This window comes from uncultured Candidatus Pelagibacter sp. (assembly GCF_943788075.1).
Classification (GTDB): domain Bacteria; phylum Pseudomonadota; class Alphaproteobacteria; order Pelagibacterales; family Pelagibacteraceae; genus Pelagibacter.
Map to the genome: position 1 here is coordinate 57,672 of NZ_CALSOW010000002.1, position 115,343 is coordinate 173,014.

Annotated in this window: 124 protein-coding genes and 1 riboswitch (2 of these 125 cut by a window edge); of the genes, 78 read left to right on the plus strand and 46 right to left on the minus strand. The window is 28.9% G+C overall.

Translation table 11 applies throughout. From position 1 onward, the window contains the following. The 6 genes from Q0X98_RS02765 to Q0X98_RS02790 all read left to right on the plus strand — a co-directional run. On the plus strand, nucleotides 1-534 hold the 3' portion of the coding sequence (locus Q0X98_RS02765) for a bacteriorhodopsin (protein WP_023648072.1). It extends 234 nt beyond the left edge of the window; 534 of the gene's 768 nt are visible here — the last part of the coding sequence; its start codon lies beyond the left edge, outside the window; it ends in the stop codon at nucleotides 532-534. A gap of 77 nt (nucleotides 535-611) precedes the next feature. Then, a complete protein-coding gene (locus Q0X98_RS02770; protein WP_297681229.1) occupies nucleotides 612-1,613 on the plus strand; it encodes a fatty acid desaturase in 1,002 nt (333 codons plus the stop codon). Nucleotides 1,614-1,674: 61 nt separating this feature from the next. After that, entirely contained in the window at nucleotides 1,675-1,995 is a 321-nt protein-coding gene (locus Q0X98_RS02775; RefSeq protein WP_297681231.1) for a 2Fe-2S iron-sulfur cluster-binding protein, read from the plus strand. After that, entirely contained in the window at nucleotides 1,996-3,012 is a 1,017-nt protein-coding gene (locus tag Q0X98_RS02780; RefSeq protein ID WP_297681233.1) for an NAD(P)/FAD-dependent oxidoreductase, read from the plus strand. Beyond that, nucleotides 3,009-3,635, plus strand: a complete 627-nt coding sequence (locus Q0X98_RS02785) for a glutathione S-transferase family protein (RefSeq protein ID WP_297681236.1) — start codon at nucleotides 3,009-3,011, stop codon at nucleotides 3,633-3,635. The genes Q0X98_RS02780 and Q0X98_RS02785 overlap by 4 nt, the downstream gene beginning before the upstream one ends. A gap of 90 nt (nucleotides 3,636-3,725) precedes the next feature. Continuing rightward, complete coding sequence (locus Q0X98_RS02790) at nucleotides 3,726-3,929, plus strand: hypothetical protein (RefSeq protein ID WP_297681238.1); 204 nt, start codon at nucleotides 3,726-3,728, stop codon at nucleotides 3,927-3,929. A 584-nt stretch (nucleotides 3,930-4,513) separates the two neighbouring features. Here the strand turns inward: Q0X98_RS02790 and Q0X98_RS02800 are convergent. Beyond that, nucleotides 4,514-5,050 carry a TraR/DksA C4-type zinc finger protein gene (locus tag Q0X98_RS02800; protein WP_297681240.1) on the minus strand — a complete coding sequence of 179 codons (537 nt, stop codon included), beginning with the start codon at nucleotides 5,048-5,050 and terminating at the stop codon, nucleotides 4,514-4,516. Between the two features lie 78 nt (nucleotides 5,051-5,128). Between Q0X98_RS02800 and Q0X98_RS02805 the strand changes: the two genes are divergently transcribed. Genes Q0X98_RS02805 through Q0X98_RS02820 form a run of 4 tightly spaced genes read left to right on the plus strand, consistent with a single transcriptional unit; the run spans nucleotide 5,129 to nucleotide 9,937 of the window. After that, a complete protein-coding gene (locus tag Q0X98_RS02805) occupies nucleotides 5,129-6,451 on the plus strand; it encodes a glycosyltransferase family 39 protein (protein WP_297681242.1) in 1,323 nt (440 codons plus the stop codon). Nucleotides 6,452-6,453: 2 nt separating this feature from the next. Beyond that, complete coding sequence (locus tag Q0X98_RS02810) at nucleotides 6,454-7,326, plus strand: glycosyltransferase family 2 protein (protein ID WP_297681244.1); 873 nt, start codon at nucleotides 6,454-6,456, stop codon at nucleotides 7,324-7,326. 2 nt (nucleotides 7,327-7,328) lie between these two features. Further along, on the plus strand, nucleotides 7,329-8,774 hold the full coding sequence (locus tag Q0X98_RS02815) for a DUF1800 family protein (RefSeq protein WP_297681245.1): 1,446 nt from the start codon (nucleotides 7,329-7,331) through the stop codon (nucleotides 8,772-8,774). Further along, nucleotides 8,771-9,937, plus strand: coding sequence for a DUF1501 domain-containing protein (locus Q0X98_RS02820; RefSeq protein ID WP_297681247.1), 1,167 nt, complete (start codon nucleotides 8,771-8,773; stop codon nucleotides 9,935-9,937). Before Q0X98_RS02815 ends, Q0X98_RS02820 begins: the two co-directional genes overlap by 4 nt. Here Q0X98_RS02820 and Q0X98_RS02825 read toward each other — a convergent pair. Both Q0X98_RS02825 and umuD read right to left on the minus strand, forming a co-directional pair. Further along, nucleotides 9,934-11,214, minus strand: coding sequence for a Y-family DNA polymerase (locus Q0X98_RS02825; protein ID WP_297681249.1), 1,281 nt, complete (start codon nucleotides 11,212-11,214; stop codon nucleotides 9,934-9,936). The genes Q0X98_RS02820 and Q0X98_RS02825 overlap by 4 nt on opposite strands. Further along, entirely contained in the window at nucleotides 11,192-11,587 is a 396-nt protein-coding gene (gene umuD, locus Q0X98_RS02830; protein WP_028036578.1) for a translesion error-prone DNA polymerase V autoproteolytic subunit, read from the minus strand. The genes Q0X98_RS02825 and umuD overlap by 23 nt, the downstream gene beginning before the upstream one ends. A 184-nt stretch (nucleotides 11,588-11,771) precedes the next feature. On the opposite strand from umuD, the gene Q0X98_RS02835 reads away from it, so the two are divergent. The 7 genes from Q0X98_RS02835 to alaS all read left to right on the plus strand — a co-directional run bounded on the left by Q0X98_RS02835 (nucleotide 11,772) and on the right by alaS (nucleotide 18,979). Next, nucleotides 11,772-12,122 (plus strand): cupin domain-containing protein, encoded by a 351-nt coding sequence (locus Q0X98_RS02835; RefSeq protein WP_297681253.1) that lies wholly within the window; start codon nucleotides 11,772-11,774, stop codon nucleotides 12,120-12,122. A gap of 27 nt (nucleotides 12,123-12,149) precedes the next feature. Continuing rightward, nucleotides 12,150-12,347 (plus strand): hypothetical protein, encoded by a 198-nt coding sequence (locus Q0X98_RS02840; protein ID WP_297681255.1) that lies wholly within the window; start codon nucleotides 12,150-12,152, stop codon nucleotides 12,345-12,347. Between the two features lie 14 nt (nucleotides 12,348-12,361). Then, complete coding sequence (locus Q0X98_RS02845; protein WP_297681257.1) at nucleotides 12,362-12,727, plus strand: GFA family protein; 366 nt, start codon at nucleotides 12,362-12,364, stop codon at nucleotides 12,725-12,727. An 8-nt stretch (nucleotides 12,728-12,735) separates the two neighbouring features. Then, nucleotides 12,736-13,665 carry a uridine kinase gene (locus Q0X98_RS02850; protein ID WP_297681259.1) on the plus strand — a complete coding sequence of 310 codons (930 nt, stop codon included), beginning with the start codon at nucleotides 12,736-12,738 and terminating at the stop codon, nucleotides 13,663-13,665. Beyond that, nucleotides 13,662-14,954: a TolC family outer membrane protein gene (locus Q0X98_RS02855; RefSeq protein ID WP_297681261.1), complete on the plus strand. Its 1,293-nt coding sequence runs from the start codon at nucleotides 13,662-13,664 to the stop codon at nucleotides 14,952-14,954. The genes Q0X98_RS02850 and Q0X98_RS02855 overlap by 4 nt, the downstream gene beginning before the upstream one ends. A gap of 106 nt (nucleotides 14,955-15,060) precedes the next feature. Further along, nucleotides 15,061-16,212 (plus strand): recombinase RecA, encoded by a 1,152-nt coding sequence (gene recA, locus Q0X98_RS02860; RefSeq protein ID WP_297681263.1) that lies wholly within the window; start codon nucleotides 15,061-15,063, stop codon nucleotides 16,210-16,212. A 100-nt stretch (nucleotides 16,213-16,312) separates the two neighbouring features. After that, the gene (alaS, locus tag Q0X98_RS02865) at nucleotides 16,313-18,979 is read left to right on the plus strand and encodes an alanine--tRNA ligase (RefSeq protein ID WP_297681265.1); all 2,667 of its coding nucleotides are present in this window, start codon (nucleotides 16,313-16,315) and stop codon (nucleotides 18,977-18,979) included. Here alaS and Q0X98_RS02870 read toward each other — a convergent pair. Further along, nucleotides 18,971-20,185 (minus strand): NADP-dependent isocitrate dehydrogenase, encoded by a 1,215-nt coding sequence (locus Q0X98_RS02870; RefSeq protein ID WP_297681267.1) that lies wholly within the window; start codon nucleotides 20,183-20,185, stop codon nucleotides 18,971-18,973. The genes alaS and Q0X98_RS02870 overlap by 9 nt on opposite strands. A 77-nt stretch (nucleotides 20,186-20,262) precedes the next feature. Here Q0X98_RS02870 and Q0X98_RS02875 point away from each other — a divergent pair, with 77 nt between their 5' ends. The 9 genes from Q0X98_RS02875 to panB are packed head-to-tail and all read left to right on the plus strand — an operon-like array spanning nucleotide 20,263 to nucleotide 27,279. Further along, on the plus strand, nucleotides 20,263-20,910 hold the full coding sequence (locus Q0X98_RS02875; RefSeq protein WP_297681269.1) for a phosphatidylserine decarboxylase: 648 nt from the start codon (nucleotides 20,263-20,265) through the stop codon (nucleotides 20,908-20,910). A gap of 1 nt (nucleotide 20,911) precedes the next feature. Then, entirely contained in the window at nucleotides 20,912-21,487 is a 576-nt protein-coding gene (pssA, locus tag Q0X98_RS02880; protein ID WP_297681271.1) for a CDP-diacylglycerol--serine O-phosphatidyltransferase, read from the plus strand. A gap of 12 nt (nucleotides 21,488-21,499) precedes the next feature. After that, entirely contained in the window at nucleotides 21,500-22,309 is an 810-nt protein-coding gene (gene pssA, locus Q0X98_RS02885) for a CDP-diacylglycerol--serine O-phosphatidyltransferase (RefSeq protein ID WP_297681273.1), read from the plus strand. 36 nt (nucleotides 22,310-22,345) lie between these two features. Continuing rightward, on the plus strand, nucleotides 22,346-22,957 hold the full coding sequence (locus Q0X98_RS02890) for an RlmE family RNA methyltransferase (RefSeq protein ID WP_297681275.1): 612 nt from the start codon (nucleotides 22,346-22,348) through the stop codon (nucleotides 22,955-22,957). Nucleotides 22,958-22,994: 37 nt separating this feature from the next. Next, the gene (locus tag Q0X98_RS02895) at nucleotides 22,995-24,071 is read left to right on the plus strand and encodes an IMP dehydrogenase (protein ID WP_297681277.1); all 1,077 of its coding nucleotides are present in this window, start codon (nucleotides 22,995-22,997) and stop codon (nucleotides 24,069-24,071) included. Next, a complete protein-coding gene (locus Q0X98_RS02900) occupies nucleotides 24,071-24,508 on the plus strand; it encodes a hypothetical protein (protein WP_297681279.1) in 438 nt (145 codons plus the stop codon). The genes Q0X98_RS02895 and Q0X98_RS02900 overlap by 1 nt, the downstream gene beginning before the upstream one ends. Next, nucleotides 24,498-26,060 (plus strand): glutamine-hydrolyzing GMP synthase, encoded by a 1,563-nt coding sequence (gene guaA, locus Q0X98_RS02905; RefSeq protein ID WP_297681281.1) that lies wholly within the window; start codon nucleotides 24,498-24,500, stop codon nucleotides 26,058-26,060. The genes Q0X98_RS02900 and guaA overlap by 11 nt, the downstream gene beginning before the upstream one ends. Before the next feature lie 21 nt (nucleotides 26,061-26,081). Then, the gene (locus tag Q0X98_RS02910; RefSeq protein ID WP_338140425.1) at nucleotides 26,082-26,501 is read left to right on the plus strand and encodes a VOC family protein; all 420 of its coding nucleotides are present in this window, start codon (nucleotides 26,082-26,084) and stop codon (nucleotides 26,499-26,501) included. Between the two features lie 4 nt (nucleotides 26,502-26,505). Then, nucleotides 26,506-27,279, plus strand: a complete 774-nt coding sequence (panB, locus tag Q0X98_RS02915; RefSeq protein WP_297681285.1) for a 3-methyl-2-oxobutanoate hydroxymethyltransferase — start codon at nucleotides 26,506-26,508, stop codon at nucleotides 27,277-27,279. Here panB and Q0X98_RS02920 read toward each other — a convergent pair whose 3' ends face one another. Next, nucleotides 27,280-27,894: a YjbE family putative metal transport protein gene (locus tag Q0X98_RS02920; RefSeq protein ID WP_297681287.1), complete on the minus strand. Its 615-nt coding sequence runs from the start codon at nucleotides 27,892-27,894 to the stop codon at nucleotides 27,280-27,282. Nucleotides 27,895-27,992: 98 nt separating this feature from the next. Next, nucleotides 27,993-29,249, minus strand: a complete 1,257-nt coding sequence (locus tag Q0X98_RS02925) for an ABC transporter substrate-binding protein (protein ID WP_297681289.1) — start codon at nucleotides 29,247-29,249, stop codon at nucleotides 27,993-27,995. A 123-nt stretch (nucleotides 29,250-29,372) separates the two neighbouring features. On the opposite strand from Q0X98_RS02925, the gene Q0X98_RS02930 reads away from it, so the two are divergent. From Q0X98_RS02930 to Q0X98_RS02950, 5 genes are read left to right on the plus strand one after another with little or no spacing between them, the layout of a single operon-like run. Then, nucleotides 29,373-30,239 carry a branched-chain amino acid ABC transporter permease gene (locus Q0X98_RS02930; protein WP_028036597.1) on the plus strand — a complete coding sequence of 289 codons (867 nt, stop codon included), beginning with the start codon at nucleotides 29,373-29,375 and terminating at the stop codon, nucleotides 30,237-30,239. After that, entirely contained in the window at nucleotides 30,239-31,252 is a 1,014-nt protein-coding gene (locus Q0X98_RS02935) for a branched-chain amino acid ABC transporter permease (protein WP_034412275.1), read from the plus strand. Before Q0X98_RS02930 ends, Q0X98_RS02935 begins: the two co-directional genes overlap by 1 nt. Further along, nucleotides 31,249-31,971 (plus strand): ABC transporter ATP-binding protein, encoded by a 723-nt coding sequence (locus tag Q0X98_RS02940; RefSeq protein ID WP_297681293.1) that lies wholly within the window; start codon nucleotides 31,249-31,251, stop codon nucleotides 31,969-31,971. The genes Q0X98_RS02935 and Q0X98_RS02940 overlap by 4 nt, the downstream gene beginning before the upstream one ends. Next, nucleotides 31,961-32,125, plus strand: coding sequence for an ATP-binding cassette domain-containing protein (locus Q0X98_RS02945; RefSeq protein ID WP_297681295.1), 165 nt, complete (start codon nucleotides 31,961-31,963; stop codon nucleotides 32,123-32,125). Before Q0X98_RS02940 ends, Q0X98_RS02945 begins: the two co-directional genes overlap by 11 nt. A gap of 40 nt (nucleotides 32,126-32,165) precedes the next feature. Beyond that, nucleotides 32,166-32,669 carry an ATP-binding cassette domain-containing protein gene (locus tag Q0X98_RS02950; RefSeq protein WP_297681530.1) on the plus strand — a complete coding sequence of 168 codons (504 nt, stop codon included), beginning with the start codon at nucleotides 32,166-32,168 and terminating at the stop codon, nucleotides 32,667-32,669. Here Q0X98_RS02950 and Q0X98_RS02955 read toward each other — a convergent pair whose 3' ends face one another. Genes Q0X98_RS02955 through Q0X98_RS02965 form a run of 3 tightly spaced genes read right to left on the minus strand, consistent with a single transcriptional unit; the run spans nucleotide 32,670 to nucleotide 34,722 of the window. After that, nucleotides 32,670-33,455 (minus strand): putative hydro-lyase, encoded by a 786-nt coding sequence (locus Q0X98_RS02955; RefSeq protein WP_297681297.1) that lies wholly within the window; start codon nucleotides 33,453-33,455, stop codon nucleotides 32,670-32,672. Nucleotides 33,456-33,460: 5 nt separating this feature from the next. After that, nucleotides 33,461-33,949, minus strand: a complete 489-nt coding sequence (locus tag Q0X98_RS02960; RefSeq protein ID WP_297681299.1) for a hypothetical protein — start codon at nucleotides 33,947-33,949, stop codon at nucleotides 33,461-33,463. Next, on the minus strand, nucleotides 33,949-34,722 hold the full coding sequence (locus Q0X98_RS02965) for a 5-oxoprolinase subunit PxpA (protein WP_297681301.1): 774 nt from the start codon (nucleotides 34,720-34,722) through the stop codon (nucleotides 33,949-33,951). Before Q0X98_RS02965 ends, Q0X98_RS02960 begins: the two co-directional genes overlap by 1 nt. A gap of 28 nt (nucleotides 34,723-34,750) precedes the next feature. Between Q0X98_RS02965 and Q0X98_RS02970 the strand changes: the two genes are divergently transcribed. The 10 genes from Q0X98_RS02970 (at nucleotide 34,751) to Q0X98_RS03015 (ending at nucleotide 45,534) form a co-directional block, all read left to right on the plus strand. Beyond that, entirely contained in the window at nucleotides 34,751-35,425 is a 675-nt protein-coding gene (locus tag Q0X98_RS02970; RefSeq protein WP_028036604.1) for an allophanate hydrolase subunit 1, read from the plus strand. Next, complete coding sequence (locus Q0X98_RS02975) at nucleotides 35,418-36,362, plus strand: biotin-dependent carboxyltransferase family protein (protein WP_297681303.1); 945 nt, start codon at nucleotides 35,418-35,420, stop codon at nucleotides 36,360-36,362. The genes Q0X98_RS02970 and Q0X98_RS02975 overlap by 8 nt, the downstream gene beginning before the upstream one ends. Further along, the gene (locus Q0X98_RS02980) at nucleotides 36,362-37,240 is read left to right on the plus strand and encodes a DMT family transporter (protein ID WP_297681305.1); all 879 of its coding nucleotides are present in this window, start codon (nucleotides 36,362-36,364) and stop codon (nucleotides 37,238-37,240) included. The genes Q0X98_RS02975 and Q0X98_RS02980 overlap by 1 nt, the downstream gene beginning before the upstream one ends. Before the next feature lie 22 nt (nucleotides 37,241-37,262). Further along, nucleotides 37,263-37,353, plus strand: a riboswitch (glycine riboswitch). Nucleotides 37,354-37,430: 77 nt separating this feature from the next. After that, a complete protein-coding gene (gene gcvT, locus Q0X98_RS02985; RefSeq protein WP_297681307.1) occupies nucleotides 37,431-38,534 on the plus strand; it encodes a glycine cleavage system aminomethyltransferase GcvT in 1,104 nt (367 codons plus the stop codon). Further along, a complete protein-coding gene (gene gcvH / locus Q0X98_RS02990) occupies nucleotides 38,534-38,914 on the plus strand; it encodes a glycine cleavage system protein GcvH (RefSeq protein WP_028036608.1) in 381 nt (126 codons plus the stop codon). Before gcvT ends, gcvH begins: the two co-directional genes overlap by 1 nt. Before the next feature lies 1 nt (nucleotide 38,915). Then, nucleotides 38,916-41,774, plus strand: coding sequence for an aminomethyl-transferring glycine dehydrogenase (gcvP, locus tag Q0X98_RS02995; RefSeq protein ID WP_297681311.1), 2,859 nt, complete (start codon nucleotides 38,916-38,918; stop codon nucleotides 41,772-41,774). A gap of 12 nt (nucleotides 41,775-41,786) precedes the next feature. Further along, nucleotides 41,787-43,031, plus strand: coding sequence for an FAD-dependent oxidoreductase (locus tag Q0X98_RS03000; RefSeq protein WP_297681313.1), 1,245 nt, complete (start codon nucleotides 41,787-41,789; stop codon nucleotides 43,029-43,031). Between the two features lie 86 nt (nucleotides 43,032-43,117). Continuing rightward, nucleotides 43,118-43,789, plus strand: a complete 672-nt coding sequence (locus Q0X98_RS03005; RefSeq protein WP_297681532.1) for a DUF1365 domain-containing protein — start codon at nucleotides 43,118-43,120, stop codon at nucleotides 43,787-43,789. Next, complete coding sequence (locus Q0X98_RS03010) at nucleotides 43,789-44,967, plus strand: cyclopropane-fatty-acyl-phospholipid synthase family protein (protein ID WP_297681315.1); 1,179 nt, start codon at nucleotides 43,789-43,791, stop codon at nucleotides 44,965-44,967. The genes Q0X98_RS03005 and Q0X98_RS03010 overlap by 1 nt, the downstream gene beginning before the upstream one ends. An 18-nt stretch (nucleotides 44,968-44,985) precedes the next feature. Then, a complete protein-coding gene (locus tag Q0X98_RS03015) occupies nucleotides 44,986-45,534 on the plus strand; it encodes a DUF3833 domain-containing protein (RefSeq protein WP_297681317.1) in 549 nt (182 codons plus the stop codon). Here the strand turns inward: Q0X98_RS03015 and Q0X98_RS03020 are convergent. Next, complete coding sequence (locus tag Q0X98_RS03020; protein ID WP_297681318.1) at nucleotides 45,531-46,292, minus strand: SDR family NAD(P)-dependent oxidoreductase; 762 nt, start codon at nucleotides 46,290-46,292, stop codon at nucleotides 45,531-45,533. The genes Q0X98_RS03015 and Q0X98_RS03020 overlap by 4 nt on opposite strands. A 21-nt stretch (nucleotides 46,293-46,313) precedes the next feature. Here Q0X98_RS03020 and Q0X98_RS03025 point away from each other — a divergent pair, with 21 nt between their 5' ends. After that, nucleotides 46,314-46,781 (plus strand): TspO/MBR family protein, encoded by a 468-nt coding sequence (locus tag Q0X98_RS03025; RefSeq protein WP_297681320.1) that lies wholly within the window; start codon nucleotides 46,314-46,316, stop codon nucleotides 46,779-46,781. A gap of 2 nt (nucleotides 46,782-46,783) precedes the next feature. Continuing rightward, the gene (locus tag Q0X98_RS03030; protein ID WP_028036616.1) at nucleotides 46,784-47,887 is read left to right on the plus strand and encodes an FAD-binding oxidoreductase; all 1,104 of its coding nucleotides are present in this window, start codon (nucleotides 46,784-46,786) and stop codon (nucleotides 47,885-47,887) included. Between the two features lies 1 nt (nucleotide 47,888). Here Q0X98_RS03030 and Q0X98_RS03035 read toward each other — a convergent pair whose 3' ends face one another. The 6 genes from Q0X98_RS03035 to Q0X98_RS03060 are packed head-to-tail and all read right to left on the minus strand — an operon-like array spanning nucleotide 47,889 to nucleotide 55,499. Next, a complete protein-coding gene (locus Q0X98_RS03035; protein ID WP_297681323.1) occupies nucleotides 47,889-49,334 on the minus strand; it encodes a YdiU family protein in 1,446 nt (481 codons plus the stop codon). A gap of 5 nt (nucleotides 49,335-49,339) precedes the next feature. Continuing rightward, nucleotides 49,340-52,108 (minus strand): formate dehydrogenase subunit alpha, encoded by a 2,769-nt coding sequence (fdhF, locus tag Q0X98_RS03040; protein WP_297681325.1) that lies wholly within the window; start codon nucleotides 52,106-52,108, stop codon nucleotides 49,340-49,342. Continuing rightward, a complete protein-coding gene (locus Q0X98_RS03045; RefSeq protein WP_297681327.1) occupies nucleotides 52,108-53,763 on the minus strand; it encodes an NADH-ubiquinone oxidoreductase-F iron-sulfur binding region domain-containing protein in 1,656 nt (551 codons plus the stop codon). The genes fdhF and Q0X98_RS03045 overlap by 1 nt, the downstream gene beginning before the upstream one ends. An 18-nt stretch (nucleotides 53,764-53,781) precedes the next feature. Beyond that, complete coding sequence (gene fdhD / locus Q0X98_RS03050; RefSeq protein ID WP_297681330.1) at nucleotides 53,782-54,621, minus strand: formate dehydrogenase accessory sulfurtransferase FdhD; 840 nt, start codon at nucleotides 54,619-54,621, stop codon at nucleotides 53,782-53,784. Nucleotides 54,622-54,624: 3 nt separating this feature from the next. Next, on the minus strand, nucleotides 54,625-55,101 hold the full coding sequence (locus Q0X98_RS03055; RefSeq protein ID WP_028036621.1) for an HPP family protein: 477 nt from the start codon (nucleotides 55,099-55,101) through the stop codon (nucleotides 54,625-54,627). Next, a complete protein-coding gene (locus Q0X98_RS03060; protein WP_297681333.1) occupies nucleotides 55,101-55,499 on the minus strand; it encodes an iron-sulfur cluster assembly scaffold protein in 399 nt (132 codons plus the stop codon). Before Q0X98_RS03060 ends, Q0X98_RS03055 begins: the two co-directional genes overlap by 1 nt. 42 nt (nucleotides 55,500-55,541) lie before the next feature. On the opposite strand from Q0X98_RS03060, the gene Q0X98_RS03065 reads away from it, so the two are divergent. From Q0X98_RS03065 to Q0X98_RS03100, 8 genes are read left to right on the plus strand one after another with little or no spacing between them, the layout of a single operon-like run. Next, nucleotides 55,542-56,150 carry a molybdenum cofactor guanylyltransferase gene (locus tag Q0X98_RS03065; RefSeq protein ID WP_028036623.1) on the plus strand — a complete coding sequence of 203 codons (609 nt, stop codon included), beginning with the start codon at nucleotides 55,542-55,544 and terminating at the stop codon, nucleotides 56,148-56,150. Next, on the plus strand, nucleotides 56,143-57,396 hold the full coding sequence (locus Q0X98_RS03070; RefSeq protein WP_297681335.1) for a molybdopterin molybdotransferase MoeA: 1,254 nt from the start codon (nucleotides 56,143-56,145) through the stop codon (nucleotides 57,394-57,396). Before Q0X98_RS03065 ends, Q0X98_RS03070 begins: the two co-directional genes overlap by 8 nt. A 51-nt stretch (nucleotides 57,397-57,447) precedes the next feature. After that, the gene (locus Q0X98_RS03075) at nucleotides 57,448-57,681 is read left to right on the plus strand and encodes a hypothetical protein (protein WP_297681337.1); all 234 of its coding nucleotides are present in this window, start codon (nucleotides 57,448-57,450) and stop codon (nucleotides 57,679-57,681) included. Beyond that, complete coding sequence (locus Q0X98_RS03080; protein ID WP_297681339.1) at nucleotides 57,660-58,352, plus strand: EamA family transporter; 693 nt, start codon at nucleotides 57,660-57,662, stop codon at nucleotides 58,350-58,352. Before Q0X98_RS03075 ends, Q0X98_RS03080 begins: the two co-directional genes overlap by 22 nt. 4 nt (nucleotides 58,353-58,356) lie before the next feature. After that, nucleotides 58,357-59,574 (plus strand): aminopeptidase P family protein, encoded by a 1,218-nt coding sequence (locus tag Q0X98_RS03085; protein ID WP_297681341.1) that lies wholly within the window; start codon nucleotides 58,357-58,359, stop codon nucleotides 59,572-59,574. 9 nt (nucleotides 59,575-59,583) lie between these two features. Further along, nucleotides 59,584-59,805, plus strand: coding sequence for a hypothetical protein (locus Q0X98_RS03090; protein WP_297681343.1), 222 nt, complete (start codon nucleotides 59,584-59,586; stop codon nucleotides 59,803-59,805). Further along, nucleotides 59,780-60,697: a serine/threonine protein kinase gene (locus Q0X98_RS03095; protein ID WP_297681345.1), complete on the plus strand. Its 918-nt coding sequence runs from the start codon at nucleotides 59,780-59,782 to the stop codon at nucleotides 60,695-60,697. The genes Q0X98_RS03090 and Q0X98_RS03095 overlap by 26 nt, the downstream gene beginning before the upstream one ends. 1 nt (nucleotide 60,698) lies before the next feature. Further along, nucleotides 60,699-61,748, plus strand: coding sequence for a low specificity L-threonine aldolase (locus Q0X98_RS03100; protein WP_297681347.1), 1,050 nt, complete (start codon nucleotides 60,699-60,701; stop codon nucleotides 61,746-61,748). On the opposite strand, the gene Q0X98_RS03105 is transcribed toward Q0X98_RS03100, so the two are convergent. Genes Q0X98_RS03105 through Q0X98_RS03115 form a run of 3 tightly spaced genes read right to left on the minus strand, consistent with a single transcriptional unit; the run spans nucleotide 61,741 to nucleotide 63,190 of the window. Continuing rightward, nucleotides 61,741-61,968 carry a hypothetical protein gene (locus Q0X98_RS03105; RefSeq protein WP_297681349.1) on the minus strand — a complete coding sequence of 76 codons (228 nt, stop codon included), beginning with the start codon at nucleotides 61,966-61,968 and terminating at the stop codon, nucleotides 61,741-61,743. The genes Q0X98_RS03100 and Q0X98_RS03105 overlap by 8 nt on opposite strands. 22 nt (nucleotides 61,969-61,990) lie before the next feature. Then, on the minus strand, nucleotides 61,991-62,680 hold the full coding sequence (locus tag Q0X98_RS03110) for an ion transporter (RefSeq protein WP_297681351.1): 690 nt from the start codon (nucleotides 62,678-62,680) through the stop codon (nucleotides 61,991-61,993). A 24-nt stretch (nucleotides 62,681-62,704) separates the two neighbouring features. Next, a complete protein-coding gene (locus Q0X98_RS03115) occupies nucleotides 62,705-63,190 on the minus strand; it encodes a YajQ family cyclic di-GMP-binding protein (RefSeq protein ID WP_297681353.1) in 486 nt (161 codons plus the stop codon). A 72-nt stretch (nucleotides 63,191-63,262) separates the two neighbouring features. Here Q0X98_RS03115 and Q0X98_RS03120 point away from each other — a divergent pair, with 72 nt between their 5' ends. Both Q0X98_RS03120 and Q0X98_RS03125 read left to right on the plus strand, forming a co-directional pair. Continuing rightward, the gene (locus Q0X98_RS03120; protein ID WP_297681355.1) at nucleotides 63,263-64,282 is read left to right on the plus strand and encodes a D-2-hydroxyacid dehydrogenase; all 1,020 of its coding nucleotides are present in this window, start codon (nucleotides 63,263-63,265) and stop codon (nucleotides 64,280-64,282) included. 64 nt (nucleotides 64,283-64,346) lie between these two features. Beyond that, entirely contained in the window at nucleotides 64,347-64,715 is a 369-nt protein-coding gene (locus Q0X98_RS03125) for a thioredoxin family protein (protein WP_297681357.1), read from the plus strand. A 20-nt stretch (nucleotides 64,716-64,735) separates the two neighbouring features. On the opposite strand, the gene Q0X98_RS03130 is transcribed toward Q0X98_RS03125, so the two are convergent. The 12 genes from Q0X98_RS03130 to rpsF all read right to left on the minus strand — a co-directional run bounded on the left by Q0X98_RS03130 (nucleotide 64,736) and on the right by rpsF (nucleotide 76,732). Further along, entirely contained in the window at nucleotides 64,736-66,043 is a 1,308-nt protein-coding gene (locus tag Q0X98_RS03130; protein WP_297681359.1) for an MFS transporter, read from the minus strand. A gap of 57 nt (nucleotides 66,044-66,100) precedes the next feature. Continuing rightward, nucleotides 66,101-66,961, minus strand: coding sequence for an EamA family transporter (locus tag Q0X98_RS03135; RefSeq protein WP_297681361.1), 861 nt, complete (start codon nucleotides 66,959-66,961; stop codon nucleotides 66,101-66,103). Further along, on the minus strand, nucleotides 66,958-67,884 hold the full coding sequence (gene gshB, locus Q0X98_RS03140; protein ID WP_297681363.1) for a glutathione synthase: 927 nt from the start codon (nucleotides 67,882-67,884) through the stop codon (nucleotides 66,958-66,960). Before gshB ends, Q0X98_RS03135 begins: the two co-directional genes overlap by 4 nt. Next, a complete protein-coding gene (locus Q0X98_RS03145) occupies nucleotides 67,874-69,169 on the minus strand; it encodes a glutamate-cysteine ligase family protein (protein ID WP_297681365.1) in 1,296 nt (431 codons plus the stop codon). The genes gshB and Q0X98_RS03145 overlap by 11 nt, the downstream gene beginning before the upstream one ends. A gap of 30 nt (nucleotides 69,170-69,199) precedes the next feature. Beyond that, nucleotides 69,200-69,757 (minus strand): HD domain-containing protein, encoded by a 558-nt coding sequence (locus Q0X98_RS03150; protein WP_297681367.1) that lies wholly within the window; start codon nucleotides 69,755-69,757, stop codon nucleotides 69,200-69,202. Between the two features lie 2 nt (nucleotides 69,758-69,759). Then, complete coding sequence (gene purF / locus Q0X98_RS03155) at nucleotides 69,760-71,241, minus strand: amidophosphoribosyltransferase (protein WP_297681369.1); 1,482 nt, start codon at nucleotides 71,239-71,241, stop codon at nucleotides 69,760-69,762. Continuing rightward, nucleotides 71,195-71,740, minus strand: a complete 546-nt coding sequence (locus tag Q0X98_RS03160; RefSeq protein ID WP_297681371.1) for a CvpA family protein — start codon at nucleotides 71,738-71,740, stop codon at nucleotides 71,195-71,197. Before Q0X98_RS03160 ends, purF begins: the two co-directional genes overlap by 47 nt. Nucleotides 71,741-71,745: 5 nt before the next feature. Next, nucleotides 71,746-74,136 carry an MMPL family transporter gene (locus Q0X98_RS03165; protein ID WP_297681373.1) on the minus strand — a complete coding sequence of 797 codons (2,391 nt, stop codon included), beginning with the start codon at nucleotides 74,134-74,136 and terminating at the stop codon, nucleotides 71,746-71,748. Nucleotides 74,137-74,156: 20 nt separating this feature from the next. Beyond that, on the minus strand, nucleotides 74,157-75,575 hold the full coding sequence (locus Q0X98_RS03170; protein ID WP_297681375.1) for a replicative DNA helicase: 1,419 nt from the start codon (nucleotides 75,573-75,575) through the stop codon (nucleotides 74,157-74,159). A 68-nt stretch (nucleotides 75,576-75,643) separates the two neighbouring features. Further along, nucleotides 75,644-76,102: a 50S ribosomal protein L9 gene (rplI, locus tag Q0X98_RS03175; RefSeq protein ID WP_297681376.1), complete on the minus strand. Its 459-nt coding sequence runs from the start codon at nucleotides 76,100-76,102 to the stop codon at nucleotides 75,644-75,646. A gap of 1 nt (nucleotide 76,103) precedes the next feature. Further along, complete coding sequence (rpsR, locus tag Q0X98_RS03180) at nucleotides 76,104-76,376, minus strand: 30S ribosomal protein S18 (RefSeq protein WP_028036673.1); 273 nt, start codon at nucleotides 76,374-76,376, stop codon at nucleotides 76,104-76,106. A 2-nt stretch (nucleotides 76,377-76,378) separates the two neighbouring features. Beyond that, complete coding sequence (gene rpsF / locus Q0X98_RS03185) at nucleotides 76,379-76,732, minus strand: 30S ribosomal protein S6 (protein ID WP_271507625.1); 354 nt, start codon at nucleotides 76,730-76,732, stop codon at nucleotides 76,379-76,381. Between the two features lie 87 nt (nucleotides 76,733-76,819). On the opposite strand from rpsF, the gene fabD reads away from it, so the two are divergent. From fabD to gmk, 4 genes are read left to right on the plus strand one after another with little or no spacing between them, the layout of a single operon-like run. After that, the gene (gene fabD / locus Q0X98_RS03190; RefSeq protein ID WP_297681382.1) at nucleotides 76,820-77,746 is read left to right on the plus strand and encodes an ACP S-malonyltransferase; all 927 of its coding nucleotides are present in this window, start codon (nucleotides 76,820-76,822) and stop codon (nucleotides 77,744-77,746) included. Next, a complete protein-coding gene (fabG, locus tag Q0X98_RS03195) occupies nucleotides 77,743-78,480 on the plus strand; it encodes a 3-oxoacyl-ACP reductase FabG (RefSeq protein ID WP_297681384.1) in 738 nt (245 codons plus the stop codon). Before fabD ends, fabG begins: the two co-directional genes overlap by 4 nt. Before the next feature lie 49 nt (nucleotides 78,481-78,529). Then, nucleotides 78,530-78,769: an acyl carrier protein gene (locus Q0X98_RS03200; protein WP_008544320.1), complete on the plus strand. Its 240-nt coding sequence runs from the start codon at nucleotides 78,530-78,532 to the stop codon at nucleotides 78,767-78,769. Between the two features lie 8 nt (nucleotides 78,770-78,777). Continuing rightward, nucleotides 78,778-79,410, plus strand: coding sequence for a guanylate kinase (gene gmk / locus Q0X98_RS03205; protein ID WP_297681392.1), 633 nt, complete (start codon nucleotides 78,778-78,780; stop codon nucleotides 79,408-79,410). Here the strand turns inward: gmk and rsmA are convergent. From rsmA to Q0X98_RS03235, 6 genes are all read right to left on the minus strand, one after another. After that, on the minus strand, nucleotides 79,399-80,184 hold the full coding sequence (rsmA, locus tag Q0X98_RS03210) for a 16S rRNA (adenine(1518)-N(6)/adenine(1519)-N(6))-dimethyltransferase RsmA (RefSeq protein ID WP_297681394.1): 786 nt from the start codon (nucleotides 80,182-80,184) through the stop codon (nucleotides 79,399-79,401). The genes gmk and rsmA overlap by 12 nt on opposite strands. Then, complete coding sequence (locus tag Q0X98_RS03215) at nucleotides 80,185-81,144, minus strand: 4-hydroxythreonine-4-phosphate dehydrogenase PdxA (RefSeq protein ID WP_297681396.1); 960 nt, start codon at nucleotides 81,142-81,144, stop codon at nucleotides 80,185-80,187. Continuing rightward, nucleotides 81,134-81,976, minus strand: coding sequence for a peptidylprolyl isomerase (locus Q0X98_RS03220; RefSeq protein ID WP_297681398.1), 843 nt, complete (start codon nucleotides 81,974-81,976; stop codon nucleotides 81,134-81,136). Before Q0X98_RS03220 ends, Q0X98_RS03215 begins: the two co-directional genes overlap by 11 nt. A 95-nt stretch (nucleotides 81,977-82,071) precedes the next feature. Next, nucleotides 82,072-84,735, minus strand: coding sequence for an organic solvent tolerance protein (locus Q0X98_RS03225; protein WP_297681400.1), 2,664 nt, complete (start codon nucleotides 84,733-84,735; stop codon nucleotides 82,072-82,074). Further along, nucleotides 84,725-85,798 carry an LptF/LptG family permease gene (locus Q0X98_RS03230; RefSeq protein WP_297681402.1) on the minus strand — a complete coding sequence of 358 codons (1,074 nt, stop codon included), beginning with the start codon at nucleotides 85,796-85,798 and terminating at the stop codon, nucleotides 84,725-84,727. Before Q0X98_RS03230 ends, Q0X98_RS03225 begins: the two co-directional genes overlap by 11 nt. Continuing rightward, nucleotides 85,795-86,919: an LptF/LptG family permease gene (locus Q0X98_RS03235; RefSeq protein ID WP_297681404.1), complete on the minus strand. Its 1,125-nt coding sequence runs from the start codon at nucleotides 86,917-86,919 to the stop codon at nucleotides 85,795-85,797. The genes Q0X98_RS03230 and Q0X98_RS03235 overlap by 4 nt, the downstream gene beginning before the upstream one ends. Nucleotides 86,920-86,980: 61 nt before the next feature. On the opposite strand from Q0X98_RS03235, the gene Q0X98_RS03240 reads away from it, so the two are divergent. Next, nucleotides 86,981-88,438, plus strand: a complete 1,458-nt coding sequence (locus tag Q0X98_RS03240; RefSeq protein WP_297681406.1) for a leucyl aminopeptidase — start codon at nucleotides 86,981-86,983, stop codon at nucleotides 88,436-88,438. Beyond that, entirely contained in the window at nucleotides 88,431-88,841 is a 411-nt protein-coding gene (ndk, locus tag Q0X98_RS03245; protein ID WP_297681408.1) for a nucleoside-diphosphate kinase, read from the plus strand. The genes Q0X98_RS03240 and ndk overlap by 8 nt, the downstream gene beginning before the upstream one ends. On the opposite strand, the gene purN is transcribed toward ndk, so the two are convergent. Together purN and purM are read right to left on the minus strand one after the other, a co-directional pair. After that, complete coding sequence (gene purN, locus Q0X98_RS03250) at nucleotides 88,831-89,409, minus strand: phosphoribosylglycinamide formyltransferase (protein ID WP_297681410.1); 579 nt, start codon at nucleotides 89,407-89,409, stop codon at nucleotides 88,831-88,833. The genes ndk and purN overlap by 11 nt on opposite strands. Then, on the minus strand, nucleotides 89,387-90,418 hold the full coding sequence (gene purM, locus Q0X98_RS03255; RefSeq protein WP_297681412.1) for a phosphoribosylformylglycinamidine cyclo-ligase: 1,032 nt from the start codon (nucleotides 90,416-90,418) through the stop codon (nucleotides 89,387-89,389). Before purM ends, purN begins: the two co-directional genes overlap by 23 nt. An 11-nt stretch (nucleotides 90,419-90,429) precedes the next feature. Between purM and Q0X98_RS03260 the strand changes: the two genes are divergently transcribed. The 3 genes from Q0X98_RS03260 (at nucleotide 90,430) to aspS (ending at nucleotide 93,951) form a co-directional block, all read left to right on the plus strand. Beyond that, nucleotides 90,430-91,182: a hypothetical protein gene (locus Q0X98_RS03260; protein ID WP_297681414.1), complete on the plus strand. Its 753-nt coding sequence runs from the start codon at nucleotides 90,430-90,432 to the stop codon at nucleotides 91,180-91,182. 321 nt (nucleotides 91,183-91,503) lie between these two features. Next, entirely contained in the window at nucleotides 91,504-92,166 is a 663-nt protein-coding gene (locus tag Q0X98_RS03265) for a DnaA/Hda family protein (RefSeq protein WP_297681416.1), read from the plus strand. Continuing rightward, on the plus strand, nucleotides 92,167-93,951 hold the full coding sequence (gene aspS, locus Q0X98_RS03270; RefSeq protein ID WP_297681418.1) for an aspartate--tRNA ligase: 1,785 nt from the start codon (nucleotides 92,167-92,169) through the stop codon (nucleotides 93,949-93,951). It begins immediately after the preceding gene. A gap of 2 nt (nucleotides 93,952-93,953) precedes the next feature. Here the strand turns inward: aspS and Q0X98_RS03275 are convergent, their stop codons facing one another. Further along, entirely contained in the window at nucleotides 93,954-94,778 is an 825-nt protein-coding gene (locus Q0X98_RS03275) for a ribonucleotide reductase (RefSeq protein ID WP_297681420.1), read from the minus strand. Between the two features lie 113 nt (nucleotides 94,779-94,891). Between Q0X98_RS03275 and Q0X98_RS03280 the strand changes: the two genes are divergently transcribed. Next, entirely contained in the window at nucleotides 94,892-95,251 is a 360-nt protein-coding gene (locus Q0X98_RS03280) for an NADH-ubiquinone oxidoreductase subunit NDUFA12 family protein (RefSeq protein WP_297681422.1), read from the plus strand. Further along, complete coding sequence (locus Q0X98_RS03285; protein WP_297681424.1) at nucleotides 95,214-95,621, plus strand: DUF2155 domain-containing protein; 408 nt, start codon at nucleotides 95,214-95,216, stop codon at nucleotides 95,619-95,621. The genes Q0X98_RS03280 and Q0X98_RS03285 overlap by 38 nt, the downstream gene beginning before the upstream one ends. On the opposite strand, the gene accC is transcribed toward Q0X98_RS03285, so the two are convergent. Genes accC through aroQ form a run of 3 tightly spaced genes read right to left on the minus strand, consistent with a single transcriptional unit; the run spans nucleotide 95,618 to nucleotide 97,830 of the window. Continuing rightward, nucleotides 95,618-96,955, minus strand: a complete 1,338-nt coding sequence (accC, locus tag Q0X98_RS03290; RefSeq protein ID WP_297681426.1) for an acetyl-CoA carboxylase biotin carboxylase subunit — start codon at nucleotides 96,953-96,955, stop codon at nucleotides 95,618-95,620. The genes Q0X98_RS03285 and accC overlap by 4 nt on opposite strands. Nucleotides 96,956-96,959: 4 nt before the next feature. After that, a complete protein-coding gene (locus tag Q0X98_RS03295; RefSeq protein ID WP_297681428.1) occupies nucleotides 96,960-97,394 on the minus strand; it encodes a biotin/lipoyl-containing protein in 435 nt (144 codons plus the stop codon). Then, nucleotides 97,381-97,830: a type II 3-dehydroquinate dehydratase gene (gene aroQ / locus Q0X98_RS03300; RefSeq protein WP_297681430.1), complete on the minus strand. Its 450-nt coding sequence runs from the start codon at nucleotides 97,828-97,830 to the stop codon at nucleotides 97,381-97,383. The genes Q0X98_RS03295 and aroQ overlap by 14 nt, the downstream gene beginning before the upstream one ends. 16 nt (nucleotides 97,831-97,846) lie before the next feature. Here aroQ and thiS point away from each other — a divergent pair, with 16 nt between their 5' ends. Continuing rightward, complete coding sequence (thiS, locus tag Q0X98_RS03305) at nucleotides 97,847-98,065, plus strand: sulfur carrier protein ThiS (protein WP_297681432.1); 219 nt, start codon at nucleotides 97,847-97,849, stop codon at nucleotides 98,063-98,065. Then, nucleotides 98,066-98,842, plus strand: a complete 777-nt coding sequence (locus Q0X98_RS03310; protein WP_297681434.1) for a thiazole synthase — start codon at nucleotides 98,066-98,068, stop codon at nucleotides 98,840-98,842. Here the strand turns inward: Q0X98_RS03310 and Q0X98_RS03315 are convergent. Continuing rightward, entirely contained in the window at nucleotides 98,835-100,661 is a 1,827-nt protein-coding gene (locus Q0X98_RS03315; protein ID WP_297681436.1) for an Rne/Rng family ribonuclease, read from the minus strand. The two genes, Q0X98_RS03310 and Q0X98_RS03315, sit on opposite strands and share 8 nt — an antisense overlap. A 104-nt stretch (nucleotides 100,662-100,765) precedes the next feature. Between Q0X98_RS03315 and Q0X98_RS03320 the strand changes: the two genes are divergently transcribed. The 3 genes from Q0X98_RS03320 (at nucleotide 100,766) to Q0X98_RS03330 (ending at nucleotide 106,617) form a co-directional block, all read left to right on the plus strand. Next, entirely contained in the window at nucleotides 100,766-103,102 is a 2,337-nt protein-coding gene (locus Q0X98_RS03320) for a PBP1A family penicillin-binding protein (RefSeq protein WP_297681438.1), read from the plus strand. A gap of 63 nt (nucleotides 103,103-103,165) precedes the next feature. Then, nucleotides 103,166-104,197, plus strand: coding sequence for a peptide chain release factor 2 (gene prfB, locus Q0X98_RS03325; protein WP_297681534.1), 1,032 nt, complete (start codon nucleotides 103,166-103,168; stop codon nucleotides 104,195-104,197). After that, nucleotides 104,194-106,617 (plus strand): AsmA-like C-terminal region-containing protein, encoded by a 2,424-nt coding sequence (locus Q0X98_RS03330; protein ID WP_297681440.1) that lies wholly within the window; start codon nucleotides 104,194-104,196, stop codon nucleotides 106,615-106,617. Before prfB ends, Q0X98_RS03330 begins: the two co-directional genes overlap by 4 nt. On the opposite strand, the gene tyrS is transcribed toward Q0X98_RS03330, so the two are convergent. Continuing rightward, nucleotides 106,614-107,843 carry a tyrosine--tRNA ligase gene (gene tyrS / locus Q0X98_RS03335; protein ID WP_297681442.1) on the minus strand — a complete coding sequence of 410 codons (1,230 nt, stop codon included), beginning with the start codon at nucleotides 107,841-107,843 and terminating at the stop codon, nucleotides 106,614-106,616. The genes Q0X98_RS03330 and tyrS overlap by 4 nt on opposite strands. A 47-nt stretch (nucleotides 107,844-107,890) precedes the next feature. Here tyrS and Q0X98_RS03340 point away from each other — a divergent pair, with 47 nt between their 5' ends. Continuing rightward, nucleotides 107,891-109,039, plus strand: coding sequence for an anhydro-N-acetylmuramic acid kinase (locus tag Q0X98_RS03340; protein WP_297681444.1), 1,149 nt, complete (start codon nucleotides 107,891-107,893; stop codon nucleotides 109,037-109,039). Here Q0X98_RS03340 and Q0X98_RS03345 read toward each other — a convergent pair. Further along, nucleotides 109,036-109,692, minus strand: a complete 657-nt coding sequence (locus Q0X98_RS03345) for an alpha/beta hydrolase (RefSeq protein ID WP_297681446.1) — start codon at nucleotides 109,690-109,692, stop codon at nucleotides 109,036-109,038. The genes Q0X98_RS03340 and Q0X98_RS03345 overlap by 4 nt on opposite strands. Nucleotides 109,693-109,829: 137 nt before the next feature. Here Q0X98_RS03345 and Q0X98_RS03350 point away from each other — a divergent pair, with 137 nt between their 5' ends. The 8 genes from Q0X98_RS03350 to sufU all read left to right on the plus strand — a co-directional run. After that, complete coding sequence (locus Q0X98_RS03350) at nucleotides 109,830-110,255, plus strand: Rrf2 family transcriptional regulator (RefSeq protein WP_297681448.1); 426 nt, start codon at nucleotides 109,830-109,832, stop codon at nucleotides 110,253-110,255. A gap of 3 nt (nucleotides 110,256-110,258) precedes the next feature. Then, nucleotides 110,259-111,701 carry a Fe-S cluster assembly protein SufB gene (sufB, locus tag Q0X98_RS03355; RefSeq protein ID WP_297681450.1) on the plus strand — a complete coding sequence of 481 codons (1,443 nt, stop codon included), beginning with the start codon at nucleotides 110,259-110,261 and terminating at the stop codon, nucleotides 111,699-111,701. Beyond that, nucleotides 111,702-112,436: a Fe-S cluster assembly ATPase SufC gene (sufC, locus tag Q0X98_RS03360; RefSeq protein ID WP_297681452.1), complete on the plus strand. Its 735-nt coding sequence runs from the start codon at nucleotides 111,702-111,704 to the stop codon at nucleotides 112,434-112,436. Then, nucleotides 112,436-112,657: a hypothetical protein gene (locus Q0X98_RS03365; RefSeq protein WP_297681454.1), complete on the plus strand. Its 222-nt coding sequence runs from the start codon at nucleotides 112,436-112,438 to the stop codon at nucleotides 112,655-112,657. The genes sufC and Q0X98_RS03365 overlap by 1 nt, the downstream gene beginning before the upstream one ends. A 118-nt stretch (nucleotides 112,658-112,775) precedes the next feature. Then, complete coding sequence (gene sufD / locus Q0X98_RS03370; protein ID WP_297681456.1) at nucleotides 112,776-113,675, plus strand: Fe-S cluster assembly protein SufD; 900 nt, start codon at nucleotides 112,776-112,778, stop codon at nucleotides 113,673-113,675. Then, entirely contained in the window at nucleotides 113,672-114,580 is a 909-nt protein-coding gene (locus Q0X98_RS03375) for an aminotransferase class V-fold PLP-dependent enzyme (RefSeq protein ID WP_297681458.1), read from the plus strand. Before sufD ends, Q0X98_RS03375 begins: the two co-directional genes overlap by 4 nt. Beyond that, a complete protein-coding gene (locus Q0X98_RS03380) occupies nucleotides 114,570-114,893 on the plus strand; it encodes an aminotransferase class V-fold PLP-dependent enzyme (RefSeq protein WP_297681460.1) in 324 nt (107 codons plus the stop codon). Before Q0X98_RS03375 ends, Q0X98_RS03380 begins: the two co-directional genes overlap by 11 nt. Next, a protein-coding gene (gene sufU / locus Q0X98_RS03385) for a Fe-S cluster assembly sulfur transfer protein SufU (RefSeq protein WP_297681462.1) crosses the window boundary here: on the plus strand, nucleotides 114,890-115,343 show its 5' portion. The gene runs 11 nt beyond the window's last position; the window shows 454 of its 465 coding nt (coding positions 1-454); it begins with the start codon at nucleotides 114,890-114,892; its stop codon lies beyond the right edge, outside the window. Before Q0X98_RS03380 ends, sufU begins: the two co-directional genes overlap by 4 nt.

Here is a 115,343-nt window from a genome sequence, read left to right on the forward strand (position 1 = left end):
GTACACTACATGTACATGAGAGATGTATGGATCATGACTGGTGACTCACCAACTGTTTACAGATACATTGACTGGTTAATTACAGTGCCATTACTAATGTTAGAATTCTATTTTGTTCTATCAGCAGTAAACAAAGCAGATTCAGGAATTTTCTGGAGATTGATGCTTGGTACATTAGTAATGCTAGTAGGTGGATACTTAGGAGAAGCAGGATACATCAACGCTACACTTGGTTTCATTATCGGTATGGCTGGTTGGGTATACATTCTTTATGAAGTATTCTCTGGTGAAGCAGGTAAGAGAGCAGCAAAAAGTGGTAACAAATCACTTGTAACTGCTTTTGGTGCAATGAGAATGATCGTTACTGTAGGTTGGGCTATTTACCCATTAGGTTACATTTTTGGTTACCTAACAGGTGGAGTAGATGCTAACTCACTTAACGTGATTTACAACGCAGCTGACTTTTTGAACAAGATCGCTTTTGGTCTAATCATTTGGGCAGCAGCAATGCAACAACCTGGTAGAGCTAAGTAGTTTTACTTAAAATTTAAATTAAAGGGCAAGGACATTTTTGTACTTGCCCTTTTTTTTTGCCTGCAATAATTTAAGCCATGGATATTAAGCTGGACAAATGGCACAAGTGCAAAGTCGATATTGAAGTTCTTAAAGAACTTTCAAAAAAATCTGACATAAAAGGTTTACAACACGTCTCTCTTTTTTTTAGTTTATTAATTGTAACTGGAACTTTAGCGTATTTAACTTGGGGAACCTGGTGGTCTGTGTTTTGGTTTTTAGTGTATGGAAATATTTATTCATTTTCAAATCCATTGTGGCATGAGACAGGTCATAAAACTGCTTTTCAATCAAAATTATTAAATGAAATTTTTTATTATATTTCATCTTATATGGCGAATTTTGAACCAATAAGATGGAGACACACTCATTTTGTTCATCATGGTAATACTTATTCAACTGAAAATCCTTTTGATCATGAAATTGAATATGGAAATAATTTAAAAGAAACTCCAAAAGGATTAATTATAAGTTTAATTCCGTTTTTAGATTTAATATTTTTTAAAAAACATATTTCATTTGAAATTATTCAGCATGCATTTGGAGTTAAAACAAAAGTAATGGAAGACTGCATTCCAGAAAAAGCACAAGCAAAAGTAGTTTTTAGTTCAAGAATTTATGTTGCAATTTGGTTATTAATTATTTTATGGTCAATAGTTGCTTCCTCTTGGATGCCATTACTTTATTTTCTACTTCCACAATTTTATGGAAAAACTTTACACAAACTTGTTGCCTTTACTCAGCATGCGGGACTTGCAAGAAATATAAAAGATCATAGGTTTTCAACAAGAGAAATGTACTTAAATCCAATACTAAGTTTTTTATATTGGAAAATGGAATATCATTTAACACATCATATGTTTCCAACTGTTCCATCCTACAATCTAGACAAACTTCATCATCATATAAAAGATCAATTGCCAAAACCAAATAATGGATTAATAGATGCTTATAGAGAGATAATACCAGCGGTGATTAAACAAAAAGAAGACACAAGTTATTTTATAAAAAAAGATATACCTCAATTGCAAAATGTCTAAAAATAGACTTAGTTTGTTTTTACAGACTTGTTCTATCTAAATAAAAAACTATATATAGTCCATGGCAAAAATTACATATAACACCCACGATAGTAAAACTCATACAATTGAAGTTCAAAATGGACTTACCGTTATGGAAGGCGCCGTTCAAAATGACATTCCAGGAATTGATGCTGATTGTGGAGGGGGAATGGCGTGTGCTACGTGTCACGTTTATGTTAATGATGAATGGTTAGATAAACTTCCAACCAAAGAAGATGGAGAAGAAGATATGCTGGATATGGCATTTGAACCAAAACAGAATAGCAGATTGAGTTGTCAGTTAACTATTTCAGATGAATTAGATGGTCTAGTGGTTAGCATTCCATCAAAACAAGCTTAAATGAATAAAACAGATGTATTAATAATTGGAGCTGGACCAACAGGTTTATTTTGTGCTCATCAATTAGGGATCATAGGATTAAATTGTGAGATAGTAGATAATCTAGATAAAGCAGGTGGCCAATGTATTGAACTTTATCCAGATAAGCCAATTTATGATATTCCAGCAGTGCCTGAGTGTACTGGTGAAGAATTAACCAATAATCTTTTACAGCAAATTAAACCATTCAATGTCAAATTTCATTTAAATGAAAGAGTAGAACAACTTAAAAAAGTTGAAAAAAGATGGCGTGTTAAAACAAGTAGCAACCAAGAATTTGATGTAGCAAGTATTGTTATAGCTGGTGGTGTTGGTTCATTTGAGCCTAGAAAATTTCCTTTAAAAGAGTGTGAAAAATTTGAAGGGAGTTCTTTATTTTACTCAATTAAAGATAAGACAATTTTTAAAGATAAAACTATATCAATTTTTGGTGGAGGAGACTCAGCATTAGATTGGGCAATTGAACTATCCAATACCTCTAAAGTAAATTTAATTCATAGAAGAGATGGTTTTAGTGGTGCAGAGTCTAGTGTTCAAAAAGTTAAAGAGCTAAATGACCAAGGAAAATTAAATTTATACACAAAATATCAGATAGAATCAGTTTCAGGAGATAAAGATATCAATATAGTTAAAATTAAACATGATGACGGTGAAGTAAAAGAATTTAAAACAGATTACGTTCTAGGTTTCTTTGGTTTAATTATGCAATTAGGGCCAATATTAGATTGGGGATTAAATATTAATAAAAAAACAGTTGAAGTGAATACAGAAAATTTTGAAACAAATATTGATGGTATATTTGCTATTGGAGATATTTGTTCGTATCCAGGTAAATTAAAATTAATCTTGTCAGGTTTTCACGAAGGTGCATTAGCTGCAAGAGGCTGTTTTAAATATGCAAAACCAGATGAAAAACTAAGATTTGAATTTACAACTACATCAAAAGCTGCTCAGGAAAGACTTGGTGTTAAGAAGTGATAGAACTTTTTACTGCTGATACTCCAAATGGAAAAAAAATTTCTATTATGCTTGAGGAGATTGGTTGCGATTTCAAAGTAACCAAAGTAGATATAAGTAAAGACGAACAATTTAAACCAGAATTTATAAAGCTAAGCCCTTTTAGTAAAATTCCTGTGATTACAGATCATGATAATAAAGAAAGTATTTTTGAGTCTGGGGCAATTCTTATGTACTTAGCGGAAAAAAGTGGAAAGTTTTATGATGAACAAGATAGGTTAAAAATAAATCAGTGGTTAATGGCTCAAATGGGAACCATTGGTCCAATGATAGGTCAACATCATCAGTTTCATCACTACAATCCTGGTAAAAGTGAATTTGGTGAAGAAAGATATTTCAAAATTACAAAGAGAATATATCAAGAATTAGACAATAGATTAAAAGACTCTAAATTTCTTGCAGGAGAAAAATATACTATTGCAGACATTGCAACATGGCCCTGGATTGCAAGACATGAGTGGCATGATATTGGATTAAAAAATTATCAAAATTTATCCAGATGGTATTTAGAAATAGCAGATCGTGAAGCAGTGATTAAAGGGTATGATCTTTACAAGATTGGTAGTCAAATTCCAAAGCTCTAATTGTAATAATTATCTTTTTAATTAATTTTCTTTAAAGCGAGTTTTATCCTAAGATTACTTTATGAGTATTAAAATTTCATCACTAAATTATTGTCCAGTAAAATCTTTATCGTTTCAATAAATCGAACAATTGCAAAATTAAAAAAAATATTGGAATTGATGGGTGATAGAAATTTTGCATTTTCTAAAACCTTAGATTTAGATCAGGCAAAATTATTTGAAAAAAGTCCCAATGAAAGAAAAGATAAGTGGAATAAAATCTTAACTCTTAAAAACTCACCAGCTTCTAAATAAATACAATTTTATATTTAAAGGTGAATGAGCTCACATTAATTCCTTAAAGATAAAGAGATTCTTGTCCATTGATGTAAATCAGCCTACTGAAAGTGTCAAGCACTTATCTGATAAAATTATCAGAACTGGAAAGTTCTTTAAAACAACCCTTAGCTCTAATTAGAAATGAATATTGACTTTCCCTTTTTTTGACACCTCTATTTCAAAAAAAAGTAGATTTTGCTGAACTCTGATCTCCCTTTTGAATACTCCAAAGCATCAATGATTTTGAGAAAAAAGTTAATAAGAAGATTGAGACCTCAATTTTTAGAGGAAATATTTGTATTGATGGAATAGACCCTTGGAAAGAAAGAGAATGGATTGGAAAAACTATTAAAATTAACAATGTTTCTTTTAAAGTTGAAAAAAATATTCCAAGATGTGTTGCAATTAATCTTAAACCTCAAACAGATAATAATTCTTTTGATTTACTTCAGCTATTGAAAAAAACATACAATCATTTTGATATGGGTGTGTTTTTAACAGCTTTAGATGATGGTGAAATAAGTACTAAAGATTTAATTAATTTTGATTAATTATAAAATTTAATCATCTGCATGAACTTTTTCATTTTTTTCATGCTTTTCTTGAGCTGCGATTGTGTATTTTGCAACAGGTCTTGCTATTAATCTTTTTAATCCAATAGGCTCTGCTGTGTCTAAACAGTATCCATAAATATCTTCTCTAATTCTCGCCAGTGCTTTGTCAATTTCTGATATTAACTTAATTTGTCTGTTAATAGCCTTCATCTCTACATTCTTATCTGTATATGAACTTGCTTGATCAACTACGTCTGCAGAAATGCTATTATCGTCCATACTTCCAAAGTAAAGTGCCTCATTATTAGCTTTGACCAATTCTTTTTTCCATTCAGTTAATCTCATTCTAAAAAAAACTTTATGTTTTTCACACATATATTTTTCGGTGTCTTTTGGGACATAAGTTTTAGAAATTTTAATAGTAACTTTAGCAGCAGCTTTTGGTTTAGTAGTAACTTTTATTTTAGCAGCAGCTTTTGGTTTAGCAGCAACTTTTGTTTTAGACTTTGTAACTTTTTTTTTTACTTTAGTAGTCTTTGGCATAGTTTAAATTTGAATTTCCGGAGTATATTCAGCAAAATAGGGGTGTCAAGCAAGCGTAATTGCTATAAATATTTATAAATGAGTAATAATAATAGAAATATAAATAATATTTATTATATTTTTATTACAGCTCATCTTATATTTTGGACTTTTATACCATCTATAACTAATCATAATTTACCACTAGATACTATCGAGGCCTTAGCTTGGGGAAGTAATTTAGATTGGGGATTTAACAAGCATCCTCCAATGAGTGCTTTTTTTTCAGAAGTTTTTTTTCAGATTTTTGGATCTCAAGATTGGATATATTATTTGCTTAGTCAAATTTTTGTACTTACGTCATTTTATTATGTATTTAAATTCTCTAAAGAATTTTTTAATAATGATTTACTGGGTTTAATTTCAGTTTTACTTATAGAAGCTATCTATTTTTATAATTTTACTACTCCAGAATTTAATGTAAATGTTTGCCAATTACCATTTTGGTCTTTAACGGTATATTTTTCTTGGAAAATTTATAATAGTAAAGAAGTCAGATTTACTGATTGTTTTTTAGTTGGGTTATTTGCAGCTTTTGGATTTTTATCTAAATACTTATTTATTTATCTTTTAGCATCAATCGATCTTTTGTTTGTCTATTTAATATTTATAAAAAAAGATAGAAAGTTTGATTTTAAATATTTGATAACTCTTGAGGTATTTTTAATTGTATTAGTTCCACATCTAATTTGGTTAAACAACAATGAATTTATCACCATTACTTATGGACTTGCTAGAACTGGATTAGAGCAATCGAGTTTGATTGATCATATTAAATTTCCGCTTATTTTTTTAATTAAACAAGTTGGATTATTAATACCTTTCTTAATTTTAGTTTGGTTGCTAATAAAGAAAATTAAATTTAAATTTGATCTTAAAGATAAAAGATTACTTTTTTTATTAGCGATTAACATTTTACCGATTCTATTAATGTTTTTAACTTCTGTGGTCACAGGTTCTAAGATTAGAACAATGTGGATGACACCGTTTTATTTGTTTTTTGGAACTTTGTTTATCTATGTATTTCAATCTCAAATAAACATTAAAAAGTTAAAACCATTTATGATCGGATTTATCTTTTTATTTTTTTTATCCCCCATACTTTATGCTTATGTCTCAATTTCAAAGGATGACAAAAGAACAGATTATCCAGGTAAAGAAATTGCGATTAAAACACAATATGCTTGGGATCAGCAATTCAAATCAAAGATCAATGTAGTTTATGGAAATGAATGGAACGCTGGTAATTTATCATATCATCTAAAATCAAGACCCGTATGGGAGGGAATTGTTGATAGGGAAAAGCTTGATAGATTGAAAGACTATATGTGTCTTGATAATGTTTGCGTAGGTTCAAAATAATTATGAAAAAATATGTAATTTTAATCCCTATTTATAATGACAGAGAGAGCTTAACCAAGCTAATTGAAAACATTAATTCTGAAATAGAGGGTAGTAATTCAGATATTTCAATTATTGTGGTTAACGATGCATCTTCTCAACAGATAATTGATAAATATCAAAATACTGAAAATATTAACTTTATTGAAATTATAAACATGAAAGAAAATAGAGGTCACGCAAGATGTATTGCCTCTGGACTTAAATATATTTATGAAAAAAAAGAATTTGATTATGTAATACCAATGGATGGTGATGGAGAAGATCGACCAGAGGAGATTAAAAACTTTATACAACTTGCAGAACAATCAAAAAATCAATCGATAATAGGAGAGAGAGTTAAAAGATCTGAAAGTTTATTTTTTAAATTTTGCTATCTAGCACATAAAATTATAACTTTAGCATTTACCAGTCAGTATATTAAATTTGGAAATTTTACATGTTTATCCAAATCAACTGTTGAAAAAATGCTTAAAGAAAAAGCCACATGGAATAGTTTTTCAGGATCATTAAAAAAAACTGATAAAAATTTATTATCTATTCCCTCTATTAGAGGTGTTAGATATTTTGGTCCATCAAAAATGAGTTTTTTTAATTTATTAAAGCACTCTCTTTCAATAATTAGTGTTTTTAGGAAAACGGTTTTAATTCGGTCAGCTTTATTCATAGTTTTTTATATTTTATTAATAAAAAGCAATGCCTCAATTATAACTTCATTACCTCTATTTTTATTGCTGGTAATGATTTATTCAATTTCTAATTTAGCTTTAAGGGAAAATTTAGAAGATTTTAATAAATCCTTGGAAAATATTCATAATATAGATAAAATTAAATAAAGATGAAAAACTTTTTTAGAAAAGTAGCTTTTGGTTTAAAACCTGAAGAGAAAGCTCCATCAGATCCATTGACTTGGGCGCAAAAACAAGTTGAGACAATCCCTGAATTAAATTGGAAGGGCAAACATATTTACTCAGAAAAGGAAATGAGAAAATACTGGATTACTCAAAGAGTTGAAGAAAACACAACCTTGAGAAAAAAATATAAAAATGATCCCAAAGGTCTTGAAATAGCTGAACGTCAACTTGAAAATGATACAGGTGGAAAATTTTGGAAAAATTATGAATTAAGTATAAGACATGCAGAAGGAGTTAGAAGCAATCATCCTGTACTTGCAAAACTTTGGTATTTTTGGGGTAATCATTTCACAATAAGTAAGACACAAAGATTACATCAATATTCAACTGCAGCTTATCAAAGAGAGTTTCTTAGAGACAACATGGATAAAACTTTTGAAACAATGGTTTATGAAGGAACAATCGCATGGCCAATGATAATGCATCTAGACAACAAAGATAATATTGGTCCTAAATCAGAAAGTGCCAGACAAGAGTGGAGAAGAAAAGAAAAAAGACCAGCAACACTTAATGAAAATCATGCAAGAGAATTAATGGAACTTCATACAATATCTCCAGAAGCGGGATACACACAAGAAGACGTCCAAGAACTTGCAAAAATTATGACTGGATGGAGACCTAAATGGACAAAAAAATCTGATCAAGGAACAGATGTAAGGTTCATGTCTGAACGTCATGAACCAGGAAAAAAAAATGTTCTTGGTAAAACTTATAAAAGAGGAAGAAAAAGTTTAAAAATTGTAATTAAAGATTTAGTAAACCATCCTTCATGTAGAGAGTTTATTGCAACAAAACTTTGTAGATATTTGATAACTGATCATCCTACAAAAAAAATGATTGCCCCAATTATTAAAGCATGGGAACAATCAGATGGACATCTACCAGAAGTCCACAAAGCTGCAATCAAAGTAACATTTGAAAATAATGATAAATATAAAAAATTTCAAAATCCTGAAAATTGGTGGTTGCAAACAATTAATATGTCAGGAGCTACTTACGCATATCCAATACCTGAAAAAAGAATGGATACATATAAATTGGGTAATATTTTGAGAGAAGACCTAAGAGAACCTGATTGGATGTTAGAAGATCTTGGATATCATCCATATCTAGCACAACAACCAAATGGATATTCAGATTTTTCAAGTGATTGGATGTCTACTGAATTAATTATTAGAAGACTACTTTATGCCAAAAAAGCATTTCATAGATACAATTCAGAAGATCAGGTAGATCAATATATTCATGAAAAAATCGTTCACAATAATTTTGATAACCCTGATAAAATTCTAAAAATATTATCAAAAGCTAAAAGTAGTGAGGAAAAGCATATGATTTTATTCAATCTACCTGAGGTATTAAGAGCATGAAGATAACAAGAAGAGATTTTTTAAAAGGTACAGCTACAACCTTATTTTTAGCTGGATTTAATCTTCCAGCATTAGCCTCATCATCAAGAAAAAAGAATTTAGTGGTAATTATGTTACGTGGAGGTATGGATGGTCTTTGTGCAGTTCCAGTAATTGGAGACAAAAATTTTGAGAAAAGAAGAAAAAGTATTTTAATTGAAAATGCTATCAAACTTAATTCTGATTTTGCATTACATCCAAGATTAATAGGATTTAATAAGTGTTGGAATGATAATACAGGATCAATAGTTCATGCAGCTAGTATTCCTTATACTCAAAGGTCACATTTTGAAGGTCAAAATTTAATGGAGTCAGGTGGAAGAACACCTTACCAAGAAAAAACAGGATGGGTTGGAAGAGCTATGAAACTTGCTAATCTCCAAGGTGATGGATTAGCTTTATCTTTACCAATGCCATTATTACTAAGAGGTATTCCAAAAAATAATAATTATTTCCCTGGAAGAGGCAGGCTACCTCGAGAACGAACATTGGAACTTTTAAGATCTGTTTACGCAGAAAGCTCTGAAGACGAGCTATTAGAGATGATGAATTATATTAAAAAAAGAAAAAATGAAGAGATGATGGGTGGCACCATGAGGCGTGGTAAAAGAGAAAATAAAAATCTTGCAAGACAAGCAGCTACCTATTTAAGAAAATCAGATGGGCCAAGAGTTGCTGTATTTGAAGTGAATGGTTTTGATACTCATGCAGCTCAAGGGGGAGTAGATGGATCTCATACAAAATCTTTAGTTGAAATGGATGAAATTATTAATAATTTGAAGGATAATCTTCAAGAAGCTTACAAAGATACAATCATTTTAACTGTTACAGAATTTGGAAGAACCATAAAACAAAACGGTGGAAATGGAACTGAGCATGGCTATGGAACAGCAATATTTATGGCAGGGGGTCTGTTAAAGAAAAGCCAAGTTCACACTGACTGGCCAGGTTTAAAAAGAAAAGAGCTTTATGATGGAAGAGATCTAAATGCAACAATTGATGCAAGATCTGTTTATGCATCAGCAATGTCAACTGTATTTGATTTAGATTTCAAACGTATCCAAAAAGATGTCTTCTGGGGTGAAGATTTACAAGATCTCTCAGACAAGCTTTTTAAAGCTTAATTGGCTCTAATTGTTGGTAAAGAATGGAAGTCAGCTGTATCTATTTTAGAAGAATGCTCCCTTTTCATGTTCCATCTCTTTTGAACACCTGCACTTGCAACACTTAATGTGGATCTACCGTATCTATGATTAGTGTTATCAATCGATCTCATTAAGCTATTTATTTTTTCATCTTTTTCAGATGAGAATAGGTTTGTTTTATCATTAGCATTTGAAAGTCCTGTAAGCATGACACCTGCTTTTTGATATTGGTAACCATTTTTAAATATACCCTCAAGTATTGTGACTGCAGTTTTAACTATCTCAATACTATTGTTTGTTGCAATAGGAAAATCAATTGTCTTTGCATTTGAGTAATATCCATAGTTTCTTTGAAATGGACTGGTTCTAACAAATACTGTGATTGCTTTTGCAACTAACGACTCTGATCTAATTTTTTCAGATGCATTTAAACAATAATTTGCAACTGCTTCTTTTAATTCTTGAAATATTTCAACTCTTTTCCCAAATGATCTTGAAACGACACAACTTTTTCTTTTTGTGGTGGTGGTTTCTAAATTGATACAAGGAATTCCTTTAAGTTCCATTGCAGTTCTTGAGCCTAAAACATTAGAAGATTTTTTAATCCAGCTATTAGATTTATTCTTGAGTTGTTTAGCATTATAAATTCCATTCTTTTGATAAAACTTAGTTAGCTGTCTACCTACACCCCAGACATCATTGATTTCAACTTTTTCAAGAACAGGATCTAAGTTTTCTATTCCAATTAAGCTAGTAACTCCTGATTGCTTTTTCTTTGCAATTTGATTTGCAATTTTACTCAAGGTTTTTGTTTTAGCAATTCCAATACTAGTTGGAATGCCAGTCCACTGTAAAACTGTTTCTCTAATTTCTTTTCCAACTTTTTCTACATCTTGATCTGGAAAATTAGACAAATCTAAAAATGCTTCATCAATAGAATAAATTTCCATATCTGAATTAAATCTTTTAAGAGTTCGCATTACTCGTCTAGATAAATCTCCATACAAAGAATAATTAGATGAGAAAACTTCCACTTTATTTTTAATAATAATATCTTTTGCTTTAAAATAAGGTTCACCCATTTTAATACCTAAAGCTTTTGCTTCGTTAGATCTTGAAATGATACAACCATCATTATTGGATAAAACCACAACAGGCTTTCTTCTTATTTTAGGATTGAATAATCTTTCACAAGAAACGTAAAAAGAATTACAATCAACTAATGCTATTTTTTTAGTACGTAGAATGGATGACATAAGTTACAACTCCCCAGATAAAAATATCTTGTTCTTCGTTAATTAAAATTCTATCAGTAAACTCTTTGGATCCTGACGTTAAAAACTTCTTGTCTCTTTCCTGAACCAAGCTTTTAACCACAAGTTCATCATGAACGTTTGCAATCACAGTTGAAAAGTTTTTTGGTTTTAAACTTTTATCAACTACCAATAAATCACCATCATTAATTCCAACATCGACCATTGATTTACCTTGAACTCTGATGATAAAAGTTGCTGGAACATTTCTTATTAAATGCATATTTAGATCAATATCTTCTTCGATATAATCGGTTGCAGGGGATGGAAAACCAGCGCCTGCTTTATGCAAATAATAAGGGATTGTTAGTTTCATGTTCTTGTTTTGTTCTGTTTTATAGCCTAGTTATACAATACACGCAAGAGGTTGTATTTTGAGTCTGTAACTGAATCAAAAGTGAATCAAAACGTGAACATCCAAAACTACATTTTGTGCTATTGTGGATAACTTAAACCATTAGTAGTCTATAATTCTTATTTAATTAAAAAAGGAAAAAAATATGAGCTCAATTGAAGTTAAAACTTTTGATAATCCAGATGAAAGTAACACCAGCTTTAACAATGCCAAAATGGATATTGTAAAAATAGGAGACCAAAGAGTAATGAGATTAACTTTGCAACCTGGTTGGAAATGGTCACAAGATATCAAACCAACTGTAGGTACTGATAGCTGTAAAGCAAAACATCTTGGAGTAATAGTTTCTGGAGCAGTTTGTGCTAAACATGATGACGGAACAGAATTGACTTATAAAGCAGGTGATGCATATTCAATAGACCCAGGTCATGATGGCTGGGTAGTAGGTAATGAACCAGCAGTTGTTTATGAATTTCATGGAAAATGGGGAGAATAATAATACAAATATAAAAAAAAATAATTAATGATTTGTATTAAAGCTGAAATACCAAAAGAGTTAAACGATATAGAGGATGAGTTAAAAGCTATTTATCATAGTAAAGATACAGTTTGTTTTTATATATTTAAAACAAGAGAATTAAGAAATGAATTTATAGAAAAAACTAAAGGGATGAATAAAGATAGTAGAGAACAGATTTATAAAGAGTATCAATTAAATTAAGTTAGGAGAGCTAAATGAAATTAAATTGTCACTGTGGAGCTGTTGAAGCTGAAATTAATGCTTCAATAAATGAATTAGCAAAAATTGTAAAGTGCAATTGTTCTATCTGTAAAAGAAAAAGTGCAACAATGGGTATGGTTAAAAATGAAGATTTTAAAATTACTAATGGAGAAGACAAATTAAAGCTTTACCAATTTCACACAAAAGTCGCTAAACATTATTTTTGTTCTGAATGTGGAATTTATACCCATCATAATCCAAGAAGTGCACCTGCTATGACCGGATTTAATCTAGGTTGTGTTGATGAGGTCAATGTAACAGATTTAAAAGATATAACTTTGATAGATGGTCAAAACCATCCAATGGATCAGAAAAAATAACAAGTTCAATGGAAGTTACTGAAGAGTGTTTTAGTAAAGTTAAAAAAGATTGTTTTAAATTTATTAAATCACAAGAAACAACTACTGAAAAGTTTGGTAACAAAGATGGGATGTTAAGGTCTTTTTTGATCCCAATGTGTTTTTGGATTGCAAAAAAAGCTAATCATAAAAAACCTTACTTTGTTGGTTTGGCAGGCGGGCAAGGAACTGGAAAAACAACTATTAGTTCAATTATAAAAATTATATTAGAAAAGTATTTCAAATTAAAAGTATTTAAAATTTCAATAGATGATTTTTATAAAACTCGAAAAGAAAGACTAAATTTATCAAAAAAAGTTCATCCAATGTTAGCTACAAGAGGAGTGCCAGGAACCCATGATGTACAAATGATGTTAAACTTTTTTAAAAAAGCAAAAAGTAAGAACTTTAAGAAAATTGATTTACCAAATTTTAATAAAGCGGTTGATGACAGATTTCCTAAAAAGAATTGGTATAAAATAAAAGAAAAACCAGATGTGATAATATTTGAAGGGTGGTGCGTAGGAGCTAAAGCAGAAGAAAACAAAACTCTTAAAAAATCTATTAATTCACTAGAAAAAGTAAATGACCAAAAACTTATTTGGAGAAAACATGTTAACCAACAATTAAAGACCAAATATAAAGAATTATACTCTCAACTTAATTGTATGATTTATCTAAAAGCTAAAAACTTTAGTTTGCTCCAAAAATGGAGATTAAAACAAGAACACAAACTATGGTTAAATACTAAAAAGTCATCTAGTCATAAAATAATGAGCAAAGGAGATGTGATTAACTTTATGCAAACTTATCAAAGAATTACAGAAAATATGTTTAAAAAAATGCCTAAATATGCTTCTATAATTTTAAATTTAAATAGTAACCATCAAATTAAATCTGCGATATATAAAACAAAATGAAAAAATTATTAATAATAATTAGTTTAACAGTCTTTAGTTTTAGTAATGCTATGGCAGTTACTTTATATGATGCTTTAAATCAAACTTATCAAAATAATATTCAACTTAATGCAGAAAGAGAAAATGTAAAAGTATCTGAGGAAGATATAAATATTTCAAAAGCTGATTACAAACCTACAATTAAATTAAGTGGATCTAAAAGTATTGAGAACACAAATAAACTGACTAATCAAAGTGGAGGAGACGCCTCAATTAATGATGTAAATCCTTTTACGACATCAATTAAATTAGAGCAAACAATTTTAGATTATGGAAGAACCTTAGCGGTTGAAAAAAATATAACAGCATTAGATTTAGCTAAGGCAAAATTGATTAAGAAAGAACAAGAAGTTCTTCATAGTGCAATTGATGCATACTCTAACTTAATATTAGCTAGAGAAAAACTGAATATTAATAGAAAAAATTTAAATCTTTTAAGAAGACAGGTTGAAAATGATAAAATAAGATTAGATCGTGGACGAATTACAATAACTGATTTAGCACAATCGGAATCTTCATTTGCTGGTGCTCAAGCTCAATTTACTCAAGCAAAAAGTGATTTATTAATTGCTAAATTAATTTATGAAAATATAATTGGAAAGATATCTAATCCCAATCAATTACAGAAAAAAACAAAATCGATTGTTAAAATCCCTAATTCTTTAAATGAGGCAATTAATTTATCTAAACAAAATAATCCAGATATTAAAATAGCTAAATTTGATTTAGAGCAATCTAGAAAAGATGTAGAAATTTCAAAGTCAGATTTAAAACCCACAGCGTCTTTATCTTTAGAAAGATCATATTCAGATGATTTAAGCTCAACAGTTGATCAAAGAGAAAAAGATGTATTAAAAGCTACTGTGAGTTGGCCTTTTTATACAGGTGGAAAAACGCAATCTACTATCAATAAAAAATCTAATTTAACGACACGAAAAAGATTATTGTTAGATGATGCTGTTAGAACCAATGAAACAAATGTTGCGAGTGCATGGTCAAGTCTAGAGTCTTCTAGAGGTTTTTTAAATTCTGTAAAAGTTCAAGTTAGAGCAGCTCAAATTGCAAATGATGGAATTACTGCAGAATATGAAAGAGGATCAAGAACAACCTTGGATGTTATTCAATCAAATAGTTTATTACTTTCTGCTCAAATTTCTTTGGCAAGCTCCGAAAAAAACTATCTTATGGCTCAGTATAACCTGTTAAAAGCAGTTGGACTTTTAAATAGCCAATACCTAAAACTTAAGTAATTATTTGTTTTTTTAGTCATAGAATTAATATATTGCTAATGAGAACAAAATGTGTACATTTAACTTATGATTCGAGTGTTAAAAAAATTAAAAAAAGAGGCTAAAAATGACGAAAAGTAACCTAAAAGTAGTTAAATCTACTAAAGATCAAGAAATGGACGTTAAAGAAAAGAACAAAGCATTGGATGCAGCAATAGCTCAAATTACCGACAATTTTGGAAAAGGTTCAGTAATGAAGCTTGGACAAAGAAGAGCGATGGATATTGAGTCTGTTTCTACAGGATCTTTAAGTCTTGATTTAGCATTAGGAATAGGTGGATTACCTAAAGGAAGAATTGTTGAAGTTTACGGACCAGAATCTTCAGGAAAAACAACATTGGCACTACAAGTTGTTGCTGAAGCACAAAAAGCTGGTGGAATTTGTGCATTTGTTGATGCAGAGCATGCATTAGATCCAGTTTATGCAAAAAAATTAGGAGTAAATACAGAAGAACTTTTAATTTCTCAACCAGATGCAGGTGAACAAGCGTTAGAAATAGCTGATACTCTTGTTAAATCAGGATCTATTTCAGTTATCGTAATTGACTCAGTTGCAGCTTTAACTCCAAGAGCTGAAATTGAAGGTGAGATGGGAGATCATCACGTTGGTCTTCAGTCTAGATTGATGAGTCAAGCTTTAAGAAAACTAACAAGTTCAATTTCAAACACAAACACAATGATGATTTTCATTAACCAAATTAGAATGAAAATTGGAGTTATGTTTGGAAGTCCCGAAACAACATCAGGTGGAAATGCTTTAAAATTTTACTCATCTGTTAGAATGGATATTAGAAGAATTGGTGCTATTAAAGATAAAGATGAAATTATTGGTAACTCAACAAGAGTTAAAGTAGTTAAAAACAAAGTAGCGCCACCATTTAAAGTTGTTGAATTTGATTTAATGTATGGAAAAGGGATCAGTAAAATGGGAGAGCTTGTTGATCTAGGTTCAAAAGCAGACATTATTGAAAAATCAGGAGCATGGTATGCTTATAAGGGTGAAAAAATAGGTCAAGGTAGGGAAAATGCAAAAACTTATCTTGCTCAAAATCCTAAAGTAGCTGCTGAAATAGAACTGTTAATAAGAGAAAAAGCAGGTGTAATTCAAAAAAAGATTGAAGGAAATCCTCTAGATCCAGAAAAAGCTGCAAAAGATCAGATTGAAGATCCAAAAGCAGAAAAGAAAGAGGAAGAAGTAGTTCCTACTAAAAAAAATTAGTTAAAAGGTCATCTTTAATTATTAAAAGGCGCTTAGTTTAAGCGCCTTTTTTCCCTTACTGTTATCTAGACATAAAATAAAAAAGCTGTATTTTAAAAATATGGCTGACAAATCTTTAAACGAAATAAGAAATACATTCTTAAAATATTTTGAAAAGAATGATCATAAGATTGTAGAGTCTAGTAACTTGGTCCCCAATAATGATCCAACCTTAATGTTTGCAAACTCAGGAATGGTTCAATTTAAAAATGTATTTACTGGTTTAGAGAAAAGAAATTATCAAAGAGCAACTACTTCACAGAAATGTGTAAGAGCAGGGGGAAAACATAATGATTTAGAGAATGTTGGATACACTCCAAGACATCACACATTCTTTGAAATGTTAGGAAACTTTTCATTTGGAGATTATTTCAAGGAACAAGCAATTCACTATGCTTGGAATTTGATTACTAAAGATTTTGGCATAGATAAAAATAGACTTTATGTAACAGTTTATCATGAAGATGATGAAGCCTTCAATTTCTGGAAGAAAATAGCTGGTTTTAGTGATGATAAGATTATTAGAATAGCAACATCTGACAATTTTTGGTCAATGGGAGAGACAGGTCCATGTGGCCCATGCTCTGAAATTTTTTATGATCATGGTGATCACTTGGCTGGTGGTCTACCAGGGACTAAAGATGAAGATGGAGATCGATTTATTGAAATATGGAATTTAGTCTTCATGCAATTTGAACAAATTTCAAAAGAAAAAAGAATAGATCTTCCAAAACCATCTGTTGATACTGGTATGGGTCTAGAGAGAATTGCAGCACTGCTTCAAGGTACACATGATAATTATGAAACAGATCATTTTAAAAAGATAATTAGTTCAGCATCAGAAATAATTAAAATTAAACAAGATCAATCTAATCAATCAAGTTTTAGAGTTATTGCAGACCATTTAAGAGCTAGTGCGTTTTTAATTGCAGAGGGTGTTTTGCCATCAAATGAAGGTAGAGGTTATGTCTTAAGAAGAATAATGAGAAGAGGAATGAGACACTCACATTTACTTGGATCTAAAGATCCAGTTTTTTTTAATTTATTTGACACTCTTAAAAAAGAAATGTCAGGGAACTATCCTGAATTAGTTAGAGCAGAGTCTTTAATTAAAGAAACCTTGAGAATGGAGGAAGAGAAATTTTTAGTTCTTTTAGATCGAGGTATTAAAATATTAAATGAAGAAATTTCAAAAATTGATAAAGTTTTACCTGGTGATGTAGCATTTAAATTATATGACACTTATGGATTTCCATTAGATCTTACAGAAGATATTTTAAGAAATAAATCAATGTCAATTGATACAGAAAAATTTCAATCATTGATGAAAGAAAGTAGAGAGCTTGCTAAAAAAAACTGGAAGGGTTCAGGAGATGCTGCTGTTGAAGATATCTGGTTTGGAATTAAGGAAAAATTAGGTGCTACAGAATTTTTAGGTTATGAGAGTAACCAAGCTGAAGGAATAGTTTTGTCACTTCTGTCAAAAAATAAGGAAGTGAACGAATTAAAAGAAAATGATGAAGGCATGATTATTGTAAACCAGACACCTTTTTATGGAGAGTCTGGAGGTCAAGTAGGGGATATAGGTGAGATTATTTCAAATGATTTTAAATTTAAAGTAATCGATGTTCAAAAGAAATTAGGGGATTTAATTATACATTATGGAAAAGTGATCAGCGGAACAATAAAGACAAATGATAGTGTTGAGTTAAAAATTGATATCAAGAGAAGAGATGATACTCGAGCTTACCATTCAGCAACTCATTTGCTACATGAATCATTAAGAAGAGTATTAGGAGATCATGTAACTCAAAAAGGTTCTTTAGTTGAACCAAGTCGATTAAGATTTGATTTTTCCCACATGAAGCCAATACCAAATGAAGAGATTGATAAAATAGAGGGTTTTGTAAATACAATAGTCTCAAAAAAATCAGATGTTAAAACACGTTTGATGACACCAGATGAGGCGGTTGAAAATGGTGCTTTAGCGTTATTTGGGGAAAAATATGGTGATGAAGTAAGAGTGTTATCCATGGGAGATGATGGAGATAAGTATTTTTCAACAGAACTTTGTGGGGGTACTCATGTTAAAAACACAGGTGATATTGGTAAATTTAAGATAATTAGCCAATCATCAATTGCTGCAGGTGTTAGAAGAATTGAGGCTTTAAGAGATAAGCAACTAGAAGATTATTTAAATGATAAGAAAAAAATATCCAATATTTCATCTGAAAAGGATAATGAACTTATTAAAGTATTAAGTGATCAAATAGCTAAATTAGGTGGAAAACCAAATTTAGATCAATCAGATCAAAAAACATTAATTAAAAATTTATCAAAACAGTTAGAAACAATTTCTGTTAATTCAATTTTGGAGGATAAATCCAAAAACATCATCAAAGATGAAGAAATTAATGGAGTTAAACTGCGACTTCAAAAAGTTGATGGATTACCACCAAAAGAATTAAGAAAACTTGTTGATAAAGGTAAAAAAGAATTGAGTGAAGGAATTGTAATAGTTTTTGCTAACAAAGATGATAAAGTTGGAATTGCAGTTGGTGTCACAGAAAAATTGACAAACAAGTTTGATGCAGTTCAATTTGTTAAAGTTGGTTCAGAGATTATTGGAGGACAAGGTGGTGGGGGAAGAAAAGATTTTGCTCAAGCAGGTGGTCAAGATCAATCTAAAATTGAACAAGCTTTTGAAAAACTTAAAACTCTAATTTAATTTCTTTTTAAGATTACCATCAATTTCATCTAAGAATTGATTGGTAGTTAAATATTTACTTGAAGGACCAATTAAAATTGCTAGATCTTTTGTCATCGCACCATTTTCTACACATTCAATACAAACTTTTTCAATAGTCTGAGCAAACTTAATTAACTCATCATTATTATCAAGTTTACCTCTATGGGCCAATCCTCTTGTCCAAGCAAAAATAGATGCAATAGGGTTTGTTGAAGTTTCTTTTCCTTGTTGATGCATTCTATAGTGTCTTGTAACGGTTCCATGCGCAGCTTCTGCTTCCATTATTTTTCCATCAGGTGTTAGCAATGTACTAGTCATTAATCCTAAAGAACCATAACCTTGAGCCATCGTATCAGACTGAACATCTCCATCATAATTTTTACAAGCCCAAATATATTTTCCACTCCATTTCATTGCACAAGCAACCATGTCATCAATTAATCTATGTTCATAAGTTAAATTATTTTTTTCAAAATCATCTTTATATTCTTTTTCAAAAATTTCTTGGAAGATGTCTTTAAATCTACCATCGTATTGTTTTAAAATTGTGTTTTTCGTAGACATGTAAACAGGCCATTTTTTAATTAATCCATAACTAAAACAAGATCTTGCAAAGTCTTCAATTGATTTATCCAAATTGTACATTGAAAGTGCAACACCAGGACCTGTGAAGTTAAATACTTCATATTTTATTTCATCTTTTCCATCTTCAGAAGTCCATTTAACTTCCATTTTACCTTTGCCAGGTACTTTAAAATCTGTCGCTCTATACTGGTCTCCAAAAGCGTGTCTTCCAATAATCACAGGATCAGTCCAAGAAGGCACAAGTTTTGGAATATTTTTACATATGATGGGCTCTCTAAAAACTGTACCCCCAATGATGTTTCTTATCGTTCCATTAGGAGATCTCCACATTTTCTTTAAGTCAAATTCTTTAACACGATCTTCATCAGGAGTAATCGTTGCACACTTAATCCCAACCCCAACCTTTTTTATTGCATTAGCTGAGTCTATTGTGATTTGATCATCTGTATTATCTCTACTTTTCATACCAAGATCGTAATATTCGATGCCAAGATCAAGATAAGGTAGTATTAGTTTATTTTTAATGAACTCCCATATAATACGAGTCATTTCATCACCATCTAGTTCTACAACTGGGTTATTTACCTTGATTTTACTCATTAAAATTAAATTTAACTTATTAATTGAATTTGATTGGTTTATATACATATTAATCAAAAATTAGCAAATAGAAGAATATGTTTACCAAGATATTTCCACCGATACATACAGAGGGCTATAAGTTTTTAGTTATAGCAGGATTTATAACTCTTGTTTTATTATTTATTAGTGGTTTTTTAGGAACAATTAGTTTGTTGTTAACTATATGGGTTTATTATTTTTTTAGAGATCCTGAAAGAGTTATAATTGAAGATGATAATTACTTAGTTAGCCCTGCTGATGGCGAAGTAATAAAAGTTGAAGAAGTAGATGGACCAAAAGAAGTCAATCTTGAAAATAAAAAATTCAAAAAAATAAGTATATTCATGAACGTTTTTGACTGCCATGTAAACAGAACTCCTTGTGCAGGAAAAGTTGAAGAAATTTTATATAAACCTGGAAAATTTTTTAATGCATCTTTAGATAAAGCAAGCGAAGACAACGAAAGAAATTATTATAAGCTAAAAGACAAACATGGAAATGATATTATTGTAGTTCAAATAGCAGGTCTTATTGCACGAAGAATTGTTTGTGAAACAGATAATGGTCAAGAGCTTAATCAAGGTGATAGAATTGGTATGATCAGATTTGGGAGTAGAGCAGATGTCTATTATGAAAATTATGAACCACTAGTAAAAGTTGGACAAAAAACAATATCTGGTGAAACTTTATTAGCAAAGAAATAAGATGGAACAACCAAAAAATAATTTAAAAATTATAACAGATAAAAAAAACGCTAGAGTGATTTTACCTAATATGTTGACTTTAATAGGAGTTTGCATTGGGTTAACTTCTATTAGATTTGCTTTTAATGCGCAGTTTGATCTAGCAATTATAGCAATAATTTTTGCAGCTTTATTTGATTGGTTAGATGGAAGAATTGCCAGATTAATTAAGGGAACATCTGAAGTTGGAAAAGAATTAGATTCATTAGCAGATGTAATAAGTTTTGGTGTAGCACCAGCATTCATTATGTATTTTTGGACATTAAGTTCACTAGGTAAATTTGGTTGGTTGTTATGTTTAGTTTATGTAAGTTGTGTTGCTTTAAGATTAGCAAGATTTAATGTAAATTCAAATCAGGAACCATCATGGAAAGACAATTTTTTTGAAGGAGTCCCATCACCAGCTGGAGGAATTTTAGTTTTATCACCTTTAATTGTAAGTTTGTCAAACTTTGATTATATCAAACTTGATTATAATATTATAGTACCTATATTTTTTATATTAACTTCTTTATTATTAATAAGGAAACCTTGTTAGCTAAAAGATAAAATGGAACAACCTAAAAATAATTTGAAGATTATAGCAGATAAAAAAAATGCTAGAGTAATTCTTCCTAACATGCTCACCTTGATAGGAGTTTGTATTGGATTAAGCTCAATTCGGTTTGCATTAGATGGAAAATTTGAATTTGCAATTATCGCAATAATCTTGGCCGCACTTATAGACGGTTTGGATGGTAGAATTGCAAGATTAATTAAAGGGACATCAAAAGTTGGAAAAGAATTAGATTCCTTAACAGACATGATAAGCTTTGGTGTGGCCCCAGCCTTTATTATGTATTTTTGGTCATTAAGTGCATTAGGAAGATTTGGTTGGCTTTTGTGTTTAATCTATGTGATTTGTGTAGCTTTAAGATTAGCAAGATTTAATGTTAATTCAAATCAAGCACCATCCTGGAAAGATAATTTTTTTGAAGGAGTGCCATCTCCAGCGGGAGGAATTTTAGTTTTAACACCACTTATCATAAGCTTGACTGATTTTGATTATATCAAATTGAATTATAATATTATTGTACCAATATTTTTTATAACTACTTCCTTGTTATTAATAAGTAAATTTCCAAGTTACTCATTCAAAAAGATTGTTATTCAAAGAAAAACAACAATTTTTTTATTATTCGGAATAATCTTATTTTTTGGTTTATTACTAGTTTATCCTTTTAATATTATAGCAATAAGTTCGATTATTTATGTATTAATGTTACCTATTAGTTTTTTTCATTATCAAAAGTTAAGTAAAGAAAATGCTGACAGTAATTCATCTGATGATGCTGATGATGATTTTGAAGACATTCTATGATAAAATATTTTTGAAAAATTTAGAACAAGCAGTTATTTGAAAAAAAATAAAATTTCCAAAAATTGGGTCAATAAACAAAGACGAGATACCTACGTTAAACAATCTAAGGTTGATGGATATAGAGCAAGATCTGCATATAAATTAATTGAAATAGATGAAAAATTTAAAATTTTTAAAGGTGGTATTTCAGTTATAGATATTGGAGCTGCTCCAGGAAGTTGGTCACAATATGCTGCAAAAACTGCAAAAAGTGGAAGGTTAATTTCGATCGATCTTAAGGAAATGGAACCGATTGGTAATACCGTTCAAATTCAAGGTGATTTTACTGAAGAAAGTATTCAACATGAGATTAAAAATAATATTAAAACTAAAGTTGATGTGGTTATGTCTGATATGGCAGTAAATACAACGGGTATTAAAAATATCGACTCAATTCAAACCGGAGAACTATGTAAAGAGGCAATGTTTTTTGCAAAAGATCAATTAAAGGATAATGGCTATTTTATTTCAAAAATTTTCATGGGTGGTACATTTAACGAAATAGTCGCAGAAGGAAAAAAATATTTTAAAGAAGTTAAGGTTTTTAAACCAAAATCTAGCAGAAAAGATTCTAAGGAAAGCTTTATTATTTGTAGCAAACTTAGATAGGGTCTTTAAATATAAAAGGAATCGTATATAAAAGATTATGGTTCCCATAAAAGAAGCACTTACCTTTGATGACGTCACATTAGCTCCAAAATACTCAGAAATATTACCTTCTGAGGTTAATACTGCTACCCAGTTAACTAAAAGCCTTACACTAAAAATTCCTCTTTTATCGTCTGCTATGGATACAGTGACAGAAAGCAAGATGGCAATAGCTATAGCTAAATCAGGAGGAATAGGGGTTATTCATAGGAATTTAGAAATTAAAAATCAAATTTTAGAAATTAAAAAAGTAAAAAAACAAAAATTATTAGTAGGTGCAGCAGTTGGTGCTGGACTAAATGAATTTAAGAGAGCTGAAGCAATTATTAAAGAAGGTGTTGATTTAATAGTAGTCGATACTGCTCACGGACATACTCGAAAAGTAGGAGAAATAATTAAATTTATTAAAAAATTTAAAAAAAAAACAATTGCTTTGTGTGCAGGAAATATAGCAACACCAGAAGCTGCAAAATATTTAATTAAATTAGGTGTTGATATTATTAAAGTTGGAATTGGTCCTGGATCAATTTGCACAACAAGATTAGTTGCTGGAATTGGTGTTCCGCAATTGAGTGCAATCTTGTCAGTAAGAAATGGATTAAGAAACAAAAATGTAAAAATTATTTCTGATGGTGGAATTAAATATTCTGGTGATTTAGCAAAAGCATTTGCGGCAGGAGCTGATGCGGTTATGATAGGATCATTATTTGCTGGTACAGATGAAGCCCCAGGAAAGTTAATAAAAAAAAATGGAAAATTATTCAAAAGCTTTAGAGGAATGGGTTCTGTAGGAGCAATGAATAAAGGTTCAGCAGACAGATATTTTCAAGCTAAACAAAAAGATACATCAAAATATGTTCCTGAGGGAGTTGAAGGATTTGCTAAATACAAAGGTGATGTTGAGAGTATTATTTATAAATTAATTGGCGGACTTAGATCATCCATGGGTTATCTTGGTTCAAAAAATATTATAAAATTAAGAGTAAAACCAAACTTTGTTAAGATTACTAAAGCAGGATTTTATGAAAGCATGGTTCATAACGTAGATATGGTTAAAAACGATAGCAAATATTAATGAATAAATTTTTTAAAATAATTTCGCCAGTATTTTTTTTAGTTTTTTTTATAAATACGGCATTTAGTAAAGAAAATTTTTTTGATGAAGCGTTAAAAATGTATCAGGATAAAAAATATGATGATGCTCGTTTTATGTTGGAACGAAATATAGTCTTCAATCCAAAGGATGCTAAATCCTATCTTTATTTGGCAAAAATTTATAATCATGAAGAAAATCAGAGGAAAGAAGAGTATAATTTAGATACAGCATTGTTGATAGAGCCAAATAATGAGGAAGCTATTTTAATGCTGATGAAAATAGCTTTAAAGAAATCAAATTATTCAAAAGTTAAAGAACTTTCTCAAACATTTGTCAAAGTTTGTGAAAAATTATGTGATGAAAATGATGAAATTCAAAAATCTCTTAAAAATATAGAACCAGAAAATGAGTCTTGATCAAAATCTAGATAAAATCTTAATTATAGATTTTGGCTCTCAATTTACCCAGCTAATCGCAAGAAGAATAAGAGAATTAGGCGTTTTTTCTGAAATCATAAGTCATAAAAAAATAAAATTAAAAGATATTGATCAGACTATTAAGGGAATTGTTTTATCTGGCGGACCACTAAATGTTTATCAAATAAACAAATATTCATTTGATAAAAAAATTATAGATTTAAATATTCCTATTTTAGGTATTTGTTTTGGTCATCAAATACTTTCCAAACTAAATGGAGGAAGAGTAAAACAATCAAAACATAGAGAATTTGGACTAGCAAATATTTATAAAAAAAAAGAAAGTCTTTTAACTAAAAATTTTTTTAATAAAAAAAAATTTAAAAAAGTTTGGATGAGTCACGCAGACCAAGTGTCAAAACTCCCAAAAAACTTTACAGTGATAGCTTCCAGTACCAATTCTAAATTTGCAATTGTAGAAAATAAATTAAAAAATTTTTATGGAATTCAATTTCATCCAGAAGTAACACATACTGAAAATGGTAAAAAACTGATAAGTAATTTTATTTTTTTGATATGTAAAATTAAACGTAATTGGTCTTCTAAAGATCAAAAAATTCAACTTATTAAAGAAGTTAAAGATCAAGTTGGATCAGAAAAAGTTATTTGTGCTTTATCAGGTGGTGTTGATAGTAGCGTGGTAGCTCAATTACTCAATAAAGCAATTGGTAAAAAACTATACTGTATTTTTGTAAATACTGGTTTGTTGAGAAAAAATGAAGAAATACAAGTTGTTCAAACTTTTAAGAAACGTTTAAAGATGAATTTAATTTATGTAAATGCTGAGAAAGAATTTTTAAAAAAACTACACAATGTTTCTGATCCTGAAAAAAAGAGAAAAATTATTGGTAACCTTTTTATAAAAATATTTGAAAGATATGCTAAAAAAATTAAAAATGTTAAATTTTTAGCTCAAGGAACTCTTTATCCAGATTTGATCGAAAGCAAATCAGTAACAGGAAGTCAAACCTCTAAAATTAAATCCCATCACAATGTTGGTGGACTTCCAAAAAAGATGAAACTAAAACTTGTAGAACCTTTGAAATTTCTTTTTAAAGATGAAGTTAGAAAATTAGGTTTAGAATTAAATTTAAGCAAAGATATTATTTCAAGACATCCTTTTCCAGGTCCTGGTCTAGCAATTAGAATGCCAGGATTAATTACTAATGATAAAATAAATATACTCAAAGAAGCTGATTATTATTTTATTCAAGCATTAAAGGACCATGGTCTATATCATAAGATTTGGCAGGCTTATGCAGCATTGCTACCAGTTAAAACAGTAGGTGTTATGGGTGATAATAGAACTTACGAATATTTATGTTTATTAAGAGCAATTACATCTGAAGATGGAATGACAGCAGATTTTTATGAGTTTAAAAAGTCTTTTATGGAAACAATTTCTAACCAAATAGTAAATAGCATTAGAGGAATTAATAGAGTTGTCTACGATATTACTTCAAAACCACCTAGCACTATTGAATTAGAGTAGTTTTAAACTATAAATAATTATATGAAATATTTACATACTATGATCAGAGTCAAAAATATTGACGAGTCTTTAAAATTTTTTTGTGATGGATTAGGTTTAAAAGAAACAAGAAGAATGGAAAATGAAAAAGGTAGGTTCACTTTAGTCTTTCTAGCTGCTCCTAATGATGAAAAAGCAGAAATTGAATTAACATATAATTGGGATGGTGATGAATTAGGCGAAAGCTCTAGAAATTTTGGGCATTTAGCTTACAGAGTTGATAATATTTATGAAACTTGTCAGCGATTAATGGATATGGGTTACACTATTAATAGACCACCACGCGATGGTCATATGGCATTTGTTAGATCTCCAGACAAAATTTCAATTGAAATACTTCAAGAAGGAAATTTAGAGGCCAAAGAACCATGGGCTTCAATGGAAAATACCGGCTCCTGGTAAGTCGATGAAAAAAAAGATTCTTGAATTAATTGCAAAGAAAAACAAATCTAAGATTGTAAGCTTATCAGCATACTCTAAAAATATTGCAACAATTCTAGATAATTTTTGTGATGTTATACTTGTAGGAGACTCTCTAGGTTCAGTTTTATACAACTATAAATCAACTAGAGAAGTGAGTTTAGATTCAATGATAGAACACTCTAAAAGTGTAAGAATGGGTATTAAAAAAAGCTTAATGGTAGTTGATATGCCTCATAACACATACAGAAATCCAAAAGAGGCTTTAAAAAATGCAAAAAAAATTATGGCAGAAACAAAATCTGATGCAGTAAAATTAGAAGGGGGTGAAAAAATTTGTCAAACAATTAAAATATTAGTTAAAAATAAAATCCCTGTCATGGGACACTTGGGTCTTTTGCCTCAAACAGATAAAACATTTAAATTTAAAGGTAAAAAAAATTCAGAAAGAAGTAAAATTTTAAAAGATGCACAATTGTTGCAATCTGCAGGAGCTTTTTCAATTGTATTAGAATGTGTAGAAACATCTTTAGCAAAAATAGTTACAAATAAAATTAAAATTCCAACTATAGGTATAGGTGCATCAAATAATTGTGATGGTCAAATTTTGGTATTTGATGATTTGATTGGCCTTAATCCAATTAATGTTAGGTTTGTAAAAAAATTCTCAAATATTAGAAAAGAGATGACAAAAGCTGTAGCTGGATATGCAAAAGATGTTAGAAATAAAAAATTTCCATTAAAGAAACATTCTTATTAATTAAAAATATTTAATAAATTCTTCGTTAATTTTAAGTATTTCTAAATCAACCAATCCACCAATTATTAATTGTAAGCCAACTATTAAAATAAGGATTAATCCTATATAGGCTATCCAAATGTGTTTTTGAATATAGTTTGCCATGTATGTTGCAAGAGCACCGGTTAAAACAACAGATAAAACAAGGCCAAAAATCATATACCCAAAATAACCTTTAGCTGCACCAACAACTCCAATTACATTATCAAAACTAATAGTAATATCTGCAAATAACACTTTATATATACTGTGTATATAAGATGGTGCTTTAGATTTTTTCGATGGAGCTTTAACCTTATTTTTCATCTCAACTAAATCTTTTCTAAGATCGTTAACAATCCAAATAAGAAGCAAACCTCCTAAAATTTTTATGAAATAGAATTCAAAAAGATAAGTTGCAAATATCGCAAAAATAATTTTAAAAACTAGAGCACCAGCTACACCCCATAAAATTATTTGTTTTCTATATTTTGGAACAAAGTTAGCAGCTATTAAACCAATTATAATAGCGTTATCTGCTGCTAAGATAATATCTATAAATATAATTTGGAGTAGTATTATGGCTTCTTCAATCAAGATAATTTAATAATATTTTAAATTTTCAATAATTCAATCAAAAGTATAAAAAAAAAGGCGATCAAATTAATGATCGCCTTTAATAATATTGTTTAAAATTATTTTTGTGCCCAAGTAGGCATTGGGTACTGCAATTTACATGCGGCTAATTCAAACGGATAAACAGTACAGTATTTTCCACCTTGAACTTGCATTAAAATACCTCTTGTTTTTTCATTTTGACCATCTGCACCAAATTTAATTCCTCTGTAAGGAACGATTAATGAATCTGATGACATGTCTAGATTAACTAATGCTTGTCTAATTTTTTCAGGGTCAGTTGATCCTGCATTATTAATTGCATTAGCTAAAGCCATAAATCCAGTAAATGCTCTAGCAGGCACATCAGATAAATCTCTTCCACCTGAATGTGTCTTGAAAAGATCATTTACAGTTCCTATCATTGGAATAGTAGTTGCTAAGTCAGTATTAAAAGGAGATCTCGTGATCACACCTTCAGCTTTACTTCCCATTGTCGCTATAAACTTAGGATCTGTATAACCAGCATTCTGAGCAACTAAAAGTTTAGGGTTATAATCAAGTTCTTTTGCTGTATTTAAAAACAAATAAGCATCAGCTGTATAAGATGATGGCAATAAAACATCAGGGTTTTTTGCTTTCAATCTTTGTACTTCAGAACTTAAAGATGTTGTTTTTGCTTTGTAACTTATCTTCTCTACAACTTTAAAGCCTTGGTCTTTAGCCATTTTATTTTGTGTTCCACCACTATCAGATCCCCACAATGTATCTTCATGAATAATACCAAGTGTATTTAATTTGTTATTATTCTTCTTGTTGAAATCATTCATGAATTCAAACATTAATTGAGTAAACTCACCATCGTGAGGCGTAACTCTAAAGAAATATTTAAACCCTCTTGTTGTTAATTTTGGAGATGTAGACTCACCATTAACCCAAGGAATCCCTGCTCTTTCAGATACTTGACTAGCTGCACCAGTAACTGATGAATAGTAAGCTCCAAACATTGCATGAACTTTATCAGAATTTAACATTTTTTCTGTTTCACCAACCCCAATATCTGGTTTTCCACCATGGTCACCAACAACAATTGAAATTTTTCCACCACCTAAACCTTTTAAGCCAGCATTTTTTGCTAAAGGCATACCAGGAATATTGTGGCTGTTATTAATAATATCTAATGCAGTTTGTACTGCAGCAACCGCATCCTTACCAACTTGTGCTACAGGACCAGTTAATGGATACAGCACTCCAATTTTAACATCTTGTGCAGAACTTACTACAGGCGCACAAACTAATGATAAAAAAGTAAATACTGTAAGTATTAATTTTTTCATTTATTTCCCCTCATATTTGTTTTGTTAATAATTAATTAAATACCATATATAAAATCAATTCAATGATATACTTTGATAATTATATATAATGTTTATACATAATCTAATTTATATTTGTTCAAAATGACATCAGAGATTATTCTTCAAGCAATTGTTACCGGTCTAATGATGGGATTAATTTATGCTTTAATAGCTGCAGGACTAAGTTTAATTTTTGGCTTAATGGATATTGTTAATTTTGCTCATGGTGAACACCTAATGTTATCAATGTTTTCTTCATTTTGGTTATGGTCATTATTTGGAATAGATCCAATTTTTTCAATACCTATTACGATTTTGTTGATGGCCATCTGTGGAATACTCACACATTATTTTTTAATTAGATACATTCTAAAAGCAAAAATGTTAATTCAAATTTGTGCAACTTTTGGTTTATCAATATTTATAAGATCTATAGCTCAATTGTTATGGACGCCTGATTTTAGAAATGTAGAAAATCCTTTATTAGAAGGTAGGCTTGAAATAGGCTCTGTTTTTATTGGTCAGCCACAACTAATTGCAAGTTTGGTATGTTTGGTTGCTTTCATAGCTTTGTATCTATTTGTCACAAAAACAGAAACTGGTTTAGCTTTACAAGCTACAGCTCAAGACAGACATGCAGCTGAAATTTTAGGAATTCCATCAAACAAAATGTTTGCAATTGGATGGGCAATTGGACTTGGATGTGTAGGTATAGCAGGAGGCATGATGGCTAACTATTTTTTCATTTTTACTGATGTAGGAATTAATTTTGCTTTATTTGCATTCGTTGCTGTAGCACTAGGTGGTTTTGGAAGTATTATTGGCTGCTTGTATGCGGGAATAATCATAGGTCTAGTAGAGTCATTAGGTGGCTTATTGATAGACCCATCTTTTAAGCTTTTGTATGTCTTTGCAATTTATTTATTAGTGGTGATTTATAAACCACAAGGTTTATTTGGGAGATATTAATGAACGATAAATTATTAACCGCACAAGCAGAGCCACTTTGGAATACAGACAAAAAAATTATTTCATTAATCGCTGGTATAGTTTTATTATTATTTGCACTACCTCATTTGGGTTTAAACTCTTTTTATCTCCATTTAATGATCATGATTTTCATGCATGCTGTTATGGCTCAATCTTGGAACGTGATAGCTGGATTTTCTGGCCAGATTAGTCTTGGCCATGGTGCTTTCTTTGGCATAGGAGCTTATGCAACCTCATTTTTTTATGTTCAGTACGGTATCTCTCCTTGGATAAGCATATTTTTTGGAATAATTTTTTCAGGAATTGCTGCAGTTTTAATTGGAATACCAATGCTTAGATTAAGCGGGCATTATTTTGCAATTGCAACGTTGTTGATAGGTATAAGTTTTCAAGTAGTTTTTCAAAGATGGGATTTAGTTGGCGCAGCATCTGGTTTATGGGTTCCAATGACATCTGGTGATTCTTGGTTAGCGCTTCAATTTCACACAAGTAAAATGCCTTACTATTATGTTTTTTTAGTATTTTTTTTAATCACTTTTTATTTGGTTTGGATCTTAAGTAGATCAAAATTAGGATTTAGATTAAGAGCAGTGAGAGATGATCCTCAAGCGGCATTAAGTTTGTGTATTAATGTTTCAAATTATAAAATTATTGCTTATGTGATATCAGCAATGATTATGGCTCCAATGGGAAGTTTGTTTGCTCAATATATTTTAATAATTGACCCTGATAGAGTTTTTAATATTGAAATATCAATTATTGTTTTATTGATAACTGTCCTTGGTGGAATAGGTAATGTTTGGGGCCCATTACTTGGAGCAGCAATCTTGATTCCAATTTCAGAATATTCAAGAATATATTTAGGTGGTACAGGGGGTGCGGTAGATTTAATTCTTTATGGGTTAATATTAATGTTAATTTGTGTCTTTAGACCAGATGGACTTATATCTTTTGTTCCAAAAAATATTTTAGAGAGAAAAAAACAAAGATGAAAATTTTATCTGTAGAAAATTTAAGCAGAGCTTTTGGTGGAATAAAAGCAAATAATAATATTTCTTTTGAGGTTGAAGAGGGCTCTATACTTGGTGTAATTGGTCCTAATGGTGCAGGAAAATCAACTTTATTCGACTTAATCACAGGGTATACAAAAGCTGACACTGGTGAAGTTAAATTTTTTGAAAAAAATATTTATGGATTAACTCCTGACAGAATAAGCAACCTAGGTATTGGAAGAACATTTCAAAAATTAAAACCATTTGCAGATCAAACATTGCTTGAAAATGTAATGATAGGTTCGTTTGTTAAAGAAAAAAATATTAAAAAGGCTAGAGATAAAGCTTTAGAAATAATTGATTTTGTTGACTTGATTGAGAAGAGACATCATTTTGCAAAAGAGCTTTCTACAGGACAAAGAAAAAGACTTGAGATGGCAAGAGCTATGGCAATAGAGCCAAAATTATTACTAATGGACGAAGTAACTGGTGGTGTTGACCAAAAAACTATACCTGGTCTCGTGGAACTTATCAAAAAACTTAAAAAGTCAGGAGTTACAATTGTTACGATTGAACATAATATTAATATTATTATGGAGATTTCAGATAATATCTTAGCTCTAGATCAAGGAGAAAGAATAGCCTATGGCTCTCCAAAAGAAATTCAAAATAATAAACTGGTTGTAGACTCTTATTTAGGAACATTCGATGCTGCTTGATATTAAAAATATTGATGTTTTATACGATGACTTTCAAGTAATTTGGGATGTATCTATAAATGTTAATAAAGCAGAAATGGTTGCTATATTAGGACCAAACGGATCTGGTAAAAGTACTGTTTTAAACACTATAAGTAATTTAGTTAGCACATAAAAAAGGATCTATTACTTTTAATAATACTTTAATTTCAAATATTCCAACTTATAGAAGAACCGAATTAGGAATTTCTCATGTGCTTGAAAGAAGAAGAGTATTTCCTCATCTTACTGTTAAACAAAACCTCATATTGGGTGCTTGGCATCCAAGGGCAAAAGAAAAGTTATCAAAATCATTAGATAAAGTTTATAAAATTTTCCCAAAATTAGAAACTAGATCAGATCAATTAGCAAAAACAATGTCTGGTGGTGAGCAGCAAATGTTAGCAATCGCTAGAGGAATGATGGGTCTTCCAAAACTACTAATGATTGATGAACCTTTTTTAGGTTTGTCACCTATGGTTATGAAAGATCTAATTAAAATTTTTAAAATTATAGTTTCACAAGGAATTTCAATTTTATTTGTAGAGCAAAATGTAAGACTAGCGTTAAGTATGGCTGATAGAGGGTATGTTTTAGAAAGTGGAAGATTAGTTATCGATGGTAAATCAGAAGATTTAATTGATAATGAAAAAGTTACTAAAGTCTTTTTAGGAAATTAATTACAAAGCTGCTAAATCATTATTAAGTTTATCAGTTATAAGCATTTTTCCAGGACTGTGCGTTATACAAAAATCTGGTTTTGAATCTTGTAAAACAGATTGTGGTGTTACTCCGCAAGCCCAAAAAACTGGAATTTCATTATTCTTAAATGTTTTTGGTGGATCACCATATTCTGGATTCATTATATCTTTAATTCCAATTTCTGAAGGGTCACCAAGGTGCACAGGAGCACCATGAACAGCTGGAAATCTTGAACTAATTTGAACTGATCTAATTGCATCTTTTGAATTCAATGGCCGCATAGATACTACAAGTTTTCCTGAAAACTGGCCCGCAGGTTCACAGTCTATTGATGTTCGGTACATTGGTACAATAGTATTATTTTCTATATGTTGAATAGGTATTCCTGCTTCGATTAAAGGTAATTCAAAAGACATTGAACATCCCAAAACAAAAGTTGTTAAATCTTCGTTCCAGTATTTTTTAATGTCATAAGGTTCATCAATAATTTTTCCTTTTTCCCATATTCTATATTGAGGCACGTCAGTTCTAATATCGATATTTCCTAAATCTTTTAAAGAAGGATCACCTTTAGTGCCAAATCCAATTAAGGGACAAGGTTTAGGATTTTTTTGACAAAATGAAGCAAAATCCATTGCATACTTACTTGGTAAAATACATATATTTCCTTGAACATATTTATTTGCACATCCAGCGGTTTGTTCAGTATACTCATTACTTCTGATAACTTTTCTTGCTTCTATTGGATCTTGTATATCAAGCATATAAACTAGTATTTTGATGTTTTAGTTCCATCAATTATTTCCTTTAGCTCACCATACTCTTCACAATTACAATTTGCTAATACATTTAATCTTTCTTTTGCAAGATCAATTCTATTTGTCACAACATAAAGTTCACCTAAGTATTCATTAATACCTTTGTGGTTAGGTTCAATCTCCAAACCAAGCAGATAATATCTTTCTCCATTTTCATAATCACCAAGTTTTCTAGTTGTAAATCCAAGGTAATTTAGAGTATTTGCTTGAAGTGGCTTTTTTTTATTAGAAGCAAGCAATAATTTTTGAGCTTTCTCATATCTTTTATTTGCTTTTTTAGTTTTACCTTTTTTTTCATACTTTTTTGCTTGTTTTATAAGTGAAACTGCTTTGTCATAATTAGATTTAACTTTTGATGAGCCATCATCAGTGCCAGCTGCATGTGAACTAATTGAAAATAAAGTTATTAAAAAAGATACAATTAAATATTTTTTTATCATTAAATAAATTTCTCCATTAAATTTAAAGGTTTTAGTTTGAGTCCGTTATCAATTAAATTATCTTTAATTGACTTTGCTGTAGCTAACGAACTTTCATTATCTCCATGTATGCATACAGAGTCTATTTCACAAGGTATTTGCTTTCCACTGTGACAATTAAGTGACTGAGTTTTTACCATGTTTAATACATGTTTTTTAGCTTCTTCAGGATCAGTAATTAATGCGTGTGGTTTTTTTCTGGAAACTAGATTTCCATCATCTTCATAATTTCTATCCGCAAAAATTTCACAGGCAATCTTCATATTAAATCTCTTGGCAGCCTCTTCCATTTTGGAACCAGTAGGAACAAGGTAGATTAAATCTTTACTAATTTCATTGATAGTCTTAGCTAAAGTTGTTGCTAGATCAATATCTTCACAAGCCATATTGTTAAGTGCACCATGAGGCTTCATATGAGTAACTTTTTCTCCATAATTATCAGCAATTTTTTGTAAAATTTCATATTGGTCAATTATCAATTTTCTAACTTCAGCAGAAGATAAATTCATTCTCTGTCTTCCAAAATTCTCAGGATCATTAAATGAAGGATGTGCACCAATACTCACACCATTTTTTTTTGATATTTGAACCACTTGATTCATTGACTCATCATCACCTGCATGAAATCCACAAGCAACATTAGCTGAATTTACTATTTCAAGTAAATCTGGATCATACTTGTTAGAATGTTGTTTAGATTTTTCACCTAAATCACAATTTATATTAATTTCCATAGTCTTAATTGTTGAAGTATAACATGGCATGATAAAAAATATATCAAATCTTGGTGACGCAGCTCTTTATTGTGATTTTGGAACTGAGGTTAATAAACAAATTAATTCTAAAGTGATTAGGTATTTTAATGCTATTAGAGAAAAAAATATTAAAGGAATTAATAATCTTACTCCTTCTTATAATAAACTAATAATTTCCTACGATCTTGAAGTAACAAATTTTAAAGAAATTAAAGATAAAATTGAGTCACTTAGTGAAAGTGAAGCGCCTAATATGAATAATAAAAATTTAGAAATACCAGTTTGTTGTGATTTAACTTTTTCATTAGATATGGAAAGATTAGAAAAAAAACTAAACTTAAAGAGAACTGAGATTTTAGAAAATTTTTTTAACAAAGAATTCTTTTGTTATATGACAGGGTTTATTGCTGGAATGCCTTTTTTAGGTGATTTAGATGAAAAAATGAGAGCTCAACGTTTGGAAACTCCTAGAGTAAAAGTTCCAAAAGGTTCAGTCGGCATGACGGAACAATTTGCTAATATCTATACATTTGAAAGCCCAGGTGGTTGGAACATAATTGGTAATACACCACTTGAAGTATTTGATAGCTCCAAGGAAAAAGAACCAAATTTAATTAATCCAGGTGATACAGTTAGATTTAAACAGATTTCATTAGAGGAATATAAAAATTATAATGGTTGATAATTTCTTTAAAGTACTAAGACCAGGTATAAATACAACTTTTCAAGATAAAGGTAGAGATAATTTGTATCATATAGGTATTCCATTTAGTGGAGCGATGGATAATAGAAATTATTTATTAGCTAACAAGTTAGTGGGCAATAAATTAGATACACCTGTTATTGAGTTCGCTTATCAGGGGCCATTATTAAAATTTTATGGGAATAAAATTAATATTGTTATTACTGGGGATGTTATCTTTAAATTAATTCAAAAAGGTAAAGAAATAGATGGAAATTGTTATGAAAGTTATCAGTTAGGTAATGAAGATGAGATTAATATTCTATCAACAAACAAATCTGTTTATGGTTACTTAGCAATTTCAGGCAATCTTGATTTAAAATTACAGTGGGGTAGTTGCTCAATTAATACAAAAGCAAACATTGGCTCAAATGAAGGTAAAAAATTAGAAGAAGAGCAAAAAATTAAAATTTCTAAGATTAATGAAAATATAAATAAAAAGAAAATTAACTATCTTAATTCAAAAATAGAAAATATTAGAATAATCAGAGGAACTAATTTTGATTATTTTTCAGACGAAGGAAAAAAAATTTTTTTAGAAAAAGAATTCACAGTTTCAAAATTATCTGACAGAATGGGGATGAGATTAGAGGGTCCAAAAATAGAAAATATTATAAATACTAATATTAAATCTGAAGGTTTGTTGAAAGGAGTCATTCAAGTGCCAGCGGATGGTAATCCTATCATAATGCTGTCAGACCACGGAACAATAGGTGGATATCCAAAAATTGCTGTTGTTGCTAGTGTTGATTATGACAGATTAGTTCAAATATCATCTGGATCTAAAATAAAGTTTAAAGAAATTGAATTATCTGATGCGGAAACTTTATTTAAGTTGTATCAAATGGAAACTCAGAATTTACTTTCACAAATTTAATGAACATAATCACAAAACTTCCGGGTCCACTATTAGTATTTCTTGGAGCATGTAGTTTAAGTTTTGGTGGGCTAATTGTTAAATCTTTTGAGGGTTCAACCTTATGGCAGATATTATTTTGGAGGTCCTTATTTTTTTCTCTAACTGTCTTGGCTTTTTTAATCATTAGCTATAGACAAAAAACATTCAAAGCATTTAAAGACTCAGGATTACCAGGTTTTATAGGTGGGATCATTTTATCATTTGGTTTCTGTGGTTATGTTTTTGCAATGTACAATACAACAGTTGCTAATACGAATTTTATTATATCTCTTCAAATTTTATTTTTAGCTATATTGGGATACTTTTTTTTAAAAGAAAAAATTTCTGCGATTACTTTAACTTCAATTATTCTTGCTATGACAGGTGTATTATTAATGGTTGGTAACTCATTAACACCTGGTGAATTATCTGGAAATTTAGCAGCTTTTACAATGCCAATTACTTTTGCAATTTTAATAATTATTGTTAGAAAATTTCCTACAGTTGATATGGTTCCAGCACAATTTTATGCTGGAATATGTTCTTGTTTAGTTGGCTATTTCTTGTCGACAAAAATTATGATTTCTCCACATGACATATTTTTAGGGTTTTTAGCAGGTTGTTTTCAAGTTGGTTTAGGTTTTATTTTCATCACTACAGGAGCAAGAACAACACCTTCTGCAATGGTTGGAATAATTATGTTATCAGAATCTGTGCTTGGTCCTATTTGGGCCTTTCTGTTTGTAAGTGAAAGACCATCAACGTATGGATTGATTGGTGGAGCAATAATTCTATTTGCCGTTTTAATACAGTTTTATTCATTGTTATCTAAGAATAAAAAAAGTATTTCTCATTGACCATTCTTAAATAATTGATAAGTTACTTCTTAACGGGAGAGACTACTAACTTTGTAGCACCGAAGGAGCAACCACCCAGGAAACTCTCAGGTAAAAAGGACCGTAACATATTAACTCTGGAAAGAGATTAAATTCTCGCCGAAGGAGCAAAACTCTCAGGCAAATATACAGATGGGTACAAAGAGTTGATATGGAAATAAAAAAAACATCTTTAAATAAACTTCACCAAGACAATCAAGCTAAGTTTGTAGAGTTTGCTGGTTATGAAATGCCAATTCAATACAGCTCAGGTATTATTGAAGAACATAAATTTACAAGATCAAATTCTGGAATATTTGACGTATCACACATGGGACAGTTATTTATTTATGGTGATGATAATTTAACTAATGATTTAGAAGAGATTTTTCCACTAGATTTACATAATTTAAAATTGAATTCATCTAAATACAGTTTTCTAATGAATGATAAAGCCGGTGTCTATGATGATTTAATTATCACAAAATTAGAAGAAGGGTTTTTAATCATTTTAAATGCTGCGTGCAAAGATAATGATTTTAAAATTTTATCTAGTTTACTGAAAGACAAATACAAAATGGTTTTAGATGACCAAAGATCATTAATAGCTATCCAAGGGCCTAAGTCAGTTGATATTTTAAATCAAATTTTAAAAACAGTTGCTGATTTGAACTTTATGTCAGGTAATTGGTTTACGTATAAAGATCAAAAACTCTATGTGACAAGATCAGGTTATACAGGAGAAGATGGATTTGAAGTTTCAATTTCTAATGAGTTAGCTGAAGTATTTACTAAAGAATTATTAAAAAATGGTGCTAAATTAATTGGTCTCGGGGCAAGAGATACATTGAGACTTGAGGCTGGTCTTTGTTTGTATGGCCACGAACTTAGTACTGAAACGACCCCTATAGAGGCAAATCTTAAATGGGCAATTTCCAAGGAGAGACTGAATAAGGGTGGATTTATTGGATCTCAAAATATTATCAGTCAGATTAGTGATGGAGCAAAAAAAATTAGAGTTGGTATCAAACCTGAGGGTAGATTGATTGCTAGAGAAAAAACCAAAGTCTATGATGAAAACGAACAGATGATTGGAGAGATAACGAGTGGAACATTTGGTCCAAGTGTTAATGGACCAATAGCAATGGGTTTTGTTGATCATGCATTTTCAAAAAAAGAAACAAAAATTTTGTTGGAGGTGAGAGGAAAAAAATATCCTGCAAATATTTGTGGATTACCATTTTATAAAAAAAGTTATGTGAAAGGAGCAAACTAATGAGTGAAGTTAAATATTCTAAAGAACATGAGTGGATTAAAGTGGAGGGCGATGTGGGTACAATAGGTATCACACAGCATGCTACAGAAATGCTTGGAGATATAGTTTTTGTTGAATTGCCAGATGTGGGCTCATCAGTTGAAAAAGATGGTAATGCAGGAGTTGTAGAGTCTACTAAGGCTGCAAGTGATGTTTATACACCTATATCAGGTGAGGTAATGGAAAATAATCAAGCAATTGTTGATGATCCAGGAAAGATAAATTCAGATCCAGAAAATGAAGCTTGGTTTTTTAAATTAAAAATAAAAGATAGTAGTGAGTTAGATAGTTTGATGAATAAAGAAGAATACGACAAATTTGCAAAGGAGAGTGGAAACTAAAATGCTTAAAAGTTCTCAAAAAGATTTTATAAAAAGACATATTGGTCCATCAGAAGCTGATCAACAAAAAATGCTTAATGAGCTTGGTTTTGACAGCCTAGATGACTTAATTTCTAAAACTGTTCCTGAAAAAATCTTATTAAAAGAAGATCTTGGAATTGGTGAACCAAATTCTGAATATGAAGCTTTGAGAAAGTTAAAAGTTATTTCAAAACAAAATAGAATTTATTCAAATTTTATTGGTATGGGGTATTACGGTACGTATACACCTTATGTAATTTTAAGAAATATATTAGAAAATCCTGGATGGTATACTGCTTATACTCCTTATCAGCCTGAAGTTGCCCAAGGAAGATTGGAAATGCTTTTGAATTTTCAACAAATGATAACTGATTTTACAGGTTTAGATATTGCAAATGCCTCTTTATTAGATGAGGGAACAGCTGCAGCAGAAGCTGTTGGATTGAGCTACAGAATTTGTAAAAATGATTCTAATATTGTTTTTGTATCAAAAGATTGTCATCCACAAACTATTGATGTCATAAAAACTAGAGCAGAGCCTCTAGGTTTAACGGTTGTGGTAGGTGACGAATCTACAGATATAAAAGAGGATATTGTATGTGGGATTTTACAATACCCAGGAACTTTGGGAGACATTAAAGATCCAAGTGAAGCAATAAGTAAAATTCATAAAAATAATGGAAAAGCTGTATTGGTTTGTGATTTATTAGCTTTGGCTAAACTAAAAACACCAGCTGAACTAGGAGCAGATATTGCAGTTGGTAGTTCTCAAAGATTTGGAATTCCAATGGGATATGGAGGTCCACATGCTGGTTTCTTTGCAACTAAAGATGAATTTAAAAGATCTATGCCTGGAAGGATCATAGGTGTTTCTGTTGATAGACATGGAAATAAAGCGTACAGACTTTCCCTTCAAACAAGAGAACAGCACATAAGAAGAGATAAAGCTACAAGTAACATTTGTACAGCTCAAGCTTTGCTTGCAATTGTGTCTGCTGCGTATGCAATTTATCATGGACCCGATGGTTTGAAAAAAATTGCAGAAAATACATCTCAATTAGCAAAAAATTTTGCAGATAAAATTAAACAATCAGGTTATGAACTGTATTCAGACCATTTCTTTGACACAGTAACAATTAAAACTTTAGATAAAACTGACTCTATTTTTAGAAATGCATTACGACAAAATGTAAATATAAGAAAAGTTAATTCCGAGATGCTTTCTGTTGCATTTGATGAAAGAAAAAATGTTTATAGAGCTAATCAGTTATTAAAAATTTTTAATTGTTCAGAAGCAATTAAAGAAAATTTAAATGAAAATTTAAATAATTTGCCAAAAAATTTATTAAGAACATCTGAATATTTAACTCATCCCGTTTTTAATAGTTATCACTCAGAAACAGATATGCTTAGATATCTTAAAAAATTAGAGGACGCTGATATAGCTCTTAACAGATCTATGATAGCTTTAGGTTCGTGCACAATGAAGTTAAATGCAGTTGCGGAAATGATCCCAGTTACCTGGAGAGAATTTTCCGAACCCCATCCGTTTGCTCCTGTTGAACAAATGGAAGGATATAGAACCCTGTTTACTGATTTAAAAAATTGGCTTAGATCAATTACTGGGTTTTCAGGTGTATCTTTGCAACCAAATGCTGGTGCTCAAGGAGAGTTTGCAGGCTTGATGGTTATCAAAAAATTTCATGAAAATAATGGAGATAAGAATAGAAATGTTTGCTTAATACCAAGCTCAGCACATGGAACAAATCCTGCAAGTGCACAAATGGTAGGCATGAAAGTAGTGGTTATAAAATGTGATGAACATGGGAATGTTGATATTGAAGATCTTAAAGAGAAAGCAAAAACTCACTCAGAAAACCTTGCAGCATTAATGGTCACGTATCCATCAACGCATGGAGTTTTTGAAGAACAAATTTCTGAAATATGTGAACTTATTCATGATAATGGTGGGCAAGTCTATATGGATGGAGCAAATCTAAATGCTCTTGTTGGGATTGCAAAACCTGGAAAGTTTGGTCCTGATGTTTGTCATATTAATTTACATAAAACATTTTGTATTCCTCACGGTGGGGGAGGACCAGGAATGGGACCTATAGCATGCAAGAGACATTTAGAAGTTTATTTGCCAAATCATTCTGTAATTAAAGATTGTGGGCCAGTAACAGGTATGGGTGCGGTTTCTGCGGCACCATGGGGAAGCTCTAGTATTTTATCTATTTCATGGATGTATATAAAAATGATGGGCTCTGAAGGACTTAAAAAAGCATCACAAGTAGCGATTTTAAACGCAAATTATGTAGCTCATAAATTAAAAGATGCATTCCCAATATTATACAAAGGTAAAAATGGAAATGTGGCTCATGAATGTATTATTGATATTAGAAAAATAAAATCAGAAATAGGGATTACAGAAGAAGATATTGCAAAAAGACTAATCGATTTTGGTTTTCACGCTCCAACTATGTCATGGCCGGTTGCAGGAACGATGATGATTGAGCCAACCGAAAGTGAAGGTTTACAAGAAATTGATAGGTTTTGTAATACCTTAAAAAAAATCAAAGAAGAAATTGATAAAGTTAAATCGGGAGAATACGATAAAATTGATAATCCAATTAAAAACTCACCACATACTCATGTTGAACTAATCGCGAACAAATGGGAACACAAGTATGAAAGAGAGGAAGCAGCATATCCATCAGAGTTTTTAAAACAGATTAAATACTGGCCACCTGTTGCAAGAGTTGATAATGTCTACGGAGATAAAAACTTAGTATGTTCATGTCCATCGATTGATGAATATAAAGATACTGCTGCATAAAATAATTTATTAATGAAAATTGCTGTAATTGGGTCAGGTATATCTGGATTAAGTTCTGCATATTATCTTTCAAAAAAACATAAAGTCGATCTCTTTGAAAAACAAGATCGTTTTGGCGGTCATTCATACACGCTAGACATTAAGCTTAATGATAAAGAAAAAGTTGCAGTTGATATAGGATTTATGGTTTTTAATAAAATTACATATCCAAATTTAATAAATTTTTTTAAAGAAAATGAAATTGAAATTGAGGAAAGTGATATGTCATTTTCAGTTACTGTTAAAGGTACAAATATTGAATATTGCGGAAAAGGTTTAAATGGTATTTTTTCAAATAAAGGAAATCTATTAAATCCTAAATTTGTTAAAATGTTTTTTGAAATTATAAGTTTTTATAAAAATTGTGAAAATTTAGACCCAAACTCATTAGATAAGATTACCTTGGGTGAATATTTAAACAATATTGGAAAATCTAAATATTTTGTTGATTATCATATTATACCTATGGTTTCTGCAATATGGTCAATGCCACCATATGAGGCCTCACAAATGCCATTAGTATTCTTTTTAAATTTTTTTAAAAATCATGGATTATTCAAACTTAAAAATAGACCACAATGGTTTACAGTTGCTAATCGAAGTAAAACTTATGTTAGTAAAATACTTTCCAAAATTAGTGGAGAATATTTTAAAAATTATGAAATCAACAAAATTGTAAGAAATAGCAATGGTGTTAAAATTTATTATGGTTCAGAAAGTGAATTTTTTACTTACGACAAAGTTGTTCTAGCATCACATGCAGATGAAAGCTTGAAAATCATTTCAGATATTTCAGATAGAGAGAAAGAAATTTTAAGTAATTTTAAATACAAACCAAATAGGGCAGTCATCCATTCTGATGAAAGTGTAATGCCAAAAAATAAACAAGCTTGGTGCTCATGGAATTCCTCATTAAATCCTGAAAATAAGGAACATTCTTCAGTTACATATTGGCTTAATCAATTACAAAATCTTAAAATTGATAAAAATATATTTTTAACGATAAACCCTTTTTTTAAAATTGATCATCATAAAGTGTTTAATGAAATTGATTTTACCCATCCATATTATGATGAAAATGCTCTACAAAATCAGTCAAATTTAAAATCAATTCAAAATGTAAATAATACCTTGTTTGCTGGAAGTTATTTTGGTTACGGATTTCATGAAGATGGAATAAAATCTTCAATAGAGATGCTTAAAACCTTAAATGATTAACTCAGCTATTTATAACGGTCAAGTAATACACAAAAGGTTTAAACCTAAAGTTCACTAATTTTAGATATAAAGTTTTTTCTCTGTTAATAGATCTTTCTGAATTAGAAAAACTAGATCAAAATGTTAATTTTTTTTCTTTCAATAAATTTAATTTAATTAGTTTTTATGAAAAAGATCATGGTGAAAGAAATGGCTCTCCTTTAAAACTATGGGTCCAAAAAAATTTAGAAAGAAATAATATTCAAGCTAAAGATATAAAAATTAAAATTTTGTGTTACCCAAGAATTTTTGGATTTGTTTTTAATCCTTTAAGTGTTTTTTATATTTATAATTTAGAAGATCAGTTAATTTCAATTTTATATGAAGTTAAGAATACATTCGGTGAACAACACACATATATATTTAAAGTAATAAAAGATTCAAATTTGATACAAAACAACTGTTCTAAAAAATTTCATGTATCCCCATTTATTGAAATGAATTGTAATTATTTTTTTAGGTTATTAAAACCAGGAAATAAAATTTCAGTTGTAATTGATCAATACGAGAATGAAGACAAAATCTTATACGCCTCTCAAGATGGAGTTAGAAGTGATTTTAATACAAAACAATTGATTAAATCTTACTTAAAACACCCAGTAATGACATTTAAAATTATTTTAGCGATACATTTTGAAGCGTTTAAATTATGGGCAAAAGGAATTAAATTCATTAAAAAAAAAATAAAAGTTAAAAATAATATTACATTTGAAAATTAATGATTTTACATAAAATTGCTGACAAGATAATTTTTAACATTTTAAAAAGAATAAGTGTTGGATATTTAGAAATTACTTCAATATCTGGCGAACTTTTAAAATTTGGTAATTATGATGATAAACTTAAAGCGGATTTAAAAATAAAATCCTCATCTCTAAGCTATAATTTGATTAAAGGGGGAAGCGTTGGTTTAGCCGAATGCTATATGAGAGATGAATTTGAAACTAGTAATTTATCTAATCTAATTGAATTAGCAGCAAGAAATATAAGCATTATTCATAAATTTTCTGGAATATTAGATTTAAAATTTTTAAATTTTATTAAAAATAAATTTGTCAAAAATACCAAAAGTAGAAGCAAAGAAAACATAGCTAGACACTATGATCTTGGAAATGATTTCTTCTCACTATGGCTTGATAAAACACTTACTTATTCTAGTGCAATATTTGATGAGCAAAATAAAGACTTATCCAATGCTCAAAATAATAAATACCAAAAATTAATTAATTTAATTCAACCTAGTAATGGAGATAAAGTTTTAGAGATAGGTTGTGGTTGGGGTGGGTTTGCCGAATACCTTGGTAAAAATTATGATGTTAAATTAGATTGTATCACAATTTCAAAAAAGCAATTCGAGTATGCTAAAGAGAGAATCCATAGTTGTGGTCTTAATGAAAAAGTAAATATTGAAATTAAGGACTATAGAGACTTAAACAGTAAATATAATTCTATTGCATCAATTGAAATGATTGAAGCTGTAGGACAAAATTATTTAGAAAGTTATTTTAAAACTATAAAAGATAATCTATCTGATGGTGGCAAAGCTGCAATACAAGCAATAACAATTGATGATAGTCTTTATGATAGATATAAAAATAAACAAGACTTCATCCAAAAATATATTTTTCCAGGTGGTTTTTTGCCCAATAAAAATACTATTAATAAACTTGTTTCTAAAAACGGGCTAAGTGTAAATTCATATATTTCATATGCTGATCATTACGCAGATACACTTGCTATATGGAAAGATGAATTTAACAAAAAATGGAGTTTAATTAAAGATCAAGGATTTGATTTAACTTTTAAAAGAATGTGGGAATTTTATCTTTCATATTGTGAAGCAGGTTTTAAATCTAAAAATATTGATTTAATTCAATTTTCACTTCAAAACAAATAATACATATAGGAGAAGTTAATGCGTCATATAAAATTTATTAGATCAATTTCATTGATAATTTCATTATTCTTAATTACAAGTTGTTCAAATAATAGCGCCATGAAACCTGAAGATTTTAAAAATAAAGAACCAAGATTAGTTATAGAAGAGTATATGACTGGAAATGTTAAAGCTTGGGGCGTATTACAAAATAGATCAGGAAAAGTAACAAGACAGTTTTCAGCTGACTTAAATGGATCTTGGGATGGGAAACAATTAATCCTTAAAGAAAAATTTAATTGGGATGATGGTGAGGTTCAGAATAGAGAATGGATAATTAATAAAATAGATGATCATTATTACGAAGGTACAGCCGGTGATGTTGTTGGAAAAGCTAAAGGTTTCTCTTATGGGCCAGCTTTTAAATTCGAATATGTTTTGTTGGTACCAGTTAAAGGCAAAGAAATGAAAATTACGTTTGATGACTGGATTTTTAAACAAGATGATAGAGTTGCTATTAATAGAGCTACTATGACTAAGTTTGGTTTTAAAGTTGCTGAGTTAACAGTCGTGTTTGTTAAAGACTAGTAATCTATTTTCTTCATTCCTTTAGCAACAAATTTAAAATAAAGGCTACTCGGTAATATTTGAAGAAATTTTAAAAAATAAGTAAAAACTTTTGGAAAATGTATTTCAAATGATTTTTTAGCAGTGAGTCCTTTAAATATTTCATTAGCAGCAAATTCAGGAGATTTTATCATTGGCATTGGAAAATCATTTTGATCAGTCATTGGCGTTTTAATAAAACCTGGACTAACTAAAGAAACTCTTACATTTTTTTGCATCATGTCAAAATTTAAACTTTCTGCAAAGCTGGTAAGAGCTGCTTTTGAGGCACAATATGCACCGGCAGCAGGTAATCCTCTGTAACCAGCAACTGAAGATATTATTGATATTTGCCCACTTTTTTTTTCAGAAAAATAATCATAAATAGAATTTATAGAATTCATTGTTCCAAAATAATTTACTTCCATAATCTCTCTTATTTTATTTAGATTAAATTTTTTCTCTGATTTTGGATCATGCATACCAGTACCAAATACACAAATATCAATTTGGTTAAATTGCTCAATTATTTTTTTTGCAACTATTTTACAATTTTCTATTTCTGTTACATCTAATGGAAAGGGGTAAATATTTTTATTAAGTTCGTTGAGTTCATTTAGTAAATTTTCACGTCTAGCAGATGCAGCAACAATCCAACCACTTTCTGCAAATTTAATTGTTAATGCTTTACCTATTCCACTACTAGCACCTGTAATCCAAATAACTTTTTTATCTCCCATAATTTATTGTATAATAGATATGTGTTAAAAAACAAATTCATATCATTCTTACTATTAAGTTTAGTTACGTTTTCGGCTTCTTTCATTGGAGGTTTGGCAACAATTAACTTTAAGGAGCCATGGTATTCATTGTTAATTAAACCTTCATTTAATCCTCCAGATTGGATATTTGCTCCAGTTTGGACCACACTTTATTTGATGATGACATTCGCTATATGGGTTTATTGGCACAATAAAAACAGAGATATGAACACCGTCTATATTTATTTCATCCATCTAGTTTTTAATACAACTTGGAGTATAGTTTTTTTCGTACTGCATAATATGTTATTAGCGTTAGTTATATTGGTAATTTTAATAGTTTTAATTGTTATACTTATTTTTAGGTTCAGACGTGTCAACTTGGTTAGCTCATATCTAATGATTCCCTATGTACTTTGGTGTACGTTTGCTTTAATTTTAAATTTTAACTTAATAATGTTAAATTAAATATGGATGATGTTGTAATTATTGGTGGTGGAATAATAGGTGCTGCAAGTGCTTATTTTTTGTCTAAAGAAGGAAGAAAAGTTAAAGTAATAGAGAGAGACCCAACTTATAAAACAGCTTCCTTTCCACTGTCTTTAGGTGGATTCAGAAGACAGTTTTTCCAAAAAGAAAATATCTTACTTGGAAAATTTGCAAGAGAATTTATTTACCAAATTCCAAATCTTTTAAAAACTGAAAAAAATCCTAACCCTACTGCAAGTATGGTTACTAATGGATATTTATTGATGTTTGGCCCAGAACATGCTGATGAGCAATATAAGGCTCTTGAAAATCATAAAGTTTGTGAAGCAGGAACAAAAAATATTAAAGGCTCTGAATTATCTAAAGTATTTCCCTATATAAATAGTGAAGGCATAGAAACAGCAACTTATACTGATAACCAAAGTGAAGGTTGGATTGATCCATTCATGTTTCATAGTGCTCTAAAAAGTAAAGCTATTGAGCTTGGTGCTGAATTTATTAAAGGAGAAGTTAAAAGTATTTCTGAAATAAAAGCTAAAACAATAATATCTGCTGCTGGTTGTTGGACTAAAGAATTATTGGAAGATATTCCAGTTGTTCCTCAAAAACACACAGTTTTTAGAGTTAAATGTCCAAAATATATAAAGGAAATGCCTCTTACTGGTGATTTAACTACAGGTGTTTATTGGAGACCTGAAGGGGGAGAGTATCTAGCTGGATCTCCAAACTCTGTTTTTGATGCAACTGATTTAGAACCAGCATGGAATGATTTTGAAGAATTAGTATGGCCAGCATTAGCACAAAGGATACCGGCATTTGAAGAATTAAAACTAACTGGTGGATGGGCTGGTTATTATGATTGTAATAAATTAGATAACAACGCGGTTGTTGGTAAACATCCAAAATTTGATAATGTTTACATGGCCTCAGGATTTACTGGTAGGGGTCTTATGCAAGCTCCAGGGATTGGAAGAGCCTTAACAGAATTAATTACTACTGGATCTTATCAAACAATTGATATTAGTGATTTTGCTGTTGAAAGAGTGCTTGGAAATAACGCACGACCAGAACCTTACGTTCTATAAATTAAGTTCCACAAAATGTTTGATAGTTGTCATCAAGTGAGGGTAACTGATAATCTTCAATATCTTTTTGCTCATCGTATGGGTTATCAAATTTAGATAACATTTTATTCATTACCTCTAAGTTATCTTCATTAGCTGCTTTCAAAGCCTCTTCTACTTTATGATTTCTTGGTATAATTACTGGGTTGGTTTCTTTCATTAGCTCTAAGGATTTCTCTTTTGAATTATCATTTATAGAAATTCTATTTTGCCATTCATTTGACCAATTAATGAAATCTTTATCATTATATAAGCTGTTGTTACCAATCTTAATGTTCATCAAATAACAAAAGGTATTTGTGTAATCTGCTTTGTTTTTTTCCATCCAAGATAGCAAATCATCAATAAGCTTTTTATCATCTTTACTTTTTCCAAATAAACCAAGTTTATCTCTCATCATATTAAGCCATTTTTCTTCATAAATATTTTGAAAGTTATCAATTATTTCAGTAGCTAACTGAATGGCTTTATCTTCATTTTTATCAATGAGTGGAATTAGACATTCAGCAAATCTTGATAAATTCCATTTCGTTATTGGGGGTTGATTTGAAAAAGAATATCTTCCAAGTTGATCGATAGAGCTAAAAACTGTTTTAGGATTATAGTGATCCATAAAAGCACATGGGCCATAATCAATAGTTTCACCTGAGATTGTCATGTTATCTGTATTCATAACACCATGAATAAAACCAACTCGCATCCAGTTAACTACTAATTTACATTGTCTTTCCATTACAAGATTAAGTAAATCTAGTGCTTTATTTTTAGAGGATTGAATTTCTGGATAATGTCTGTTGATTGTGTAATCAACCAATGTATTTAAGTCATCAATATTTTGCTTTGCTGCAATATACTGGAAAGTTCCAACTCTTATATGACTTGAAGCAACACGTGTTAAGATAGCTCCTGGTAATAAATTTTCTCTAACAACTTTTTCACCAGTTTTGACTACAGCAAGGCTTCTAGTTGTTGGTATTTTTAAAGCATGTATAGCTTCACTAATTATATATTCTCTTAACATGGGTCCTAAAACTGCACGACCATCACCACTTCTTGAGAAAGACGTTCTACCAGAGCCCTTAAATTGAACATCATATCTATTGGTATTATTTACTAAATGTTCTCCTAACAAAACAGCTCTACCATCTCCAAGCATAGTAAAATGTCCAAATTGATGACCTGCATAAGCTTGAGCTATAGTAGTAGATCCTTTTGGTAAAGTATTTCCAGAAAATATTTGAGATAAATCTTTTTTTTCTATTTTAGAAAAATCTAGGTTTAAATCTTTAGCTAATTGATCATTTAAAACTACTAACTCAGGATTATGAACGGGGGTAGGTTTAACTTCTTCCTTAAAGGTGTTAGATAATTTTGAATATGTGTTATCAAAATGCCAACCAATGGTCATTTTGATTAACTAACTTCTGCTTGATTTTCTTTAGGTTTAACTTCGGTTTTAAATTGGTTTGAAATTTTTTGAACTTCAACAGAAGAAACTTTATATTCAGCACACATAGTCTCTTCATCTTTACCATGACCTGTAACCATATTGACCATATGTTCTGGAAAATGAAATGTTGTAAATACAATTCCTTCTTTAACCTTATCAGTTACTTCTACTTTTAAAGCTACTTCACCTCTTCCAGAGTATAGTCTTCCAATATCACCAGTATTAATATCTCGATGTGCAGCATCTTTAGGATGAATTAAAAGAACATCTTCATCAACAATATTAATGTTTTTAGTTCTTCTTGTCATTGTAGCAGCATTATAGTGTTGAAGAACTCTACTTGTTGTTAAAATTAAAGGATAATCTTTTTTGTTTTCCTCAATTTCTGTCGACTCTTTCCAGTCAAAATTCTTAAGCTGTCCTTTTCCTAATTTAAATGTTTCAGTATGAAGAATTTGTGTATCTGTTCCGTCTTCTTGAACTGGCCATTGTAATCCTAACTTACCAAGTCTTTCTCTTGTCACTCCTTTAAAGAAAGGAACAACATCTGCAATTTCTGATAAAACTTGATCTGCGTTATATGTGGGTTGATCAAAACCTAGTTTTTGCATCATATCTGTTACAATTAATCCATCAGGTTTTGTTCCTGGTAAAGGTTCAACAGCTCTGTTTACTCTTTGAATTCTTCTTTCAGTATTTGTAAATGTACCGTCTTTTTCCAAGAAAGTTGTACCAGGCAAGACAACGGTCGCAAGTTTTGCTGTTTCACTCATAAAAATTTCTTGAACAACTAAAAGCTCTAAAGAATTCATCGCTTCAACTACGTGTGCACTATTAGGATCAGTTTGAACAATATCTTCTCCAATAATCCACAGACCTTTTAATTCTTTATCAATTGCTGCTTCAAACATTTGTGGAATTTTTAATCCTGGTTTAGTCGGATGGGTTACTCCATATTTTTCTGTATAGAATTTTTGATTGTTTTCATCTGCTACTTCAAAATAACCAGCACCTTGGTGTGGTTGACAACCCATATCAGCTGCACCTTGGACATTGTTTTGACCTCTAAGAGGGTTCACTCCAACACCTCTTCTTCCAATATTTCCAGTAATCATTGCAAGATCTGCTATTAGCATTACAGTTTTTGAGCCTTGTTGGTGTTCAGTTACCCCTAAACCATGGAATTCCATAGAATTATGTGCTGTTGCATAAGCAATTGCTGCCTCTTTAACAAGCTGTTTATCTACACCTGCAACTTTTGCTAAATGATCAACATCTTGTCTTTCAATCTCTTTGATAAAATTATCAAAACCTTCAGTTCTATCTCTTACAAAATCTGCGTTGTGTAGTTTTGATTTAATGATGAAATGTAACATCATATTAAGAACCGCAACATTTGTTCCAGGTCTAAGTTTGATGTGATAATCTGCAAGCTTAGCAAGCTCTGTAGTAATTGGATCTAGTACAATTAATTTTTTGCCCTTCATTACTTGTTGTTTAATTTTTGCACCTGTGACTGGGTGAGCGTTAGTAGGGTTGGCACCTATTACTAAAAACAAGTCAGCAAAATAAATATCCTCTGTAGAATTTGTTGCAGCTCCTGTTCCAAATGTTTGTTGCATACCCCACGCTGTTGGTGAATGACAAATTCTTGCACAACAATCTACACTGTTAGTTCCAACAGCAGCTCGTATCATTTTTTGAAAAACATAGTTTTCTTCATTAGTACATCTAGCTGAAGAAATTCCTGCAAACGCATCAGGACCATTATCATTTGTAATTCTATTCATTTCTTTTTTGATAAAGTCATAAGCTTCATCCCACGATGCCTCTTCAAATTTTCCATTTCTCTTGATTAATGGAGTTTTTAATCTGTCAGGATGATCATAAAAACTAAAAGCGTATCTTCCTTTAATACAAGTATGTCCTGCATTTACTTCTGTTTCTTTTGGAGTATCTATAGCAACAACTTTGTTATCTTTGATTGATGCTTCTAAATTACACCCAACTCCACAATAAGAACATGTTGTTCTAACTTTTTCATCTACATCAGCAGATTTTGATTTGAAAACATCAGAGATTGCATCTGTTGGGCAAGTATGTGCACAAGCTCCACAAGATACACAAGAGCTATCACCAAACATCATGTCATTGTCTGTTGTAATTTTAGACTCAAATCCTCTGCCACTCATTGTTAAAACAAAAGAACCTTGTATTTCATCACACGCTCTAACGCATCTTCCACAGTTAATACAATTATCTAAGTTCATTCTCATATAATCATGAGAAGTGTCTCTTGGAATTCCTTTGTGCTGCTTTGGACTGTTATATCTGTGATCCGAAATACCTAAATCATTAGCAACTGTTTGAAGTTCACAATTATTATTTACTTCACAACTATCACATTCCATAGGGTGATCTGTTAAAACTAATTCAACAATATTTTTTCTAAGACTTGTTATTGCTTCATTGGATGTAAAGATATGTTGGTTTTCAGCAACTGGAGTATGACAAGATGCAACCATTCTTGTTGGGCCATCTTTTTCTAAAGCAACTTCAACCGAACAAACACGACAAGCACCATAAGGAGCTAAATTTGGATCATCACAAAGGGTTGGAACTTTTTTTTCTCCAACATAACTTTTAACAAATTTTAAAATAGACGTGTGATTAGCACCAATTTCATATGGTTTACCATCGATATAAGCTATTTTTCTTTTTTCAGAACTCATTAATTATCTTTCACCATATCATTTTTCATTTCGTCCCCAAAGTACTTAAGAATATTCATAATTGGAGTAGGGATAGCCCCACATAAAGCACATAAACAGCCTTTTTGCATTGTTACAAGCAATTCGTTAAGTAATTTAAGGGGTATTTTAGCAGTTCCTTTCTTTGCTTGATCAAACATTTCTTTACCTCTGTATGAACCAAGCCTTCCAGGGAAACATTTTCCACATGATTCTTCTGCTGAAAATTCAAACAAATGATGAATATATTCAGACATTGAAAAATCTTTTGGAATACTAACAACACTAGCGTGCCCCAACATAAAACCTTTGGCAGTAAATTCTTGAAAATCTAAATTTAAATTATCAATTTCACTTAATGGTACAACACCACCTAATGGACCACCAACTTGAAAAGCTTTAACTGGTTCTTTGTACCCTCCACCAATTTCATTAAATATTTTTTTCATTGGTGTTCCCATATCAATTTCATAAACACCAGGATTATTAAAAAAACTATCAAGACAAACAAGTTTAGTTCCTGCAGATTTTTTATTTCCTATTGCTGAAAATTTTTCAGGACCATTTATTAAAATACCAGTTGCAGCTGCTAAAGTTTCTACGTTATTAACTACTGTTGGTTTCTTATATAAACCTTCTGTAACTGGAAATGGAGGTCTTACATCTACTTCAGCACGTCTTCCTTCAATAGATGCAATCAAAGCAGTTTCTTCTCCACAAATATAAGCACCTTGACCAATACAAATACCTAGATCGAAAGAAAAATCTGTTCCTAAAATATTATCACCTAATAGATTTAATTTTTTAAGATCATTGATACAGCCGTTGATAGCTTCTATAGATTTTGGATATTCTCCTCTTATATATAAAACACCTTCATCACTTCCAATGACCATTCCACATAACACCATACCAAAAATAACTTTTAGTGGTTGATCTTCTAATAGGTATCTATCTGAAAATGCACCTGAGTCACCTTCATCAGCATTACATAAAACATATTTTTTATCTCCTTTTGCTTTACTGCAAAAATCCCATTTCATTCCTGTTGGGAACCCCGCACCACCTCTTCCAGTAAGGTTTGATTCTAATAGAGACTTAATAATTTCTTGTTTGTCTGTTTTTAAAAATTTATTTAATTGATCTTTAAATTGATCAGTAGATGATAATTTATCATCCATTAAAAAACTTGTTGTTGCATAACTTTTTGAAAAAAATTTATCTTGTTTAATTTCTTCACCTTTTAAAATTTGATCAATTTTTTCTATATCTTTTCCCGCATAGTTTTCACCATCATAATGAAATGCATTATTTTCATAGCAATGCCCTAGGCAAAACATTTCTCCAACTTTATCATCACCTAATTTTTCTTTTAAAGTATCTTTTAATTTTTCTTGTGTACCAGCACACATGCAAGCACTCCCATTACAAACAAATGCTTTTTTTTCTCTGTGTGAAGGTCTTAAAAATTCGTAGAAACTCTCAGCACCATGAAGAGTTGAAACTCCTAAATTATGCTCTTTAGCAATTTCTTTAATATCTTTGGGATTATTGCTTAATGTATTTTCAGAGATTTGCTTAAAAAGATTGTCTTTTAAGCCTATTCTTCCTGATAAATTACTAATGTTTTTTGACACAATTACCCTTTTTTTTAATTAGCTCACAATAACTTTTTTGTTATTTGTGTAAATGTTAAAACTATCCCTCTTTACGAAACCTATAAGGGTAATGTCAAATTTATTCGCTAAATCTATAGCAAGACTAGTTGGCGCACCAACACCTATCATTATTCCAATATCAGTCATCAATACCTTTTGAACAAGTTCAAAATTTAGCCTTCCAGAGCAAGTTATGAATTGAGTTAAGGGATTAATTTGCCCATTAACTAAAGTACAACCGATAAGTTTATCTAAAGCGTTGTGACGACCCACATCCTCTTTAACAGAGATCAAATCACCGTTGTTGTTAAACAAGCCACTCGCATGAATGCCACCAGTTTTACTGAATTCAGATTGATTTTCTCGAAGGATGTTAGGGGATTTAATTATAACTTCTTTAGATATTTTAGGCTGATCTGGATTTGTCTTATTTTGTTTTATAATCTCTAATGCATCTAATGAAGACTTACCACAGACACCGCATGAGGAGTTTGACATGAAATCTCTCTTAATCTTTGAGATGTCAATATTTTCTGAATTATTTAAGGTCACTAAAATTTTATTTTGAATGTTGTATTGACCAACCTTATCACCAAAACTTTCTACAGTATCAATATCTTTAATATCTTTTATTAATTGTTCATTGAAAAGAAAACCTCGTACTAAATCCTTATCATCACCAGGAGTTCTCATCGTAATCGATAATATTTTTGTAACCCAATGATCGTTCTCTTTAAATTTTAATGAAATCTCTAAGGGTTCTTCAATAGAAACTAAATCCTCAAAATTTTCAAATTTATTAGAATTAAATTTTAAAACTTTATACTTAGAGTTCATAAGTTATTTTAAAGGATAATTTTTTTTAAGAATAAATTTATTAATCAAAATAGCTAATAATAAAATTATAATACAACCAAAAATTATTGGGCTAATTAAATATTCATAAGAAACACTTCCAATTATAACTATAATTGGATTTCCACCTGCTGGAGGATGAACTACATTTAATAAAATCATTAATGAAACTCCAGCACCTACTGCAAGAGCGATATTCATATAAATTGGTAAAGGTATATAGTTTACAAAAATTATCCCGACTAATGCTGTTAACAGATGGCCAAAGAAAACATTTTTGGGTTGAGCAAATGGACTTTCTGGAAAACCAAATAACAAAACCATAGAAGAACCAAATGAACCAGCAAGAAAATACCCTAGTGTACTTTTATAAGTAAGAACAGTTAAGACACCAATTGTAAAAGCTGAAAAAAAACCTGCAATCAATGCTTTCTGCAATAGTGGTTTAGTAATTTTAATCATTAAGTTTTTAAAGCCTTTAAAACTGTTCTAAGTGGAAGCAACAAACAATCTTTTCTTGCAATATTCTTTTTATCAAAAATTTCTTTAAAATCTTTCCAATGTTTTTCTAAAATAGTCTTTACATCCGTAAATAAATTTTCACTTGATAATGCAAAAGACTTAATTTCTTCCACATTTTTATCTTTTATTTTTCTTGAGAGTAAGCTGACTGACGCCTGGCAATAAACACAAGATTTACATTGATAACCCATATCTTTTACAACATCGTCTTTAACAACTAGGCTAATTTCCATCTCATCCCCACATAAAGGATTTTTGTGTTTTGATTTATGTGTAAAATTTTCTAGGACTTTATGGTTATCGGTATGAGATGCTATTTCTAAAATTCTAAGATCCATTATATTTCTTTAATTAAAGTCTTAATGTTTTATATTTTGTAAATGGATCATAGCAAGATTTTAGGTGTAGTTCTAGCAGGCGGAAAGTCCCTAAGATTTGGGGAAGACAAGTCCCAAGTAAAATTAAAAGATAAATCACTAATAGATTATGTTTTATCTGAAGTTATAGATGAATTTAAAGAGCTGTTAATTATATCCAATAATTCAATAAAATTTCAAAAATCAGAGAAGATTTCAGTCATTAAAGATTTTAAAAATAATTTAGGGCCACTAGGAGGTGTTTTGACAGCAATGAAGTGGATAAAAGATAATAATAAAGATTACCAATGGATCTCTACTTTTCCAACTGACACTCCATTTTTTAAAAAACAAATATTAAAAGATTTTTATGACAAGGTAAGTCTTCAAAAAAGTAAGCTTTTTTTTATTAAATCCAATAATACGAGACACAATATATTTGGTCTATGGTCTATTGATTTAATTGATAAATTGGAGGATGATTTAAATAAAGGAAATAGAAAAGTTGAAGATTGGGCGGATAGTGTTGGGGTAGAAATAATTAATATGAAATTTGATAAAAATGATCCATTTTTTAATATAAATACTAAAGAGGACCTTGAAGAAGCTAAAGTAAATTTATTAAATGATTAATTATCAAATAGCAAAAAAAATTTTAAAAAAAAGTATCATCAAAATCAAAGATGAGAAAATTAAAAGTGTTAACTCTTTAAATAGAGTTGCTTCAGCAAATATTTATTCAAGCATTGATTACCCATCAGGGAATAATGCAGCTTTTGATGGTTTTGCAATTAATTCAAAAGATACAAAAAATATAAATAAAAAAATAAACCAAAAATTTAAAATCATAGGATCCATTGCAGCAGGAACAAGACCCTTTAAGAAAATTATTAAAAGATTTGATGCAGTTGAAATTATGACAGGAGGTATTATTCCAAACGGCTTTGATACCATCGTCCCAATTGAAAAAATTGTTTTTTCTCCAAGCATTAAAAATAGAAAATATATTTTGATTAATAAAAAAGTGGATAAATTTAATCATGTTAGATTTAAAGGATCTGATTATAAAAAAAATGAAATTGTTTTTAAGAAAAATTCGATTATTCAACCTAATCATATATTAACATTTAAAACCCTTGGAATTAAAAACATAAGTGTTAAAAAAAAAATAAATATTTTATTTTTTTCAACTGGAAATGAAATATCCAACCAAGATAATATTCCTGATTGGAAGGTTAGAAATTCTAATTGTCACTATATTAAAAATTTAGACCAAAATTTCTTATTTAATTTTAAGAATGGGGGCATCTTAAGAGATAGTCATCAAAAAGTTTTTAAAACCAAAATAACTAAGATGTTAAAATCTAGTACTGATATTATTATTACTTCAGGTGCAGTTTCAGCAGGTAAATTTGATTTTGTGCCAGATGTTATTAAATCTTTTAAATTATCAAATTTTTTTAAAGGTGTTGCAATAAGACCAGGAAAACCAATTTTATTTGCAAAAATCAAAGGAAATCAAAAAGTAATTTTTGGTCTGCCAGGTAACCCAATGTCATCAGCTGCATGTTTTAGGTTTTTTGTTTACCCATATATTGAAAATATACTGGGCCTTAATGAAGAAAAACCTTTAAGGGCTATTTTAAAAAATAATTTTACTAAGAAGGAAAGTTTTGTAAGATTTGCTAAGAGCAAACTGAACACAACTAAAAATGGAAAAGTAGAAGTGGAAATTCTTGAGGGTCAGGAGTCGTATAAACTGAAATCATTCGTTAAATCCAATATTTGGGCTTTATTGCCAGCTGGCAAGTCTAAGTTTAAAAAAGGTGAAATTGTTGAGTGTTTTTTTCCTAATCACTCTAACAGTTCATTAATTTAACCAATGTCATTTTTGTTGTAGTTAAATCTATTTACAATTAAATATCTCAGTATGTTTCAACTTAAAAACCCAAAAGTAGCTGTTCCGGTTGTTTTGTTTGCAGGTCTTATTTGGTCGTTTGGGCCATTAGTCGTTAGATATATGGATGAGCCACATTTAATACCTTGGCAGTATATTTTTGGTCGGGGTTTAACAATATTTATCTTATTAAATCTTTATTTATTTTTTGAAGAAGGAAAAATTTTTATAAAAATTATTTTAAGATGGGTTTATCCGGTCTTTTAGGAGGATCAGGGCTTGGGGTTGCAATGATTTCGTTTATGTTTTCTATAACAAACACAAGTGCTGCCATAACATTATTATGCCTTGCAGCTATGCCATTTTTTACTGCTCTTCTTGCTTTCTTATTTTTACAAGAAAAAATTTCACTAAATGTTTGGATATCAATTATTATTGCAACAGTCGGTATTGCTATAATGGCTGTAGGTAATAATACAGAAACATCTTTTGTAGGCTTTATATTTGGTATCACTTCCTCATTAGGCTTTGCTGTATTTTCAGTTACTTTAAGATGGCGTAAAGAAACACCAAAATTTACCACAACAGCATTTGCTGGTTTTTTCTGTTTTGTATTTGCTTCAATAGTGATTTTACAAAAAGATTTAGTTTTCTTTTCTTCAAGCTATAACAGCTCACTGTTTTCCCTTCATGGAACTTTAGTGTGCTTAGGTTTAATTTTATATTCAATAGGATCCAAAGCAATTCCAGCTGCTGAATTAACTTTATTGTCTCTTACAGAGGTAATAGGTGGAATTTTTTGGGTATGGTTACCTTTATTTGGTATCAATGAAATTCCAACAACCAATACTATTATCGGTGGTTTTTTTCTTTTTATATCTCTTACCTATTACAGTTTAGTAATGAGATGGAATAAAAGATATATCGGATTAAATTAATTTTATGGAAAGACCAGATTTTTTTTCACTAAAAAATGGGGAGAAAGTTAAACTTCCTTTTTCAAATTCTGAATATGACAGAAGAGTAAATAATTTAAGAACAGTAATGGATCAAAATAACTTGGATATGGTTATTTTAACTTCAATGCATAACATTGCTTATTATACAGGTTTTATTTATTGTTCATTTGGAAGACCTTATGGTTGTGTGGTCACAAAAAATAAAATCTCAACTATTTCAGCTAATATTGACGCCAGTCAACCTTGGAGAAGATCACATTGTGATAACGTAATTTATACAGATTGGAAAAGAGATAACTTTTTAAGAGCTATAGTCTCTATAATTGGAAGAGATGATCCTCCTAAAAATATTGGTTTAGAAAATGATCATGTCACTTTAGATATGAAGGAAAAAATTGGTTCTATATTTACCTTTTCTGTTTTTAGCGATGTTTCAAAAGATTTAATGCAACTTAGAATGATTAAATCAAATGAAGAAATTGAAATTATTAAAAATGGAGCAAAAATTGCTGATTTAGGGGGTGAAGAAATTGTCAAAAACATCAAAGAAGGCAATACAGAAATTGAGATAGCAATTGCAGGTCGTGATCGAATGGAACGTGAAATTGTAAAAAAATATCCTAATGCTGAATATATGGATACTTGGGTTTGGTTCCAATCAGGTACTAATACAGATGGAGCTCATAATCCAAAAACTAATAGACAACTTATCAAAGGAGATATTCTATCCTTAAATACGTTTCCAATGATTTCTGGTTATTATACAGCACTAGAGAGAACATTATTTTTAGATCATGCTGACGATGAAAGTCTTAAAGCCTGGGAAGCAAACGTAAAAGTCCATAAACGTGGATTAGAATTAATTAAACCAGGTGTAAAATGTTCAGACATCTGTCATGAGTTAAATGAATTGTTTGCAGAACTAGGATATCTGCATTACCGAACTTTTGGATATGGACATTCTTTCGGAGTGCTTTCCCATTTTTATGGAAGAGAAGCTGGGTTAGAACTTAGAGAAGATATTGATACTGTACTTGAAGAAAATATGGTGGTCTCAATGGAACCGATGATAATGATACCTGAAGGAAATCCTGGAGCAGGGGGATATCGAGAACATGATATATTAGTAATTGGTAAAGATGGCGCAGAAAATATTACAAAATTTCCTTTCGGGCCTGAACATAATATTATAAAAAATTAAAGATTATGAGTGATAACTAAAACTATTGTTAATAGTTGGAATGAGTGGGATCCATTAAAACATGTGATCGTAGGAAGAGCTGATGGAACTTGTATACCAGCTCCAGAACCAGCGCTTGATGCTAAAGTTCCAGAAGATAGCGACATGAGAGGTCAATTTGGCCCACGAACTAAAGATACAGTTGATAAAGCCAATCAACTCTTAGATGATTTTTCTAATATGCTTCATTAAAAGAGGAGTTAAAGTAGATCGTCCTACTCCAATTGATTTTAATCAAAAAACTTCAACACCTGATTGGGAAGCTGAAACGATGTTTGGTTGTATGCCACCAAGAGATGTTTTGCTTACTGTTGGAAATGAAATTTTAGAAGCAACAATGAGTTATCGTTGTAGATGGTTTGAGTATCTTTGTTACCGACCTTTGCTTCAAGAATATTATAATCAAGACCCAAATATGAGACATGAGTCTGCACCAAAACCTAGGTTAACAGACAAGGATTATCGAAAAGATTATTTATCAGATAAAATCGGTATTCAAAAAAGATTGGAATGGACGGAAGATAAATTTTTTGTAACCACTGAAGAAGAACCATTATTCGATGCAGCAGATGTATTAAGATTTGGAAAAGATTTGGTTGTTCAACATGGTTTTACAACCAATTTAAAAGGAATTGATTGGCTAAAGAGACATTATAAAGATCACAGAGTTCATGCTGTTAATTTTCCAGGTGACCCTTATCCAATCCATATTGATGCAACTTTTACCCCAATCAAAGAAGGTTTAATTATCAATAACCCTCAAAGAAGATTACCAATAGAACAGAGAAAATTATTTGAGGATAATGGATGGGAAATTGTTGATAGCGCACAACCTGCTCATAATGAACCACCCCCTTTATGTTATTCATCAACTTGGTTATCAATGAATGTATTAGTTTTAGATCCAAAAACAGTATGTGTTGAAAAAAGTGAAGTTTATCAGCAAGAACAGTTAGATAAATTAGGCATGGAAGTTGTGCCGGTAGAGTTAAGAGATGCTTATGCATTTGGTGGAGGACTTCATTGCTGTACAGCAGATGTATATAGAGAAGGCACTTTAAAAGATTATTTTCCAAAACAATAATATGGCTAAAATTAAAACAAAAAGAGAGCGAGTTAAATTCGCCTCAGATAATGTTGCTGGTGCATGCCCTGAAGTATTAGATGCAATTCTTAAAGCAAATGAGGGAGATAGCACTCCTTATGGAAATGATTCAATCTCAACTGAATTGCAAGATAAGTTTTCAGAAATTTTTGAAAAAGAAGTAATTGTTTTTCCAACAGCATCAGGAACTGCAGCGAATGCTTTAGCATTATCAACTATGACACCATCATACGGGAATATTTATTGCCATAAGATGTCCCATATCAATACGGATGAATGTGGTGCACCTGAATTTTATACAGGAGGTGGAAAGTTAGTCCCTTTAACTGGAGTAATGGGAAAAATAACTGCAGAGGAATTAAACCAATCTATAGGAGGAAAGGGTATTGTTCATCATACGCAACCTTCATCAGTTAGTATTACTCAAGTGTGTGAAACAGGAGAAGTTTATCAATTAGATGAAATCAAAAAAATTGCAGAAACCACACACAAACATAATCTAAATTTACATATGGATGGTGCTAGATTTGCTAATGCATTAGTATCTTTAGATGTAACTCCTGCTGAAATGACTTGGAAATCTGGGGTTGATGTATTGTCATTTGGAGCAACGAAAAATGGATGTTTAGCAGCTGAAGCAATTATCTTTTTTAAGAAAGATTTAGTAGGAGATATTGCTTTTTTAATGAAAAGAGCAGGGCATTTATTATCTAAAATGCGTTTTGTCTCTGCTCAATTAGATGCCTATATTTCAAATGATGTTTGGTTAAGAAATGCAAAGCATGCGAATAAAATGGGTAAAAAGTTAAGTGATGGTTTATCAAAACATAATGATATTGAAATTGCATATCCAACGGAAGCAAATGAAGTCTTTGCAAAATTTCCAAGAGAAAAAACAGAACATCTAAATTCCGAAGGGTACAAAATGAATGAGGATGAATTAGATGGTAAAGCGGTGAGACTAGTTGCTGCCTGGAATACTAAAGATAGCGATGTTGATGAATTGTTAAATACGATTAAAGCTAACTAGGATTTTCTTTTAAAAACTCAATATATTTTATAACTTCATCAAACTGTTCATCAGGAATATCTTTGTAACTAGCATTAAATTTACTTTTCACACAAATAGCAACATGAGCATAGGGGTTTCTTCCTTTAGGGTGATTTGGATGGCCAGGCAATTGCCCCACCAAATAATCGCCAGCTTCCTGTATAATTTTCCAGAGTTTACTTGCGTTTTCTTTATTCATTAAGTTTTAAGTAACTTTATAGTTATAGTTTTTTTTGGTTAATCACTACATCTACAAGTACAGCAATTAATAAATTTAGCATGGTAATTCCACAAATTATAATAAAACTGAAAAAATAAATCCAAGCCCACCAATAAACATCTTGCAAAGGTAGCATAACTTGTTCCCAGCTAGATAAAGTTAAGACCTGGAATAATGTAATCATTGCAACCCCAACATCTCCCCATCTTTCAGGAATATTGGTGCTAAATAAAATTGATCCTATAGTTGCGTAGATATAAAGAATTATAAATAACAATAATCCTACATAAAATACTCTTTTCACCGAAGATAATAAGGCTTCTATTATCTTTTTTAATTCTGGAATGACTGAGATAATTCTTAACACTCTAAATACTCTCAATAATCTTAATAGTAAGAAACTTGAATTATTAGGTATTGGAATTAATGAAATTAATACAATTAAAGTATCAAATATATTCCAACCACTTTTAAAAAAATTTAATTTTTTAGGCTCTCCAATAAATCGGATTAAAATTTCAATAACGAAAAAAACAGTAATTGAGTAATCTAAATAATTTATTGCTTGTGTTGTAAATTTACTTAAATCGTAAGTATTAACCCCAATCGTTATTGCATTTAATATTATAATTGAAATTACAATAAATTGAAAAATTCCACTTTCTTTTAAATTGTATAAAATTTTATTCATATCCTGTTTAAATTCTAGAGATAGTTAATCTCTAAAATTGATAAATTCAATAGGAAGACCAATGTCAATTGTCTTGATTGCAGCTATAGCATCTTGAAGGTCATCTCTTTTTTTTCCATCAACCCTTAATTCTTCTCCTTGAATTTTGATCTGAATTTTAAGCTTTAGCTTTTTGATATCACCAATAATCTTTTTTGCATTTTCTTGGCTTATTCCTTCTTTTAATTCACTAACCTGTCGAATGGTTCCACCTGTTGCTCCTTCTGAATTCTTAACACTTAATACTCTTGGATCTACTTTTCTTCTTATTAGGTGAGTTTCTAATAGTTCATTGACTTGTTTAAGTTTTAACTCATCTGTGGCTATTGTTGTGATATTTTTATCTTTTCGTTCTATTGAAATATTAAGACCTTTAAAATCATACCGGTTACTAATTTCTCTTAAGCAATTGGCTAGAGCATTATCAAATTCTTGATAATTAATTTTACTGATCACGTCGAATGTAGGCATAATATTTTTTATTAATTTATATGTTAATATATTTTTTATTAAAATAAATTAAAGATAAGATAATCATTAAAAATGAAAAAAGTTAAAATTCATATAAGAAATAACCATTGGAAAGAGGGATTTTTACCTTGTGATCCAGAAGGTGAAAAGCATAGCACAATCACTAAAGAAGAATTCGAAAAAGGACTTAGTCAACACCCAGAAATAAAAGATAAGATTGAATATTTTGTAGATTGGGATGAAGATAATTATCTAACTTCTATGAAAGATGCAGATATTTTGCTTGGTTGGCAATTTCCAACAGAAAATATTAGAGAAATTGCACCAAACCTTAAATGGATCCATGTTAGTTCAGCTGGAGTTAACCATCTATCACCCTTTGACTGGATGAAAGAAGATTTAGTTTTAACTAATAGCAGTGGAGTGCATTCTAAAAAAGCAGGAGAATTTGGTTTAATGAGTATTTTAATGCTTCAAAATCAAATGACCAAAATAGTTACAAACCAGAAAAATAAAGAGTTTGTTACTTTGCTAAGTAAACCTATTGAAGGTTATAAAGTTGTGGTTGTTGGAACTGGATCCTTAGGTGGATCATTAATTAAACATATTAGCAAACTTGGAGCAGAAGTAATTGGAGTTAACCGAAGAGGAAAAGATGTCGAGGGTTGCTCAAAGATAATCACATTTGATAAAATAGATGAAGTATTGCCAAGTACTGATTTTTTATATCTTGCAGTTCCTGAAACAGAAGAAACAAAAGGATTAATTAATAAGACTAGATTAGATAGTCTTAAATCTACCTGTGGAATTGTAAATATTGGCAGACAATCTGTTCTAGATTATGAAGCTTTAAGAATTAAATTGGAAAAAAATGAAATAGCAGGGGCTATTTTAGATGTATTTTCTCATGAACCTATTCCAAAAAACTCTAGTCTTTGGGATACCCCAAATTTAATTATTACCCCTCATATTTCATCAGACAGCCAAGGTAATTATATTGAAATGGTATTAAAAATATTTTTCAAAAATCTTAAATACTTTATAGAAAACAAGGAACTAATTAATCAAATTGATCGAAAATTAGGTTATTAGAAATTGATATAGAGACAATTTGTTTGATTACATTAACCATTAACAAATATAAATTATTGAATATATGAAAAAAGTATTATTTTTTATTCTTCTAACATTTAGCCTTAGTGCAACTGCAATAAGTAAAGAAACCACTTTTACTAATGAGATATTTGAAAAATCTCAATTAGATGGAAAAACTGTTGTAATTCATTCATGGAATAAGACCTGTGTAACTTGTGCTCAACAAGTAAAAATATTAGATAAAGCTAAGCAAGATTTTAAAGACGTTATTTTTTTAAGTTTTGAACAAACAAAAGATAAGGATATTGCTAAATTTTTAAGCATTGATTACTGGACTACAATTGTGGTTTATAAAGACAATAAAGAATTGTCACGTACCATTGGTCAAACAGATAAAGAAAAGATTTATTCTCAAATCAATTCACTATAACAATTTTAATACTTAAGGCTTTAAGGTTTGTTTTCTTCAACAACAGGCTCAGTTACAGGTTTAATTGGATCATCAATAGGTTCAGTTGATGGGTTTAATTCAATACCAGCTGGCGTAATTGATTGAGGCATTGCAACGAATTGAGAGTCTGGATTTTCAACAACAGGTCTAACTTTTGATCTATAAAGACCATAAATACCAATCAAACTATGAAAAAATATTAAGAAAATAAAAAATCCATTAGGTCCAACCATACCCATAAAAACTGAACACAAAAAAGGCCCACCCATAGCACCCATACCAAATGTAAACTGCAAACTAGCTCCCGCTGCAACAAACTTTTCCTTAGGAATAAAATCATTAGTATGTGCTAAAATTAAAGAGAACATTGGAAGACTACAAAAAGAAAATAAAATTAAAAAAACATAAAACCAAAATTTACTGGTTGCTAAATCACCTGGCAAATACATTTGTCTTGAAGATAAAATTGCACAAAAGGCAAAGAATGAAGCTGCAAAAGTTACTATAATGATTACTTTTCTTCTATCAAACATGTCTGACAATTTTCCAATTGGCCATTGAGAGATTGCACCTGATACTGCTAACATAAATGTAACTAGTGAGATTTGAAAAATAGAAAAGTTCATTGTTGTTGCGTATACCGCAAGCAGAGTGAACAATGCAGATTGTATTGTTCCATAAAAAAATGAACTAACCATTCCAAAAGGAGATGAAATAAATACTTCTTGTAATGACATTTTAGATATTTTTTTAAATGTTGGAGCTTTTCTTTTAGTAAGTAAAATTGGAATTAGTGCAGCTGAAGTTATAACTGAAATTAATATAAAAGGTTCAAAGTTAAGTGGATCACTAAAGTTAAGCAAAAACATTCCAAGTCCCATCGCACCATATAAAATGACCATGTAAACAGATAAAACACTTCCTCTATTTTTGTTACTTGCTCTATCGTTTAACCAACTTTCAGCAACAGTATAAATAGAAACCATACTAATTCCTGTAAGCACCCTTAATAGAAACCATGCAAAAGGACTTACATATACTGCGTGAATTAAAACTACTAATGAGGCTATTGATGCAAAAGCCGCGAATACTCTGATATGTCCTACACGAGAAATTATTTGTGGAATAGTTTTGGCACCAATAAAGTAACCAACAAAGTAACCAGACATCATAAATCCTGTTGCTGTTAAACTAAATTCTTCTTTTACAGCTCTAACCCCAAGTAATGATCCTTGAAATCCATAGGCAAGCATAAGTGCTCCCATTCCTAAAAATAACGCCCATGAATTTTTTAATACTTTTTCCATCTGAATCGGTATCTATTTCTGATTTGTGGCTAAATCAAGTTAATTGTCTTTTGAGAATTAAGAATTCTTAAGCTTAAGAAATGAGTGAATTGCAATTGTTAAGATGATGACTGCTCCACCTTGTATAGTCTCGATGCTAGGTTGTTCTTTAATCACCATCCATACCCAAAAAGGACCAATGATAGTTTCTAATAAAAAGAATAAATTTACCTCTTCAGCTGGAATAAATCTTGGAGCAATCGTTACCATTACAAAAGGAATTGCAACACACATCACGCACATCAAGGGGACAATATACAAGTCATGGTCAATAAGAGTGTAAGTTTCGATAAAAAACATGGCAAAAATAGCAACTAATAATTTTCCAACTACAGCAGCAGGAACCAAGTTCTTCTTTTTAGCTGATCTTATAGTTACAGCTCCAACTGCTAGACCTAAAGCAGTTATAAGCCCCAATAAATCTCCATAAATATTCCCTAATTGAAGCGAGTCATAGAAAATATAAACAGCAGCAAAAAAAGTAATTCCTATTGCAATCCAGGTTTTACTATCGGGCATTTCTTTTAAAAAAATTGCACCTAAAATTGCTGATAACATAGGTGCCATTGCGATCATGACCAATGTATTTGCAACATTGGTATTTTGAATTGAAACTACAAAGGTGATGTTAGTTATTGAAAAGGTTAATATATAAATTAGTCCATGGTGACCACTGGTAAACAGCATTTTGAAAAAGTTTGCTTTATAAATAATGAGCATTCCAATTAAGACTACAAAGAATGGAATAGCACCTCGATAAAAAACTAACCCCCAGGTGTCTACATTAGATAATCTAATAAATAAACTATCTGGGGTTATGAACATTACCGCAACAAAAGCTAACAAAGATCCTTTTTTCTGATCTGATAAATCTTTCATGCTTTTAATTCTTTCCAAAAAGTTTTTGCAAGATTAATTCCTGATAAATCATACAGTGTCTTTAATCCGGTAGGGGAAGTTACATTAATATCTCCATTTAATTTTTCATCAATAAAATCAATACCAGCAAAAAAAATATTTTCTTTTTTAAGATCTTTGGCAATTAATTTTGAGATTTTATTTTCTGTATTAGTCAATTTAATATTAATTGGTATTGCTCCTTTACTCATGTTACTTAAAAAAGATCCCTGTTTTGGAACTCTAGATATTGCTCCACATACTTTACCATTTATTAAAAACACTCTTTTATCTCCTCTGCTTATTTTAGGTAAAAATTTTTGACACATAATATGATCATGTTTTTTTATAAATTGATTGATTAATTTTAAATTAAATTTATCTAAAAGTTGAATATCATTTCCGCTATAACTATGAATAGGCTTTAAAATTACTTTTTTATTTGTTTTAAAAAATTTTTTAATCTCACTAATATTTTGAGTAAAAATAGTACTTGGCATATACTTTTGATATCTAACTGAATATAATTTCTCAGAAACATTTCTAATTGATGTGGGGTTATTTAAAATCTTCACTTTATCTTTAATAGTATCTAAAATGTAAGTTGCTGAGATATACTCAAGATTAAACGGAGGATCTTGACGAATTAAAATAAATTTACATTTTGTAAGCTCAAGTTTTTGTTTTCTTAAAATTTTATAAAATTTTTTATTTTTATAGTTAAATTTAATAAAAAATCCTGAAGCAATTACCTTTGAATTAATTACCGATAAGTCTTTAGGGTCATAATAAAATATTTTGTAGTTTTTATTCTGAATTTCTTGAGCAAGAAAAACACTGGTATCTGTTGTAGGGTTTAATTTTGTGGGGTTATTTCCTTGAACAGCAACAATTTTACTTATCATATAATTCACTTAAATCTTCAGTTTTAGAAAATTTACTGATCATATCATCTGCGTTAGTTGTTTTGTTATCAATCACTTTTTGTAAGTGATTTAAAAATACAGTTTCGTCTTTTCCATGCTTGTTAAGTATTTCTCTGTTTTCTAGCCCTTTTTTTGATAAATTTAATAGGGTTGATGACCAATAAAGAAGATCTTTACCCATTAATTGAGTATTAAAACCTTTCTTAGGAGCTTCAAAGTAAGCATTAATAATTTTATCTGCATCCCAATCAGAAACTAGTTCATGAACCTCATCTAAATTTCCATACAACATCCCAATATTAAAAGCAGGACCAGCACACAAACAATCCCACCCACATGTATCCATAGATCTAAGCTCAATATATTTTTTTAGTCTATTTTCAGTAAAGATTGTACTTAAGTGAGTAGTTAAGTCATTTTCAGTAGGTAATCGGTTAGATATTTCATCAATTTTACCATCCATAAAATCTTTAAAAGTATATTTTTGACCTGAAATATAAGTATCATCGTTCTGTATGAATAAAATTGGGAAATTTATTACAAATTCTGCATATTTTTCAAAATTTAATTCTTCAAAAAATAATTTAGGTAGACCACCTCTGGAAGTATTTTGCCAAACTTTTGATCGATAAGATAAATATCCACTATTTTTTTTTTCAACTATCGAAGAGTTTGCAAATAAAGCAATTGAAATTGGAACAATAGAGTTAACTATTTTAAACTTTTTTATAAAATCTTGCTCAGAATTATAATCAATATTTAACTGCGTCCCACAAGTTCGATACATCATGTCTAGACTTAATTCACCCCCTAAAGGCATATCTTTAGTCATCAGTTCATATCTTTGTTTAGGATTGTTAGGAATTTCATCTAATTTTGATATTGGATCAAACCCTGCGCTGACTATATTGATATCTAATTTTTTAGTAACTTGTTTTAACTCAAACAAATAATCCTGTGACTCTGCGCAAGCTTCATGAATGTGATTGAGTTTCTCTCCTGATAATTCTATTTGGTTTCCAGGCTCTAGAGTAATATTTTTGCCCCCTTTATTTAATCCTATTATATTTTCTTTTTCTAAAATTGGATTCCAGCCAAATTCTAAAAGGGCTGCAAACATATCTTTTACTTTTGTATAATTAATTCTTTTATTGTCTTGATTATTGAAAAGAAACTTTTCATGTTCAATTCCTATTCTAAAATCTTTTGTGTTTTTTATGCCAGATTCAAAATATTCAATTATTTGTTCTTTAGAATTAATCATAGATGTTTAGATAGTATCTTATTTTAGAAATTAAAGATAATAATATGGGGTTTTAGAAAAAATTCTTCTAACCATTGGTGAAAACTCATCTAAACTCATACTTTTATAATTTGGATCAAAAGAAGACTGATCATAATTTTCACAAAAGTTAATAGTTGCCTGATAATGTTCGTGATCTCTAAATTTATCTCTAGCATTTCTGTCTCCTCCTAAATGATGAGCACTGTAATAAGTTTGAAATAACCCATGATGCTGAATAATCCAATAAGTTCTTTCAGAAACATAAGGTCTTAGTATTGAAGCTGCATACTGAGAATGGTTCATTGGAGCTAAATCATCCCCGATATCATGTAATAAAGTGGCTACAACCATTTCTTCATTCTCACCATTTTTATAAGCTCGAGTTGCTGCTTGCAAAGAATGCTCTAGTCTTGTTATTTGATAACCTTCTAGCGTGGTTGTTTGAGAAGCTAAATATTTTATTATTCTATCAGCAGTCTGTCTTTCAAAACTTTTTTCATATTTTTCTAAGAGTTGGTAATCTTCTTTAGTCCCATTCTTCATTTCTGTGAAATTTACTTTTTTCATTACTAATTATTAGAAGCGGTGCTTAATAAAGATAATTGGGTAATTTTATTATCTCCAAGTTCATCAATAGGTTTTACAGGATAATCACCTGTAAAATAATGATCAGTTAGTTGAGGATAAGTTTCATTTCTATTTTCAAAGCCAATAGCTTTATATAGTCCATTAAGAGATAAAAATTTTAAGGATTTTGCTCCAATATATTCACAAATTTCATCATTTGATTTATTTGCGGCCAACAATTCTTTTTTTGTTGGTGTATCAACTCCATAAAAATCTGGATATCTAATTTCAGGGCATGCAATTTTAACATGAACTTCTTTGGCGCCTGCATCATATAACATTTTAACAATTTTGTGAGAAGTAGTTCCTCTAACTAACGAGTCGTCAATTAATATAATCTTTTTATTTTTAATGGTTGTTTGGTTTGCATTTAATTTTAATTTAACTCCTAGACTTCTGATTTTTTGACTAGGTTCAATAAAAGTTCGACCTACATAATGATTTCTTATCAAGCCATGTTCATAATTCATCTTTAAATGTTGAGCAAACCCAAGAGCTGCAGCGTTACCACTATCTGGAACTGGAACAACTATATCTGCATCAACATCATTTTCTTTAGCAAGTTCTGCTCCGATATTTTTTCGATGTTCATAAGCTGTTTTGTTATCAAGTATGCTATCTGGTCTTGCAAAATATATATATTCAAAAACACATGGCCTTACTTTTTTTGGAGGAAATGGTTTAATACTTTCTAACTTATCATTTTCAATTAGAACTATCTCTCCATTTTCAACATCTCTTATAAATTTCGCTCCAATTATATCCAGTGCACATGTTTCTGAGGCAAGAACATAACTATTTCCAAGTTTACCAATTACAAGCGGTCTAATTCCATAGGGGTCTCTAACACCAATTAGAGAATTTTGTGTCAGCATAACTAAGGCGTAACCACCTTGAATTTGAAATATTGCATCAACAACTTTGTCTATTGTTTTAGGTCTTTTAGATTTTGCAATTAATTGAACTATTGTTTCAGTGTCCGATGTTGTGTAGAAAATAGCTCCATCTTCAACTAACTTATTTCTTAAAGAAATCGAATTAGTTAAATTTCCGTTATGAGCAACTCCAATACCACCTGCATTAGTATCTGCAAAAAATGGCTGGATATTTCTTAGAGTGTTTTCACCAGTTGTACTATATCTATTATGCCCAATTGCATAATTTCCTTTAAGTTTTTCAAGCACTTTTTCTTTATTGAAATTATCACCAACTAAACCAAATCTTTTCTCAGAATAATATTTTTCACCATCAAAAGTAACTATTCCACAACCTTCTTGACCTCGATGTTGAAGTGCATGAAGACCAAGCGCCGTTAATGCTGAGGCATCTTTTGCATTACTTACACCAAAAACACCACATTCTTCTTTTAATTTTGGATCAAAGTTCTTTAATTTTTTCTTTAGAATCTTGATATGTTTTTTCATTAGGAAATTCTTTTATGAGATAATTACTACCTTTTTCAAGGTAAGGAAAGACGTATGATTGCTCTAAATTTATAGGCCATTTATCATAATTATAGACAATATGAATTCCAGCAAAGACACAAACACCAACAATATATGCTTTAATAAACCCAAAAAAGAATCCAAACGTTTTGTCAAGCCCACCAATGCCAGTGTAGCTGATTGCTTTGCTGATTCCTTTATTAATTAGTAGCACTAAAAATATAACTACTACAAAAATAGTGATGTTAAGCCCTATGTCGAGAATGTATTCACTATCAATTATATCCTTAAAATAAGGTTTAACTCTAGGAAATAAAATTAAAGTAATCACATAAGCTAAAATCCATTTAGCCATGGAAAGAATACTTAGTACAAAGCCTTTGCTATAACATTGTATTAAAGATAAAATTGTTACCACAACATATAAAAAATCAATTACTGATATTTCATTAAAAAAGTCTTGAAATGTATTTAGCATCTAGATCATTTACCAAAAGGTTTTACAGTTAAGATTAAAGCAGGTAATAAAGTCAAAACAGATATCATTGCAAGCAACATTGCTATACCTGTAAATACTCCAAAATAAATTGTTGGGATAAACTTTGATAAAACTAAAATTGAAAAACCAAAGACAATAGTGATAGATGTATTTAATATAGCAACTCCAACAGTTGAGTGACATTTTTTTAAAGTTTTGTTGTAATCTTTTATCTTACTGAATTCTTCTTTAAATCTGTAAATATAATGAATGCTATTATCTACCGCTATTCCAATAGTTATTGCTGCAATAGTGATTGTCATCATATCTAATGGAATACCAAGAAGACCAATAATTCCTAAAATAAAAAATGCTGCAATAAAATTTGGAACAACACCAATTAAGGATAACTTGATATTTCTAAATAAAATTATAAACATTGAAAGAATTCCAATCATTACTAGCCCTAACGTTAAAATTTGAGATTTAAACAAGCTTTGTAATAAATTATTAAATAAAATCAAAACACCAGCTAATTTATATTCATTTTCTTTTAATCCTATTTTATTTTTTAAATCAAAATTTATTTTATTAATTAATTCGTTTCTTCTTAAGTTTTCTTGTGAGTCAATAATTCTTAAACTTACCCTGGCTTCATTATCTTCAATGGATAAATATGGATCAATTATTTCGGTTTTGATACTTTCTGGAATTTTAGAATACAAAACTCCCATCTCAAGAGTGCCAAGAGGCTTATTATTATTGAGCTGTGTTGCAACTTCAATAATTGATGAAAAAGATAGAACTTTGCCCACTTGTGGAAGATTGTCTAAATAATTGTGAACTGAAGCTATTTTATCGATTTTATCTTTAGTAAACCAATATTTTTCATCATTCTCATCTTCATCATCACCCCAATCTTCAAACTCATCATCCTCTGCTGTTGTTTCTTTATTTTCAGTTACAGGAAACTTTAAGATAACTTCAAGTGGGGTAGTGCCACCCAATTCTTCATCAATAAGTTTCATTCCCTTATAAATCTCAGTATTTTTATTAAAGTAATTAATGAAGCTATTTTCTACTTCAAGTTTACTAATTCCAACTACACTTAAAATAACAATAATTCCAGTTACTCCAAAAATTGTAGTTTTGTTATTCAAAGAAAGTAGACCTAAAAAACTTGTGATACTAGAGTCTTGTTCTTTTATAAGTTCCATATTTTTTGTTGGAGCAAAATTTAAAAGAGTTGGAAGAAGAGTAAAAGTAATAACAAATGATGTGATTAAGCCAAAAGTCATCATCCAACCAAAATCTATAATTGGTTTAATTCCACTAAAAATTAAAGATAAAAAAGCAAATACAGTTGTAAAGACTGTATATAAAATAGGCCAAAACATTTTATTTGTAGTAAGGGATATAATTTCAAAATTATTTTTAGCAGGAAAATCTTTTTTTAATTGAAGAAAACGAGTGCTCATATGAATATTCATTGCCATTGTTAATATGAGCATTAATGCAATAAAGTTAGAAGAGATAACTGTTACCTTCCAACCAAGAATTCCAAGCAAACCCATCATAATTACAACTGAAAATAAGCAACTACTAATTGGAACAATGACCCAAATTAATTTTCTAAAAACAAACCATAAAGTTGCAATAATGAATAAAAGAACCCCTAAACCAAAAACTATAATGTCACTTTTAATAAATGTCATCATGTCATCAGCTATCATTGGAATTCCTCCAAGATAGATTTTACCTACATCTCCATAACTTTTGATAACTTGTCTTATCTCTAATATATTTTCATGATTTTGTTTTTTTATTTTATCTTTGTGAGACTCTATTTCTGATTTTGATAAATTTTCAATATTTTCTAATTTTATATTCTCTTTAATATTAACAATAATTCCACTCGTATTTCCATTTTCACTAATTACAAAATTTCTAAAAACTGGACTATTTAGAATTTCTTTAAATCCGCGATTTTTATCAACCCCTTCATCTTTTAAAGTTTTAAAGCTTTCCAATCTTTCTTGTAACGGTGCGTCTGAATTGCTTAAAAGAGGTACATCTAAAAGTGTAATTACACTGTGAACCCAATTTAGACTTTGAATTTTGTATTTTAAACTTAAAAGATTGTTAATAGAGTTATCAGTAACCATCCCCTCATTTGGAGTATAGGTTAGAATTAAAAAATCTTTTGAGCCATATCTCTCTGTTACTTCTTTTAAATAGGCTAAATCAGGGTCACCCTCTATCAATAGTGTTTCTGAAGATGCATCTAACCTGAAATCCTTCGAATAATAGCCAAAGCTTAATATCGCAATAACAAGTAAAATAAATACTATTTTAGGGTTTTTCAGAACTCTATTTTGATACAATTGAGCAAACATCAGCTCTTTTATATTGGAATTTAATTAATTTGAGTATCTTTAAATTTAGTAAATCTCTCTTCAAACTCAAGAGTTACATTACCTATTGGGCCGTGTCGTTGTTTCCCAATTATAATTTGAGCTAAGTGAGCAACTTCATTCATTTTTGCTTGCCATTCTGCATGTTCAACCGTTGCTTCTCTTGGTTCTTTTCTTTGTAAATAATATCCTTCTCTATAAACAAACATAACAACATCCGCATCTTGTTCTATCGAACCAGATTCTCTTAAATCAGACAATTGAGGTTTGTGGTCATCTCTTTGTTCAACTTGTCTTGAAAGCTGTGATAGAGCTACAACTGGCACTCCAAGTTCTTTAGCAATTGCTTTTAGTCCTTGGGTAATTTGCGAGATCTCTTGAACTCTACCATCTTTATTAAATGTTGTTCCCCTCATTAATTGAATATAATCAACCACAATCATATCTAGACCAAACAATCTTTTAATTCGTCTAGCTCTGTTACTCATTGCAGCAATACTAATTGCAGGTGTTTCATCAATATACAATGGAAGTTCAGCTATATTTTTTGAAGTTTCTAAAAATTTGTCAAATTGTTCGTCTGAAATTCTTCCTCTTCTTATATCGTTTGAGCTTATTCTTGCTTGTTCTGAAATAATTCTCGTAGATAATTGTTCTGAAGACATCTCCAATGAAAAGAAGGCAATTGATGATTTTTTTCCACTGTCTTGTAATTTTTGTGCAGCATTAAAAGCAATGTTTGTTGCAAGAGATGTTTTACCCATTGAAGGACGTCCAGCAATAATAATTAAATCTGATTGGTGAAGACCACCAAGTTTATCATCTAAATCTCTAAGTCCTGTTGGAACACCAACAATACCTTCCTCATTTTTATATGCAGCAGATGCCATTTCTATGGTTTGTTTCATAGCTTCATCAAATTTAACTAATGAAGAATTAAAAGAACCTTTTTCTGCTAAATCAAAAAGTAGTCTTTCTGAATTTTCAATAATAGTTTGACCATTAGTATCTAGCTCATTTAATTTTGCACTATCAATAGTTTGCTCTGAAATTTTGATTAATTCGCGTCTAACAAACATATCATAGATTATTTTTGAGTATTCAACAGCTTGGCGTACTGATGTGGAAAATTTTGTAATCTTGACTAGGTATTCAGGAACATTTAAATCATCTTTTTCATCTTCAAAATAATTTTTAAGTGTAATTGGATTTGCAAGCATTCCTTTGTAAACTAAACTTTCAATAGCTTCAAAAATTTTTTGATGCATTGGATCGTAAAAATTTATACTGGAAATTATTGTGCTAATTTCATCAAATATATCATTACTAACTAGTATGGAACCGATAACAGCTTGTTCTGCTTCAATATTATTAGGTAATTCTTTAAACTGATCTTTAACGATACTTAGATTGTTTTCCATAAATAGTAATTTACAGAATTAATATTTAAATAAAATTAATAATAAAGGCTGGGGAAAAGAATGTATAATTATTGTATCGTATCAGCTGAAGTAACGTTAACTGTAATTTCAGCGTCAACTTCAGAGTGTAAAGAAATTTTTACTTTAAATTTTCCAAGAGACTTAATCTCTTCAACTGGCTGTATCATTGAAGGCTTGATACCAATTTTATTTTCTTCTTGAATTAATTTTGCAATTTCAGTTGGTTTAACAGAACCATATAATTCGTTGTTTTCAGTGCTTAGTTTTTTAACACCATACTCTTTGCCATTAATTTGTTCTGAAATTTGTGCAGCTTCCTTTTTCTTTTCGCTATCTTTTTTTGATAAATCTGATTTTATTTTTTCAACTTCTAAAATATTTTCTTTTGAAGCGTATAGTGCTTTTTTGTTAGCAATTAAAAAATTTCTTGCATAACCTCTTTTAACCTCTATCACTTCGCCAATAGAACCAACTCTTTTTACGTTTTCTAGTAAAATTACTTTCATATTATATTAAAGCTAAATTTCTAGCTCTTTTAATAGATAGAGATAACTCTCTTTGCTTTTTTTGTGAAACATTTGTAATTCTTGATGGTAAAATTTTTCCATTTTCAGACATATATTTTTTTAAAAGTCTTACATTCTTATAATCTACTGCAGGAGCACCTTTTCCTGAAAGTGGGCAAGTTTTTTTGAATTTATACTTATTTGGTTGAAAAATACTTAATTTAGCAAAATTACTTTGTTTACCTTTTTTGTTTCCACTTTGTCTTTTAGGCATAATTAGTTTTTATAACTTTCTTTTTTTTCATCATCATCTCTCTTAGCAAAGTAATTAGCTTCAAGATCAAATTTCTTAACTCTAACTGTTAAGTATCTTAATAATTTTTTATCTATAGCTTCATTTTTTTCTAACTCATCAATTACATTACCTTTACCTTTTATTTTAAAGTGGATGTAGCTACCTTTTTTATTTTTTTTAATTAAGTAAGATAAGTTTAGTAAACCCCAATTTTCAGTTTTAACAATTTCACCTTCATTTTTTTCAACAATTTTAGAATATTTTTCAGTTAATTGCTTAATTTCACTTGGTGAAGTGTCTTGTCTAGCTATGATAGTATGTTCGTATAAATTCATTTAAGTTCTTTAATAAAAAGTGAGGATATACTATTATAAATGTTCAATTACAATAGTTAAAAAGGCAAAATTAATAGTTATTTTTATATGTTTTCAGTAATTTTTCCAGGTCAAGGTTCACAAATGGTTGGTATGGGAAAAGAATTCTATGACAAGTTTGATCTGGTTAAAAATCTCTTTAAAGAAGCTGATGATATACTAAATTTTTCAATATCTAAGCTTATTTTGGAAGGTCCAAAAGAGGAATTAGACCTAACTGCAAATACTCAGCCAGCAATATTTCTAATTAGCTATTCAATTTATAAAGTAATTAATAATGAATTTAATATTGATTTGAGCAAAGCCAAATATTTTGCAGGACACTCATTGGGCGAATATTCTGCTTTATCTTGTGCAGGTTACTTAAATTTTTCAGATACCTTAAAAATTTTAAGAATAAGAGGTGATGCTATGCAAAACTCAGTTCCTAAAGGCGAGGGTGGCATGGTTGCAGTATTAGGTTCAACCGTAGAAATAGTTGAAAAAATTTTAAAAAATAATGAAAAAAGTTTAAGTGTTGAAATTGCAAATGATAATTCTGAAGGTCAGATTGTACTAAGTGGTAAAATAAACGATATAGATAAATTAATTTTAATTTTAAAAGAAAATTCAATTAAAAATATAAAGTTACCAGTAAGTGCGCCTTTTCACTGTAGTTTAATGAATAAAGCAACAAATATAATGAGTGATGAATTAAATAAAATAAATTTTATAGAAGGTGAGAATAAATTAATTTCAAATGTTACTGCTAATGAAATATCAAATACCAATGAGCTTAAGGATCTATTGGTAAAACAAATTGAAAATAGAGTGAGATGGAGAGAAAGTGTAATTAATATGATTGGTAGTGGTGTAAATCATTTTATTGAAATTGGTCCAGGTAAAGTTTTATCAGGTTTGGTTAAAAGAATTAGCAAAGAAGTAAAAATAGATACTATTAACAATCAAACAGATATCGAGGGTTTACAAATATGAGTAGTTTAGAAAATAAAAATATTATTGTAACTGGTGCATCAGGTGGAATAGGCAATGCTATAATTAAAAAACTAAATGAAGCAGGAGCAAATATTTTAGCCTCAGGGACTAAAATTGAAAAACTAGAAGAATTAAAAAAAAATTTTGAAGGCATCAAAATATTAAAATTTGATATATCTCAAAGTGATAAAATCGAAGAATTTATTGAAAATGCTACAGGTGAATTAGGTGGAAGTTTAGATGGTTTAATTAATAATGCTGGAATAACCCAAGATAATCTTGCAATTCGAATGACCTTGGATGAGTGGCAAAAAGTTATAAATGTCAATTTAACCTCAACTTTCTTAATGAGTAAATTTGCAATTAAAAAAATGCTTAAAAATAAATCTGGAAAAATTGTCAATATTACATCAGTTGTTGGTCATACTGGTAATTTGGGACAAGCTAATTACACAGCTTCAAAAGCTGGAATAGTTGCTATGTCAAAAAGTTTGGCAACAGAATACGCAAAGAAAAATATTAATATAAATTGTATTTCGCCAGGATTTATTAAAACAGCAATGACAGATAAAATCGATGATAAATTCAAAGAAGTTATTATATCAAAAATACCATCAGCGCGCCTTGGTGAGCCAGATGATATTGCAAATGCTGTATTTTTTTTAAGTTCAGATCTGTCTAACTACATAAATGGTGAAACATTGCATGTTAATGGGGGCATGTATATGGCTTGACAAAATAGCTTTTTAAACTATTAAGAATTTATAACTAAAAAGGATCAATATGTCAGAAGACGTTTCAAGCAAAGTAAAAAAAATTGTAGCAGATCACTTAGGTATCGACGAAGCAAAAGTAACTGAGGAGTCTAGTTTTATAGATGATCTAGGTGCTGACAGCTTGGATACTGTTGAATTAGTGATGGCTTTTGAAGAAGAATTTGGATCTGAAATTTCAGATAGTGAAGCTGAGAAAATTTTAACTGTTGGTGATGCAGTTAAGTTTATCGAAGGAAAAGCGAACTAATAGTTTAAATGCCCTCAGAAAATGATGGCGTAATGATTGTTTTATCCTCTCCTTCTGGGGCGGGTAAAACCACATTAGTTAAAATGTTATCCGAAATGGATAACTATGAAACCTCTATTTCACACACAACTCGTCAACCAAGACCCAATGAAGTAAATGACAAAGACTATTATTTTGTTAATGAAAATGATTTTAATAGGTTAATTAAAAATGAGGAATTTCTTGAATATGCAAAAGTATTTAGTAATTTTTATGGAACAACTAGAACACCTGTAATTGACAAATTAAATAAAGGTAAAAATGTTTTATTTGATATCGATTGGCAAGGTGCAGATCAGATTAAAAACAAAAAGTTAGATTACAAACTCATAACATTTTTCATTTTGCCTCCAAGTAAAGAAGTCTTATTTGAAAGATTATCAAATAGAGATATGAAAGATAAATTAATTGCTGAAGAAAGAATGAAGCAATTTGGAAGAGATGTATTGCATTGGATAAATTATGATTATGTTGTGATTAATGATGAATTAAAAAGTTGTTATTCTAAAATTACTAATTTAATTAATGCTGAAATTTCTGATGGGTCTAAAGATTATGATTTGGAATATATTCGAAATCATGTAGAAAAATTAACTTCTTAATTTTTCATATTCAATTGTTAATTTATAATAAGTATCAAAATCTAAATTTTGAGGCCTTAAATTTAAATCTAAATTAAATTTATTAAGTAGATCATTATTTCCATTAAATATTTGGTTAAATGGTTTTTTTAACATCTTTCTTCTATGACTAAAAAATACTCTGGTAATTTTTTCTAAATTTAACGGATCTTTAATATCAGCAAAGTTTTTTTTAGGAGTAAAGTGAATTAAAGTGCTTTGTATTTTGGGTCTTGGTGAAAAACTTTCAGGTGCAATATCACAAATTTTATTTATGTTTAGTCTCCAATTCGCTAAAATCGATAATCTTCCGTAAGCAGATGTATTAAATTGAGCTATAATTCTGTCTGCCACTTCTTTTTGAAACATTAAAATAAGGTCAGAAAACCAATAATTTTTCTTTAAATTTACAATCCATGTACTTAAAATTTCTGTTGAAATATTGTAGGGCAAATTTCCAAATACCACGATTTTATTTTTTGAAAGTGAGCTTGTATCAAATTTAAGAATATCCTCGTTAAAAATTATAACCCTTTCATCAATTATTTCTTTTAAAGATTCTGCTAAAAAATTATCTTTTTCTACAAGATACATTTTGCTTGGATTATTTTTTAAAATTTCTTTGGTTAAGTTTCCGGTACCAGGTCCAACTTCTAAAATTTCATTATCAGTAATTGAAACAGTGTTAACTATCTTGCTGATTATATCACTATCTATTAAAAAATTTTGACCTAAACTTTTTTTTGCTCTAATCACTTAAAAATCTAAAAATTTTATTGAGTTATGTAAGCTTAAATGATTAGATTTATTTTTACCAAGCATAGATTCATTAGGGCCATGATCAGGGGAAACCCTAATAAATGGAAGACCTATAGTTATATTTATTGCCTCATATTCAAATAGTGTTTTAATAGGAGCAAGTACCTGATCATGATACATTCCAATTATTAGATCAAATTTTTTTCTATTATTTTTTAAAAAAATAGTATCTGCCGCCAAAGGACCCTGAATATCATATTTAAGTTTTTTCAATTTTTTAATTGTAGGATAAATAATATTTTTATCCTCATTAAAACTATCAATACTCTCACAGTGTGGATTAAGTCCTGTGACACCAATTTTAATTTTTTTATTAAATTTTATTTTCCAAAATTTATCTACAAGTCGTACTTTTTTAATTAATTCTAATTTGTTAATTCTTTTAGAAACATATTTAATTGGAAGGTGAGTGGTCAAAGGACAAACAGAGAGCTTTTTATTATAAATTATCATTGCAAAATCTTTAGTGTTAGTTTTTTTTGCTAAAAATTCTGTAATTCCGTTGAATTTGTTTTTCAAAAAAGTTTTCTTAGAGATTGGTCCGTTAATAAATTTGTTGCTAATATTGTTTTTGATTAATCTTAAAGCTATTTGAAAGCAAGAAGAAATATATTCATTTGATCTAGGGGTAATCTTTTCAAATGCTTTGGTTTGTTTAAAGTCTACATTTATTAAATTTATTTTCTTTAAATTATTTTTCTTTTTAATTACATCGTTTTCATTAATAAGATTTAAACTAATTTTTTTTCTTAAAACACTAGCCTGTTTGATAATTAGCTTTTCTGATGCAATTAAAATAATAGGAGATTTAATTTTTTTTTTTATAACTTTAAAAAAAATTTCAAAAAAAACACTATTAGGTTCTCCAGCAACAATTATTATTGGTTTATAATTCATCAATTTGTAAATTTTTTTTAATCTTATTAAAATAAATTTTTGAATATTGATTTAATTGATTATTTTTTTCAAAATTGGTTATTTTTATTAATTCTTCCTCAACATTAACTTCAATTTGAGTATTTCTAATATCATTAATTTGTAAAATTAAAAAACCACCTGATACATTAATTGGTTTTGTAAAATCATTAATCTTTAAATTTTTTATTGCATCTTTTATTTTCCTATTAAGAGAATTTTCATTGATCCAATCTAATTTACCTCCAAAATTTGAAGTTGTAGAAACACTGTATTTAAGAGCTGCAAAATCAAAACCACTATTATTTATTACATCGCTGATTTCTGAAAATTTATTGTCTAGGTCATTTAGATTTGAAACCTCAAAAGAAATCTCAGACAATAAATATGATTTTGAAAATTTATTATCTTTATTTATTTTTGCTTTTAAATTTTTTTCATTGATTTTAACTTTTGAAGAAAACTTAATTAAGATTAACTCATTCCAAAGAGCTTCAATTTCTAATTTATTTTTTACATTTTCAATATCAACGTTATTAAGAATTAAATATTCTTTAAAGTCATCTAAATTTGCCAAACCTATTCTTGAGTAGACATTTTGTAAAATTTTATTCAAGAATTCTTCAGGTAATTGTGGATTTTTAAAAGTTTTTTCAATTTCGATCTTTTTTATTCTTTCATTCACAATTGATCTTTTTGAAAGTTCAATAACATCTTTTTTATTGGAATTTTTTAAGCTTGGGTTTAATGCAATTAAGTATTTATATTCACTATTTACATCTAAACTTGTAATTATTTGATTTTCAATTTTCACTAATATCTTATTTTCTATCCCAAACGAACTAGAGCTATTAATAAAAAAAATAGTCGTCAAATATATTAGAATTAACTTTTTTAACATTTATTTAACTATTTCTTTATTCCAGTTTCATAGGTTGCTAATGGAAATAATGTTATTGAAAAAAATAAATCTTGGGTGGGTTTCAGGTCATTATCTTGGTAAAAGCTTTTTTTAAATTTTAAGGCAGCTGTTAAACAATCGTTTCTATACTCATAACTAAGATCATAATATTCTGTTAAATTAATTTCTTTATTTCTTCTTGTAGAAAATTTTAAAGAAGTATTATCATTAATCATATATTCTGTATTATTTGAAAGCACATGTGTTGATCCAATTTCATGTCTTTTTTCAATATAGTTGAAAGATGTAACAAAATTATTAATTGAAAATTCAGTTGAAATTGAGTTTGAATTTATAGTCTTCAAATCATTATCCAATGAAAAATCATAAACTAAATCCAAATTATTAAATAATCTATTATTAATAGACCCAAATATGTCTGAATTTTTCTTGTTAATTGTAGAGCTTATTGGAATATCATTTTCAAATTGATCTCTTACAACAGTTGCTAATTTAACCTCAAAATATTTATCTTTGGCATCTTCAGTCAGATCATTTTCTTGTAGATCAAATTTATAATCTAAACCAAATGTAAGAGATCTTCCGGCTTCAAAAACATTTGAGATTCCCAGTCTATTTATATCATACACATTGTTTGCAGTAATATTAGCTGCTGTGTCTCTATAGTTGTCCATATTATTTCCTGGATTAATTCTTAAAGAAATTTTTGGTGTAAGAGTTTGTCTATTCATATTAGTTGATTTTAATAAAGGGATAGCAGAGTCAATTTTTAAAATACTCATTCCGTCTATTTGTATGTTGGATGAATATATAGAGTCATTTTTTCCTGCTGAATTTAAATTCTTTAAATATAAGTCAAAGTTATTTTTAAATCCTAATTTTGATATAAAGTCATTTGAATTGTAAATAAGGTCATTAACAACAGTAGTTCTTACATTATTTGTGTTTGAAAGTTTATTTACTCCTGATGAATAAAAATTTAAATATCCATTAATTGTATTATCAGCAATCATTGAAGTTATATTTTTTGAAAAATCATAATAAGGTAAAGTGTATTGATACCTATCACTGTGTTTTACTCCTAAGTTTTCATAAACTTCTATACCTGTTGATAAATTTTGATTTTCTTTTTCAAGATAAAGTTTAACATTCGAGTTCAATGTTGTTTGGCTTTCTGGTAATAACGGTGTGTCGAATAAATTGTTTTCAAAAACTTTTAAATACGTGTCGTTTGTAACTCTTTCAATATTGGCTTCAAATCTACTTTCTATAAAATTAGGAATGTTTAATTTACTATTATAATTAAGAAATAAATGATTAATATTTTTAGTTTTACTATTAGTTGATGATTTATAATCTCTTAAAAAAGCAAAATCAGCAATGAGTGATGAGTTTTTCTCTTTTTTTCTAAACTCAGTTTGCAAGATATATTTTTCTTTCTCAAATTTTGAAAATTTTTCAAATAATGTTGGTTTAAAAGTTAAATCTTTATTAGGCCCAAGAGTTTTAAAATAAGGGATGTTAATTGACGAGCCTAGAGTTTTTGAATTATTCAATCTAGGTTGTAAAAAACCACTTCTTCTTTTTACAGATGAGTCTGGATGAAAAAATTTTGGAAAATATAAAATAGGAGTATCATATATTTTTATTACTGCATTTTTATAAATCATATCTTTTTTGATTTTGTCGTGTGTTATTTTTTCGGCTTTTATACTCCAAGGAGGACAATCATCATTAAGTTTACAGCTAGTGAAAATTGCATTATTTACAATGGTCTTATTTTGATCACTTGATGAGGTTGAGCCATAAATTCTAGGATCATTACTTTGATCTCCAAACACATCTTTATGGATATTAATCTTAGTTTCTTTTGCTATATAACTTTTATTCTTAAAATTAAAAAAACCTTCTGAAAAAAAATATTTATCTATTTTGCTTCCCTCAACTTTTGCCAAAACTTCAATCTCTTTGGCTTTTAATAGTTCTTTGGTTATATCATATGAGAATTTATCTAGTTTATAAATATTTCCATTGTCATCTTCTATAGATGTTTTTTTTTCTGAAAATATGTTTTCATTATTTCTAAAATAAGAGATGTCACTTGAATTAAATTTATATTTTTTTTGAATTAAAGCTTTAGTTTCGCCTTTTGTAAAAATTTTTTCTACATTTACTAAGTAGGATATTTCTTCTGCATAAATTTTTGTATCTTTCTCATAATCATTGATTTCAGCATTCTGTTTTGCTTTAAAAAAATTACGGCTTTTGTCATATTCTAAATTATCTGCTTTTATATCTTTATTTTCATCAACAACTTTTGAATTTCCAATTGTAAATATTTTTTCGTCGTTTTTAAAATAAATTATTTTATCAGCAATAATTATAACATTTTTAATATTATCTACATATTTTACATTGCCAGTTATTTCCAAAATATTTTTAAGTTTATTGTAAAAAAAATTTTCACCTGTAATAGTGCTACCATCATCTGAAATAGCTGTTCCCCCATTGGTGCCATTAATTTTATTTCCATTTTCTAAAATCTCTATTTCAGTAACGTTTAATGTAAATGCTTCATTTGCATTTGAGGTACTTAAGGAAAAGATAATCCAAATTAGGAAGAGGAATGAATTAAAAAATTTATTTTTCATTTATATTTAATAACATTATTAGATTTACTAAACTTAAAAATATAATGGGTGTCCATACCGATACCATTAATGGTAGTTTTTCAGTTGAACCCATTACGTTAAAAAAGTTGTTTATATAATAAATTATTACCGAAAATAATAGACCAATAATTATCTTAATGACTTTGCTGTTAGTTTTTTTAGTATTTAGCATGATAACTGAAGATAGAACTGTCATTATGACTAAAATTAAAGGATATGTTGCAACTTTATAAATTTGCATATCAACATCTACAGTAGAATAATTTAATGATTTATAATTTTGTCTTAAATCAATAAGTTTTAGGAGTGAAAGTGATGATAAATTTGAAAACAAACTTTCAATTTTTTTTTGATTAAAATTTGATTTAAATTTTATCAAATCTTTTTTTTTACTTATATTTTCTTCAAAAATTGTTACATCATAAATTAACCATTCATTATCTCTTATATCTATCTTGTCACTTTTGAGACTTTTGATTAAATTAAATTCATCATCAAAAGTTGTTATAAAAGTATTAGTTAAAAAATTGTTATCAATTTTAGATGAATTTATAATGCTAGTCTTATTGTCGACAACATCTTTCATCCATAATCCATTTTTATTTATGACTGCCAAATAAAGTTTATCATCAGAAAATTGATTCTTAATTTGCAAGTAATAATGCTGTAAATTGGATGAAAGAGAATAAAATGTAGTTACAGTCAAAATGCCAATAACAAAACTAACAAAACCCAAGATGTAAATTATTTTAATATTTTTTAAGCCTGAATATTTAAAGATATTTATTTCATCATTATTAAATAACTTAAGAAAAAAAAATTGAGTTGCTATCAAAAATATAAAAGGAAACATTTCAAAAATAATAGATGGTGAGCTCATAATAGATAGATAAATTGGATAAAGTGAATGCACTTCTTTATTACTAAAAAACTCAATTTCTTTTAAAATGTTTAGAATAAATACAAGGCACAACATTATAAAAAAGACGTTAAGAAACGACTTTATAAACCCATTTATTAAAAATTTTGTATATGTTTTCATTTTGTAATTCTGGAAAATAATTTTAATTTATGAATAAAAATTATGTAAAAAAATAAAGTTAGAAAAATGGGAAGAATTAAAATTAAAATATTTTTGTTTAAATTATTTGAAATATATCCAAGTGAACTCTCAGATAGTATTATCAGCCCAAGTCCAAGTAAAAAAATAGAATATTTGTATTTATTATATTTAAGATTTTCTTTTGAGGTTAATATAAATAATAGAGAAATTAATATTAAAACTGGTAAATAAAATGGATTTATCAATCTTTTAAATATTGTTTTATAAATATTTCTAGGATTATTTTTATTGCAATTAATTACATTGTAATCTTTTTTTTCAAAAATAGATTTTATACATCTTATCAAAGAAATTGTTGATTGTTCTTGTATCTTTTTGTGAGTAACAAGATGCGAGTCCATATTTCCTAATCCAAAATCTGATCTAGAAAAGTCGAAATTTGTAATATTGTTATTATTTTGATTTAAAGTTTGGCCGTCGTAAAGAACAAGAATTTTTTTATTTCCTTTTAATTCAAAAACTCCTTTTTTAGCAAATGTGATTTGAAATCCTTTTTCATAGTTATTTTTTTTGATATAAATATTTTTAAGTTCCCCATTTTCATTTTTATCTTCAGCAAATATAGTAAGTCCTTTGACTGTATCGTTAAACTTTTTTGGTTTAATTAATCCTTCGAAATAATCTACATTGGAACTTCTTAATTCGGATCTTGCCATTTCTTGAGATTTTGGAACAATGAGTGACATTAGTAGAATTTGTATCAACATAATCAGAATCGAAATCCAGAAAAAAAAATTTACTATGCTTATTTTGCTAACGCCGTGATTCCAAAAAATGATTAATTCATTGTTTGCCTCGTATTTGATAAATGTATAAGAAAAACTTATAAAAAGCGCAAAAGGGAGAATCCTACTAATAATTTTTGGGAAATTTAGTAGTGTATAATTGAAATAAACATTATAGTTTCTGCCATCTTCAATCATAATATCTAAAAAATTTACTGCTTGAAAAACCCAAATAATTAAACTTATGCCCAACAATGCTAAAAAGAAAAAAGTTAAACAGTCTAATAATAATTTTCTAAAAATAATTTTTTTCATTGAAATATGTAAATTTTGACAATATATAGCATTCTACTCGTTAGGATTGTATTTAAAATTTATGACTGTTCAAATTAATTATAAAAGCGGTAATTCGAAAAAAATTTCGTCAAATCTTGTCTTATTTGTGGATGAAAAATTCAATATTAGTGGTTTAAAAAAATATATCTCAAATTCTGAATTATCATATATCTCAGACCTATTAAAAAATAGTGATTTAAAAAAAAGTTTACTTGTTTTCGAAATTAATTCGAAAAAAACAATATTTTTAGTTTCAATTAAGAAAGACATTAATACTTCTGATATAGAAAATTTAGGTGCTAAATTTCATGGCTATATAAAATATGATAAGAAAAATAATTATTTTGTAAACTCAGATACCATCAATAGTAAGATTAAAAACTTTGTAGGATATTTTTTGCATGGAATAAAATTAAAATCTTATGAATTTAATATATATAAATCAAAAAAAGATAAAAAATTTGTCTCTATAAATATAATTGGAAGTAAAAATAAGATATCTTCACAGGATCAATTAAGATTTAAAGCTTTGGAAGAAGGAACTTTTTTTGCAAGAGATCTTGTTTCTGAGCCAGGTAATATTTTACATCCTGATGAATATGCAAAAAGAATTAATTCACTTAAAAAATTTGGATTAAAAATTAGTATATACGATGAAAAAAAACTAAAAAAACTTGGAATGAACGCTTTGCTTGGAGTTGGACAAGGCAGTATTAGGGGTTCATATCTTGTTACAATGGAATGGAATGGAGCAAAAAATAATTCTAAACCTTTAGCTTTTGTTGGAAAAGGTGTTTGTTTTGATACGGGTGGTATTTCATTAAAACCTGCAAAATTTATGGAAGATATGACTTATGATATGGCAGGTTCTGCTACAGTAGTTGGTTTGATGAAAAACTTAGCTGTTAGAAAAGCAAAGATAAATGCTGTTGGCGTCGTAGGTCTTGTAGAAAATATGCCAGGGGGGAATGCTCAAAGACCTGGCGATATTGTTAAATCATATAGTGGTAAAACAATTGAAATATTAAACACTGATGCAGAAGGTAGATTGGTTTTAGCGGATGCTCTTACATTCACAGAAAAAAAATTTATGCCAAGATTTATGGTTGATTTAGCAACTCTTACAGGTGCAATCATAGTTTCTCTCGGATCTGAATATGCTGGTCTTTTTTCTAATGATGATAAATTATCTAATCAATTATTAAATGCTGGAGATAAAGTTGATGAAAAATTATGGAGAATGCCACTACATAAAAACTTTGATAAATTAATAGACTCTAAAAATGCTGATATGCAAAATATTAATTATGTTGGTGGTGCTGGATCAACTACAGCTGCACAATTTTTACAAAGATTTGTATTAAACAAAACACCTTGGGCACACCTAGATATAGCTGGTATGGCTTTTTCAAAATATGGTGGAGCACTTAATTCAGGTGGTGCAACAGGTTACGGTGTAAGATTATTAAACAAACTAATAGAGGATGACTATGAGTAATACAGAACAAACATTATCAATTGTTAAGCCAGACGCAGTTGAAAGAAATTTAGATAATGAAATAAAGGAAATGTTTAAAAATAAAGGATTTTCAATTGTAAAAGAAAAAAAAATCCAAATTGAAAAATCAGAGGCAGAAAAATTTTATAAGGTTCATGAGACAAAACCATTTTATAATGATCTTTGTGCTTATCTGTCCTCTGGACCAATTGTAGTTATGATTCTTGAAAAAGAAAACGCAGTATTAGGCAATAGAGAATTGATGGGTGCTACCAACCCAAATGATGCAGAAGAAGGCACTATAAGAAAAAAATATGGAATTTCTATTGATAAAAATTCTGTACATGGATCAGATAGTGTTGAAAACGCAAAAATTGAAATAGACTTTTTCTTTAAAGATTAAGCAGTTTAATAATAGCTTCTGGATAGAGTTTATGCTCTTGGACTAAAATCTTTTTTGCTAAGGTTTCAGGGGTATCTAACTTATTAATTCTAACTTTCTTTTGATCAATGATTTTACCAGAATCAAGTTTAGAATTTACAAGGTGAACTGTACATCCTGAATATTTATCTTTATTTTTAATTGCCTTTACATGAGTATTTAATCCTTTGTATTTTGGAAGAAGAGAAGGGTGAATATTTAGAATTTTTCCATTAAAATTTTTAATAAATTCTTTTGATAAAATTTTCATAAAACCAGCAAGACAAATTAAATTTATATTATCTTTTTTTAATTCGTTGATAACTTTTTTTTCAGATATAGTGCTGTTAAAATTAAATACTTTTTTTTTAATTTTATTAATCTTGGCATATTTCAAACCTTTTGATTTAGGGTTGTTAGAAATAATCATCCCAATGGTTATTGGTGATTTTTTAAGTTTTGAAAATTTGATAAGTGATTTTAAATTACTACCTGTTCCAGATATAAAAATTGCTGTATTTATTTTATTAAATCCAGTTAACAGAGCCATTAAGTTTTACTTTTTCTTTAAAGTTTTTAGAGATTTTTCCTATGACATATGGTTTAAAATTATTTGTAAAATATCTTTTAATTTTATTTAATTTTTTTGGGTTAATAATTAAACAAAAACCAACACCGCAATTGAAAGTTTTAAGCATTTCTTTGTCTGATATACCTTTTTTATGAAGCCATTTAAAAATTTTAGATGCTTTTATTTGTTCTAAATTTATTTCAGCTGTTAAATTATCTGGAATAACTCTTTTAATATTATCAGCTAAACCACCTCCAGTAATGTTTGCACATCCATTAATTAAATCTTTGTCTATTAATTTTAAAACTTCACTTACATAAATTTTAGTTGGTCTAATTAACTCTTTTTTTAAAAAGTTGTTTTTTTTTATATCTATTTTTTTTTGTTTAAGAAGATAGCGTACTAGAGAATATCCATTTGAATGAAGACCGCTTGAGGGAATAGCTAAAATTAAATCATTATTTTTAATTTTATCTTTCCTTAAAATTTTATTTTTACCAACAATGCCAACAGCAAAACCTGCAATATCAAATTTACCTTTTTCATACGTGCCAGGCATCTCAGCTGTTTCTCCACCAACTAGTTCACATTTAGATAACTCACAACCTTTTAAGATACCTTTAATAATTGATTTTAATTTTTTTAAATCAATTTTATTTATTGATATATAATCCAAAAATAATAGAGGCTTAGCACCCTGAACAATTAAATCATTCACACTCATTGCAACTAAATCTATTCCAATAGTGTCATACTTATTAAGAGTATTAGCAATTTCCACTTTAGTGCCAACACCATCGGTGCAAGCAACAATTTTAGGTTGTTTTATTTGATTTGGTATTTCTGATATAGATCCAAAACCTCCAATATTTGAAAACTTTTTTTTGCCTCTTTTTTTTGATGAAACAGATGAAATGAAATTAACAAATTGATCAGCAGCATTTATGTTAACTCCACTTTTTTTATAGGTTATTGATTTATTATTCATTAATATGTTTTATGAGATTAAATATTAAACTTTTTAATTACAGAAGATTATATATTCATTTTTGCTTTCTTGCTTTGCTAAATATTTTTTTTTCCACAGAAAATATTCAAGCAAAGACTTTTTCAATCAATGATATAGAGATATCTGCTCCTTTTGAGATTAATTTTGATAAAAACAACATAATTGATGAAGGTTTTCTACAAGCATTTGACAGGTTAGTTTTATCCACTGTTCAAACTAAAGACCAAAATAAGCTTAATAAAGTATCTCTTGGTTTGATCAAAGGTATGATTGAAACTTTTTCTATTAAAGAGGAAAAATTTATTGATGAAGTATATTATTTATCCTTAAATGTATCCTTTAATAAAAAAAAAGTATTAAATTTGATGGAGAGAAAAAATATTTTTCCATCACTCCCTGTTAAAAAAAATATTTTTTTTTTACCAATTATCGTAGATAACAATAAAGATGAAATCTCAATTTTTTCAGAAAATTATATCTTTAATAATTGGAATTCTAACAATCAAAAGTATCATTTATTAAGATATATTTTACCCACTGAAGATCTAGAAGATTTTAATTTAATAAAAAAAAATTCAAAATATTTAGAAAGTTATAACTTTAATGAAATTATTAAGAAATATAATTTAGATGAATATATTATATCAATCATCTTTAAAGAAAATAATCTAGTTAAAGTTTTAAATAAGATAAATTTTAATCAAGAAGAGGATATCAAAAATATCAAGTTTTCAAAATCTTGATATAGATAATAATCAAGAAGCAGATGAATTAGTTAAAAATTTAAAAACTATTTATGAAAATTATTGGAAGAGTAAGAATGAAATTAATACATCGGTAAAGATATCTTTAACTATCTCAGTGAATAACAATAATACAGAGATTAAAAAATTTGAAGAGATATTAGATAATATGGATATGGTATATGATTTTTATATTTATAAATTAAATAATAAAAATAGTTTTTATAAGATTATATATAATGGGTTGCCTGACCATTTTCTTAAAGTTATGAAAAATAAAAGATATGAATTTGACATTCAAGATCAGATATGGGTCCTTAAGTGAATGATTTAAATCAACTTATATTAGATTTTGATTATGATCAAAATTTTAAAGATCAAGATTTTTATGTTTCAAAAAGTAATGAATTTGCCTTCAAACTATTAAATAGCTGGCCAAAGTGGGAAAAAAATTTTGTAAATTTAATTGGAGAAAGATTTTCAGGTAAAACTCATTTAGTAAATATTTTTTTACATAAGTTTAAAGGAATTAAGATTGAGGCCAATGAGATAAATAATGAATTTTTAAAAAAGATTAAAGTTTTTGAAAATATAATCATTGAAAATTTTAATGATAAAATTGATGAAAATTTATTATTTACTTTATTGAATATTGTTGACCAGGATAATAAATATCTAATTTTATCTTCAAAAAAGCCAATTGTTGATTATTCCTTTAAGTTAAACGATTTAAACTCAAGATCTAAAAATTTTTTATTATGCAATATCGAAAAACCAGAGGATGACCTTATGTTTGCGCTTATATTAAAAAACTTATCAGACCGCCAAATATCTATAGATAAGAAATTAGTAGATTATATCATAAAAAGAATTGATAGATCGTATGGCAAAATTTTTGATTTCATATATAAAATCGACAAAATTAGTTTAAAACAAAAAAAACCAATCGATTTTAAGATTATAAAAGAAGCCTTAGGAGAATAATTGAATAAATATAGAACACATAATTGTAATGAACTTAGAAAAGATGATTTAAATAAGGATATCTCAATATCTGGATGGATTAATAAAAAAAGAGATCATGGCAACCTCTTATTTATTGACCTAAGAGATAATTATGGAATCACACAGTGTATTATTGATAAAGAGAATAAAAACTTTTTAGATCTTGAAAAAACTCAACTTGAAACAGTTATTAAAGTTAATGGAAAAGTTGTTAATCGTTCTAATGACACGGTTAATAAAGATATTGAAACAGGCGAAATTGAAGTTGTTATTAATGAGTTTGAAATATTGGGGACTTGCAAAGAGTTACCAATGCCAGTTTTTAGTGATCAAGAGTATGCTGAAGAAATAAGATTAAAATATAGATTTCTAGATTTAAGAAGAAAAAAAATTCATGAAAATATAATCTTAAGATCTAAAGTGATTTCTTATATTAGGAATGAAATGACAAAACTTGATTTTTTAGAATTTCAAACACCAATCTTGACTTCATCAAGCCCAGAAGGAGCAAGAGATTTTTTAGTTCCAAGTAGACTTAACCCTGGAAAATTTTATGCACTACCACAAGCACCCCAGCAGTTTAAACAATTAATAATGGTTTCTGGTTTTGATAAATATTTTCAAATTGCACCTTGTTTTAGAGATGAAGATGCTAGGGCCGACAGAAGTCCAGGAGAATTTTATCAACTTGATTTAGAAATGTCATTTGTAGAACAAGAAGATGTTTTTAACGTTGTTGAAACTTTAATGGTTAATACTTTTAAAAAATTCTCACATAAAAAACTAATGTACGATAAATTTCCAAAAATTTCATATGCTGATGCAATGTTAAATTATGGAAGTGACAAACCTGATTTAAGAAACCCATTGCTTATAAATGACATTACAGAAATATTTACAAGAGAAGATGTTTCATTTGAGATTTTTAAAAAACTTGTGAAATCTGGTTCAAAAGTTAGATGCATTTCAACTAAAAATACAAAAGATAAACCCAGAAGCTTTTTTGATAATATTGACAAATGGGCTAAAGAACAAGGTGCTTCAGGTTTAGCATATTTTACTTTTGAAAAAGAGGGTCAACTTTCAGCGAAAGGACCCATTGGAAAGTTTTTTTCTAAAGAAGCCTTAGAAGAAATTATGAAAAAAACTAACTCAGAGGTTGGAGATAGTATTTTTATGGCATGTGGAAAACAAAATGATTTAGAGAAAATCACTTCACTTGCTAGAGATAAAATAGCTAAAGATCTTGATTTGATTGATGATGATGTTTTTGCATTTTGTTGGATTGTTGATTATCCAATGTTTGAGAAAGACGAAACTACGAAGAAAATTGAATTTAGTCATAATCCATTTTCAATGCCACAAGGAAATTTAACTGAAGAAAATTTTGAAAAACCTTTAGATATATTGGCTTATCAATATGATATTGTTTGCAATGGTATTGAACTTTCATCAGGTGCGATAAGAAATCATAAACCAGAACTTATGTATAAACTTTTTTCAATTGCAGGCTATGACAAAAAACAAGTAGATGAAAAATTTAGTGGAATGATTAATGCATTAAGCTACGGCGCACCACCTCATGGAGGAATTGCCCCTGGTATTGACAGGATAGTAATGTTGCTAGCTAATGAAAAAAATATAAGAGAAGTAACTATGTTTCCAATGAATCAGAATGCTCAAGATTTAATGATGAAAGCTCCATCTGATGTAAGCGAAGAACAATTAAAAGAGCTTGGTATTAGTATAAAAAATAAAAAATAAATCTATTTTTTTCCCTTTAAATTTATTTTAACATCCGAAAGATCTACTAAATTTTTTTTATAATTATTTCTTACAAAACCTTTGCTCGTTATATCTTTTACAATTTTTAATAACTGGTTTTGATCTTCAGATTGACTCTCTTCATTTGTATTAGTCTCATTACCCCCAATAGAAGGTGTGTGTGCTAAATCCTCTCTGTTTTGATAAGATATCGCTAATTCTCTAAAAATATAATCTAGTATTGAACTTGCACTGAGTATTCTGTCGTTACCATGTACTTTTCCAGATGGTTCAAATTTTGTACCAACAAATGCACTAATGAATTCGTCAAGAGGTACACCATATTGAAGTCCCAAAGAGACAGCGATAGCAAAATTATTCATAAGTGCTTTCACCAATTCTCCTTCTTTACTAGTATCAATAAAGATTTCACCTATTTTACCATCTTCGTATTCTCCAGTGTGTAAGTAAACTTTATGGTCGCCAATAGTAGCTTTTTGAATATAGCCTTTTCTTCTATCAGGCATTCCAAATCTTTTACCACCTTTTTCAGAGGATTTATTGAAATTTGAAATAATATTTTCTTTGTTCACAGAGTTAGGTTGGCTGACCTCAGCTACAACTTCAACTTTTTTACTTTCAATAACTTTATTATTATTTGGATCAAGACTTTTTGTTTTACGATTATCAAGCTTAACATCTAGAACCTCAAACTTTCCATCGTCTCTTTTTTCAAGATTTTTTAGTTCTGTTTCATTAATATCATCCAAGTAATGATTTACTTTAAATGTACATGTGTAGTAAGTCTCAACTAAATATTTTGCCATTTAACTCCAATTTAAATTTTAATTTGAATATTGAATTAATTAATTTATATACAAATTCGTATTTTAGTCTAATTTAAATTATACAATTTTTAATTGAATTGATAAAAAATTTTATGTTGACACTTTTAAAAAAAATTTTCACTTGGTGGAATCAAGATACTTTTGGCACTAGATTGAAAACAATTTTTTTTGGAAAATTAGTTGGTAGCGATGAACTTGGTAACAAATATTATGAAAGTAAAAACGGAAAGAGATGGGTTATTTATGCAAATATTATTGATGCCTCCAAGATACCAGTAGAGTGGTATTCGTGGATGCATTTCACTCCCAATAAAATAGAAAAAACTCACGAACTTGAAAAATATGATTGGCAAAAACCTCATCAATCAAACTTAACTGGTACAGAAAAAGCTTATTATCCAAATAAAGATAAAGATGGAATCAAAAAGAAATATTCTAGCTGGAAACAATAAATTTAACTTTTATCTTTTAATTTATTTAATTTATTTTTTTTTAATAAGTCTATCATTTGCAAAAGATGCTGCAGAAGGTTCTTTTACAGATATAAAAATTTTAGATAAAGTTAGTTCAAAAAATACTTTGCTAAAATTAAAAAATGGAGAGTTAATAAATTTTAAAGATCTCTCTATAAAGATTTTAAAATGTAAAAATTCAGAATTTGATGATAATCCTGAAATTACAGCTTATATACAAGTAAAAGATATAACTGATGAAAATAATAATGAAGTTTTTGTATTTAATGGGTGGATGTTTTCGTCAAGCCCATCAATTACTCCATTTGATCATCCGGTATATGATGTTTGGCTTATTAAATGCTATTAGACTATAGTATCTTTGTCTAACCAGCTTACGTTAAAATCAGAATTAATAAATTTTTTATGACTTAGAAGCTTTTTATGTAGTGGAATGGTTGTGGTAATTCCTTCTATTACGAATTCATCTAGTGATCTGTTCATTCTTTGAATTGCTTCAGTTCTATTTCTACCATGACAAATTAATTTACAAACCATGCTGTCATAATATGGAGTTACTTTATATCCTTGAAAAATAGCTCCATCTACTCTAGTTCTAAAACCAGAGGGTTGATGACACATACCTATCGTTCCTGGAGATGGCTGAAAGTTCTTACTTGCATCTTCTGCATTTATTCTACATTCAATTGCATGACCTCTTGGGTTTATATCGCTTTGTTTTAGTGCTGTTTCTCCAGAAAAAGCGATCCAAATTTGTTCCTTAATAATATCAATACCTGTTACCATTTCTGTTACAGGATGCTCGACTTGTACCCGTGTATTCATTTCAAGAAAATAAAATTTTCCTTCTTCATAAATAAATTCTACAGTTCCAGCTCCCATGTAACCAATTTTTGCAACCATATTGACCGTTTTTTCAAATAAATCTTTTCTTATTTCATCATTAAGAACTGGGCTTGGTGTTTCTTCAATTAATTTTTGATGTCTTCTTTGAACAGAGCAGTCTCTTTCATGAAGGTGAACAACATTATTTTTACCTGCTAAGATTTGAACTTCTATATGTCTTGGATTTTGAAAAAACTTCTCAATATAAACTTCGTCATTACCAAAATATTTTTTTGCTTCTGATTTTGCGGTAGAAAATAAGGTTTCAAACTCCTCTTCTTTATGAACAATTTTCATACCTTTTCCACCACCACCACCTGATGCTTTAATTAAGACAGGAAATCCAATTTTTTTACATAGCTCTTTAGCTTGAGCTATATCAGTAACACCACCTTCAGAACCTTCGATTACCGGTAAGCCGTTTTCTTTAGCAATTCTTTTTGCTTGAATTTTATCACCCATCATTTCTATATGTTTTGATGATGCGCCAATAAAACTTATTTTATTTTCTTCAAGAATTTTTGCAAAACTTGCATTTTCAGATAAAAATCCATAACCAGGATGTACAGCATCAGCATTGGTAAGTTCTATTGCTGACATTAAATTAGGAATATTTAAGTAGCTATTTGCAGGTTGGTGAGACCCTATGCAAACACTTTCATCTGCCATTCTTACATGCATACTTTCTCTATCAACGTCAGAATGAACAGCTACAGTTGGAATTCCCCATTCCTTACAAGCTCTAATAATTCTAACTGCAATTTCCCCACGGTTTGCAATTAAGATTTTTTTAAACATTTATTTACTCTAGGATAATAATAGTTTGACCAAACTCGACAGGGTGACCGTCTTCAACACAAATTTCTTTTACAACACCATCTGCTGTTGATGGCACATGATTCATTGTTTTCATAGCTTCAACAATCATAATGGTATCACCTTTTTTAATTTTTTTACCTACTTCAACAAATTTTTTTGCTCCTGGTTCTGGAGCATGATAAGCTGTGCCAATTATTGGTGAAGTAATTTCAGTCCCAGATTTTATCTTTGGTTTTTCAGTGACATTTTCATTTCCAGTATGAATATTTGCCGATGTTGTAACTGGCTGATTGCTGATAGACACATTATTTTTAGAAACTTTAATTTTAGTATCTTTTTCAGTAATTTCTATTTCTGTAAGATTAAACTCTTCTAAATAGTCACTTAATTCCTTAATAATATTTTTATCTATTTTCATTTTTTAAAATCTTTTCTATTGAAATTATGGCCAAAATATAACCCTCAACTCCTAATCCAAAAATTCCCCCTGTCGCTATATCGCTTATTAGAGATTTATGCCTAAATTCCTCTCTTTTATATATATTCGATATATGTAATTCAATTATTGGTTTTTTAAATAAATCGAGAGCGTCTCTGATTGCAACTGATGTGTGAGTAAAACCTGCAGCATTTATTATCATTCCATCATATTTTTTTCTCGCATCCTGAATTAAATTAACTAGCTCTCCCTCAATATTTGATTGAGTAAACTCTAATTCAATACCAATTTTATTTGACTCTTTTAAACAATTTTCTTTTAGCTGATTAAAAGTAGTTGAGCCATATTGTGATTGTTCTCTTTCACCTAATAGATTAAGATTTGGACCATTAATAATAATAATTTTATTATTCATTTAACTCTTATATACGATGAAAAAAATAAAAAAAATAGAAATTAAAGTGAATGGTAAATTTAAGAGTGTTACTGAAAATTATAAGATTTCAAATTTAGTAAAAGATCTTAAAATTCCTTTAAAAAAAGTAGCAATTGAACTCAATCAAGAGATAATAGATAAAAAAAAAATTAGTAAAATTATTCTAAAAAAAGAAGATAAAATCGAGATAGTTCATTTTATTGGAGGAGGTTAAATGAAAAATGATAAAATAATTATAGCAAGTAAAAAATTTAATTCTCGATTAATCGTGGGTACTGGTAAATATAGAAATATGGCTGAGTGTGCAAAAGCAATTAAGCTCTCTGGCGCAGAAATTGTGACGGTTGCTGTTAGAAGAGTAAATATAATAGATAAAAAAAAACCACTTCTTATGGATTATATTGATCCAAAAAAAATTACTTATTTGCCAAATACAGCAGGATGTTTCACCTCAGAAGAAGCATTGAGAACACTTCGATTAGCAAGGGAAATTGGAGGGTGGAAATTGGTCAAATTAGAAGTGTTGGGTGATAAACAAAATTTATTTCCTGATATGATTGAAACTTTAAAATCAACTGAGGTTTTAGCTAAAGAGGGTTTTAAAGTTATGGTTTATTGTAATGACGATCCACTAATGGCAAAACGGTTAGAAAACTCAGGTGCAGATGCAATAATGCCACTAGCTGCTCCTATTGGTTCTGGTTTAGGAATTCAAAATAAAACAAATATTCAAATTATTAGAAAACAAACTAAATTACCTTTGATTATTGATGCAGGCTTAGGTCAAGCATCAGATGCTACAATTGCAATGGAGTTAGGTTGTGATGGCGTTTTAGTTAACACCGCGATTGCTAAAGCAAAAAAACCATTTGATATGGCTCTTGCATTTAAAAATGCTGTAATTGCGGGCAGACAATCTTTTTTAGCAGGACGTATTAATAAGTATTTGTATGGAAATGCATCCTCACCAAAAACAGGAATTATTAAATAGTTTTTGTTTTTTTTACAAACTTCTTTTTAAAGTAAGGTTTCTTTTTAAAAGGTTTTTTATGAAACTTTTTAGCCTCTTTCTTGTCGATAATCTTATCTTCTTTAATTTGTATCTCTAAATTCTTTAATTTTTCAAAATGTTCAATTAGCTCAATTGTTTTTTTTGATTTATTTTGAATATCTATAATATACTCTGGGATAATAAGTGTAGGATCGCTAACAATATCTATTGTCATTTTATTTTTTTTTTCAAAATAAGTTAAATCATCAACAAAATTTTCTTTTAAAAAATCAGAGATTTTTTCACAAACTTTTAGCTCAACAAACTTAGCTTTATGAATAATTGCATTTAACTCAACAGTTTTTAGTAGTTTTTGTGCAAAAGACTCATCTGTAAGAGTTACTCTCCATTTTATTGCACTTTCTCTTAACCTTTGCCTAGACATTTCTAGAAGTCCAAAATTACTTATTCTTCCAATTTGAATTCTAGCTCTGTCAGTTCTGCATTTTTCTTTTAGTTTTCTCTCAACCAATCTTCTATTTCCATAACTAAGCATATCAATAAAGTCGATTATAATTAGACCAGATAAGTCTCTAATTTTTATTTGTCTTGCAATTTCTTCAGCTGCCTCAATATTAGTATCTAATGCAGTGCTTTCAACATTTTTACCTTTAATTGAGCTACCTGAGTTTATATCAATTGAAACAAGTGCCTCAGTGGGGTTTATTACTAAATATCCTCCTGACTTTAGTTTTATTTCAGAGTCAAATATTTGGTTTAATTTTTGCTCAATTTTTTCTTCGATAAATAAAGGAACTTTTCCTCTGTACTTTTTAACTTTCTTAACATTTGATGGCATAATCATTTTCATAAAAGTTTGTGCTTTTTTATAACCTTCATTACCCTCAACTATTATATTTTGAGTAGTATCATCAAACATGTCTCTTAAAGTTCTTTTTATAATTTCACTTTCTTGATGAATTAATGATGGTGCTATTGAATTGATAGCTGTGTCTTTAATTTGACTCCATGTTTTGATAAGAGTTTCTAAATCATTATTAATTTCATTTTTGGTTTTATTGCTTCCAGCAGTTCTAACAATTAAACCCATTTCTTTGGGGATCTCAATTTCATTCAAAATAGTTCTTATTTTTTTTCTATCAGCTGGATTAAATATTTTACGAGATATACCACCTCCTTTTGGAGTATTGGGCATTAAGACAATATATTTTCCTGCAATTGAAATAAATGTACTAAGTGCTGCACCTTTTTGTCCTCGTTCATCTTTGATGACTTGTATTAAGATAACTTGATTTGGCTTTATAACTTCCTGTATTTTGTATCTTTTAAATTTAAACTTAATTTCTTTCTTTTTATCTTTCTCTTCACTTAGAGTACCTTTTTCTTCAGAGCTATTTTCATTTTCCTCAGATGGATCTTTGTCAATATTAATAGGGTCATCTATTTCAAGTTTTCCTTCAGCAATATTTTCATCTTCTTTTGCCTCAACTTCTTTTGAAAGCTCCTCTCTAGCTTTTTCCTCTTCCTCTTTAATTTTATCTAAATCTGCTTTTGGTATTTGATAATAATCAGACTGAATATCATTAAAAGATAGAAATCCATGACGCTCTCGCCCAAAATCAATAAATGCTGCTTGAAGAGATGGTTCTATTCTACTTACTCTACCAAGATATATATTATTTTTAATTAAATTATTTTTTAAACCTTCGTATTCGTAGTCTTCAATATTGTCATCTGATTTAAGAACAACTCTAGTTTCATTGGGATGCGATGCATCGATATATAAATTTTTTTCCATAATAATTTGATTAATTGATTCATTTAATATTTTAAGTGTTAATAAAATTTTGTTTATTTCTAGTGCCTTATCTTTAACAAATTCCAAGATATAATGGAAATAAAATGAATAAAATTCTTAAAAATACTCTGTTTATATTGTTATCTCTTATATTATTAATGGGTATTTTGATATTTGGAATTTTATGGTCTTATTCAAACAATATTCCTGATTATAGATTTCTTAAAAGTTATAAGCCACCAGTATCAAGTAAGGTATATTCGGGTAATGGAGAACTCGTTGCAGATTTTTCAAAAGAAAAAAGGATATTTGTTCCATTTAACTCAATTCCAAAAAATGTAATTTACTCATTCTTATCTGCAGAAGATAAAAATTTCTTTTCTCATCCTGGTGTTGATGCAAAAGGAGTTTTAAGAGCTGTGATAAACAATATTTCAAACATAATTTCATCAAAAAGACTTGAGGGTGCTTCAACAATCACACAACAAGTGGCTAAGAATTTTTTATTGACTAACGAGGTAAGTCTCAACAGAAAAATAAAAGAAGCTATTTTAGCATTTAGAATCGAAAGAGCTTTATCTAAACAGAGAATTCTAGAATTATATTTAAATCAAATTTATCTTGGGAGTGGTGCATACGGAGTTGCTTCAGCTAGTTTAGAATATTTTGATAAATCTATCCAAGATTTAGATTATGGAGAGGCTGCTTTATTGGCGGCCTTACCAAAAGCGCCAAGTAGATATAATCCTTATCGAGATATTAAGTTAGCTAAATTTAGAAGAGACTTGGTTTTAAAAAATCTATTTGAAAATAAGTATATAGATTTGAAACAATACAGTCATCTTAAAGAAAAAAAAATTATATTAAAAAAAACAAAAAAAGTTTTTTTAGAGGATGCTCAATATTATATTGAAGATGTTAGAAAAAATGTGATTGATACTTTAACTTATGATAAAGTTTATAAACAAGGATTTAACATTAATACTCCAATTAATTTAGAGTTTCAAAAGATAGCAACTAACTCACTTAGGAATGGATTATCATCTTATGATAAGAGAAAAGGTTGGCGAGGTGCTCTTGAGAATAAAAAATACTCAAAAAACTGGCATAAAGATATTAATAAATTTTATTTAGAAAATTCGATTGGTTGGGAATTAGCAATTGTTAAAAAATTAAATAAATTTTCAGCAAATATTGAAACAGAAAATAAATTAAATGGAAAAATAGAATTTAAAGATATCTCTTGGACAAAAAAAGAGTTTAGTCAATTATTGAAAGTAGGCGATATAGTTTATGTAAAAAAAATTAGTGATAAAAAATATAGTTTAAAACAACTACCGAAAGTTAATGGTGGAATTGTTGTTATGGATCCCTATACAGGCCGAGTATTGGCTTTAAGTGGTGGCTTCAGTTTTAAAAAAAGTGAATTTAATAGAGCAACCCAAGCATTAAGGCAACCTGGTTCAGCTTTTAAACCATTCGTTTATGCTTTAGCTCTTGAAAACAATTACACTCCAACATCATTAATTTTAGACGCGCCAATTGTTTTGGATCAAGGAGAAGATCTTAAAATGTGGAAACCAGAAAATTATGGAAAAAAGTTTTATGGACCATCAACATTGAGAGTAGGATTGGAAAAATCGAGAAATTTGATGACAGTCAGAATAGCACAAGACTTAGGTCTTAAAAAAATTATAAACTTTTCACAAAGTCTTGGAATATATGATAACCCTGAAGAACTTTTATCTATTTCACTTGGTTCTGCTGAAACAACACTATTAAAACTAACCTCAGCTTACTCAGTTTTTGTTAATGGAGGCAAATTAGTTGATCCAATTTTAATTGATAGAATTCAAGATAGCCAAGGAAAAACTATTTTTAATAATGATAAAAGAAAATGTATTAATTGTGATGAAATATCTTATTTAGGTAATGATTATCCAATTATAAAAGATAATTATAAAAAAATTTTCTCTTCTCAAACATCATATCAAATGACCTCAATACTTGAAGGAGTTGTTCAAAGAGGAACAGCTAAAAAATTAAAAGATCTTAAATTAAATATTGCTGGAAAAACTGGTACAACTAATAAAAACACAGACACATGGTTTATTGGATATACATCAAATTATTTAATTGGTGTTTATGTTGGTTTAGATAACCCTTCACCGCTTGGAAGATATGAAACAGGCTCAAAAACGGCTTTACCAATATTTAAAGAGTTTATTAAAAACGCAGTTAATAAATCAGACGCAAGGCCATTTAAAGCAGCAGAGGGAACAGTAATGATGGTAGTTGATCCAAATACTGGCCAAAAAGCAAAATTTAATTCTAAAAATACTATTATCGAAGTTTATAAGAAACAAAATGTAGTTGATGGAAAAGTTTTATATTCAAATAATGATAGATTAGATGCTAATAATATATTAAAATTTTATTAATGGACGATAAATATCAAGATTACAAAAAAGAAATAGAAAAGATTAACTCAAGAGTTAAGGAGTATCTTTGAAAAAAATAATATTCATTCAAAACTTGAAGTATTAAACTCTAAAATGCTAGAAGCAAATTTCTGGCAAGATAAAGATAATTCTAAAAAAGTAATTAAAGAAAAGAAATTATTTGAGGATCTATTAAGTACTTACAAGTCATCAATTGAAAAGCTCTCAGATTTAGATGATTTAAATGAGCTAGCCTTAGAAGAAAAAAATGAGCCCATCCAAAAAGAAGTATTTCTAAATATTAAAGAGCTTAGAGCACTAGTAAAAAAAAATGAAGTTAAATGTTTTTTATCAAATGAGGCGGACTCTCTTGATTGTTATATAGAAATACACGCTGGCGCAGGTGGAACAGAAAGTCAAGATTGGGCTGAAATGTTAAGAAGAATGTACTTAAAATGGGCAGATCAAAAAAATTTTAAATCAAACTTGATTAGCGAGCATAAAGGAGATGAGGCTGGATTAAAATCATCAACAATTAAAGTTTCGGGTGATTATGTGTTTGGTTGGCTTAAAAAAGAATCTGGGATTCATAGATTGGTTAGAATATCTCCATTTGATTCAGGTGCAAGACGCCACACAAGCTTTGCAAGTATATGGGTGTATCCGGTAGTTGATGAGAATATTAATATTGAAATTATTGAAAAAGATTTAAGAATTGATACTTATCGATCTAGTGGAGCAGGTGGCCAACATGTAAATACGACCGATAGTGCTGTAAGAATTACACACTTACCATCTAAAATTGTTGTTCAATGTCAAAATGAGAGATCTCAACACAAAAATAAAGAAACATGTATGAACATGTTAAAAGCAAGATTATATGATTATGAAATTAAAAAAAAAGAACAGAAAAATCAAAATACAGAAAACTCTAAATCTGAAATTGGATGGGGTCACCAAATAAGATCATATGTTTTGCAACCATACAGACTTGTAAAAGACAATAGAACAAATTTTGAAAGCACAAGCCCAGATAAAATTTTAGATGGAGATTTAGATGAATTTTTAGAACAATCTTTATATCAAATTAAATGAGTAAAAAAATTTTAAAATATATATCTATAGTTATTGGAGCTCTTATTTTACTAACTATTTATGTAAGTACTATTGGTATTGAGACGGAGAAATTTAACAAGCAAATCCAGGATATTGTTAGAAAAAAAAATGATAAATTTGATACAAGTTTAAAAAAAATTAAACTTACCTTAGATCCATTAAATTTCAAAATTAACGCAAAAACAATAGATGCTAAGATAACTTTTAAAGGTAAGCCAATTGAACTTGAATATATCAAAACTCAAATATCACTAAATTCATTAATTAAAAGTCGATTAGTCACCTCACAAATTGAAATATCAACTAAACCAATTTTACTTAAAAGTTTTGTATCATTTATAAGATCCATAAATAACAGACCAGAATTATTTTTTTTAGAACAATTTATAAAGAAAGGATATTTAATAGCAGATTTAAAATTTAATTTTGATGAGTTTGGTAAACTTAAGAAAGATTATAAAGTTGATGGACTGCTAAAAGAAGGTGAAATTAGTATTTTAAAAAAAAACAAATTAGAAAAAATAAATTTTCTTTTTAATATTAAAGATAATAATTTTAATTTTAGAGATATTAGTTTTGATACAAATAATATTAATTTTTTATCTGAGAGATTAAATATAAAAAAAGATAAAAATAATTATTTAGTTGAAGGCACTATAAGGAATAAAAATTCCCCTCTAAATAATCAATTACTTCAAGTAATCAAATTAAGATACTCTCAACTTGATCTAATAAATACAAATTTTGAGTCTAAAAATGATTTTTCATTTCACATTGGTAATAAGTTTAAAGTTAAGAATTTAGCAATAAATTCAAGTATCTTAATTGATAGCTCTCAATTTAAAAAAAATGATTTAATAAGTGAGAACCTAATAAAGATTAATGAGTTAATTGACTTAAAAAATCATAGGATAAAAGCATCCTATGTTGATAAAAAATTATCTATTGAAGGAAAAGGTCAAATTAAACTTCAAAATAAATTTGAACCTATTAATTACAAGGTAATAAATAATGGTTCTGATTTAAACTTAGTATCAAATATAGAATTAAGTGAACTAGACATTAACAATCAGAGTTTGATTAAAGAATATTTACCCAAAACAAAGGATATCTTAAATCTAAAAGACCATAAAATTGAATTAAATTATCAAGATAATATTCTGTCACTACAAGGCTTGGGAAAAGTTAAATTAGATAAAAAATTAAATAAAATAGAATATTTTTTTTCAATAAAAGATAAAAAATATAATTTTAAAACTGATTTAGAAATTAATGATACGCCAATAAAGATAGATTTTATTAATTATAAAAAAAATAAAAATTTAAATTCCAAATTAAAAATTAATGGAAATTATAATAAAAAATTTGGGTTTGATTTTAAAAAAATCACTCTTTTATCAAAAAGTAACAACATGATAGCTAATGATTTAAAAATAGATAAAAATAACAAATTAGTAAAAGTAGATAAAATTGACTTAGATTATTTTGATAATGATAATATGAAAAACAAATTTGTACTTAGTAGAATCAAAAATAATAATTACGAACTAAAAGGATCAATATTAAACGCCGACACCATCATTACAAACTTATTACAAAGTAAAGATGATCAACAATTAGATATTTTTAAGGAAAATATAAATATAAAACTAAATTTGTCTGATGTTAATCTTGATAATGATACTTCTGTTAGAAATTTAAATGGTAAGCTTCAAATTATAGATAACAAGATAGATAATGCCAATATATCTGCACAATTTGCAAATAATGAAAATTTAAAATTTACGATAAATACTAAAGGAGGTGAAAAAATTACTACTTTATTTTCCTCTAGAGCTAAACCCCTTGTAAAAAGATATAAATTTATACAAGGTTTCAAAGACAATGATGAAGGTTACTTAGATTTTTACTCTTCCAAAAAAGATGGAGTTTCAAATTCAAAATTAATAATAAATAATTTTAAAGTCAAAGAAATTCCAGTATTAGCAAAGCTGCTTGCCCTTGCTTCTTTACAAGGAATTGCAGATTTACTAACTGGGGAGGGTATTAGGTTTACAGATTTTGAAATGAATTTTACAAATAAAGATAAACTTATGACTATTGAAGAATTATACGCACTTGGACCAGCTATATCTATTTTAATTGAAGGTTATATCGATGAAAGTGATTTAATTAGTTTAAGGGGCACATTAGTGCCCGCAACTACAATTAATAAATCTATTGCTTCAATTCCATTAATTGGAGATTTGCTTATTGGAAAGAAAGCTGGTGAGGGTGTTTTTGGAGTAAGCTTTAAAGTGAAGGGACCACCAAAAAAACTTGAAACAACTGTAAATCCATTAAAAACATTAACCCCACGATTTATAACTAGGACATTAGAAAAGATAAAAAAAAACTAATCTAATTCAATTTTTATATGTCTTTTTTTTCCAATAGAAAGTTTAAGGTAGTTCTCATTAAAAAATTCATTTTCAATAATTAACTTTTCATCAGATACAACTTTATCGTTAATTTTTACTGCGTTACCTTTGATTAATCTTCTTATTTCACTTTTAGATTTTTCTAATTTAGAAAGAATAATTAGATCAATTATATCTAATTTATTATCAATATTTTGAGAATTAACCTTTACAGAAGGTAGGCTTGATCCAAGTGAGTTACCTGAAAATGCTTCTTTAGCAGCTTGTTCTGAATTTTTGGCAGCTTCATTACCATGAAGCATTGAGGTTGTTTTATTAGCTAAAAGTATTTTTAAATCATTGATATTATTATTTTCAACTTTCTTAATGTCTTCTATCTCTATATCTGTAAAATTTTTCAAAAATTTCACAACATCTCTATCATCTGTATTCCTCCAAAATTGCCAATAGTCATAGGCTGATAGAAATTTTTCATCTAACCAAATTGCTCCATTTTCAGATTTTCCCATTTTTGCTCCTGTTGCCAGAGTAATTAAAGGTGTTGTAAGACCATAACTTTGTTTATTTGAATATCTTTTAATAAGCTCCACTCCATTAACAATATTTCCCCATTGATCTGAGCCACCGATTTGTAAAACACAATTTTCTTTTTTGCTTAGTTCTAAAAAATCATAAGCTTGCAGGATCATATAGTTAAATTCCATGTAGCTTAAAGATTGTTCTCTATCTAGTCTTAATTTTACACTATCGAAAGTTAACATTCTATTAATTGTAAAATGCTTTCCTATATCTCGAAGAAAAGAAATATAATTCAAATTTTTAAGCCATGTATAATTATTTACAAATATAGGTTTAGTTTCTGGGTTGTCATTATCTAAAAATTTTTTTAGTATATTTTTTATATTCTTAATATTTTTTTCAATTTCTTCTTCGTTTAATATTTTTCTTGTTTTATCTTTTCCAGAAGGGTCGCCAATTCTAGTGGTACCTCCACCTAATAATACTATAGGTCTGTGACCATTTTTTTGTAATAATCTGAGACACATGATTTGTAATAAGCTACCAACATGTAAACTTTCAGCAGTGCAATCAAATCCGATGTATGCTTTAATTTTTTCCTTGTCCATTAAACTAGACAATTCTTCTTCATTTGTACATTGGTAGAAGAAACCTCTATCTTTAAATTCTTTTAAAAATTTATTCATAAGCTTATAGTTACACAATATACAAATTTTTATTAAAAAGAATATCAATGAAAAATAAATTATATACAGCTATTGGATTAATGAGTGGAACCTCAATGGATGGGGTAGATGTATCCTTGATCAGATCAGATGGATTTAATGAATTTACCAATATTTTAGATGAATATTTTGAATATAATGAAAGTTTACACCGGGAATTAATTGAATTAAGAAATTCAATTATAAATATAAATGATTTGAAGCAACACTCTTCCAGGTTAAACAAACTTGAGAGAGAAATTACTGTATTTCATAGCAAAATTGTCAGTGATTTGTGCATAAAATATCAAGATGAGATAGATTTTGTTGGTTTTCACGGACAAACAATTTTCCACAACCCTGAACAAAATATTTCAAAACAATTAGGAGATGGAAAGTTAATGTCCCAATTAGTTAAAAAAAAAGTTATTTATGATTTTAGGCAAGAAGATATAGTAAATAAAGGCCAAGGCGCTCCATTAACACCTATTTTTCACAACTTATTGTCTAGAAGGGTAAATGAAAAACACCAAATAAATTTTCCTATTTGCTTTCTAAATATTGGGGGAATTTCTAATATTACTAAAATAATTAAAAAAGATGAAAAATTAGAAGAGAACTTAGAAGCTTTTGATTCAGGTCCTGGTAATTGTATGATTGATGAATGGGTAAGAAAAAATTCAAAAAATAATTTTGATGAAAGTGGTTCAATTGCAAAATCAGGTAAAATTAATCAATTAATATTAAATCAAGCAATAGATAATTTTAAAATAGATAGTTTTGATAAATCATTAGATGTTAAAGATTTTGATATTTCATTTGCAAGAGGGTTATCATTAGAAGATGGTTGTGCAACGATTACTAATTTTACTGCTTACCTTATAGCAAAGGGAATTGAGCATGCTAATGGAAGTAATGTTGAGCCAATAAAATTTTTAGTTTGTGGAGGAGGTAGAAAAAATACTTTTCTAATCCAAACTATTAAAGATTATTTATTACACAAAAAAAATATAAGTCTAAATTCTATTGATAATTATGATCTAAATGGAGACTATATCGAATCCCAGGCGTTTGGTTATCTTTCAATCAGATCATTTCTAAAATTACCAATATCATATCCAAAAACTACTGGTTGTGAGCTACCTACTGTAGGAGGTAAGTTGGTTAAAAATTTTTAGTAAAGAGCAGTTTCTTTTTTTATATATTTATCAAGATTTTTAATCAAAGTTTCTTCAGTTTTTGAAAAAAAATGATTAGCTTCAGGTACAGATTGAAATTCTACTTTAATACCTTTTTGAGCACTTAATCTTTTGTCTAGTTCGGTAATATATTCTAATGGAACCAGTTCATCTTTTTTTCCATAAATCATTAAACCGGATGTAGGGCATGGAGATAAAAAAGAAAAATCATAAACATTTGGCTGAGGAGAAATTGCTATAAATCTATTAATCTCAGGTCTTCTCATTAATAATTGCATAGCGATTAAGGATCCAAAAGAAAATCCAGATACCCAGCACTGTGAGTTATCAAAGTTTTCTCTTTCAAGCCAGTCTAATGCAGCTGCCGCATCAGCTAGTTCACCTTGACCATTATCAAACTCACCATCACTTTTACCAACCCCTCTAAAATTAACTCTACATACTGAAAAATCGTTATCCATGAATGTATGAAAAGTATCGACAACAACTTTATTGTTCATCGTCCCACCATATTGAGGATGTGGTTGTAGTACTAATGCAATTGGGGATGTGTTTTTTTTACTCTTATAATATTTAGCCTCAAGCCTTCCAGCAGGACCTGGAATAAATATTTCTAAAATTTTGTTATCCATATGCGATATTGATTATTATTCTCAAAAAAAAACTACGTTTATCATAAGTGAGCGACAATATGTTAGTTATTTTATTATAAACTATACTTGACCATTTTAGTCAGGTATGTATAAAAACGCTCAATTTAAAGGGTAAAATGAAACTAACATCAAAAGGTAGATATGCTGTAATGGCATTAGTAGATCTTGCAAGATTTGACAACATTAATCCTGTCTCACTAAGAGATATTTCTTTGCGTCAAGGTATATCACTCGATTACTTGGAGCAGATTTTTTCTAAATTAAAAAAAAATCAAATTGTACAAAGTATTCGAGGAACACAAGGTGGTTATATTCTAACTAAAAAGCCAAATGATATAAAACTTACAAATATTTTTCATGCAGTGGATGAAACAGTTAAAACAGTACAATGTAAAAAAGAGTCAAAAAAAGGATGCAACGGAAAAGCAACTAAATGTGTCACTCACAATCTCTGGGATGAATTAGAAACTCATATCAACAGTTTTTTTGAAAAGAAAAGTTTAGAAGATTTACTAAAAAATAATAAAGATCAAAGAATTTAAGTTATGGATAACAGACAAAAAGAAATAGATAATTTAAAAGATTATAAATATGGTTTTTCAACTGATATTGAAAATACAAGAGCACCAAAAGGTTTAAATGAGGATGTAATTAAATTTATTTCAGATATTAAAAAAGAGCCTCAATGGATGCTTGATTTTAGACTTAAAGCATTTGAGAGATTTAAACAGCTAAAAGAACCTAATTGGCAAAAACCAAAGTACCCAAAAATTGATTACCAAGATTTATATTATTATTCAGCACCTAAAAGTATGGATGATAAACCCAAAAGTTTAGATGAATTAGATCCAAAACTTTTAGAGACTTATAAAAAACTTGGTATACCTCTTCAAGAACAAGCAAGACTAAATGGTATTGCTGTTGATGCAGTATTTGACTCTGTGTCAGTTGCAACAACATTTAAAGAAGAATTAACCAAACAAGGAATCATTTTTTGCCCTATTTCTGAAGCCATCCAAAAACATCCAGACTTAGTTAAAAAATATTTAGGATCAGTCATTCCAACAACAGATCATTTTTTTGCAACTCTTAATTCTGCTGTATTTACTGATGGTTCATTCGTTTACATTCCTGAAGGGGTAAAATGTCCAATGGAATTGTCTACATACTTTAGAATCAATGCAACAGAAACAGGTCAGTTTGAAAGAACATTAATTATTGCTGATAAAGGAAGTTACGTTAGTTATTTAGAGGGATGTACCGCTCCTATGAGAGATGAAAATCAATTACATGCTGCAAATGTTGAATTGATTGCACTTGACGATGCTGAAATAAAATATTCAACAGTTCAAAATTGGTATCCTGGTGATAAAGATGGCAAAGGTGGGATTTATAATTTTGTAACTAAGAGAGGTTTGTGCAAAGGTAAAAATTCTAAAATTTCCTGGACCCAAGTTGAAACTGGTTCTGCAATAACTTGGAAATATCCAAGCTGTATATTAAAAGGAGATAATTCAGTTGGAGAATTTTATTCTATAGCAATTACAAATAATCATCAAAAAGCTGATACTGGAACCAAAATGATTCATTTGGGAAAAAATACTAAAAGTAAGATAATTTCAAAAGGAATTTCAGCAGGATATTCAGATATGATGTACAGAGGGCTTGTAGATATCTCGTCTAAAGCAGAAAATTCACGTAATTTTACTCAATGTGATTCATTATTAATGGGAAACAAATGTGGTGCACACACTATTCCTTACATAAAGAATAAAAACCTTAAATCTAATATTGAACATGAGGCCACCACATCAAAAATAAGTGATGAGCAATTATATTATTGTAATCAAAGAGGATTAAATCAAGAAGAGGCAATTAGTTTAATTGTTAATGGATTTTGCAAAGAAGTTTTACAACAACTTCCAATGGAATTTGCTGTAGAGGCCCAAAAATTAGTAAGTATTAGCTTAGAGGGGAGTGTTGGTTAAATGTTAGCAATTGAAAATTTAAAAGCAAAAATTGAGGATAAAGAAATATTAAAAGGTTTAAATTTGAATATAAAACCTGGTGAAGTACATGCAATTATGGGACCTAATGGTTCTGGTAAAAGTACATTATCAAACATTTTATCTGGAAAAAAAGGATACGAAGTAAAAGGAAGTGTTACTTTTGAAGGCGAAAATTTGCTAGACTTAGAAACTGAAGAAAGAGCACATAAAGGAATTTTTTTAGCATTTCAATATCCATTAGAAATTCCTGGGGTTAATACTAACACATTTTTGAAAACATCCATTAATGCAATTAAAAAAGCAAGAGGTGAGAAAGAACTAGATGCTTTAGAGTTTTTAAAATTAATAAAACAAAAATCAGCTGAATTAAAATTTGACGAAAAGATATTAAGCAGACAACTTAACGTAGGTTTTTCTGGTGGTGAAAAAAAGAAAAACGAAATCTTACAAATGTCAATTTTAAATCCAAAACTTTCAATATTAGATGAAACAGACTCTGGTTTGGATATAGATGCTCTTAGAATAGTTTCAGAAGGAGTTAATTCATTAAGGAATAAAGATAACTCATTTTTGATAATTACCCATTATCAAAGGTTACTTGATTATATAAAACCAGATTTTGTTCACGTGCTAAAAGATGGTCAAATAATAAAATCTGGAAACTTTGAATTAGCTAAAGAATTAGAAAAAGTTGGATATGAGGATTTTAATTAATGCAAACTGAAATAAAATCAAATTTTGAAGAATTATTAGATGAGGGAGGTTTTTCAAATTCTCAAAAAGAAATTAAAGAAAAAAACTTTAATAAATTTTTAGAACAAGGTTTTCCAAATAAACGTATTGAAGATTGGAAATTTTCAGATTTAAATCAAATTATTTCAACAAACTTTGAAAATTTAGCTTTTTCAAAAAAAGATAACTCAATCAAGCATTGATATTAATTTTATTAACGAATTTGATCACAATAAAATAGTTTTTGTTGATGGCAAAATATCAAAAGTTGATTTTAGTTATGAAAATGAAGATAAAATTTCTTTAGAAAAAGATTTAGAATTGGATAATGAATTAAATGAAAACGTATTACTAAATTTAAATACCGCTTTTCTCTCAAATTATATTAAAATTACTATAAATAAGGGGTATCAGTTTAAAAAACCACTGATTTTATATAATTATTTGACCCCAGACTTAGAGTCTCATTGTTTTAATATGAGATTGGATATCAATCTTGAAGATGATGCTTCAGTGGATGTACTTAATATTTCTAACAAAAATATAAAAAATAATTTTTTAAATTTTAGACAAAAAATTAGTATTGGTAAAAATTCTGTTCTTAAAAACTATAATTTAGATATTAACCCAACTTCTAATATTAAATATTCATTTAAAGATATAAGCTTAGATAAAAATAGTCATTTAGAATACTTTATTTACTCCAAAGGTTCAAAATTTGCAAAACATGACATTAATTGTTCTCTTAATAACGATTATGGTTCAGTAGCACTTAATGGAATAATTGATTTAGATAATAAAAAACATCATGAGATTAAAACCGTAATAAATCACAATAAAGAAAATTGTAAAAGCTATCAATTAATTAAGAGTGTATTAAGTGATAATTCTAAAGGAGTTTATCAAGGTAAGATTTATGTAAACTCTGTAGCTCAAAAAACTGATGGCTATCAACTAAGCAGAGCTTTATTGCTTAATGAGGATGTTGAATTTAATGCAAAACCAGAATTAGAAATTTATGCTGATGATGTAAAATGCTCACATGGGTCTACATCAGGAAATATTGATGAAAACTCCATTTTTTATTTAATGTCTAGAGGCTTAAGTCATTCTCAGTCAAAAAAATTATTAACAAATGGATTTTTAAATGAAGTTATTGAAAAAATTACTAACGAAGATGTTAAATCTTTAATTAAAAAACTTACAGGTATTAAAGAATGAATATAGACAATATAAAAAAAGAATTTCCAATTTTTGATGAAAAAATACAAAATAATGATTTGGTTTATTTGGATAGTGCAAATTCTTCTCAAAAACCAAAAGTTGTAATTGATAGGATTAATGAATTTTATACTAAGCAATTTTCTAATGTAGGAAGAAGTGTTCATTATCTTGCTGTAGCTGCTACCAATTTATACGAAAACACAAGGACTTCAGTTCAAAGATATATTAATGCAAACGATAAAAATGAAATTGTATTTACCAAAGGTGCAACTGAAGCTCTTAACTTAGTTGCTAACACATTGGGTCAAAACTATTTACAAGAGGGTGACGAAATTCTTATTACTGAATTAGAGCATCATTCTAATTATGTTCCATGGCATTTTTTAAGAAAATCAAAAAATATTAAAATAAACTTTGCTGAAATCAATGAATTTGGTGAAATTACTTTAGATGAAATTGAAAAAAAGATTACCCCTAAAACAAAAATAATTTCAGTTACACATTTATCAAATGTAACTGGTGCAATTTTACCTATTAAAGAGATAACAGAGTTGGCACACTCAAAAGATATAATTGTTGTAGTTGATGGTTGTCAGGGGGCACCACATTTAAAACTAGATATGCAAGATCTTGATTGTGATTTTTATGCAATTTCTTGTCATAAAATGTATGGTCCAACTGGTTTAGGTGTTTTATATGGTAAAAAAAAATGGTTAGAAGAATTACCCCCATATCAAGGTGGCGGAGGAATGATCAACGAGGTTAAAAAAGATCGAATTTCCTATGGTGATTTACCCAATAAATATGAGGCAGGTACTATGGCCACCGCTCAAGTAATAGCATTTGATCAATCAATTAAATTTTTAGAAAGTGTTGGAATAGATAACTGTGATGAAACATGAAGCAGAATTAGTTGAGTATGGACAAGAATTATTGCAAAAAAATAATTCTGTTAAATTAATAGGTAGTCCTAAAAATAAAGGTGGAGTTTTATCTTTTACTATAGAAGGTATTCATCCTCATGATGTAGCAACTATTTTAGACGAAGATGGAGTTGCAATAAGAGCTGGACATCATTGCTGCCAAATACTTCATGATAAATTAAATATTCCGGCAAGCTCTAGAGCGTCAGTTGGAATTTATAATACTAAAGATGATCTTGATAAACTTAACAATGCAATAAATAATTGTAAAAAAATATTTGATTTAAAATGAACTTAAAAGAATTATACCAAGAAATAATATTAGAGCATGGTAAAAATCCAAGAAATCTTGGTAAGACAAATGATTTTAATAAAGATGCTAAAGGACATAACCCTTTGTGTGGTGATAATGTTCATGTTTATTTAAAACTTAATGGACAAAAAATTGTTGAAGATATCTCTTTTGAAGGTAGTGGTTGTGCAATTTCAATGGCGTCAGCATCCATCATGACAGATTTAATTAAAGGTAAAAACGAACATGAAGCAAAAGAAATAGTTGAAGATTTTTTAGGCATGATCAAAGAAAACCCTGAATTAAAATCAGAAAAATTAGAAGAAGATGAAAAAACAAAATTAATGTGTTTGTCTGGAGTAAAACAGTACCCAATGAGAGTTAAGTGTGCAACACTATCATGGCATACTTTGGTTTCAGCTTTTGAAGATAAAATTGATCAAGTTAATA

Excerpts from the sequence above, each read along its gene's own strand:
- Q0X98_RS03130 (WP_297681359.1), bottom strand. The coding sequence starts at position 66,043 with ATGGAAAAAGTATTAAAAAATTCATGGGCGTTATTTTTAGGAATGGGA.
- alaS (WP_297681265.1), top strand. The coding sequence starts at position 16,313 with ATGGCTGACAAATCTTTAAACGAAATAAGAAATACATTCTTAAAATAT.
- Q0X98_RS03285 (WP_297681424.1), top strand. The coding sequence starts at position 95,214 with ATGGAATCAAAAAGAAATATTCTAGCTGGAAACAATAAATTTAACTTT.
- rplI (WP_297681376.1), bottom strand. The coding sequence starts at position 76,102 with ATGAAAGTAATTTTACTAGAAAACGTAAAAAGAGTTGGTTCTATTGGC.
- Q0X98_RS03125 (WP_297681357.1), top strand. The coding sequence starts at position 64,347 with ATGAAAAAAGTATTATTTTTTATTCTTCTAACATTTAGCCTTAGTGCA.
- Q0X98_RS03010 (WP_297681315.1), top strand. The coding sequence starts at position 43,789 with ATGATTTTACATAAAATTGCTGACAAGATAATTTTTAACATTTTAAAA.
- sufC (WP_297681452.1), top strand. The coding sequence starts at position 111,702 with ATGTTAGCAATTGAAAATTTAAAAGCAAAAATTGAGGATAAAGAAATA.
- Q0X98_RS02930 (WP_028036597.1), top strand. The coding sequence starts at position 29,373 with ATGACATCAGAGATTATTCTTCAAGCAATTGTTACCGGTCTAATGATG.
- Q0X98_RS03200 (WP_008544320.1), top strand. The coding sequence starts at position 78,530 with ATGTCAGAAGACGTTTCAAGCAAAGTAAAAAAAATTGTAGCAGATCAC.
- rpsR (WP_028036673.1), bottom strand. The coding sequence starts at position 76,376 with ATGCCTAAAAGACAAAGTGGAAACAAAAAAGGTAAACAAAGTAATTTT.
- Q0X98_RS02970 (WP_028036604.1), top strand. The coding sequence starts at position 34,751 with ATGATAAAAAATATATCAAATCTTGGTGACGCAGCTCTTTATTGTGAT.
- Q0X98_RS03000 (WP_297681313.1), top strand. The coding sequence starts at position 41,787 with ATGAAAATTGCTGTAATTGGGTCAGGTATATCTGGATTAAGTTCTGCA.
- Q0X98_RS03015 (WP_297681317.1), top strand. The coding sequence starts at position 44,986 with ATGCGTCATATAAAATTTATTAGATCAATTTCATTGATAATTTCATTA.
- tyrS (WP_297681442.1), bottom strand. The coding sequence starts at position 107,843 with ATGAATAAATTTTTAAAAGAATTTAAAGATAGAGGTTTCTTCTACCAA.
- Q0X98_RS02935 (WP_034412275.1), top strand. The coding sequence starts at position 30,239 with ATGAACGATAAATTATTAACCGCACAAGCAGAGCCACTTTGGAATACA.
- Q0X98_RS03070 (WP_297681335.1), top strand. The coding sequence starts at position 56,143 with ATGATTAATTATCAAATAGCAAAAAAAATTTTAAAAAAAAGTATCATC.
- fdhF (WP_297681325.1), bottom strand. The coding sequence starts at position 52,108 with ATGAGTTCTGAAAAAAGAAAAATAGCTTATATCGATGGTAAACCATAT.
- accC (WP_297681426.1), bottom strand. The coding sequence starts at position 96,955 with ATGTTTAAAAAAATCTTAATTGCAAACCGTGGGGAAATTGCAGTTAGA.
- Q0X98_RS02825 (WP_297681249.1), bottom strand. The coding sequence starts at position 11,214 with ATGTCATCCATTCTACGTACTAAAAAAATAGCATTAGTTGATTGTAAT.
- Q0X98_RS02925 (WP_297681289.1), bottom strand. The coding sequence starts at position 29,249 with ATGAAAAAATTAATACTTACAGTATTTACTTTTTTATCATTAGTTTGT.
- Q0X98_RS03230 (WP_297681402.1), bottom strand. The coding sequence starts at position 85,798 with ATGAAAACATATACAAAATTTTTAATAAATGGGTTTATAAAGTCGTTT.
- purM (WP_297681412.1), bottom strand. The coding sequence starts at position 90,418 with ATGAATAATAAATCAATAACCTATAAAAAAAGTGGAGTTAACATAAAT.
- Q0X98_RS03065 (WP_028036623.1), top strand. The coding sequence starts at position 55,542 with ATGGATCATAGCAAGATTTTAGGTGTAGTTCTAGCAGGCGGAAAGTCC.
- Q0X98_RS02800 (WP_297681240.1), bottom strand. The coding sequence starts at position 5,050 with ATGCCAAAGACTACTAAAGTAAAAAAAAAAGTTACAAAGTCTAAAACA.
- Q0X98_RS02850 (WP_297681259.1), top strand. The coding sequence starts at position 12,736 with ATGGAAGTTACTGAAGAGTGTTTTAGTAAAGTTAAAAAAGATTGTTTT.
- ndk (WP_297681408.1), top strand. The coding sequence starts at position 88,431 with ATGAGTAATACAGAACAAACATTATCAATTGTTAAGCCAGACGCAGTT.
- Q0X98_RS02835 (WP_297681253.1), top strand. The coding sequence starts at position 11,772 with ATGAGCTCAATTGAAGTTAAAACTTTTGATAATCCAGATGAAAGTAAC.
- Q0X98_RS03150 (WP_297681367.1), bottom strand. The coding sequence starts at position 69,757 with ATGAAAAAAGTAAATTTCACAGAAATGAAGAATGGGACTAAAGAAGAT.
- purN (WP_297681410.1), bottom strand. The coding sequence starts at position 89,409 with ATGGCTCTGTTAACTGGATTTAATAAAATAAATACAGCAATTTTTATA.
- Q0X98_RS03160 (WP_297681371.1), bottom strand. The coding sequence starts at position 71,740 with ATGCTAAATACATTTCAAGACTTTTTTAATGAAATATCAGTAATTGAT.
- Q0X98_RS03260 (WP_297681414.1), top strand. The coding sequence starts at position 90,430 with ATGAGATTAAATATTAAACTTTTTAATTACAGAAGATTATATATTCAT.
- pssA (WP_297681271.1), top strand. The coding sequence starts at position 20,912 with ATGGAACAACCAAAAAATAATTTAAAAATTATAACAGATAAAAAAAAC.
- Q0X98_RS02770 (WP_297681229.1), top strand. The coding sequence starts at position 612 with ATGGATATTAAGCTGGACAAATGGCACAAGTGCAAAGTCGATATTGAA.
- Q0X98_RS02805 (WP_297681242.1), top strand. The coding sequence starts at position 5,129 with ATGAGTAATAATAATAGAAATATAAATAATATTTATTATATTTTTATT.
- Q0X98_RS03275 (WP_297681420.1), bottom strand. The coding sequence starts at position 94,778 with ATGGCAAAATATTTAGTTGAGACTTACTACACATGTACATTTAAAGTA.
- Q0X98_RS03095 (WP_297681345.1), top strand. The coding sequence starts at position 59,780 with ATGATTTTTCTAATATGCTTCATTAAAAGAGGAGTTAAAGTAGATCGT.
- Q0X98_RS03350 (WP_297681448.1), top strand. The coding sequence starts at position 109,830 with ATGAAACTAACATCAAAAGGTAGATATGCTGTAATGGCATTAGTAGAT.
- gcvH (WP_028036608.1), top strand. The coding sequence starts at position 38,534 with ATGAGTGAAGTTAAATATTCTAAAGAACATGAGTGGATTAAAGTGGAG.
- Q0X98_RS03145 (WP_297681365.1), bottom strand. The coding sequence starts at position 69,169 with ATGATTAATTCTAAAGAACAAATAATTGAATATTTTGAATCTGGCATA.
- Q0X98_RS03320 (WP_297681438.1), top strand. The coding sequence starts at position 100,766 with ATGAATAAAATTCTTAAAAATACTCTGTTTATATTGTTATCTCTTATA.
- Q0X98_RS03170 (WP_297681375.1), bottom strand. The coding sequence starts at position 75,575 with ATGGAAAACAATCTAAGTATCGTTAAAGATCAGTTTAAAGAATTACCT.
- Q0X98_RS02775 (WP_297681231.1), top strand. The coding sequence starts at position 1,675 with ATGGCAAAAATTACATATAACACCCACGATAGTAAAACTCATACAATT.
- Q0X98_RS03225 (WP_297681400.1), bottom strand. The coding sequence starts at position 84,735 with ATGAAAAATAAATTTTTTAATTCATTCCTCTTCCTAATTTGGATTATC.
- Q0X98_RS02965 (WP_297681301.1), bottom strand. The coding sequence starts at position 34,722 with ATGGAAATTAATATAAATTGTGATTTAGGTGAAAAATCTAAACAACAT.
- Q0X98_RS03075 (WP_297681337.1), top strand. The coding sequence starts at position 57,448 with ATGTTTCAACTTAAAAACCCAAAAGTAGCTGTTCCGGTTGTTTTGTTT.
- gcvT (WP_297681307.1), top strand. The coding sequence starts at position 37,431 with ATGGAAATAAAAAAAACATCTTTAAATAAACTTCACCAAGACAATCAA.
- Q0X98_RS03020 (WP_297681318.1), bottom strand. The coding sequence starts at position 46,292 with ATGGGAGATAAAAAAGTTATTTGGATTACAGGTGCTAGTAGTGGAATA.
- sufB (WP_297681450.1), top strand. The coding sequence starts at position 110,259 with ATGGATAACAGACAAAAAGAAATAGATAATTTAAAAGATTATAAATAT.
- guaA (WP_297681281.1), top strand. The coding sequence starts at position 24,498 with ATGAGTCTTGATCAAAATCTAGATAAAATCTTAATTATAGATTTTGGC.
- gcvP (WP_297681311.1), top strand. The coding sequence starts at position 38,916 with ATGCTTAAAAGTTCTCAAAAAGATTTTATAAAAAGACATATTGGTCCA.
- Q0X98_RS02980 (WP_297681305.1), top strand. The coding sequence starts at position 36,362 with ATGAACATAATCACAAAACTTCCGGGTCCACTATTAGTATTTCTTGGA.
- Q0X98_RS02960 (WP_297681299.1), bottom strand. The coding sequence starts at position 33,949 with ATGATAAAAAAATATTTAATTGTATCTTTTTTAATAACTTTATTTTCA.
- Q0X98_RS03365 (WP_297681454.1), top strand. The coding sequence starts at position 112,436 with ATGCAAACTGAAATAAAATCAAATTTTGAAGAATTATTAGATGAGGGA.
- Q0X98_RS03295 (WP_297681428.1), bottom strand. The coding sequence starts at position 97,394 with ATGAAAATAGATAAAAATATTATTAAGGAATTAAGTGACTATTTAGAA.
- Q0X98_RS03330 (WP_297681440.1), top strand. The coding sequence starts at position 104,194 with ATGAGTAAAAAAATTTTAAAATATATATCTATAGTTATTGGAGCTCTT.
- Q0X98_RS02940 (WP_297681293.1), top strand. The coding sequence starts at position 31,249 with ATGAAAATTTTATCTGTAGAAAATTTAAGCAGAGCTTTTGGTGGAATA.
- Q0X98_RS02845 (WP_297681257.1), top strand. The coding sequence starts at position 12,362 with ATGAAATTAAATTGTCACTGTGGAGCTGTTGAAGCTGAAATTAATGCT.
- Q0X98_RS02945 (WP_297681295.1), top strand. The coding sequence starts at position 31,961 with ATGCTGCTTGATATTAAAAATATTGATGTTTTATACGATGACTTTCAA.
- purF (WP_297681369.1), bottom strand. The coding sequence starts at position 71,241 with ATGAAAAAACATATCAAGATTCTAAAGAAAAAATTAAAGAACTTTGAT.
- Q0X98_RS02780 (WP_297681233.1), top strand. The coding sequence starts at position 1,996 with ATGAATAAAACAGATGTATTAATAATTGGAGCTGGACCAACAGGTTTA.
- Q0X98_RS03380 (WP_297681460.1), top strand. The coding sequence starts at position 114,570 with ATGAAACATGAAGCAGAATTAGTTGAGTATGGACAAGAATTATTGCAA.
- rpsF (WP_271507625.1), bottom strand. The coding sequence starts at position 76,732 with ATGAATTTATACGAACATACTATCATAGCTAGACAAGACACTTCACCA.
- Q0X98_RS03055 (WP_028036621.1), bottom strand. The coding sequence starts at position 55,101 with ATGATTAAAATTACTAAACCACTATTGCAGAAAGCATTGATTGCAGGT.
- Q0X98_RS03085 (WP_297681341.1), top strand. The coding sequence starts at position 58,357 with ATGGAAAGACCAGATTTTTTTTCACTAAAAAATGGGGAGAAAGTTAAA.
- panB (WP_297681285.1), top strand. The coding sequence starts at position 26,506 with ATGAAAAAAAAGATTCTTGAATTAATTGCAAAGAAAAACAAATCTAAG.
- Q0X98_RS03080 (WP_297681339.1), top strand. The coding sequence starts at position 57,660 with ATGGGTTTATCCGGTCTTTTAGGAGGATCAGGGCTTGGGGTTGCAATG.
- Q0X98_RS02975 (WP_297681303.1), top strand. The coding sequence starts at position 35,418 with ATGGTTGATAATTTCTTTAAAGTACTAAGACCAGGTATAAATACAACT.
- Q0X98_RS02900 (WP_297681279.1), top strand. The coding sequence starts at position 24,071 with ATGAATAAATTTTTTAAAATAATTTCGCCAGTATTTTTTTTAGTTTTT.
- Q0X98_RS03165 (WP_297681373.1), bottom strand. The coding sequence starts at position 74,136 with ATGTTTGCTCAATTGTATCAAAATAGAGTTCTGAAAAACCCTAAAATA.
- Q0X98_RS02820 (WP_297681247.1), top strand. The coding sequence starts at position 8,771 with ATGAAGATAACAAGAAGAGATTTTTTAAAAGGTACAGCTACAACCTTA.
- Q0X98_RS02855 (WP_297681261.1), top strand. The coding sequence starts at position 13,662 with ATGAAAAAATTATTAATAATAATTAGTTTAACAGTCTTTAGTTTTAGT.
- Q0X98_RS03110 (WP_297681351.1), bottom strand. The coding sequence starts at position 62,680 with ATGAATAAAATTTTATACAATTTAAAAGAAAGTGGAATTTTTCAATTT.
- fdhD (WP_297681330.1), bottom strand. The coding sequence starts at position 54,621 with ATGAACTCTAAGTATAAAGTTTTAAAATTTAATTCTAATAAATTTGAA.
- Q0X98_RS03375 (WP_297681458.1), top strand. The coding sequence starts at position 113,672 with ATGAATATAGACAATATAAAAAAAGAATTTCCAATTTTTGATGAAAAA.
- Q0X98_RS02840 (WP_297681255.1), top strand. The coding sequence starts at position 12,150 with ATGATTTGTATTAAAGCTGAAATACCAAAAGAGTTAAACGATATAGAG.
- Q0X98_RS03240 (WP_297681406.1), top strand. The coding sequence starts at position 86,981 with ATGACTGTTCAAATTAATTATAAAAGCGGTAATTCGAAAAAAATTTCG.
- Q0X98_RS02870 (WP_297681267.1), bottom strand. The coding sequence starts at position 20,185 with ATGAGTAAAATCAAGGTAAATAACCCAGTTGTAGAACTAGATGGTGAT.
- Q0X98_RS02810 (WP_297681244.1), top strand. The coding sequence starts at position 6,454 with ATGAAAAAATATGTAATTTTAATCCCTATTTATAATGACAGAGAGAGC.
- thiS (WP_297681432.1), top strand. The coding sequence starts at position 97,847 with ATGAAAAAAATAAAAAAAATAGAAATTAAAGTGAATGGTAAATTTAAG.
- Q0X98_RS03315 (WP_297681436.1), bottom strand. The coding sequence starts at position 100,661 with ATGGAAAAAAATTTATATATCGATGCATCGCATCCCAATGAAACTAGA.
- Q0X98_RS03215 (WP_297681396.1), bottom strand. The coding sequence starts at position 81,144 with ATGAATTATAAACCAATAATAATTGTTGCTGGAGAACCTAATAGTGTT.
- Q0X98_RS03340 (WP_297681444.1), top strand. The coding sequence starts at position 107,891 with ATGAAAAATAAATTATATACAGCTATTGGATTAATGAGTGGAACCTCA.
- Q0X98_RS02875 (WP_297681269.1), top strand. The coding sequence starts at position 20,263 with ATGTTTACCAAGATATTTCCACCGATACATACAGAGGGCTATAAGTTT.
- Q0X98_RS03135 (WP_297681361.1), bottom strand. The coding sequence starts at position 66,961 with ATGAAAGATTTATCAGATCAGAAAAAAGGATCTTTGTTAGCTTTTGTT.
- Q0X98_RS03030 (WP_028036616.1), top strand. The coding sequence starts at position 46,784 with ATGGATGATGTTGTAATTATTGGTGGTGGAATAATAGGTGCTGCAAGT.
- Q0X98_RS03235 (WP_297681404.1), bottom strand. The coding sequence starts at position 86,919 with ATGAAAAAAATTATTTTTAGAAAATTATTATTAGACTGTTTAACTTTT.
- Q0X98_RS03310 (WP_297681434.1), top strand. The coding sequence starts at position 98,066 with ATGAAAAATGATAAAATAATTATAGCAAGTAAAAAATTTAATTCTCGA.
- recA (WP_297681263.1), top strand. The coding sequence starts at position 15,061 with ATGACGAAAAGTAACCTAAAAGTAGTTAAATCTACTAAAGATCAAGAA.
- Q0X98_RS03280 (WP_297681422.1), top strand. The coding sequence starts at position 94,892 with ATGTTGACACTTTTAAAAAAAATTTTCACTTGGTGGAATCAAGATACT.
- gmk (WP_297681392.1), top strand. The coding sequence starts at position 78,778 with ATGCCCTCAGAAAATGATGGCGTAATGATTGTTTTATCCTCTCCTTCT.
- fabG (WP_297681384.1), top strand. The coding sequence starts at position 77,743 with ATGAGTAGTTTAGAAAATAAAAATATTATTGTAACTGGTGCATCAGGT.
- fabD (WP_297681382.1), top strand. The coding sequence starts at position 76,820 with ATGTTTTCAGTAATTTTTCCAGGTCAAGGTTCACAAATGGTTGGTATG.
- Q0X98_RS03060 (WP_297681333.1), bottom strand. The coding sequence starts at position 55,499 with ATGGATCTTAGAATTTTAGAAATAGCATCTCATACCGATAACCATAAA.
- Q0X98_RS02910 (WP_338140425.1), top strand. The coding sequence starts at position 26,082 with ATGAAATATTTACATACTATGATCAGAGTCAAAAATATTGACGAGTCT.
- Q0X98_RS03100 (WP_297681347.1), top strand. The coding sequence starts at position 60,699 with ATGGCTAAAATTAAAACAAAAAGAGAGCGAGTTAAATTCGCCTCAGAT.
- Q0X98_RS03105 (WP_297681349.1), bottom strand. The coding sequence starts at position 61,968 with ATGAATAAAGAAAACGCAAGTAAACTCTGGAAAATTATACAGGAAGCT.
- aroQ (WP_297681430.1), bottom strand. The coding sequence starts at position 97,830 with ATGAATAATAAAATTATTATTATTAATGGTCCAAATCTTAATCTATTA.
- Q0X98_RS02895 (WP_297681277.1), top strand. The coding sequence starts at position 22,995 with ATGGTTCCCATAAAAGAAGCACTTACCTTTGATGACGTCACATTAGCT.
- Q0X98_RS03345 (WP_297681446.1), bottom strand. The coding sequence starts at position 109,692 with ATGGATAACAAAATTTTAGAAATATTTATTCCAGGTCCTGCTGGAAGG.
- Q0X98_RS03035 (WP_297681323.1), bottom strand. The coding sequence starts at position 49,334 with ATGACCATTGGTTGGCATTTTGATAACACATATTCAAAATTATCTAAC.
- Q0X98_RS03115 (WP_297681353.1), bottom strand. The coding sequence starts at position 63,190 with ATGCCTACATTCGACGTGATCAGTAAAATTAATTATCAAGAATTTGAT.
- Q0X98_RS03120 (WP_297681355.1), top strand. The coding sequence starts at position 63,263 with ATGAAAAAAGTTAAAATTCATATAAGAAATAACCATTGGAAAGAGGGA.
- Q0X98_RS02815 (WP_297681245.1), top strand. The coding sequence starts at position 7,329 with ATGAAAAACTTTTTTAGAAAAGTAGCTTTTGGTTTAAAACCTGAAGAG.
- gshB (WP_297681363.1), bottom strand. The coding sequence starts at position 67,884 with ATGATAAGTAAAATTGTTGCTGTTCAAGGAAATAACCCCACAAAATTA.
- Q0X98_RS02955 (WP_297681297.1), bottom strand. The coding sequence starts at position 33,455 with ATGCTTGATATACAAGATCCAATAGAAGCAAGAAAAGTTATCAGAAGT.
- pssA (WP_297681273.1), top strand. The coding sequence starts at position 21,500 with ATGGAACAACCTAAAAATAATTTGAAGATTATAGCAGATAAAAAAAAT.
- umuD (WP_028036578.1), bottom strand. The coding sequence starts at position 11,587 with ATGAAACTAACAATCCCTTATTATTTGCATAAAGCAGGCGCTGGTTTT.